Annotated in this window: 105 protein-coding genes (1 of these 105 cut by a window edge); 101 read left to right on the top strand and 4 right to left on the bottom strand. The window is 32.3% G+C overall.

Going from position 1 to position 81,690, the window contains the following annotated elements; genetic code table 11:
• Positions 1-732: 732 nt before the first annotated feature.
• Together J2Z80_RS01925 and J2Z80_RS01920 are read right to left on the bottom strand one after the other, a co-directional pair.
• Positions 733-1,155, bottom strand: coding sequence for an ImmA/IrrE family metallo-endopeptidase (locus tag J2Z80_RS01925; RefSeq protein ID WP_209452865.1), 423 nt, complete (start codon positions 1,153-1,155; stop codon positions 733-735).
• A gap of 5 nt (positions 1,156-1,160) precedes the next feature.
• Positions 1,161-1,607: a helix-turn-helix domain-containing protein gene (locus J2Z80_RS01920; RefSeq protein WP_349292567.1), complete on the bottom strand. Its 447-nt coding sequence runs from the start codon at positions 1,605-1,607 to the stop codon at positions 1,161-1,163.
• A gap of 173 nt (positions 1,608-1,780) precedes the next feature.
• On the opposite strand from J2Z80_RS01920, the gene J2Z80_RS01915 reads away from it, so the two are divergent.
• From J2Z80_RS01915 to J2Z80_RS01665, 52 genes are all read left to right on the top strand, one after another.
• Positions 1,781-2,014: a helix-turn-helix transcriptional regulator gene (locus J2Z80_RS01915; RefSeq protein ID WP_209452864.1), complete on the top strand. Its 234-nt coding sequence runs from the start codon at positions 1,781-1,783 to the stop codon at positions 2,012-2,014.
• Positions 2,015-2,068: 54 nt separating this feature from the next.
• Positions 2,069-2,254: a hypothetical protein gene (locus J2Z80_RS01910; RefSeq protein WP_209452863.1), complete on the top strand. Its 186-nt coding sequence runs from the start codon at positions 2,069-2,071 to the stop codon at positions 2,252-2,254.
• A 74-nt stretch (positions 2,255-2,328) separates the two neighbouring features.
• A complete protein-coding gene (locus J2Z80_RS01905; protein WP_209452862.1) occupies positions 2,329-2,847 on the top strand; it encodes a helix-turn-helix domain-containing protein in 519 nt (172 codons plus the stop codon).
• An 11-nt stretch (positions 2,848-2,858) separates the two neighbouring features.
• A complete protein-coding gene (locus tag J2Z80_RS01900; protein WP_209452861.1) occupies positions 2,859-3,203 on the top strand; it encodes a transcription termination/antitermination NusG family protein in 345 nt (114 codons plus the stop codon).
• Between the two features lie 4 nt (positions 3,204-3,207).
• A complete protein-coding gene (locus J2Z80_RS01895; RefSeq protein WP_209452860.1) occupies positions 3,208-3,801 on the top strand; it encodes a metal-dependent hydrolase in 594 nt (197 codons plus the stop codon).
• Between the two features lie 76 nt (positions 3,802-3,877).
• Positions 3,878-4,159, top strand: coding sequence for a hypothetical protein (locus tag J2Z80_RS01890; RefSeq protein WP_209452859.1), 282 nt, complete (start codon positions 3,878-3,880; stop codon positions 4,157-4,159).
• Positions 4,160-4,164: 5 nt separating this feature from the next.
• Positions 4,165-4,344, top strand: coding sequence for a hypothetical protein (locus J2Z80_RS01885; RefSeq protein WP_209452858.1), 180 nt, complete (start codon positions 4,165-4,167; stop codon positions 4,342-4,344).
• Between the two features lie 12 nt (positions 4,345-4,356).
• A complete protein-coding gene (locus tag J2Z80_RS01880) occupies positions 4,357-4,800 on the top strand; it encodes a hypothetical protein (protein WP_209452857.1) in 444 nt (147 codons plus the stop codon).
• Between the two features lie 4 nt (positions 4,801-4,804).
• Complete coding sequence (locus tag J2Z80_RS01875; RefSeq protein ID WP_209452856.1) at positions 4,805-5,422, top strand: ribonuclease HI family protein; 618 nt, start codon at positions 4,805-4,807, stop codon at positions 5,420-5,422.
• Between the two features lie 248 nt (positions 5,423-5,670).
• Complete coding sequence (locus J2Z80_RS01870) at positions 5,671-8,838, top strand: hypothetical protein (protein ID WP_209452855.1); 3,168 nt, start codon at positions 5,671-5,673, stop codon at positions 8,836-8,838.
• A gap of 1 nt (position 8,839) precedes the next feature.
• Positions 8,840-9,388 (top strand): replicative helicase loader/inhibitor, encoded by a 549-nt coding sequence (locus J2Z80_RS01865; protein ID WP_209452854.1) that lies wholly within the window; start codon positions 8,840-8,842, stop codon positions 9,386-9,388.
• The gene (locus J2Z80_RS01860; protein WP_209452853.1) at positions 9,378-9,581 is read left to right on the top strand and encodes a hypothetical protein; all 204 of its coding nucleotides are present in this window, start codon (positions 9,378-9,380) and stop codon (positions 9,579-9,581) included. Before J2Z80_RS01865 ends, J2Z80_RS01860 begins: the two co-directional genes overlap by 11 nt.
• A 14-nt stretch (positions 9,582-9,595) precedes the next feature.
• A complete protein-coding gene (locus J2Z80_RS01855) occupies positions 9,596-10,207 on the top strand; it encodes a hypothetical protein (protein WP_209452852.1) in 612 nt (203 codons plus the stop codon).
• Positions 10,208-10,359: 152 nt separating this feature from the next.
• Complete coding sequence (locus tag J2Z80_RS01850) at positions 10,360-10,788, top strand: hypothetical protein (protein WP_209452851.1); 429 nt, start codon at positions 10,360-10,362, stop codon at positions 10,786-10,788.
• 97 nt (positions 10,789-10,885) lie between these two features.
• Positions 10,886-11,011, top strand: a complete 126-nt coding sequence (locus J2Z80_RS15085) for a hypothetical protein (protein ID WP_280953152.1) — start codon at positions 10,886-10,888, stop codon at positions 11,009-11,011.
• 72 nt (positions 11,012-11,083) lie between these two features.
• On the top strand, positions 11,084-11,233 hold the full coding sequence (locus J2Z80_RS01845; protein WP_209452850.1) for a hypothetical protein: 150 nt from the start codon (positions 11,084-11,086) through the stop codon (positions 11,231-11,233).
• A gap of 112 nt (positions 11,234-11,345) precedes the next feature.
• Positions 11,346-11,870 carry a transcription termination/antitermination protein NusG gene (gene nusG, locus J2Z80_RS01840; RefSeq protein ID WP_209452849.1) on the top strand — a complete coding sequence of 175 codons (525 nt, stop codon included), beginning with the start codon at positions 11,346-11,348 and terminating at the stop codon, positions 11,868-11,870.
• A 63-nt stretch (positions 11,871-11,933) separates the two neighbouring features.
• Positions 11,934-12,734 carry an HNH endonuclease signature motif containing protein gene (locus J2Z80_RS01835; protein WP_209452848.1) on the top strand — a complete coding sequence of 267 codons (801 nt, stop codon included), beginning with the start codon at positions 11,934-11,936 and terminating at the stop codon, positions 12,732-12,734.
• The gene (locus J2Z80_RS01830; protein WP_209452847.1) at positions 12,735-12,941 is read left to right on the top strand and encodes a hypothetical protein; all 207 of its coding nucleotides are present in this window, start codon (positions 12,735-12,737) and stop codon (positions 12,939-12,941) included.
• A gap of 12 nt (positions 12,942-12,953) precedes the next feature.
• A complete protein-coding gene (locus tag J2Z80_RS01825) occupies positions 12,954-13,262 on the top strand; it encodes a hypothetical protein (protein WP_209452846.1) in 309 nt (102 codons plus the stop codon).
• 13 nt (positions 13,263-13,275) lie between these two features.
• The gene (locus tag J2Z80_RS01820; RefSeq protein WP_209452845.1) at positions 13,276-13,914 is read left to right on the top strand and encodes a hypothetical protein; all 639 of its coding nucleotides are present in this window, start codon (positions 13,276-13,278) and stop codon (positions 13,912-13,914) included.
• 29 nt (positions 13,915-13,943) lie between these two features.
• A complete protein-coding gene (recD2, locus tag J2Z80_RS01815; RefSeq protein WP_209452844.1) occupies positions 13,944-16,064 on the top strand; it encodes an SF1B family DNA helicase RecD2 in 2,121 nt (706 codons plus the stop codon).
• 1 nt (position 16,065) lies between these two features.
• The gene (locus tag J2Z80_RS01810; RefSeq protein ID WP_209452843.1) at positions 16,066-16,590 is read left to right on the top strand and encodes a hypothetical protein; all 525 of its coding nucleotides are present in this window, start codon (positions 16,066-16,068) and stop codon (positions 16,588-16,590) included.
• A gap of 22 nt (positions 16,591-16,612) precedes the next feature.
• A complete protein-coding gene (locus tag J2Z80_RS01805) occupies positions 16,613-17,017 on the top strand; it encodes a hypothetical protein (protein ID WP_209452842.1) in 405 nt (134 codons plus the stop codon).
• Positions 17,018-17,083: 66 nt separating this feature from the next.
• Positions 17,084-17,248 carry a hypothetical protein gene (locus J2Z80_RS01800; RefSeq protein ID WP_209452841.1) on the top strand — a complete coding sequence of 55 codons (165 nt, stop codon included), beginning with the start codon at positions 17,084-17,086 and terminating at the stop codon, positions 17,246-17,248.
• 1 nt (position 17,249) lies between these two features.
• On the top strand, positions 17,250-17,411 hold the full coding sequence (locus J2Z80_RS01795) for a hypothetical protein (RefSeq protein WP_209452840.1): 162 nt from the start codon (positions 17,250-17,252) through the stop codon (positions 17,409-17,411).
• A gap of 40 nt (positions 17,412-17,451) precedes the next feature.
• A complete protein-coding gene (locus tag J2Z80_RS01790; protein WP_209452839.1) occupies positions 17,452-17,610 on the top strand; it encodes a hypothetical protein in 159 nt (52 codons plus the stop codon).
• A 62-nt stretch (positions 17,611-17,672) separates the two neighbouring features.
• Positions 17,673-17,873, top strand: coding sequence for a hypothetical protein (locus J2Z80_RS01785; RefSeq protein WP_209452838.1), 201 nt, complete (start codon positions 17,673-17,675; stop codon positions 17,871-17,873).
• 40 nt (positions 17,874-17,913) lie between these two features.
• Positions 17,914-19,380, top strand: a complete 1,467-nt coding sequence (locus J2Z80_RS01780; protein WP_209452837.1) for a single-stranded-DNA-specific exonuclease RecJ — start codon at positions 17,914-17,916, stop codon at positions 19,378-19,380.
• A gap of 214 nt (positions 19,381-19,594) precedes the next feature.
• Entirely contained in the window at positions 19,595-20,002 is a 408-nt protein-coding gene (locus J2Z80_RS01775) for a hypothetical protein (RefSeq protein ID WP_209452836.1), read from the top strand.
• Between the two features lies 1 nt (position 20,003).
• Entirely contained in the window at positions 20,004-20,456 is a 453-nt protein-coding gene (locus tag J2Z80_RS01770) for a hypothetical protein (protein ID WP_209452835.1), read from the top strand.
• The gene (locus J2Z80_RS01765) at positions 20,449-20,913 is read left to right on the top strand and encodes a Holliday junction resolvase RecU (RefSeq protein WP_209452834.1); all 465 of its coding nucleotides are present in this window, start codon (positions 20,449-20,451) and stop codon (positions 20,911-20,913) included. Before J2Z80_RS01770 ends, J2Z80_RS01765 begins: the two co-directional genes overlap by 8 nt.
• A gap of 14 nt (positions 20,914-20,927) precedes the next feature.
• Positions 20,928-21,320 (top strand): hypothetical protein, encoded by a 393-nt coding sequence (locus J2Z80_RS01760; RefSeq protein ID WP_209452833.1) that lies wholly within the window; start codon positions 20,928-20,930, stop codon positions 21,318-21,320.
• 143 nt (positions 21,321-21,463) lie between these two features.
• Positions 21,464-21,754 (top strand): hypothetical protein, encoded by a 291-nt coding sequence (locus J2Z80_RS01755; RefSeq protein ID WP_209452832.1) that lies wholly within the window; start codon positions 21,464-21,466, stop codon positions 21,752-21,754.
• Between the two features lie 4 nt (positions 21,755-21,758).
• Positions 21,759-22,331 carry a hypothetical protein gene (locus J2Z80_RS01750; protein WP_209452831.1) on the top strand — a complete coding sequence of 191 codons (573 nt, stop codon included), beginning with the start codon at positions 21,759-21,761 and terminating at the stop codon, positions 22,329-22,331.
• A 63-nt stretch (positions 22,332-22,394) separates the two neighbouring features.
• Entirely contained in the window at positions 22,395-23,186 is a 792-nt protein-coding gene (locus J2Z80_RS01745; RefSeq protein ID WP_209452830.1) for a sigma-70 family RNA polymerase sigma factor, read from the top strand.
• A gap of 288 nt (positions 23,187-23,474) precedes the next feature.
• Positions 23,475-23,711 carry a hypothetical protein gene (locus J2Z80_RS01740; protein ID WP_209452829.1) on the top strand — a complete coding sequence of 79 codons (237 nt, stop codon included), beginning with the start codon at positions 23,475-23,477 and terminating at the stop codon, positions 23,709-23,711.
• Positions 23,712-23,820: 109 nt separating this feature from the next.
• Positions 23,821-24,111, top strand: a complete 291-nt coding sequence (locus tag J2Z80_RS01735) for a hypothetical protein (protein ID WP_209452828.1) — start codon at positions 23,821-23,823, stop codon at positions 24,109-24,111.
• Between the two features lie 15 nt (positions 24,112-24,126).
• Entirely contained in the window at positions 24,127-24,516 is a 390-nt protein-coding gene (locus J2Z80_RS01730) for a hypothetical protein (RefSeq protein WP_209452827.1), read from the top strand.
• Between the two features lie 41 nt (positions 24,517-24,557).
• Positions 24,558-24,845 carry a PrgI family protein gene (locus J2Z80_RS01725; protein ID WP_209452826.1) on the top strand — a complete coding sequence of 96 codons (288 nt, stop codon included), beginning with the start codon at positions 24,558-24,560 and terminating at the stop codon, positions 24,843-24,845.
• Positions 24,846-24,849: 4 nt separating this feature from the next.
• Positions 24,850-25,614 carry a hypothetical protein gene (locus J2Z80_RS01720; protein WP_209452825.1) on the top strand — a complete coding sequence of 255 codons (765 nt, stop codon included), beginning with the start codon at positions 24,850-24,852 and terminating at the stop codon, positions 25,612-25,614.
• A complete protein-coding gene (locus J2Z80_RS01715; protein ID WP_209452824.1) occupies positions 25,586-27,415 on the top strand; it encodes a VirB4 family type IV secretion system protein in 1,830 nt (609 codons plus the stop codon). The genes J2Z80_RS01720 and J2Z80_RS01715 overlap by 29 nt, the downstream gene beginning before the upstream one ends.
• A gap of 77 nt (positions 27,416-27,492) precedes the next feature.
• A complete protein-coding gene (locus J2Z80_RS01710) occupies positions 27,493-28,080 on the top strand; it encodes a hypothetical protein (protein ID WP_209452823.1) in 588 nt (195 codons plus the stop codon).
• A gap of 31 nt (positions 28,081-28,111) precedes the next feature.
• Positions 28,112-30,097: a hypothetical protein gene (locus tag J2Z80_RS01705; RefSeq protein ID WP_209452822.1), complete on the top strand. Its 1,986-nt coding sequence runs from the start codon at positions 28,112-28,114 to the stop codon at positions 30,095-30,097.
• A gap of 40 nt (positions 30,098-30,137) precedes the next feature.
• Complete coding sequence (locus J2Z80_RS01700) at positions 30,138-31,844, top strand: peptidoglycan DD-metalloendopeptidase family protein (protein ID WP_209452821.1); 1,707 nt, start codon at positions 30,138-30,140, stop codon at positions 31,842-31,844.
• Between the two features lie 58 nt (positions 31,845-31,902).
• Positions 31,903-32,268, top strand: a complete 366-nt coding sequence (locus tag J2Z80_RS01695; protein WP_209452820.1) for an RDD family protein — start codon at positions 31,903-31,905, stop codon at positions 32,266-32,268.
• A gap of 132 nt (positions 32,269-32,400) precedes the next feature.
• Complete coding sequence (locus J2Z80_RS01690) at positions 32,401-32,565, top strand: hypothetical protein (RefSeq protein ID WP_209452819.1); 165 nt, start codon at positions 32,401-32,403, stop codon at positions 32,563-32,565.
• Positions 32,566-32,903: 338 nt separating this feature from the next.
• A complete protein-coding gene (locus J2Z80_RS01685) occupies positions 32,904-33,575 on the top strand; it encodes a hypothetical protein (RefSeq protein ID WP_209452818.1) in 672 nt (223 codons plus the stop codon).
• A gap of 20 nt (positions 33,576-33,595) precedes the next feature.
• Positions 33,596-33,754, top strand: a complete 159-nt coding sequence (locus tag J2Z80_RS01680) for a hypothetical protein (RefSeq protein ID WP_209452817.1) — start codon at positions 33,596-33,598, stop codon at positions 33,752-33,754.
• A gap of 300 nt (positions 33,755-34,054) precedes the next feature.
• Positions 34,055-35,341, top strand: a complete 1,287-nt coding sequence (locus J2Z80_RS01675; protein ID WP_209452816.1) for a ParB/RepB/Spo0J family partition protein — start codon at positions 34,055-34,057, stop codon at positions 35,339-35,341.
• Positions 35,316-36,068 carry a hypothetical protein gene (locus J2Z80_RS01670; RefSeq protein WP_209452815.1) on the top strand — a complete coding sequence of 251 codons (753 nt, stop codon included), beginning with the start codon at positions 35,316-35,318 and terminating at the stop codon, positions 36,066-36,068. The genes J2Z80_RS01675 and J2Z80_RS01670 overlap by 26 nt, the downstream gene beginning before the upstream one ends.
• 16 nt (positions 36,069-36,084) lie before the next feature.
• The gene (locus J2Z80_RS01665) at positions 36,085-36,615 is read left to right on the top strand and encodes a stalk domain-containing protein (protein WP_209452814.1); all 531 of its coding nucleotides are present in this window, start codon (positions 36,085-36,087) and stop codon (positions 36,613-36,615) included.
• Here J2Z80_RS01665 and J2Z80_RS01660 read toward each other — a convergent pair.
• Positions 36,599-37,288: a hypothetical protein gene (locus J2Z80_RS01660; RefSeq protein ID WP_209452813.1), complete on the bottom strand. Its 690-nt coding sequence runs from the start codon at positions 37,286-37,288 to the stop codon at positions 36,599-36,601. The genes J2Z80_RS01665 and J2Z80_RS01660 overlap by 17 nt on opposite strands.
• A 104-nt stretch (positions 37,289-37,392) precedes the next feature.
• Here J2Z80_RS01660 and J2Z80_RS01655 point away from each other — a divergent pair, with 104 nt between their 5' ends.
• From J2Z80_RS01655 to J2Z80_RS01420, 49 genes are all read left to right on the top strand, one after another.
• Positions 37,393-37,599, top strand: coding sequence for a type II toxin-antitoxin system HicB family antitoxin (locus tag J2Z80_RS01655; RefSeq protein ID WP_209452812.1), 207 nt, complete (start codon positions 37,393-37,395; stop codon positions 37,597-37,599).
• A 94-nt stretch (positions 37,600-37,693) separates the two neighbouring features.
• Positions 37,694-38,272, top strand: a complete 579-nt coding sequence (locus J2Z80_RS01650) for a CpaB family protein (RefSeq protein WP_209452811.1) — start codon at positions 37,694-37,696, stop codon at positions 38,270-38,272.
• 42 nt (positions 38,273-38,314) lie between these two features.
• The gene (locus J2Z80_RS01645; RefSeq protein WP_209452810.1) at positions 38,315-40,447 is read left to right on the top strand and encodes a preprotein translocase subunit SecA; all 2,133 of its coding nucleotides are present in this window, start codon (positions 38,315-38,317) and stop codon (positions 40,445-40,447) included.
• A gap of 6 nt (positions 40,448-40,453) precedes the next feature.
• Positions 40,454-41,296: a stalk domain-containing protein gene (locus J2Z80_RS01640; protein WP_209452809.1), complete on the top strand. Its 843-nt coding sequence runs from the start codon at positions 40,454-40,456 to the stop codon at positions 41,294-41,296.
• Positions 41,297-41,369: 73 nt separating this feature from the next.
• A complete protein-coding gene (locus tag J2Z80_RS01635; protein ID WP_209452808.1) occupies positions 41,370-43,085 on the top strand; it encodes a radical SAM/SPASM domain-containing protein in 1,716 nt (571 codons plus the stop codon).
• On the top strand, positions 43,036-45,483 hold the full coding sequence (locus tag J2Z80_RS01630) for a hypothetical protein (RefSeq protein ID WP_209452807.1): 2,448 nt from the start codon (positions 43,036-43,038) through the stop codon (positions 45,481-45,483). The genes J2Z80_RS01635 and J2Z80_RS01630 overlap by 50 nt, the downstream gene beginning before the upstream one ends.
• Positions 45,484-45,528: 45 nt before the next feature.
• The gene (locus J2Z80_RS01625) at positions 45,529-46,176 is read left to right on the top strand and encodes an AAA family ATPase (protein ID WP_209452806.1); all 648 of its coding nucleotides are present in this window, start codon (positions 45,529-45,531) and stop codon (positions 46,174-46,176) included.
• Positions 46,173-47,357, top strand: a complete 1,185-nt coding sequence (locus tag J2Z80_RS01620) for a TadA family conjugal transfer-associated ATPase (protein ID WP_349292566.1) — start codon at positions 46,173-46,175, stop codon at positions 47,355-47,357. Before J2Z80_RS01625 ends, J2Z80_RS01620 begins: the two co-directional genes overlap by 4 nt.
• Complete coding sequence (locus J2Z80_RS01615) at positions 47,329-48,267, top strand: type II secretion system F family protein (RefSeq protein WP_245301084.1); 939 nt, start codon at positions 47,329-47,331, stop codon at positions 48,265-48,267. Before J2Z80_RS01620 ends, J2Z80_RS01615 begins: the two co-directional genes overlap by 29 nt.
• 17 nt (positions 48,268-48,284) lie before the next feature.
• A complete protein-coding gene (locus tag J2Z80_RS01610; protein WP_209452804.1) occupies positions 48,285-49,067 on the top strand; it encodes a type II secretion system F family protein in 783 nt (260 codons plus the stop codon).
• A 13-nt stretch (positions 49,068-49,080) separates the two neighbouring features.
• Complete coding sequence (locus tag J2Z80_RS01605; protein ID WP_209452803.1) at positions 49,081-49,536, top strand: hypothetical protein; 456 nt, start codon at positions 49,081-49,083, stop codon at positions 49,534-49,536.
• A gap of 159 nt (positions 49,537-49,695) precedes the next feature.
• On the top strand, positions 49,696-50,604 hold the full coding sequence (locus tag J2Z80_RS01600) for a stalk domain-containing protein (protein ID WP_209452802.1): 909 nt from the start codon (positions 49,696-49,698) through the stop codon (positions 50,602-50,604).
• Positions 50,605-50,673: 69 nt separating this feature from the next.
• Entirely contained in the window at positions 50,674-54,753 is a 4,080-nt protein-coding gene (locus tag J2Z80_RS15265) for a DUF11 domain-containing protein (protein ID WP_209452801.1), read from the top strand.
• 47 nt (positions 54,754-54,800) lie between these two features.
• On the top strand, positions 54,801-55,232 hold the full coding sequence (locus tag J2Z80_RS01590) for a hypothetical protein (RefSeq protein WP_209452800.1): 432 nt from the start codon (positions 54,801-54,803) through the stop codon (positions 55,230-55,232).
• 79 nt (positions 55,233-55,311) lie between these two features.
• Positions 55,312-55,494 carry a flagellin gene (locus tag J2Z80_RS01585; RefSeq protein ID WP_096231490.1) on the top strand — a complete coding sequence of 61 codons (183 nt, stop codon included), beginning with the start codon at positions 55,312-55,314 and terminating at the stop codon, positions 55,492-55,494.
• Between the two features lie 31 nt (positions 55,495-55,525).
• Positions 55,526-55,708, top strand: a complete 183-nt coding sequence (locus J2Z80_RS01580) for a hypothetical protein (RefSeq protein ID WP_209452799.1) — start codon at positions 55,526-55,528, stop codon at positions 55,706-55,708.
• A 63-nt stretch (positions 55,709-55,771) separates the two neighbouring features.
• Complete coding sequence (locus J2Z80_RS01575) at positions 55,772-55,966, top strand: hypothetical protein (protein WP_209452798.1); 195 nt, start codon at positions 55,772-55,774, stop codon at positions 55,964-55,966.
• A gap of 42 nt (positions 55,967-56,008) precedes the next feature.
• Complete coding sequence (locus J2Z80_RS01570) at positions 56,009-56,425, top strand: TadE/TadG family type IV pilus assembly protein (RefSeq protein ID WP_209452797.1); 417 nt, start codon at positions 56,009-56,011, stop codon at positions 56,423-56,425.
• A gap of 34 nt (positions 56,426-56,459) precedes the next feature.
• Positions 56,460-56,948, top strand: coding sequence for a hypothetical protein (locus tag J2Z80_RS01565; RefSeq protein ID WP_209452796.1), 489 nt, complete (start codon positions 56,460-56,462; stop codon positions 56,946-56,948).
• Positions 56,949-56,959: 11 nt separating this feature from the next.
• Entirely contained in the window at positions 56,960-57,760 is an 801-nt protein-coding gene (locus J2Z80_RS01560) for a peptidylprolyl isomerase (protein WP_209452795.1), read from the top strand.
• Positions 57,761-57,771: 11 nt separating this feature from the next.
• On the top strand, positions 57,772-58,338 hold the full coding sequence (locus tag J2Z80_RS01555) for a hypothetical protein (protein ID WP_209452794.1): 567 nt from the start codon (positions 57,772-57,774) through the stop codon (positions 58,336-58,338).
• Between the two features lie 13 nt (positions 58,339-58,351).
• Positions 58,352-59,437: a TadA family conjugal transfer-associated ATPase gene (locus tag J2Z80_RS01550; RefSeq protein WP_349292565.1), complete on the top strand. Its 1,086-nt coding sequence runs from the start codon at positions 58,352-58,354 to the stop codon at positions 59,435-59,437.
• A gap of 2 nt (positions 59,438-59,439) precedes the next feature.
• Positions 59,440-60,252 carry a type II secretion system F family protein gene (locus J2Z80_RS01545; protein WP_209452793.1) on the top strand — a complete coding sequence of 271 codons (813 nt, stop codon included), beginning with the start codon at positions 59,440-59,442 and terminating at the stop codon, positions 60,250-60,252.
• Positions 60,253-60,263: 11 nt separating this feature from the next.
• The gene (locus J2Z80_RS01540; protein WP_209452792.1) at positions 60,264-61,058 is read left to right on the top strand and encodes a hypothetical protein; all 795 of its coding nucleotides are present in this window, start codon (positions 60,264-60,266) and stop codon (positions 61,056-61,058) included.
• Positions 61,059-61,116: 58 nt separating this feature from the next.
• Complete coding sequence (locus J2Z80_RS01535) at positions 61,117-61,278, top strand: hypothetical protein (RefSeq protein WP_209452791.1); 162 nt, start codon at positions 61,117-61,119, stop codon at positions 61,276-61,278.
• Positions 61,279-61,329: 51 nt separating this feature from the next.
• A complete protein-coding gene (locus J2Z80_RS01530) occupies positions 61,330-64,953 on the top strand; it encodes an Ig domain-containing protein (protein WP_209452790.1) in 3,624 nt (1,207 codons plus the stop codon).
• A gap of 41 nt (positions 64,954-64,994) precedes the next feature.
• Positions 64,995-67,481, top strand: a complete 2,487-nt coding sequence (locus J2Z80_RS01525; RefSeq protein WP_209452789.1) for a DUF6273 domain-containing protein — start codon at positions 64,995-64,997, stop codon at positions 67,479-67,481.
• Positions 67,482-67,550: 69 nt separating this feature from the next.
• Entirely contained in the window at positions 67,551-67,733 is a 183-nt protein-coding gene (locus J2Z80_RS01520; protein ID WP_209452788.1) for a hypothetical protein, read from the top strand.
• A 49-nt stretch (positions 67,734-67,782) separates the two neighbouring features.
• Positions 67,783-68,196 carry a hypothetical protein gene (locus tag J2Z80_RS01515; RefSeq protein WP_349292564.1) on the top strand — a complete coding sequence of 138 codons (414 nt, stop codon included), beginning with the start codon at positions 67,783-67,785 and terminating at the stop codon, positions 68,194-68,196.
• The gene (locus J2Z80_RS01510) at positions 68,132-68,647 is read left to right on the top strand and encodes a hypothetical protein (protein ID WP_209452787.1); all 516 of its coding nucleotides are present in this window, start codon (positions 68,132-68,134) and stop codon (positions 68,645-68,647) included. Before J2Z80_RS01515 ends, J2Z80_RS01510 begins: the two co-directional genes overlap by 65 nt.
• A gap of 13 nt (positions 68,648-68,660) precedes the next feature.
• Positions 68,661-69,254 (top strand): RcpC/CpaB family pilus assembly protein, encoded by a 594-nt coding sequence (locus J2Z80_RS15260; RefSeq protein WP_209452786.1) that lies wholly within the window; start codon positions 68,661-68,663, stop codon positions 69,252-69,254.
• Positions 69,255-69,269: 15 nt separating this feature from the next.
• Positions 69,270-70,778, top strand: a complete 1,509-nt coding sequence (locus tag J2Z80_RS01500; protein WP_209452785.1) for an AAA family ATPase — start codon at positions 69,270-69,272, stop codon at positions 70,776-70,778.
• Between the two features lie 29 nt (positions 70,779-70,807).
• Positions 70,808-71,638: an AAA family ATPase gene (locus tag J2Z80_RS01495; protein WP_209452784.1), complete on the top strand. Its 831-nt coding sequence runs from the start codon at positions 70,808-70,810 to the stop codon at positions 71,636-71,638.
• A gap of 4 nt (positions 71,639-71,642) precedes the next feature.
• Positions 71,643-72,080, top strand: a complete 438-nt coding sequence (locus J2Z80_RS01490; protein ID WP_209452783.1) for a prepilin peptidase — start codon at positions 71,643-71,645, stop codon at positions 72,078-72,080.
• A complete protein-coding gene (locus tag J2Z80_RS01485; RefSeq protein WP_209452782.1) occupies positions 72,077-72,259 on the top strand; it encodes a hypothetical protein in 183 nt (60 codons plus the stop codon). Before J2Z80_RS01490 ends, J2Z80_RS01485 begins: the two co-directional genes overlap by 4 nt.
• 70 nt (positions 72,260-72,329) lie before the next feature.
• A complete protein-coding gene (locus J2Z80_RS01480; RefSeq protein ID WP_209452781.1) occupies positions 72,330-73,235 on the top strand; it encodes a C39 family peptidase in 906 nt (301 codons plus the stop codon).
• Between the two features lie 296 nt (positions 73,236-73,531).
• Entirely contained in the window at positions 73,532-73,690 is a 159-nt protein-coding gene (locus tag J2Z80_RS01475) for a hypothetical protein (protein WP_209452780.1), read from the top strand.
• Positions 73,674-74,135 (top strand): putative toxin-antitoxin system toxin component, PIN family, encoded by a 462-nt coding sequence (locus J2Z80_RS01470; RefSeq protein ID WP_209452779.1) that lies wholly within the window; start codon positions 73,674-73,676, stop codon positions 74,133-74,135. Before J2Z80_RS01475 ends, J2Z80_RS01470 begins: the two co-directional genes overlap by 17 nt.
• A 116-nt stretch (positions 74,136-74,251) precedes the next feature.
• Positions 74,252-74,500 carry a SpoVG family protein gene (locus J2Z80_RS01465; protein ID WP_209452778.1) on the top strand — a complete coding sequence of 83 codons (249 nt, stop codon included), beginning with the start codon at positions 74,252-74,254 and terminating at the stop codon, positions 74,498-74,500.
• Between the two features lie 45 nt (positions 74,501-74,545).
• Positions 74,546-75,058: an HD-GYP domain-containing protein gene (locus J2Z80_RS01460; protein ID WP_209452777.1), complete on the top strand. Its 513-nt coding sequence runs from the start codon at positions 74,546-74,548 to the stop codon at positions 75,056-75,058.
• 46 nt (positions 75,059-75,104) lie between these two features.
• Positions 75,105-75,836 carry a helix-turn-helix domain-containing protein gene (locus J2Z80_RS01455; RefSeq protein ID WP_209452776.1) on the top strand — a complete coding sequence of 244 codons (732 nt, stop codon included), beginning with the start codon at positions 75,105-75,107 and terminating at the stop codon, positions 75,834-75,836.
• Positions 75,837-75,933: 97 nt separating this feature from the next.
• Positions 75,934-76,353 carry a single-stranded DNA-binding protein gene (locus J2Z80_RS01450; protein ID WP_209452775.1) on the top strand — a complete coding sequence of 140 codons (420 nt, stop codon included), beginning with the start codon at positions 75,934-75,936 and terminating at the stop codon, positions 76,351-76,353.
• Between the two features lie 59 nt (positions 76,354-76,412).
• Positions 76,413-77,429 carry a ParM/StbA family protein gene (locus tag J2Z80_RS01445; RefSeq protein ID WP_209452774.1) on the top strand — a complete coding sequence of 339 codons (1,017 nt, stop codon included), beginning with the start codon at positions 76,413-76,415 and terminating at the stop codon, positions 77,427-77,429.
• Between the two features lie 220 nt (positions 77,430-77,649).
• Positions 77,650-77,946, top strand: coding sequence for a hypothetical protein (locus J2Z80_RS01440; RefSeq protein ID WP_209452773.1), 297 nt, complete (start codon positions 77,650-77,652; stop codon positions 77,944-77,946).
• A 76-nt stretch (positions 77,947-78,022) separates the two neighbouring features.
• Complete coding sequence (locus J2Z80_RS01435) at positions 78,023-78,235, top strand: hypothetical protein (RefSeq protein ID WP_209452772.1); 213 nt, start codon at positions 78,023-78,025, stop codon at positions 78,233-78,235.
• A complete protein-coding gene (locus J2Z80_RS01430) occupies positions 78,213-78,734 on the top strand; it encodes a hypothetical protein (protein ID WP_209452771.1) in 522 nt (173 codons plus the stop codon). Before J2Z80_RS01435 ends, J2Z80_RS01430 begins: the two co-directional genes overlap by 23 nt.
• A 279-nt stretch (positions 78,735-79,013) precedes the next feature.
• A complete protein-coding gene (locus J2Z80_RS15080; protein ID WP_280953151.1) occupies positions 79,014-79,145 on the top strand; it encodes a hypothetical protein in 132 nt (43 codons plus the stop codon).
• A 642-nt stretch (positions 79,146-79,787) separates the two neighbouring features.
• Positions 79,788-80,684: a hypothetical protein gene (locus J2Z80_RS01425; RefSeq protein WP_209452770.1), complete on the top strand. Its 897-nt coding sequence runs from the start codon at positions 79,788-79,790 to the stop codon at positions 80,682-80,684.
• Complete coding sequence (locus tag J2Z80_RS01420; protein ID WP_209452769.1) at positions 80,681-81,193, top strand: hypothetical protein; 513 nt, start codon at positions 80,681-80,683, stop codon at positions 81,191-81,193. Before J2Z80_RS01425 ends, J2Z80_RS01420 begins: the two co-directional genes overlap by 4 nt.
• A 36-nt stretch (positions 81,194-81,229) precedes the next feature.
• Here the strand turns inward: J2Z80_RS01420 and J2Z80_RS01415 are convergent, their stop codons facing one another.
• Positions 81,230-81,690 carry the 3' portion of an AbrB/MazE/SpoVT family DNA-binding domain-containing protein gene (locus tag J2Z80_RS01415; RefSeq protein WP_209452768.1) on the bottom strand. Its footprint extends 136 nt past the window's final position, so only the last 461 of its 597 coding nucleotides appear in the window; its start codon lies off the right edge, out of view; its stop codon occupies positions 81,230-81,232.

Here is an 81,690-nt window from a genome sequence, read left to right as displayed (position 1 = left end):
TACATTAAATCTTAATGAACCGCCGTATACCGAACGGTACGTACGGTGGTGTGAGAGGACGCTGAATAAAATAATTATTCAGCTCCTACTCGATTATACGATTTACGATGCAATGATTAAACTTCCATGTAGTAGGAAAAATATTTTAGCTATTAGATAATTCCACTTTAGTCTAAATTCAAAATAACTGAACTTGAAATGCATATTAATAGTTAAATATGAGATCTGACTTGAGTATAACAACTAAAAATAAAATAATCGTCTTTCCTGACAGAGTTTAAGCTCACTTTAAACTCTCAGTAGACGATAAAACTTGCATATATAAGATGGTAGCCTTAAACCGCTACCTTTTGCGCGCAAACTTTATGAAAAAGCAGGTTATATAAATCAAAAAAGTTATATCAAAAAACATATATGAGAAAAAATCGTACATAATAAAATTTCACTTATAATTCATAACAGCAATAACATATTTTTTTAAGCCTTAAAAATGCCTAAAAATAGGCTTTTTTTTATTTTTAAGCCTGAAAATTGTTATTTCACGTCTAATTTTAAGCAGTTTTATCTATTACGTTAATAAATTTTGTTAATAAGTGTGTTAGAAATTTAGAACTTGAATTGCTTATTCAGAAGGGCATTTAGAATTTTTTTATTTAAAGAAAGCATTATGAAACATCCAATAAACAAAATACATAAAATTAAAATATAAACATTTTTTATTAACTGTTTTTATTATGTCATTTTATACGTTGCTATTTCTTCAGCGACATTAAAAGCATTTATGATTTGGTTGTATGTCATAAAATCATCATTTATTGTCTGAATCAATAAATATGTACCAAATAAATTAGCTTCTAGCTCTAATCTATTTTCAAAATATGTATAGGTCTTTAGAAAAGGGCAGTTTTCTCTAGGATGTAGTACAGCATGTCCGAGCTCGTGAGAACAAACTATAATTTTGTTCCTATAATCAAGATCGCTGTTGATATAAATTTGTTTATTACGATGTGTGTATTTATAAAATCCGTATATGTTCCCTAGCGGGAGTGCAATAATATCTACATTCAAACACTCAGATAATTCAAGAGGATTATTAGTTTTGTACTTTTTAGTCAGTTTCTTTGTGATTAATATTATTTGCTCACGTGAGTACAAAAAGATCACCTCTTGCGATATTTTTTAGGCGTATATTTTTCTTTGTTTTTTATCTTCGCCATACGCAAACCAAATTCAAGTGCTTGCTTTAGCAACTCACGATCTTCATCAGTAATTGGCTCATTGTAAAACATCAATCCGTCTGCATGTTCTAAATCATTCATCATTTTTTCAAGGTCTTTCGCAATATCTCGTTCATCTTTTGCGGTAAGTTTATTGTTTAGCATTTTTTCTGAATTACGTACATCAGTTCTCCCTAACAGATAGTCTACACTAACATTAAAGTAATTTGCTAACTTATCAAGAGTTTCTTTGTCTGGAGAACGCACACCTGATTCATATTTTGCAATTGTAGAATAAGAAACATTTAAAAATTTTGCTATTTCATATCTGTCTTTTTTTAATTCTTTTCTTAATTCTTTTAATCTATCTTTAAATTCCAAAATGTCCACCTCCTGATATATTTTTAATATTTTATCACAATAAGTCCAAAAATATTTTATCACAATAAGTCCAAAAAGCAAATATTTTTGCCCGAAATGGGCAAAAAACTATTGACATTGGACGAATAGTCGCATATAATATAATTAAATGATGAGACAAAACGTCCAATGGAGGTGCTTGCATGAAAAATACGAAAAGAATAAATCTAATAAAAATAAGGAAAAACAATGGATTAAAAGTAAAAGATATTGCAAATTTATTAGGAATATCAATGTCACATTATTATAAAATTGAAGAAGGGATTAGAAATCCTAACCTTGAGACAAGTATAAAATTATCTAAAATATTAGGAAGTACAATTGAAGAACTTTTTTCTAATGATAAATTGGACGATTCGTCGCAAAAAGCTGTTTAAATAATTTAGGTAGAAATAAGAATATGAAAATATTCTTTAAAAGGAGGTAAATCGATGCAAGTTGCAATAATAAAAACAACAATAAGCAGAAATAAACTTAAACAAGAGATATACAAGCCAGATGAACAAAAAATAATCGGATATGAAGAAATAGATGAAAACAAATATTATGATCCTATTGCTCAATTCGTTTTTGACAAAATGAAGAATAAAAAAACATCAGAAGAAGTTAAGGAATAGATATATATAGGTCGTACTATGTCCAAAAAATGACTTAACAAAAAGTCAACCAAAATTAAATAGGAGGAATAATAATGTGTGATAAAAATAAAGTTTATCACTCATATTTCATAGATGGCAAAAAAGTTGTTGAAATTGCAAAAGAAGAAAATGTAAGTAAACAAGCAATATCAAAAATTTTAAAACAATTTCCTGAATACGCTAAAGAAAAAGAAAAACGTAAAATGCAAAATCATAAAAAACACAATGAACAGGTCGGAAAAATTGCAAATGAAAAGCGTAAACAAAAAAATGAAGAAGATAACATGTTAATGGAAGCTTTAAAACGACAGCAAGAAATACACGCAACAGTAATTTTATCAAAAAAACGTAAGCTTGGTACTGATACGTTAATTGCAATGTCAATCACGCATTATGACTACAATCCAAATAATCAGAAATTAGTTTTTAACGAAGAATGTGGCAGAAAACCTGCCGATCTTCCATGCACAATAAAAGTACATAAATCTACGTTAAATCAATTTGTTCAATATTCACAAAGTATAGAATCTGAAAAATGGATCAGTAATGTAGAAAAAAAAGCTTTAAAATAGCTTTATTTTTTTTGTTAAAAGAAAGGAAGATTAAATTGGAAAAATGGTATGCAGTTCAAACATTCACAAATCAGGAAGAAAAAGTACGTGAAAAAATAATTGAACTTGGTATAATTAATGTTGCTGTCCCTACTATCGAAGAAGTAACAATTAAAAACGGCAAAGAAAAAATAAAAACAATAAAGAAATATCCTAATTATGTTTTTTTTAAAGCTGAAATGACAGCTCAAATTTGGCACAAAATAAAAGATATTCAAGAAGTCATGTGGTTTACTAATGTTGATGCTATACCTGCACCACTGACAGATGAAGAAGTTTTAAAATTACAATTAGAAGAAAACTCACAAAGGACGTGATAAAATGTTAGGACGTACACATTTGGCAATAGGACTTGCAACGACAGCAGCGGTAATAACAAATCCACACGTACTGCCTGAAGCACTTATAACAGCAGGTATAAGTTCACTAATACCTGACATAGACGAAGAACATTCATTAATAAGACGTAAAATAGACATTATTCCAGGTCTGCCATTAGGCTTTCCATTATTATTAATAGCAGATTATTTTTTATGGCATTATAAATACTTATCATTGCTTGCAGCGATCCTGTTTGCAGTTTATACAGGCTTTGCATATTTTACAAAACATAGAGGCTTCACTCATTCATCAATAGGTTTTATAACGTTCATAATAATACTTGCTTTGTCTGATAAAATGCTTCTTATACCTGCTATAATCGGCTATGGCATGCACCTTATAGCAGACTTAATGACAAATGCAGGCATTGAACTTTTATATCCTTTAAAAAGACGTTTTGGACTTCATTTGTTCAGTACAGGTTCCATAATAGATCAAAGTATAGGACTTATAGAACTTTTTATATTCTTTATCATACTTTACCAAAACTTTACAGGTATGCGCATACCTTTTAGGACGTTCACTCGTTTGTGAGCGTCTTTTTTTTGCAACCAAAGACCCCTATTTTTTTGAGCCTTTTAAGGCTCTTTTTTTTTGAGGTGGTGCTAATATGAACTTGTTAAAAAAAATAAAAGAAAATAAAAAAAATGAAAACAGTGATTTAATTTCAGTTTACCAGATTAATCTTGCAAACATCTTACTTTCACTTTCATTGAAAGATTTAACAAATATTGATTTTTCAATAATACTTTTATTTGTGAACGTATATTATGCGACATATCTCATAAGCAAAAAATATAAAACAATACCCGGAAAATTAATTTGGTATATACTACCAACAATCATACTAATTTTTACTTATTCAATTTCAATATTCCAATTTAAGAGGTGATAATAATGGCAACTTACAAGATTAAATTGGAATTAACAGACGAACAATACTATATGCTTTGCAGGTACATATCACGAATCAAAAATGCAACAAAACATGCAACAGAAAATATTAACTACATTGACAGATATGCAAAAATTCTTGACGACTGGAACACGATAGCAGAACAATTAGGAATTGATTAAGGAGGAATCAAAATGGAAGATAAGTACAAATGTCCTTATTGTGGAGGTACAGGCAAAGAGCTTGTATCAGGTCCTGAATGGAATGACTACTACGAAACTTGCGAACATTGTCATGGCAGTGGCAAAAAAATGATCGAAATCAGTCTAGAAGATTATGAAAATGTACATAAAGAAAAAAAGCAAAAAGAAAGAGAACAAGTCTATTTACAGGCAATAGAAAAGTGGGGCAAGGAGTTGCAAATAACGCTAGCAATAGAAGAAATGTCAGAACTACAAAAAGAACTATGCAAGCATTTAAGAGGTGACAGAAATAGAAATGCAATTTTAGAAGAAATAGCAGACGTAGAAATCATGATAGAACAAGTCAAAATCATGTTAAACATTGATGAACTAACTATTAATGAATTAAAGGAGTACAAAATAAACAGGCTTAAAAAACGTATAGAAGGAAGGTAAAAATATGTGGTATGGATACTTTGACGGTTGTTCCAAAGGCAATCCTGGTGACAGCGGTATTGGTGGCATACTTATAGACGAAAACGGTGAGATAGTAGAAAAAATAAGCAAATATATTGGTGTACATACAAATAATGAAGCAGAATACATGGCGTTATTAGAACTCTTAAATTCTGCTTATAAGCACAATGTTAAAGAAATTCTAATACATGGTGATAGCCAGCTTGTCATAGAGCAAATAACAGGCAACTGGAAACTAAAACAAGAAAGCTTAAGACCTTATTATCAGCAATGCAGAGACATGCTATTCTATGTACATGCAAATTTCAAATGGATTCCACGCGAACAAAACAAGCAAGCCGACAAGCTTTCAAATGAAGCCTTAAAACAGACTTCTGATTTCTGCAATTATCATCGTGGTGTTTTTGACATAAGCAATTTAGAACGCATAACAAGTGACATATACATTGCACATGGTACTGAAGATTATGCTGTAGACTTGCTTCACAATGTGTGTACCTGTCCAGCATTTAAGTACTATGAAGGTGACTGCAAGCATCTTGTCGCTGCAAAAAAGCTTAAAGAAACTGAAAAAGACATTAAGGAACTTTTTCCTGCATGATAGGACGCATCAAAAGCGTCCTATTTTTTTGTGGAACGAAGCAGGCCTTAACCCCCAGCCTCAACTTCGTTCCTACGGGCATTCACGAATTCCTCCTTTAAACATTTGTTCGTTTTTTGGCAGCTTTAAGGCTGCCTTTTTTTCTGTACACTCCTTTAAAATTACAATAACCAGCAAAAATGGCAGCCAAACTAAAGGCTGCCATTTTTGCTAGCAAATTCGGTTATTGTAAAAAAGGAGTGAGTTAAATGAACAAAACTGTAGAAGAAATAGGAAAAATTAATTTTGAAGGAAATATTATTCCTGCAAATTGGTATAAACATATTACTTTTTCATCAGGTAAACCTAACTTAAATGCAATAGTAATATTGGCTGAAATTGTTTATTGGTATAGACCAACAATTATAAGAGATCCAGCAACAGGAGAAATAAAAGGATATAAAACAAAATTTAGCGCAGACAAATTACAAAGATCATATCAAAGTTTTGCAGATCAGTTTGGAATTTCAAAACGCCAAGCACAAGATGCAATAAAACTGCTTCGTGATTTAGGATTAATTACACTTGAATTCAGAACTATTACAATGCCTACATCTGGTCTAAAATTAACAAATGTTATGTTTATTGAACCAGTTCCTGAAAGAATTAAAGAAATAACTTATAACAACATTAAAGAAATTGATAATTCAGATGATAATTCAGTACATTATAATACCTCCTACGATGAAACGGAAGAGGTAGAACATAAAGTTAATGGTGTTACAACACAACGTAATACCTCCTACGATAGAACGGAGGAGGTATCTCCAACAAACGCAGGAGGTCAAACGCCTGAATGTGGGACCATTACAGAGAATACATCACAGACTACAAACAAAGACTACCTCTTACCTGATAGTGTATCTCTCTCAAGTAGATCTAGTGATAATAAGCTAGTTACTAGATCTAAATTATCACTGCAAGAAGTATCTGTATTGTGTAGTAGTACTAAGATAGACAATCATAGTACGTATAATCCCCCTAAAGATACTGTAAGTATAATATATAATAAGCCTGATATAAGCCTTGATAAGACACTTTCTTTAAAACCTGTAATAGAGCTTGATATAAGCTTTAAAGCACCTGTAGTAGAACCTGATATAAGCTTTAAAGAGCTTGATATAGAACCTGCTGTAGAGTCTGTAAATAAGCCTGTAGCAGGTACAGTAGCTATGCTTGAAGATAAAACTGGTAAAATCTTGAATAAAAGTCTGAATAAACCCGTTGATGACCTTGATATAGAGCCTGAAGTGAGCTTTAATGTGCCTGATAGTGAACTTGATATAAGCACCATAGAGTCCGAAGAAGACGCTTATGCAATCCTTGTGAGAGACGGCTTTATCAATCCTTCTGACCCTGATGACCCTTTCAGAGACCTCTGGGAAAACATAAAAAGCACACCACCATACGTTGAATACACTGACGAAGAACTTGAAGAAATCCTGAAAAAGCTCAATGCAGGTACTTCTTGCAGTGAGAAAAAAAGCAATTTTGAGAGGAGTGGAAAAATCTTGAATAACGAGCAAAATAAGCCTAAAAAAGACCTGTTTAAGCCTTTCAGCTTTGATGACTTCTTTGGTTCCAGCGATAAAGTTGCGCCTGATATAAGCCGAGTTTTAGCCAGCAAAAAGCAAAATAACACCTCTGAAAGCACAGATGGCAAAAATTTGAATAGCAGCCTGAATAAACCTGAAAGACCTGAAAAAGACCTTGACAATGCTATTGACATGCCTGAAGATATTTTGGCGAATATTGGCAACATGGACTTTGACGACATTTTTGCAAGTGACGAGACCAACAAAGAGACTGATACAAGCTTTGACAAAGAGCCAGACACAAGCCATAACGTACCTGAAAAAGAGCCTGAAAGAAACGTTATCATACCTGATAATGCCTTAAAAGAGCCTGAATATGAGCCTGCTGGCATAAATACAACACAAACTTCGCAGAATGGCACTGACTTGCAGGAATGTCCTTCTGTGGAGGACACAAACATCTTCACTCACGCAGCGAAAAAATGCGACACTGACAGGCATGGACTGCATGTATTCAACAAAGCCGATGTCACCGAGATACAAGGCAATCAAAACGCTGACAGCAACGCCGACTTAAAGCTGCACCATTTTGTCACAACAAGGACAGAACAAGGCTTTGAAGTTGTTTCTAAAGGCGAAGAAGTCAATTACGGCTATGGCAACTGGAACGACTGCAACGATGACGATTGGAAAATGCTTGAAAAATATGGTTTTACGGTCATTGACGAAGGAAGTGTCGCAGAGGCACAGGCAGATGCACAAAGTGTACTTGAGAAAGACTGCGACAAAACTTGTGATGACGATTGGAAAGCCTTTGAAGAATATGGCTTTACGGTTGTTGACGAGATTGACAACACAAAGCAGCCTGACACTGAAAAAGTACCTGAAAAGCAGTCTAAAAACGATTTTGACGGTACTGAACAGGACTTTATCAGAATGCTTGAAGAAGCATTTAACGCAAAGGTCATTGATGACATTGAAAGTGACATTAACGGTGCTTCAGACACGACTGAAAAACACGTTGATTGCACTAAACAGGACTTTGTTAAAATGCTCGAAGAAGCATTTGACGCAAAGGTTGTTGATGACGCTGAAAGTGATATTGCTAATGTCGAAGACGAAGCACACGTTGATAACAGTCAACAAGCGTTTATAAAAATGCTTGAGAAGGCTGGATTTTCAGTTGTTGACGATGCTGAAAGCGATGTTGTCAGTGCTATAAGTGGACCTGAAAAGCTGGTTGCTGATGGTGCAGAAAATCTGCCTAATGCGGAAAACAATAGGCATGATGTTAGACTTGCTGATGAGCCTGACACATTAAGCTTTTTAAGCGAATCTGGAAAAGCTGACAAGCATGACGAGATACCTGTTGTTACAGAATTTGGCAGAGACCTCAATAAGCCTGAAAAAGTGCGTAAAACTGAAACTGACAGCAAGTTTGATAAGGCATGCAAAGCTAAAGTTATCAGTCTTACTGAAAGACGTTATGCAAAGTCGCTTGATGCTGAAACTGGCATGTCTATCAATAAGCCTGAAAGTTTGCTTTACGATGCTTTTAAACAGCGTCAAAGTCAAATAGCCTTTGCCAATAGATACACAAACACATTGCAAAAATGTTTTTCCTGCAAGGATACAGACAGCTTGATAACCGCAGCGAAAAAAGAGAAAGTGATAGGAATATCAGGTTTGGAAGGATTGGAATTGGCGGTTAATGCAGGTATGCGGAAACGACAGAATATATCCAGTGATTCTCCTCCTGACAAAGAGATATTCAGAAATCTGCTTGCAGTGAGTAGACAAGAGCACCAAAATTTGACTTTTACTTGTGAAGGAGGAATTTAAAATGACAGTGCAGGAAACAACCAAAATAATCAATGCGCTTAAGGTTGCCTATCCACAAATACAGGAAAATAAGCAAGGCATGATTAGCCTGTTTGCTTTCATGTTCAAAGATGTGCCTTATGAAGCTGTTAACTGCGCACTTCAAAAATTCATACTTGAAAGTCCGTATCCTCCTACAGTACATGACCTTTACAAAGAGGTTATGTCTTTGACGAAATCTGGTTTTCCTGATGAAGATGAGGCGTGGTATGAGGTTGCACGTGCAATAAAGCTGTATGGCTACTACAGACCTGAAGAAGCCTTTGGCAGTATGTCAGAAGTTGTACGTGATGTTGTCAAGGCTATTGGTTGGTCGGAAATATGCTTGTCAGAAAACATAGAGCTTGTGCGTGAACAGTTTATCAGGCTTTACGCTATAGCAAGGCAGCGTAAAGAGCAGGAAATGCTTATGCCAAGCACTTTAAAAAGGCGTATTGAAAGACTTACTAAAGGCAAAGTTGTGAATATTTCTGATGCTGTTAATACAGGAGGTGCAGTAAATGACAAGTAGTGTGCATGATGATGTTAATTTGTTATCTGTGCATGACTTTGAGAGGCTTTCTAAAAAGCAGACTGACAGCATTAAGAGGTGCTATTATAATGCCTTAAAGCACTTGTCGGAGGCTATGAGAAAAAAAGACAAGGTTAATACAGCAATTTGGACGCATATTGCGAATGAGTTAAAAAGGCTTATTAATGATTGAAGGAGGAATTTGTTATGAAAATAAAAAAGCTTGTGTTAATGGTGCTGTTAGCAGGCTTGGTTTTGACTGTGTCTGGATGTGGAAAAGAATATCATTATGTCAGCAAAACCTATGTTGTTTCATATCCGATTAAGTCATTAGGACTTCATAACGAGGTATCAGGGGCTTTTTCTGGTGCATTTTTTGTAGGTTTTGGCAGTCTTGATACAAACACGTATTATTACGTATATGCTAATGCTGGAAATGGAAGGTACATTCTTAAAAAATATGATGCGGAATCAACATACTTGAAAGAAACAAGCGGACAGCCGAGATTTGAGAGAGTTATTAAGTATTTTGTTGCTGATAATAATTCTGACAATTTCACTGTAGATGGAATTAAGTTTAAGAAAGACAATAATTTTTTCTTTAACTTTCTCTTTTCGCCTTTTTCTGTGAACAGTGTAGGAGATGAAGATTATACTTCTAATGATACTTTAAATGGTAACTATGATATTGTTGCGCAGCATGTTAAGGTAGGCAAAAATCAGACATTGTATGTAAGTACAGATGCTACGTCAACCTTGTATGTACCTAAAGGCACGATAAAGGTTAAATTTAATGCTGACGTAAATAACGTTAAATGAAAAAGGTATGCGCATACCTTAGGTTGTGTATAAGTCAAGTGTAGAGCAGGAAGGAGAAAAATATGAAAAGAATAACAATTTTTGCCATGGCTTTTATCAAAGATTGACCTTTTTGGTTGATTGCCAAATCATATTATACGAGGTGGAAGAAAATGGATGCATTCAGTCTCGCAATATTACTTGGCTGGTTAGTTTTCAGCATTGCTCTGATAATAAGTGTAGCAACAATCGATGCTCCTTGCGTTGATATGGCTTCGCCTTTTGTCTTTTGTATGTTTCTGCTTGTGATAATCTTGGCTATCATATTCTGGCATACTGACAAAGTCCAAACAGAAACCACTCATCAAGCAATACAGTCTGCCGGATATGCAAAAATCCTGAACGTTCAGAGCAATAACGATGATACGCTGACGTTAACCGTCAACGCAAACGGACAACTCGTTAATATCAATACAAACAGAACAAAAATAGATGGAAATGTGAATTCACTTGTTGGATCATACATAAAATATGATCCTATTACGGAAACGTATATTATAACGGAACCGAAAAAAGCTGCTACTATTCCGTTAGCACCATAGCGAAATATCGCAAAGATTTAAAATGTAAAAATTGCGGTGCTGTAATGAAAATGAAATTTAATTCTAAAATACCAGAAAATCCAACCTTTTTTGTTGTATGAATTATAAGAGCCAGAAGTGTAAGAATAGTGTTGATTATTTAACAGGTCTTTATGCTATTAATGAATTAAGTGATATATCAACATTCAATACTAATGATATTGATGATGATAACAATTTTTAGATTTCGTTGTCGATCTATTAGACTATCCATATCAGGCTGAATATTAAGTTTTGAAAAAGAGGTGAAAAAATCATGGAAATAGTCATAGATGGCGTAGTGGATACGAGAGAGAATCCTATTAGTGCCGATGATTTTCTTGATAAGTTCATCGAATGGATAGAAGAAAACCATTGGTATTTTGGCGGTACTGTCAGAGAGTATAACGAGAACGAAGAAGATTAGAAAAATGTAAGGCAAATTAACGGGAAAAGACTGTAGAAAAACAGTCTCTTTTTTTTGCTTAAAAATCGAGAAAAACATTTAATTTTTAATAAGAAGAAAGGACTGAAAAAACATGATAACAGAGACGAAAGAGAAGCCAAAATGGTATGCAGTACAGACGCTTACTAATCACGAAAATAAAGTGAAACAAAAGATAGATATGATAATTCAAAACGGTACTTATAAGAATTTAATATTGCGTGCTGAAGTTCCTACACGGAAGGAAACAGTCAGGCAGAACGGCAAAATAAAAGAAGTTGAGAAAAAACTTTTACCTAGTTACGTACTTGTAAAAATGGTAATGAATCGTGATACATGGTACGTGATTAGGAATATAAAAGGTGTTGTAGGCTATGTAGGACCAGACAGGCAGCCTGTTCCTCTTACAGACGAAGAATTAAAGCGTATTTTTATTTATGACATTAATGATTATGGATTCAACGTAAATGACAATGTGCTTGTGAAAGATGGACCTTTTACAGGCTGTATAGGAACTGTCAAAGAACTTAATAAAAACGGCGTGAGCGTTTATTTGCCAATGTTTTACAGAGAAACAAAAGTAGACTTCAATTACGACCAGTTAGAAAAAATTAGTTAGAAGTATATCTAAATATTGACAAAACATATAAATAGATATACTATATAGTTAAGGGTGATTATTATGGGAGATGTAATTTCGCTACAAAAATCAGAACGTATAGTTGATAATTCTGTTATTCAAGAAGTCAGAAAAGATTATTGTGAATATTGCGGAAAGCCTGGTAAAACACACGTGCATCATGTTAAGACACGTGGCGCAGGAGGAGACGACATAAAGGAAAATCTTATAAATCTTTGTCCTGAATGCCATGCAAAAGTTCATGCAGGTAATATCGATAAATACGAGCTTGTAGTTATAGTTTCAATACGTGAAAAGAAAACGCCTGAAGAAATTTGCAGGATAATAAGGCTTCCTATACCTGATAAATTTCCTGAACATAAAAATACAAATGAACCTTCTTTGGAAGAACTTATTCAGGCATATATAAGCTTAAATGAGCAGGAAATAGACTGTCGCTGGGAAAAAGGACGTATTGCAGACGTACTTTTGCAAAACAATGTAAAGGCAACTTGGATTTCGAGCCAGACAGGTGACAGTCCAGCGCAGATAAGAGAGCTTGCTAAAGTATACAGAGCTTTTCCAGACGAAAGTTTAAGAATACCGACTTTGTCATGGTTTCATCACAGGATTGCTGCCAATACAAACGATCCGCAGAAATGGATCGAGTATGCAGCAAGCCATGAGTTAAGCACACGAGAACTTAATAAGGCTATAAAAGAAGCTGAAAAACAGCCTTTGACGGAAGAAGAAAAGCTTAAAGAAAAGGCGCAGAAGGTTATCAAAGCGTTTGAGGACGTGCAGAAAAAGAACGCAGAGCTTGGAAGGTGGATTTTTGAGGAAATTCAAAAGAGGTGTAAATAAGTGGAAAGAGAAATTTTTAAAAAGATATTAGAGTTGGTTAACGAAGGACATACAGTGTCTTTTGAGGAAGATTTAGGTGGGAACACAATAACAATATATTTAGACGACATACATACGCATTGCGGTGTGCCTGATGGAGACTTTGATACTTTAATTAGAAGTTTGTATGACCTTTTGATTAATAAACGTGGACTTTCATGGGCGTAGAGGTGCTTTAATATGAACAATAAAGATAAGTCAATCTATACTTTGACGGTTCCTTGCAGTGGCGAAAAACACCGGATAAATCTGACAAAAGAAGGAAAATTAAAACTTTTAAATCATACTGATGATGAGATAGAGATTGAATTAGCATTTGGAATGCTTGGTGGTGAACTTCCAGAGTGCTTGAAGATCAAGAAAGCATGGGAAAATGATTCATATAAAAGTGATTTTCACTCTAATGATCCTATTTTAGATTATGCTTTTTCATATTTAAAATTAGCTTTTCACTTATTTCAACAACATTTGTTAAATATTGATTTTTAGAGGTGTTTTAATAATGAACAATAAAGATAAATCAATTTATACTTTAACCATTCCTTGTAGGGGCGAAAAACATCAAATAAGCTTGACGAATAAAGGAAAAACGAAACTTATAAATCATGCTGATGATGAGATAGAAGCTGAATTGGCGTTAGAAAAGCTTGGTGGAGAATTGCCAGAATGTATTAAAATACAAAAAGCTTGGGGAAATGAGTCCTATTATTTGGAACAGCGTGATAATGATTCTGTTTTAGATGAGGCTATTACATATCTTGATTTTGCTTATAATTTTAGAGATTCGTTTAAAAAAAAGATATTAGGCTTGTTTGGAATTATTGTAGCAAGCCTTATGATTTCTGTGATTATATCTTTGATACAACGAACATTTGATTTGTTTTGGATATATACATTTGCATCTGTAAATATAGTTTTTGCACTTTATTATGCTTTTCTTTTTTTGGATAGTTCATCTGAACTTGTAGTGTTTCTTGTGACTTTCATTGTTATAGCAGAATTCCTTTCTTATTTTTACTCATTGTATGATTTCAAGATACTTAGTGGTGTTATGCTTACAATTTTTATGCTTTTATATTTTGTACCTATTATTGGTAAGAAAATCTTGCTTGGATTGGTAAAAGAGATTGAAAAAGATTGAAAAGCCATAATTTTTAAGAAGGTGATATTATGGAGATTGCTAATGCGATTATTGACAGAATAATTTATGAAGCGGACAACTTCACAGTAGCGTCTGTAAAAACTAATAATAATAGATTTGTCGCAACGCTCAATCAACGCTGTAGAAAAGGACAGAAAATGAACCTGCACGGCGATTGGATAGTACATAAAAAATATGGAAGGCAGTTCAAAGTAATACAGACAGAAATACCTGAAAATATTACAAGCTCAGACATAGAGATTTTTTTACAGAACATAAAAGGAATAGGACCAAAACGTGCAAAGAAAATAGCTGATACATTCGGCAGAGATGCAATCGAAATAATCGAAAAAGAACCTGCAAGACTTAAAGAAATAGGCATACCAGAAAGCACGATAGAAAGAATACGTAAAGAAATAGTTGAAAATAAAGAGTTTAATAAAATTAAATTGTCACTTCTGCCATTAGGCTTGTCATTGAACACTATTAAAAAAGCTTATGACAAATACAAAGAAAATACGCTAAACATGATAAAACAGAATCCATATAGAGTAGCCGAAGACATTAGTGGAATAGGTTTCATAAAGGCTGATGAAATTGCGAAAAAAGTCGGAATAGAACACGACAATGTTTACAGAATCCAGTCAGGCTTAAAATACTGCTTGTATCAGGCAAGTATGCAAGGACATTTATATCTGCCTATAACAACGCTTTGCAATACAGCATCAAAAATGCTTGGAATAAGCTACATGAAGGTTTTTGAACAGGCACAATATCTAAACCATATTAAGGACGTATATGATGACAACGGAAATGTGTATTTAGCATTTAATTATGATGAAGAAACTTTTATAGCGGATAAAATTTTGAGAATGCTAAATGCAAATGTAAAGGAAGTTAAAAATGTTGACAAGTTAATTCAGGAAGTTGAACTTAAAAATGATATTAAATATGCAGACAAACAGATAGAGGCTATAAAGAAATCTTTAAACAGCAATATATCAGTTATAACAGGCGGTCCTGGAACGGGTAAGACTACGATAGTAAATGCACTTCTATATATCTTAAAAGCAAATAAATATGATGTTGCTCTTGCTTCTCCGACAGGCAAAGCAGCCAAAAGACTTGAAGAAACCACTCGAAAAGAAGCAAAAACAATTCACAGGTTACTTGAATGTAAATTTGATGAAAAAATGAAACATGTCAGATTTGATCGTAATGAGCAAAATCCTCTTGATGCTGACACAGTGATAATTGATGAAACTTCTATGATAGATAATGATCTTATGTTTCACCTTTTGAAAGCCTTAAAAGACAATACAAAATTAATTCTTGTCGGAGACGTAGATCAGCTTCCGTCAGTAGGTGCAGGAAATATTTTAAAAGATATAATAGAGTCTGGAAAAGTGCCTGTAACAAAGCTTGATGTTATATTCAGGCAGAAAGGAATGTCTTCGATAATAACTAATTCAAAACTTATTAATGAAGGTAAAAAGCCTGAATTTAACAATAAAGATTTCATATTTTACGACTTGATAAGTCCTCAACAAATAGTGCAGGAATTTGTAAAGGAACTTAAGAGCGGTAAATCGCTTGATGACGTACAGATTTTAACGCCTATGAAAAAGACTGATATAGGTACGTTAGAATTAAACAAATTAGTGCAGGAAGCAATAAATCCAGCACGTTTAGGCAAAGAAGAAATAAAGTACGGAGAAAAATTGTTCAGAGTAGGCGACAAAGTTATGCAGACATCGAACAATTATGAAAAAGAAATCTTTAATGGAGATACAGGATATGTAAAACGTGCTTATACAAATGATGACGGTGTCAGGTGCATTGAAGTTGACTTTGATGGACGTAATATAAAACTTATTGAGGGAGAATTGAAAGACATAATGTTAGCTTATGCAATTACCGTTCATAAGAGTCAAGGCAGTGAATATGACACTGTTATAATGCCAATAACGACCAGTCACTACATTATGCTTAAACGTAATTTGATTTATACAGGCGTTACAAGAGCGAAAAAGACAGTTAAGATATTTGGAAACAAAAAAGCAGTAAACATTGCTGTACGTACAATTGACAGCTCAAAGCGTTATACGGGCTTAAAAGAAAGGCTGAATGGAAATAAGGAGGAATTCTGACATGCTGATAATTGCTTCATTTATAGCTTTTATTTTGTCTCTCATAGTCTACTTTTTGCTTCGCAATAAAAAATATAAGGATATTGCAGGTATTATATCTGGAATAATGCTTTTAGTATGGTGTGGTTCAATGTTAATTAGTACAATTTTGAGCTTTGTATTGCCTTACAAATATGAAACAAAAATTGTAAGTGTTAAGCCAATATTTTCAGTAGAAAGTGGAAATAAGGTTAATGGTACTTTTGTGCTAGGTACAGGCAGCATTGATCAAACCATCGTCTATTACTATTATGTGCAAGAAAAAGAAGGAATTAAATTAGAAAGTGCTGACAGTGATAATGTATATATAGTGGAATCTAATAAAAAACCTGTAATTGAAACTGTTGTTGAAAAGCCAGTATATACTTATCACTGGATAGGAAAAATTATTGGATTATCTTCTGCGCACGTGCCTGTGACTTATTATAAACTTATAGTTCCTAGAAATACGGTTAAAAAAGTGTTTGATTTGCAATTGAGAAATTAAGATAAGTAAAGGAGGAAGTCAAATGATGCCTATTCTTAATAAAACTGAAAAGTTTGTATTATATTTTTTAATGTTTTTGTTTTTAGGATTTTGGATTGCAATAATTTGTTGGTTAGGTGTTGATATTATTCATGATTATAATTCTGATAATGCAAAAACTTTAAATTCTTTGCAATGGCAAACAAATAAAGATATTAATTTTATACGTATTGAGAAAGTACCAGAACAAGATAATCAAATGTATGTTACAATAGCTTTTCAAGAACAAGGTCAACTTCAGACAATTTCAACGTATGCTAAAATCAATATAATAAAAGGTAATCAGGCTTATATAAAGTATAAATATTTGCCTAAAGATAGCAAATATCTGAAAAAAGGGTACTATGATGTACAAATTTTTGTGCCTAAAAACTATCAATTCCAATAAGGAAGTGTTTTTGTAATGCAAAAAAACAATAAGTGGAATTTCACGTTTTAAGAAGGAAGTGAAAAGATGGAAATGTTATCGCTAGTTTCTTTGATTGCGTTGTTCATACTGTTAATTATTTTTTCATTCGTTAAAGAAAACATGATTTTAGATTTTGCAGTGCTTGCAGCTTCTTCTTTGGCATGTGTTTTGACAGTTGCATATTTTGTTTTGAGCAAAGGAGGACGATAAAATGCAGGATGATAATATAGTTATATATTTTTTAAGTGCATTCTTTTTTGTTGTATTTTCAATCATATGTTTAGAATCTTTTCCTATGCTTGTAGCAATTATTATGATATTGATAGGATTGATTTTCCTTCTAAATGATATTAGAAATAACAAAAAAAGGTAAATATCTTTTGTTGGTTTAGACAAACTGAGGAGATGATAAAATGCAAGTAGAAATAGAAAGTGAAAAAGGACGCAAAGCCAAAGGTGAACTTATAAAGGAGTATGAGCATTTCTATTTGATCCAACTGCCTAAATATCGTACAACAGTTTCTAAATCAGACGTTTTGTGCGGTTTCGTGAAAATTAATTTTTTGCATTAATTCTGACATAATTGTTTTTGTGAAATTGATAAGATCTAAATATCAATAGAAAGGATATTGTTATGCGTAATGTAATTAAGTATCTGAAAGATAGAAAAATAGATACATTGACATATTTTTTTCTTGCTTTTTGTTGGTTTTTCCTTTTGGTAGAAATTGTTTTAGGTCAATATAGACCAACTAAAATAGCTATAGAATTAATGTATTTTTTGCTGGCTTTGGATTCTTTTACGCATGCATTGAAAAATACAGAGAGCAAATAGTTTCTCATTAGGAGATGATAAATATGAGGAGATGATAAATATGCTTTGGCAGTACAATTCCAATACAAAACCAGAGCTTAACAGAACATATCCAGTACAGCCTAATATCATGCCTATAAATGATTTGGTACAGGCAATATCAGGCTTTAATAAGGTTGCAATTTTTGGTGATTATGATGTAGATGGTATATGCTCTAGTTTGATACTTAAAAAGGCTTTGGACAGGCTTGGCATAAAAAATATAATACGCCTTCCAGAACGTACAGAAGGCTATGGACTAAAGCCTGAACATGTAAAAGAACTTAAACAAAAAGGCTTTGATACCATTATAACAGTAGACAATGGTATAACAGCCTTTGAAGCAGCAGAGGAAGCAGAAAAGCTCGGTGTTAAATTGATAATAACAGACCACCATGAACCTAAAAGTGTACTGCCAAAAGCATATAAAGTTTTTGATCCAAAACTATATGATAATACATACAAAGATTATGCAGGTGCAGGCGTAGCATTTTTGATCGCAAGAGAGTTGTTGAAAACAAAAAATGAGCCTGTTATGATTGATATGATTGAGTTGGCAGGACTTGCTACTGTTGCGGATATAGTGCCTTTGGATTCAAACAACTGGTATATAGCTCGTAAAGGACTTGAGTATATAAGAAAAAGTCCTGTTAAAGGCATTAAAGAAATTTTGAAGATAGCAGACAGAAAGTCCGAAGAAGTCAATGGATTTGATTTGGGCTGGGTAATAGCACCTCGAATAAATGCCTGTGGTCGCTTGCAAAGTCCTGTATTAGGTTTAAATTTGCTTCTGAATGGTACTGGTGCTGAAACTGTCGAAAAACTTAATCAGAAACGATTAGAATTAGTAAAAAGGTATGTGGAGAATATTAAGGATAATGATAATAAATTTCTAATATACATATTTAGAAATTGTCCTAAAGGCATAATAGGACTTATCGCTGGACGTATTTCAGAAATGTTTCAAAAGCCTGTATTGATAGGTATATTGCAATATGAACAGGTAACAGCGTCTGTTAGGACATACGGTGAATTTGATTTATTGCAGGCATTTGAGTATGCTTCAAAAAATCTTGATATAATGTATGGCGGACACAAGGCTGCCTGCGGTGTTTCCTTTAATATAAGAGATGCTAAAAGGCTTCAGGAGGCTTTAAATAAGTATTTTGAAGAAAATCCAATAAAACAGGAAATTAATCTGCTTGATGGTGTACTTTTAAAAAAGCCTGTTTTAGAAGAATTAAAAAGCTTTGATGATTTTGAGCCTTTTGGATACAAAAATCCTGAACCTGCATTTCTGATCAATGGAACTGTTACGGACATTAAAGAAACTGTAAAATGGCGTATGATAAACATTAATGGTGAGTTTAATATATTTGTTAATGGAACTTATAATACAGGCGACAATGTAAAACTTATTGTGAGACCTTATATTAATGGCAATTATATTAGTTTTAAGGTACTTGATGAAAAGCCTGAAATAGTGTAATAGTGAGATTGATAATGAGACTGCAAAAAGCAGTCTTTTTTTGTATAAAAACTTAAAAAGGACGTGTTAAAGCATGGTTAATATATATCAAGCGGAACTACTGCATTAGCAGCAAATGAACTAGGTTTGGACTGTTATGGTCTTGAAAGAGATTTGGAAAGTTGGAATATATGTATGGAGAGACTTAAAAACATAATGGAAGGAGGAACGCTTGTTGGTTGATTATTTGATTTTGATTTTTGCTTTATTGTTTTTAAACGAAAAGACATTTGGCATGTATTCGGAATATATTAGACCTGCGATTTTGGGTATTGTATTAGCTTGTTTTGCTGTTAATAAGCCTGTTGTGGTGCAGTTGCAGTTACTTGCGTTAGGTTTTTTTGTATCTTATTTTGTTTTAGGCTTTGTGTTTGAATTTACTTTTGATTTAAAAGCGAAGAAATTTGTCAACAAGGACATAGAGATACCTTTTGAGATACATAAGTTTGAACGGACGGCTATCGTAATTGATGATATGCCTTTTTTTGTAGAAGCTTTAAGCGACCTGAAAGAAGGCGATATAGCAAAAGTAGTGAGATATAAAGATTATGTATTATATGTTGATAAGACAGGAGGAAAGTAGGATGGATAAGATTAAAAAATTCCTTTTGCGTTGTTGGTATTATCCGACTTTTCAGGATTTCTATAATGATAAATATAAGATAGAGGATATTCTTTCTACAATGGCAATAATTAGATTTGTTCTATCAGTAATATTAGGCAGCATTATAGGTACAATTATAATATTTAATGGCAAAAGTAATTTTATTGTGGGGTTTATAGTTGCTTCAATTATTACCTTCTTAAATTTCTTTTTATGGGTGCCTAATACTCAAAAACAGTTCGATGTTTTAAAACAAGAAGAAATTAAGAATCAAGAAAATACAGTAATTGATGATTTGGCAGAGATTAAAGAAATTGCAATAACACTTTTGCCTGATACGAGTAATGAGATTCAGGATCAGCTTTTGCAAATATGCTTGCTTGTAAATAGAATAGAAAAGCAGTTGTATCAAAAGCAGAAGGAGAGTGCGTGAATACATGCAAAAAGGCGGTGCGTTAGAAGAATTAATAGAAAATATGAGTATGCAATTAAGGATACTTGGACAAGGAGTTTTGTTAAAACAAAATGTACTGTGGGTGACATATGGCAATAGGACGTTTCCTAAAAAAGGTGCGCCTGTTGACTTTCTTGGTGTTGTAAAAGGCATACCTGTTGCAATAGAGTGCAAAGAAACAGTATCGGACAGGATACAGTTTTCTGAAACACATTTCTCAAGTAAAGAAAAAGCTTTTCTGTCAGACTTTGAGAAAGCTGGCGGAAAGGCTTTTATAGTTTTTGCTTTTTGGAAGTCTAATGGACTGTATATTGTTAAACATGCTGACTTTGAGGAATATAATAAGCAATCAATAACTGATAAGGCATGTAAAATGCTTGGTAAAAAGCTCAATATGAACGTCAATGAGTTTGTTGAGTTTGTGAAAAGTGCGTGAAAGGAGAATTGCGTATGGAAAAGATAGTGTTGAAATTAAAGAATGCAAAAATAATGTTAAAGGGAAATGTTGCAAGTCAAGGTATTTTGGTACTGACCGATAATGTAGAAAACATGAAGAAAGAAATATACGAGCAAAATAACGATGCTGAAATAGCTTCGTTTGATGATGATGATTTGTTTATCAAATTGTATTCGGAACAAAAGAAACCTTTATTCATTGTTTCGACTGTTGATGAATACAAAAAATGGCAAGCTTTAAAGTTTCCTGTAATTATCTCTGATATTAAAAATGTTGATGATGTTTTAGAAATGGATTGGTGTGTTACTTATGAGTTTGATGGACTTAAAGTTAAATTTAATACGGTCTTTGATAGAAACGATAATAAGGCTCTTATTTTGATTTAAGTAGGAGATTGTGGAAATGAAAATTATAAAGATTATCAAAATTTTTTTAAAGGCTTCAAATAAAGATAAGAAAGAAATAGTCAAATATTTCTATAAAAAAGAAAAAACAAAAGCTTATTGATTATTTTTTTGGTTTTGCGGTTGTGAACAAGTATTATATTGATGATCTCAAAGGAAATATAGAGTTATACAAAATTTCAATAATGGCAGGTAGATTTGGAAAAGGTGTTTTGTTTTCTCAACTATCTGCTAGACGTATAAATGATATTGTTAATGCTCTTAAAGAGAAAAAAACAAAATTTGAGTTAACAATTGACTATGGATGTGGGGCTTATCAAACTTATATATTTAACAGATATCAGCAAAAGTGTCTTTTAAGAGAATTAGAAGAAATAATAAAAACAGAAAAATCTATTATGAAAATCAGGAGATGAAAGCGTGAACATTTTTGAATTAATAAATGAAGATAAACAGGAAAAATTAGTGCAACAAGAATTTGCAATCATGCTCAATAATAAAAAAATAAAATTAGCATTTGATGTGATGCAATATGGTGTGTTGGTACTGACGAAAGAAAATAAAATTGATAAATTGATGGAAGAAGTGAAAGTGCAGATTCAGAATATTCCAGTAGTTACGTGCAAAGGAAATTATTTTTGCTTTGGCAGCGAAAAAATAAGAATAAAAAATCCTCGTGTATTAGATGACGTATTGGAAACAAAACTGGCAGAGCCGTTTGTGTTGTTATGGCACAAAGAAAAACAATTTTTTGACTTAAGAATGTATTCAAGAGTTCATTCATATGCTCTTTTTACATTTGATGTGCCTAGAAAAAATTCATTTTATGATACATATGAAATAATGTTAATTGATAAAGAAGTTTTTAATGTCGATGTATATAAGCAATGCTTTGATTTTGATATTTTGGTTAAAGGTTCAAGTATTAAGGATCTTGTTGGTATCAGTGTCAGAGGCAGAGGCTTAAGTGCAGACTCGTTTGTCGTATTTTGACAGGCTTAAAACCTGTCTTTTTTTTTGTGTATATGAAATTCATTTTAGGGAGGAATAAAAAGTATGAGTAAAGTGCTGACACGTAAAGAAGAAGCTGAACTCTTTAAAAGACTGCGTAACGGTGATAAGAGTGCAAAGGATATATTAGTCGAACATAATATGAGACTTGTACAGAAGATGGCAAGCAAACTATCAAAGCCTGGATTTGAGTTTGATGATCTCGTTCAGGAAGGCTTGATAGGCTTGCTTACAGCCATAGATAAGTATGACTATACAAGAGGATATAAGTTTTCTACATATTCAGTGTGGTACATAAGGCAGAGAATACAGCGTTATATGAAAAACACATCTAAAAGCGTTAGACTTCCTATTCACATCCAAGAAAAAATAAATAAAGTATTGTCAACTATGTATGATCTTGAACAGAAAAATGGTGAAAAACCTACTGTGAAGGAAATTGCTGTTGAAATGAAGCTTGATGAAAATACTGTTGGAAAGTATTTAAAACTTGCCGAAAGTGTTGCTAGTTTAAATCAATATGTTGATGATGAAAAGTGTGATGCAGAATTAATCGATTATCTGGTAGACGAAGAAGTTGATATAGAAAATGAAACGATAAATGAACAGCTTAAACAGGAAATTGATAAGGTACTTGATATACTGCCTGAAAGGGAACGCTTGATATTAGAACTGCGATTTGGAATAGGTACTGAAGAACCTATGACTTTAGAGCAGATAGGGAATATGCTTGGATTGACAAGAGAGCGGATAAGGCAGATAGAGATAAAGGCTTTAAAAAAATTAAGGCGTGATAAGATGTGTCAGAAGTTAAAAGAGTATTGGCAGGAAATATAATGTGCGTGTTATAAGGACATGTATAGAAAATATGCGGGTTTATATCCACTGCATGAAGACGTGATGTTAAAAGGATAGAAAATTGGAAAATACTTCAAGGTATGCGCATATCTTTTTCTGTGGATAAAAAGGAGTGATGGATTTTGTTGTTAGGATTTGTGATGGGACTGTTTGTTGGAAGTTTTTTAGGTGTATTGTTTATGTCATTGTTTTTTATTACGAAAAATCTTTAAGCAGGCTTGAACGCTTGTCTTTTTATGCCTAAAATTTTTAAAGGAGGTTTTACAAATGTTATCACAAAAATGTGAAGGATGCTTTAAGGCAGAAAAAGGACAATGTACGGTTTTTATGTCTCCTGTGTTCCAGTGGAGAGATGGACGGAAATGTTTTGGATTTGTTGATGATCCAGCAGTGATGTTTAGGATGTATGAGGATATGTACAAGTATAATTTGGATAGAAATAATGATGTTTCATTGATAAAAAGAAATATAGAGCGGTATCAGAAACTTGTAGGGCAGGCTTAAATGCCTGCTTTTTTTATGCTTGTAAGGAGGTGAGTTTTTAGGCATTAAATCAGGACTGCTAATGCGAAAGATCAACCTTCCTGAAAAATTCTAAAAAGAAGGTGGTGGCATGACAACAGCAACGGTTACGCCTCAAGAATTCGGCAGTAAAGTAGCACAAGTTATTACACTTTTATCTCAAACATTTGGAAATATAATACTTCCATTTGCGTCATTGGCTATGATAGTTTCTATAGTTCTTTTTATCGCTGGAAGTTTATTTCATTCATCTACAGTGAGAAGAATGGGCATAGCTGGCATAATGTCAGTTGTGTTAGGCGTAATATTGTATTTTTCGATTCCTTTAATTTTTGCTTTGTTGCGTTCTATAAGTCAGCCTTTAAATGTTTCTATGCTGTAAAGGAGGTGAAATGCCTTGAATAGATTTGTTAAAGGATTTATAAATGGCTTTAAATCAATTTATTATATTGCGCCTGCAATGTTTTTTATGCCATCTTTAGTTTTAGCAGGTACCACTGCTACTGATACTACTCAAGTGGCAAACAGCATAATACAAACTGTCGGACAATTTGCAATGCCAATAGGTATGGCACTTGTATTTGTAGGCTTGCTTATATCCACAATAAAAATAATTGCGAGTCATGGAAAAGCGCAGAAAAGGTCTGAAGCACTTGAAGGAATAGGATGGCTTATAGGTGCAACTATAGGACTTGGCCTAATTATAACGATTTTTGGTGCAATTGTTACTTTGTCTGGTTATACAAAAGTAAAAAGTCAAATTCAAAGTTATTCGCCATTATCTTAATGGAGGCACACAGCCTCCTTTTTTTGTTGGAGGTGATGTAATTGAGAAATTTTTCTATACCATTTGAATTTGAGCATGAGGAAAAATTGTTTTGGGGCATGTCAGCAAGACAACTTGTATATTTAGGTATATTTGTTGCAACTTTCTTTTTTTGTATTACTGTGCCTTTGTTTTCGTGGATAGTAAGAGCATTGACAGTTCTTTTGGTGCTTATAGGATGTTCTTTGTGCGCTTTTTTAAAGGTAGATGGCGTATATTTTGATAAATTTGTAATGATATATTTTACGCATAGATCCCGTAATAAGAAATTTCTGAACGAAAGGAGTTAATATAGTGTTTGTAGCAATTACAATACTTTTTGGTGTGCTGTCTGTTCTTGTTGTAATTGGCGGTGTGCTTTATATGAGATTTTCTGACAGCCGTTCATCTTTACGAAGAATAAAACAACCAAAACAAAAAACTCAGGAATTTGAAACGGATAAATCTAAAAAAGCTAATTTAAAGGATATATGGGAAGTTACGGATATACGTGACGGTATTATATACATGAAAGGAAACAGATATGCTGCTATCTTGAAGATAGGATCGGTGGACATAAGATTGTTGTCAGATGATGAACAGACAATAATAGAAAATATACTTATAAGGACTGCACTTCCGCTTACATTGCCTATACAGTTTGTAGTTGCGACAGAAAGAGTAGAAGCGGATAATACAATAAATGATATTGTAACTGCAATGAATAATAATGATTATCCTTTAAAAGTAAAAGCATTTGCAAGAGAAACAATAAACTATTTGAACGAACTGATGCAGAATAAAAACATAAATGTGCGAAGCAATTATCTGGTAATAACATATGAAGGAGAACTTGAAAAAGCATACAGTGAACTTAACAGGTTATGCCAGATAATGATTAATGAAATGAAGAGCATAAAAATTAAATCAGAAAGACTTTCATCGAGTGCAATTTTGGATTTGCTGAATTCATGCATAAACAATAAAACAGTTAAGCCATCAGAGATAGTTGATAATGGCGGATTTGAGCTGTACGTAGGAGGTGTCTCAAATGTGGAAGAAGAAACAAGAGAAAATTGAAAGCGATGAAATAGAATTGAGCGATAATGTTGCTGATCTGCACGATCTTTTTATTCCAGACGGATTATTGGAAACTAAAGATTATTTATATTTAGGACCTGAAAATTATGTCAGAACCTTTGTGGTATCTGTATATCCACGTGAAATATATTTAGGCTGGCTTGATGACTTGTTTTCAATAGAAGGCATTTCGCTTACAACGTATATTGAGCCTGTGCCTGATGACAAAGTTGCTAAAAATCTTAAGAAAAAACTTGATTCTGTGCTTACAGAAATATATTCAAGAGAAAAAAACGGAGATATTACAAACATGCCTGAACTTACAACAATGCGTGATGACCTTTTGTCAGAGCTTACTGCTGTTCAAACTAACCGTGACAAAATGTTTTATATAACAATATTTTTAAGGCTTCGTGCAAAAAATGAAGAAGATCTTGAAAACAAGACTTATTTGCTGGAAAGCTTATTGGCACGTAAAGCAACGTATTTAAGAAGCTTGACTTTCAGGCAGATAGAAGGTTTTAAGAGCGTGCTTCCTACAGGAAATATATATGTGACTGACTTTAAAAGGAATGTTACAACAGGCGGAGTTGCAGCTATGTTTCCTATTTCAAATCCTGACATGACACATCATGATGGTATACCTCTCGGGAAAAACCTTTTTACACGTTCACCTGTTTTTATGAATAACTTTGCAGTTCCTGACAGGCTCAACAATCAGCATATTGCAATATTCGGCATACCTGGTTCTGGCAAGTCAGTGGCACTTAAGCACATGTTGGCACAGTATGTGATACAAGGCAAAAAAGTGGTTGTTGTTGATCCTGAAGGTGAATACAAGAAACTTATAAGCGATATGCTTGAAGGCGAATATATAACAATAAAATCAGGAACACCGACAGGAATTAATCTGTTTGATCTGGAACTTGATTTGGACGAGTATGGAAGAGAAACAGTAGACCTTATGACAAAAGTTGCAGAAATAAGAGGAATATTAGGTGCAATATCAAGAAACTTTAATGGCAGACCGTTAAATGCACTTGAAATTGTTGCTATAGAACAGGCAGTATTAGAACTTTACAATGAACGTGATATAAGAGACGGTGAGCCTGAAAGCCTGTATCAGGAAGGCGGAATACAGGACGGAGACAAGTTTATATTAGGCAAGATCAAAAAGAAAATGCCGACATTGTCAGAGTTTCAGGCAAAATTAAGCAAGAAGAAAAACGCACAGGAACTTTCAGAAATACTTATACCTTTTTTAAAAGGCGGTTCAATGGGCTTGTTTGACTGTGAAACATCTATTGATTTGAAATCTCACATAATAGGATTTAATTTTTTTGATATAAAGGATGAGTTTACAAAATTCTATGCAACGTATGTATTGCTTTCATGGGTATGGCAGAATTTTGTACAGAGACAAAGGCATATTGACAAAATAGTCGCTAATGATGAAACATGGATGTTTGTCAAGTATCCTGAAGCTGCGCTTTTCTTAAATGATCTTGCAAGGCGTGGCAGGAAACATCATGCATCGTTGATTGTTGCAAGCCAATTTATAGATGAATTTTTGTCAAACGAAGAAGGACGTGCAGTTATAAAGTCCTGCGCAACTGTTATGCTTATGCGTCAGCATCCATCAGCAGTAGATCAGGTTACTGAATTTTTCAGCCTGTCAGAAGGAACAAAAAATTTGCTTGAAACATTCAATCCAGGTGAATGCATACTTTCCTTAAACGGAAACGTAACTGCTGTTGCTGTGGAACCTACATCTTATGAATGGCCATACATTACAACTTAGTACATCTGTATATTGACAAAACATATATGTAGATGTACAATTAATATAAAGTACAGCCTATATGGAGGTTGATATGTATGGGCGTTATAGCTTTGATATTTTTTGTTGAAACTTTCTGGAAACAGATATTGATTGCAATAATATCTGCTGTTGCTATAGAATTTATTTTTCCGTTCTTTTTTAAAGCTTTATTCAAGAGTTTAGGCTTTGTATTTCTTCCAGTAATAGTTGTGTTAGGTAAAGGTACCGATTTGCTTATACAGTGGGGTATAATATCACCTTCCGTAAATAATGAATTTACTGTAAGATTTATTGTTGTATTAGCATCAATACTCACGCTTATTTCAACTTTCTTTTTATCCATTGTAAAAGAAGATGAATGGAATTATGAACTTTCTACAGGTATGTCGATTAACAATGCAATAGGTGTTAATGAAAAAAGGCTTTTGCTGCAAGGAAGAATACCGCCTGAACGTCCTGGAGTTACTAAAGAATACATAGAGCAGCTTGCGAACTCTATGGGTTTAACTATAAAAAATAACAAAGTAGAACCTGTGTCAATGTACGCTCTATCAATACAAGAAAAATTGTTGCCTAGTGGTGAAACTAAACTTAGGAAAACTGGAATAGGTTTTGATTATCCTGATAAGACATTTGTTAAATAACAAGTGTCTTTTTTTTTATGGAGGTGATTCTTTGAAAAAAGTAATATCAATACTGCTTGTATCAATAATTTTAATTGTTTATTTAATTCCTTTTACGGCATTTGCATCATCTGAATTTGACAGCATGATAAGCCAGCTTGAAAACGGAGAAAAAGTCAATGTTTCAATAGCGTCTAAAGATGGAAACTATGACAGCATTACAAGTGATGAATATAATAGGATATTAAATGCAGTAAAAAAATATTCAATAACAATAAATACGTCTGAATATGATTCCAGCAGTAATTTGCCGACAATATTAAATTTAGACAATTTCATGGTCGAAATAAGCAAAGATCAGGCACAGTCACTTATTAGTGCAACTGAAACAGACAGCACGACACCTAATCCTAATGATCCTACGCCTGAAACAAACACAGCACAGACATTACTCGACAAAATAAATTCTGAAAACGGAAGTGTATTTGAAAAGATTATAGCTGGCGTCATAGCAGACTTTGCAACATCAGTTATGACAGTACTTCAAAAATGGACAGGCATAAAATCACTTAACAGTTTGCTTTATAATGGTTTTGAAAAACCTGATGATTTGCTGCCTTTAGGAAGTGATCAATGGAATGTTATAAATCAGTGGTTTCCAATTATGACTACATTGTCATATGGACTTGCAATTATACCTTTGTTTACGGCAATATTTAAGACTATGTATGTTTCGATAAATCCTAAAGCAAAAGCAGAAGCAAAAGAAAGTATAATGAGGCTCTTTACTTTTGGTATATTTACAGGATTGTCACTGTTATTTATACATGTGCTTTTGTATATTAACAATTCAATTGTATATTTCTTTGCTCAAAATGTTTTACCTACAAAGAGTCCTGACAGCGTTTTAGGAATGAATGGAGTATTGCAGGATGTAAAAACAGGCAGTGCATTAGCAACAGCAATGATAATTGCATTGTTTGTCTATATAAATGTAAGGATAAGTATTATGTTTATAATACGTAAATTTATACTTATTACATTTATTATCTTTACACCTATAATGTCTGTACTGTGGGCGATAAATAAAAATATTAATGCTGCCAGTGTGTGGTTTGGCGAGATTGTAACAAATATTTTTATGCAATCTTTTTATGCTTTTGTTTTTCTTGTATTTTTGTCAATAGTTTCTACAGGAAAGTGGTTTGAATGCCTTATATGGGCTTTAACATTGATGCCTTTGGCGGAAGCTTTAAGAAATTCGCTTCAAGGACTTATGACGAGACTTTCAGGTGTTGATGAATATGGTGTAGCTGGTGCAGGTATGACTTTTCTTGGTTTAGGTGCTTTGCCTTCGGCAGCAAATACTATTATGAGCCAATTTAAGCCTTCAGCAGCACATCAAGGTGTTGCCAGTGCTATGGCAGCGATGAATAGTAATAGTACAGGCAGTAACAGTGGTGCAGGTATTGTATCAGGAATGGAAGCAGGTACAGCAGGTGCAGCTAATAGTGCAACTGGTACAGTCAATATGAGCAGTACCAGCAGTAATGCAGATACAAACGGAAGTATAAATGTTACAGGTACTTCAGGTCCGTCAGGAGGTGTAATAGGTGAAAATAAGCAAATAGATCCAGTTGCAGCAGGTTATATGTTAAAATCTTTAAATGCTGGAAGTAAAACAGGACATTATGCACAACGTGCAGGATCATTTGCAAGGATTGCAGGTTTGCCAGGCGGAACTGAAGGTATGCGTCAAGTCCAAAATTTAGTAAATAGAGGAAGTCAGTTCGTTGCATTTGGTACTGGAACTGTTTCAACTTTGTACAATGCACATAAATATGCTAAAGAAAATAATCTTGAAGGCGGTACAAAGGAAGCTTTAAAAAATATGACAGGTGCAAAATCCACCAGAGAAGCGATATTTAAAACGGCAAGTGTCAATTTTTCAAATGCTTTTTCATCACCTGCGAGAGTACAGCAAAAACTAAATGATTATGGTGTTAATACATCTTTAGACGGAATGAGATGGAAATAAGGACTTAATAGTCCTTATTTTTTTTAGGTGGTGAAAGTCAGTGATTAAAGAAAGAGCAAAAAGCTATATTAAAAATAAGGCAAAGAAACATTTATTAAAATTGCTGATGCCTTATTTGGTGCCTGCTATAATTTTGGGTGCTGTCTTTATAATAATATTTATGTTGACTGGAATAGCCTTCACACAGTTTACAGCGCAGAGGACTGTAGCAGGACTTAATAACAGCGGAGTTGATAAACAATATTACGACATGACAAAAACTATTGTTGATAAAGCAAATGTAGAAGATTTATATTACGCTGAAGATCCTGAAAATCCTAACTGGATTAAAACTGATAAGTTTATGGACGCTTATGGCAGGGATAAACAGCTTGCATTAACTGTAGGTCAGGTACTTTCAGTCGGAATGTATCTAAATGGTGCTGAAGGCAAACAATTAGACAGTAAATTGCTTACATCAATAGCAGAAGCACTCCATCCAACTTTCAGGTACATAGACTATGGAACAACAATAGAATATCAAGTGCCTGTATATGACGATAAGAACAAAACATGGAACATTGAAACTCAAACTGTACACAATCCACTTTATTTGCTGTCTGAAGCAAATACATTACAAGGTGATTTTATATATACCTACGAAAAAACAATTAATACGACTTATCAGTATAATGAACAGGTGAATCAAAAATTAAAGATAACAGAAACAACATGGAAACTTACAGGTATAAAGCTGAATGGAAAACCTTATGAAAGACTGGACGACTATATTAAAAGCAACTTTCATATTTTTAAAGATGAAAGCAATATAAAGTTAGCGAGACAGTCAATTATAGAGTCGGCTCAAGGCTATGACAATGAAATAGAAAGAGAACAATGGCTCGCAGGAACAGGCGTAGACTATTCAAACCTTGTATCTTCGGCTACAATTCCTCCTGAACTATATAACTTGATAAAACAGTATGCGGATAAATATGGAATACCTGTATGGTTTGTTGCTGCGGTAATAGAGAAGGAGAGCAGTTTCAAATTTACAGCAGTTAACTCTTCCAGCGGTGCATTAGGTTTAATGCAAGTTATGCCTGATAACTGGAAATATTATGCACCTATGCTTGGTTATGATGTAAATGCAGATATGTTTAATCCTGCTGCACAGCTCGATGTAGGAACTTATTTATTAAAACAGTATTTAGGCAATATTGACTGGAATGGTGACTGGCAGGACGAAACATTAAAAGGTCTTGCAGGTTACGGAGGTTTTGCTGGCAGTGATGCATTAGACAGAGCAAGATCAGAATATGCTTCAATAATCTGGTCTTATGCAGAAGGATTCAAAGAGAGCATGTCAAATGGAGGAATGCTTCCAGTTCAAGGACAGATAAGTTCTCCGTTTGGATACAGGATTAATCCTCATACAGGACAGCCTGGTGATTTTCATCCTGGAATAGACATAGCAGTGCTTATAGGTACTCCAGTACAGGCAACTGCAAACGGGAAAATAGTAGTCGCAGGCTGGGTGAGCGGATATGGAAATACTGTTGTTATACGTGATGCTGTACATGATTATTTATACGGTCATTTAAGTCAAGTTAATGTGAAAGTTGGTGATGTGGTAAAACAAGGTGATATAATTGGTCTTTCTGGAAATACAGGAAAATCAACTGGACCGCATGTACATTATGGTGTAAGTATAGGCGACTGGACACAAGGAAATTGGATTGATCCTTTGTCATTGGTTTCTAATTGACAGGCACGTGAAAAAATGCCTGTTTTTTTTGTATATAAAACTGAAAGGAGAGATGTACATGGAGTATGCAGGTTTTTGGCGTAGGTTTGTGGCTTATATCATTGACGGCTTAATACTAGGTATAATAGAAGCAATATTCATATCAGCAAAAATGCCTTATGCTGTACTATTTGTAGGCTGGTTATATTATGCTCTGATGGAGTCGAGCAGTACACAGGCAACATTAGGCAAAATGGCATTAGGCTTGTATGTCACAGACTTAAATGGCGACAAGATAGGTTTTGGCAGAGCAACAGGCAGATATTTTGGTAAAATTATATCTGGTCTAATATTGTTTGTAGGTTTCATGATGGCAGGCTGGACTGCAAGAAAACAGGCATTGCATGACATAATGGCTGAAACATTAGTACTTAAAAGAACGTAGCAGGTACTTAATTGTGCCTGCTTTTTTTTTGTGTCCGTCAAGAGCAACAGGCAGGAACGTTGACGTACTGCCTGTACGGACACAAAAACATTAAAAGACGGACACAAAAATATTAAAAGGTTTTGATAAAGCATGATTAAGACTTATAAAAAAGGCGATACAATTTTCATTCAAGGTATAAGAACATGGAAAGAACTTGTCAGTCTTGTTAAACGTGCTGAAAAAGCTGGATATAAGTATGTTGGCTATCATAATATAGAGCCTATTGGAGACGTGGCGGTGTTTGAAAAAAAATAAAAATATGTATTTTAGTAAAAATTGAAAACAGGAGGTAATAAAATGGCTGATAAAAACTTTTTGAGACTTTTAAACAGAATTCACACATTGGAACCTTCTGACAAAAAATAAAAACTCCTCATTAAGGCTTTAGTGTTATTCTTGCGATAAAGAAATAGAGTATAAAATCAAATATAAAGAAGTTTCTTTGCAAATTGGTGGTAAAACAATCAGCTATATTGCTAAAATTCCTCAATGCAGTGAATGCGGAAACGAAATGGATATACCTGAAATAGATGATGAGAACATAAGTATAGCTCATAAAAAAATAATGAGTAAATAGTGAAGGAGTGTAAACAATGGTATTAATATATACAGGTTACGATGATCTTGATAACAAATTAAAGCAAATGTTTGATGATACAAAAATAAATTCACGTATAGTTTTTTATGAAGAATATCCACTGCAAGAAGAAAAAGCTGATGTGGTTATTATATCAGCTCGGACAAAAATTAAATTACCTTTAAAGGACTATTTGTTTGCTTTAAGGCAACGTGATAAGCGTGTAATTCTGCTTTTGGATAATGATAAAAATGAAAATTTAGGATATGCACTTGCATTAGGAATATATGATATTGTTTTTGACATAATAACGCCTGAAAAAATTATAAACCGTGTAAAAAATCCTGCAAAATTTTCTGATGTACAAGGACTTTATTTAGGTTTGAAAGGAAAAGTGAGCTTTTCTGGAGAAGAAATAATAAAGCCTGATGAGGAACCTGTTACAAAGGCAGAAAGTAAAAGTGAAATAAAGCCTGAAATAGAACCTGAAATAAAGTCTATTATAGAACCTAAAAAGGAACCTGAACTTGTTAAGAATGTAATTGAAATTGATGTAAATAAGCAGAACATGGCAATAGATCAGATTGAAGGTATGATGAAGCTTTTAGGATATAAATTGAAAGAGAAAAAGGACGTTAACGGTGCTTTACTGGAACTTGAACAGGTTTTGATCGAGGAAGCAATTTGATTAGAAAGAGGTGCGGTTATGTGAAAAATGGCCAAGATAGTAAGTTAATAAAAGAAACGCCTATAATTAAAGGCAAATATGCAGAGGAAATATTGCAGGAATTTTTTAAGATACCGTTTGAAGCTGCTATAAGAAGAAATAAAAGTGCGTTGGAATTGGTAAATAAGTTAAAAGGATAAGAAAGAAGGCAATAAATCTTAATACGAACACATGTATTCTTGACAAATGAATTAGTTAATCCTATTATATATCCAACACGTACAGATCAAGATTATTTTTTAAAGGGGCAAGTAGTGATTACCTGCCACTTTATTTTTTGATCCATGAGTTCACATGAAAAATAAGAACTTTAAGCAGGCTTGATGCCTGCCTTTTTTTTTGCTTTCCACTCACTTCACCTCCTTTGACTAGCAGGCTTAAATGCCTGCTTTTTTAATGTCTTTTAAATGTGCAAAAATTTCAGAAAGGAAGGATAAACAATGCAGATGATTAAAGTTGAACTTTTAAAAATACACCCACGCAATAAGGAATTTTTTGACGACATGGAAGGCGACAAGTGGAAGGATTTTGTAAAAAGTATTAAGACTAGCGGTATTATACAGCCTTTAATTGTAACTGATAACTATACTGTCATTTCAGGTCATCAAAGACTTAAAGCTGCAATAGAATTAGGTTTAGCTGAAGTGCCTTGTGAAGTACATGAGTATGTTGATAGAGATGGTATTTCGGCAGAGGATTGGAAACTTAAAGATTTACTTGAATCGAACCTTATGCAGCGTGGAGTAGGCAATATTAATCCTATGAAGTCGGCGAGATGTATAGGTGAACTTAAAAGGATTTATGACATCAAGAGAGGTAGACCAAATAATAACAATAATGGTACGAAAAAACAGGACACCGTGTCCGCTTTACCTAAAACAGAAAAAGAACTTGCTGACAATTTACGAATATCGGAAAGACATTTAAGGCGGTTAGATCAACTTAACAATTTGATACCGCCGTTCCAAAAGCTGATTGAGTTCGGCAGTGGTAAAAATACATTATCATTGCAGTTAGCAGAATTTCTCGCATCACGCAGCAAAGAAGAGCAGGAAGAACTCTACAAAACGTTTGGTAACGCAATAGGCAAATATAAGAAAAATGAAATAGAGCAGTACCAAAAAGATATGGAAGATATGCGCAAGAAAATGTCTGATATGGAAAACCTGACAAAATCATTGACACAGCAAAAGCAGGAATTAGAAAAGCAAAAATCAGAGCTTGAAGAAAAACTTAAAAACATAAAACCTGAAGTAATAGAAAAAGAACCTGATGATTACCAAGAATTAAAAGATACATTAAAAACAATAAAAGAACAATCAAAACACGTTGAAGAACGCTTAAGAGAACTTGAAAATGAACGTCAAAACCTTGAAAGGGAAAAACAAGAATATATTAAGACACTTGAAGATCTTAAAGCAAAAAACAAGAAACTTGAGAAGGAAAATCAAGAGTACCTCAATAAATTAACTGATTATGATCATGTATATGCAGAACAAAGAATTAATTACAATCTGACAAAGCAAATATCAGACTTTATTGGAAGTATTAAAGAATATACTGAAAAAATAGATGTGCTTTTAAATAGCAAAGGAGACCTGCAAGATAAAAACGTTGAAATACTTGTACAAAGACTTACTGATACGCTTAATGAAGCTTTACAAAAGATTGATAAATGGAATACTAAAGGAGTGATGGATGTTGAGTACCGAATTATTAACAGTTAATCCTGATTCTTTCATATTTAGACAAACTGAAGAAAAAGTCAGAAAAGAACTTAATGCAGCATTTGAGATATTCATAGCAAGGCAATATTCATGTATTCACTATTCAGATCTGATGGACGATATGCCTGACGAGCTTGCGTCAAAGGACAGACTGATAAAATGGCTTAACGATGCCAAATACAAAGGAAAAATATCAAGAAAAGGCGTAATAACTTTGTATAGAGAGAAAAATCCTCAATACTTCAAAAACGGTATATGGCAGGCAAGTTCATTTTGCAATTTTGTGCTTTTCATGAAAGAAACTTTGCTGGATAAACAGTATACAAAAAAGCAGGAAATTGCAGATACATTTAAGAAATCTTTTCAAAACGATGAATGGTATAATTCCGCTGTTGCAGTGGCAGGTGCAAAGCTGTTGGAAGATTTATATGATAGACACGCATTGCTGACTGATACGGCAAAAGCATATATAAGAGAAACGAAACTGGCAAGGCAGATGCTTTCTAGTGTAGGCAAGATAATAGGCAGAGATGGCAAGAACCATGATATAAGCGATCTTAAAGAAGATATGACAAATATTGTTGAGCATGTTTTTAAAGAAGCTCTTAAAAATGCATTCCAATTGTATGTTGATAAACCTGAACAGAAGTGCTATTTGAAGTACGAAAAGACTATCAGGCAAAATTTGATGGATATACAAAATTCAGAATTGTTGCTATTGACGTAGAAAGGAGAATGTAAAAATGCCTAACACGGATGAAATGAATGAAGCTGTAGCAGAATTCATATATTTGATATTGCTGTCTATTGCTATTTTTTTGTTGTTGTTTTCTCCGTTATATATTGTGCACGATATAAGTACACAAAAACCTAGTTATTTATTTCTAAATTCAACAATGGCAAAATTAGGCATTAGACCATTAGAAAACATCGGTGAATTAAATTTAAAAGATTATAAATTGGTTACTTTACGCACTTGTCCTGGTATATATAATGACAAATTATATATACCAGTTGATTTTGCTGCTAAAGCAAGTGGAATTTCTGATAATAATATTATTTCGGAAGGAAATCTTTTGATAGTCAATGATGATAGGCATAAAACAATAATTATTAATGGAGATAGAAAAAACGTTAATATTAATGGAGAAAAAACAATAGATATACCAGATATGTTAATTCACAACAAGACGATAATGTTGCCAGAGAAGTATATACGTGATTTGTTTGGACTAAAAATAAAACAATCTGGAAATACTATTGTTCTTTATTAATCTTTTTTAATATTTTTGTTGAATAAAAAATTTGATATTCGTACATTTCAATTTTATAAATTTTGTTGTATCGGATTATTTCTACCAAGAAATACATTAATAATGAATTTCCTAAAAATAATACTATTAAAAAAAATAAAGTAGTAATATCATAAATAATTTTTGAAGAAATACCAACAATAAATCCTAGTAATGAACTTATGAAGTTTAGCAAAATAGAATTGTTTAATTCATTTTCTAATGATTTTTTTATAATTTTGCTTTCAGATATAATATTAGATAATATTTCGTTTAAATTATATTTATCAACTGTAGTAATGTGTATATCAATATTTCTCCTAATATTATTTTTATCTTTTTCTTTAATATAAACATCAAATTTACGAAATTGTATAAACAGTAAAACAAAGGCTATATTGAATATGGCAGGAATAAATTCAAATATAGGTTTAAATATTAAATAAATATATGTAAAATATATAATTATAAATATTACAAAAAAGAATATCTGAATACCTATATATATGTATAAATTAAAAGTTGAAAAATAAGTATAATCGGTATATTTTATTTTTTTTGTTTTAAAATATTCTACCAATAAACAATAAATTTTTTTAAGGATTGATATTATTTTATTTTTATTTTTGCTATGCATAAAAACACTTCCTCTCATATCTTTATCGTAATAAAAAATTAAAACTTTAATATCGATTTAAAAACTTTTATAGAAATAAAGAATGTCAAAATTGCTATTGACGTAGAAAAGAGGTGATGACAGTGTGTAAAAAGGACAATAAAGTTGAGATTATAAAATTGAAAGATGATGAAGGCTATTTGGCGTATGTATCTAAACCGCCTAACTGTATGAGTTATGGCAAGACACCTGAAGAAGCACTTAAAAACCTTAACGATACTATTAAGTACTGGATTAAGACTGCAAAAGAGCTTGAAAAAGTTAATATAAGTGGTATGCGCATACCTTGATGTGTGGATAAGTATGTGTGTAAGTGTGTGAATAAGTTGATAAAAGTTGTGAATATGCAGGCCTGATGCCTGCTTTTTTAATGGAGGTGATAAATTGAAAAGTAAAATATTTAAGTTGGCAATATTGCCTGCTTTAATAGTACTGGTAATAACATTTGTAATAATCAGTACGCAGACATCGACAAGCACAGTAGTAATTGCCAAAGCAAATATAAGTTCAGGAACAATAATAACAAATGACAACGTAAATGAACTGTTAACTACAAAAACTGTGCCTACGTCAAACGTTCCAGAAGGCGTTATTAAAAGTACAAAAGATGCGTTAAATAAAAAAATTAATGTAACCCGTTTGAAAGGTGATTATATTTTTAAAAGTACTTTTCAGGAAGCTAAAACAGAACTTAAAACTGGAGATGTTTTAATACCTGTAGAAATTCCAGCTTCTTTAAAAGACTTTATTGCAGGCAATTCAGTATTAACAGTACAGACATTATCAAATTCGCCTGATGTACAGGCACAGACAATTGAAGACTTGAAGGTAGAAACAGTAATTAATGTAAATGACTCATCAGGTAAACACATATATGCAATACTAAAAACGACTAAAGATAAAGCTGTTGCTTTGGCACCATTTTTAAGCAATAAAAGTTATCAAGTTATCGTAGAGAAATAGCAAGGTAAAAATGCCTTGCTATTTTTTTGGAGGAAAATTACTATGCTTTATGAATTTATAAATAAAATAAGACTAAAAAATATTTATAGACAAATTAAAAAAGTAGAGAAATATAACGTCGAAAATATGTCTAATGAAGATTTAAAACAAGCATATAAAGAATCTCAAAATATTATTTGCAAACTTGCTGTTGTACAAGAAGCAGTATATAGGATATTAAAAATAAGACCTTATAAAGAACAGTTAATGTGTGCTTATGCTTTATATAAGGGACATATAGCAGAAATGCCTACAGGAGAAGGAAAAACTTTAGTAGCTGTAATGACAGCACTTTTGTTAAAAGATACCGTGCATATAGTGACAGTTAATGACTATCTTGCTAAAAGAGATTATACATTAATGAAACCTGTATATGATTTCTTTGATGTTACAGTTGATTATAATTGCAAAAACAAAAACAAGCAGAATTTGTATTCTAATCAAGTGATATACACATCAAGCAGTGAACTCATATTTGACTATTTAAGGAATGAATTAAAACCTGTATTTCAGTTTCCATTAAATAATGTGATAATAGATGAAATAGATTTTGTTTTATTAGATAATGCACTTTCAAAATTTTCAATAGCAACAGGGAAATATGAAAATATAAATGTAGAGAATTTTAAAATAGCAAAAGAAATAATGCCTATGTTAAAATACAAAAAAGTTAGTAAAAGAAGCTTCATTAATTATTCAGAGGAAAAAGGAGTGCACTGTGTATATTCAAATTATTATGGTACTGCATATTTTACAGATGAAGGTATGAATTTAATTGAAAAAATATTTGGCAAAAATGTATTTTATAAAAACATTAATTTATACAAGGCACTTCTTGCTACTATTGAGGCAAATCTGCTATTTGAGAATGGCAGAGATTATATAGTAAAAGATAATAAAATAATCTTAATAAACCGTGCTAATGGAAGAAAAATGATAGATAGCAAGCTTGATAGCTATTTACATACAGCAATAGAGATAAAAGAAAATGTTCCAGTAACATTAAAAAATTCTCTTAACTATAGTATGTCATATCAGGTATTCTTTAAAAAGTATAAAAATATGGTTGGTATGAGTGGCACTATATATTCAGCATATAAAGAACTTGAAGAAATATATAAGGTGCCGACAATTATAGTGCCAAGTCATAATAAAAATAAAAGATTAGATTATGCAGATTTGATATTTAATACAAAGGAAGAAAAATATGAATATCTGTCTTACTATTTAAAATATAAATGGGACAAAGAACAGCCTGTATTAATAGTTACAGGAAGTGATTTAGAGGCTAATAAAGTATATGAAATTCTTGAAAATAACAATATTAAATCTAATCTTTTAAATTCGTATACAGATGATTTTGAAAATGAAATAATAAATAATGCTGGAATACGAGGTACAATTACAATTTCAACAAATATGGTTGGAAGAGGAACTGATATAAAAATTGATAATAATATAAAAAATGCACGTGGTTTAAAATTAATATGTTTAAACAGGTTTTTGGATAAAAGAATAGATGATCAAGTCAGAGGACGTACAGCAAGGCAGGGAAATATCGGCGAATGTGTTTTCTATGTGTCTTTAGAAGATGAAATATTTGATTATATGAATAGTCACGAATATAGAAAATTTATCAAACTGATAAAAACTACAAAACGAAATATAACCGAGATGCTTGATAAAATTCAGGAGGACATAAATGTAAGAAATTATAAGATACGTAAAATCAATTTTATTTTAGATTTTGTATTGGAACAGCAAAAGCTATCAATAGAAGCATGGAGAAACCATCTCAAAGAAAAAGATATAAGTTTCATATTAGAACATGCAAAAGACAAAACTATTAAAAAGATGGTTTATAAAAATTATTTGACATTCGGCAAAGAACTTTCGACTAAACTTTATTTAAATCTTGTCGATTATATTATAGATGAGCAGTATTTATTTCTCCGAAGTGATATGGAAGATATAAAACATTATTTGCAGTATTATAATCTTCCTGAAAAAGATGTTGTAACCGAGTATGAAAGAATATGCAACAAGCAAGTTGACATATTCAAAAGTATAACTTTGAAACTTATTGAAAATCATTTTGCAACAGCTAAAATTGATAAAATTATGTGGAAAGGATGATTTTTTATGAAAAGGAAAATAATAATAATTTCACTTCTTATTTTATCAATTGCAATTTTTTCATTTGCGTATGCAGAAAGCAATAATCAGCAAACTCTTAATTCTAATGTGACAGCAACTGCTACATCAAATTTGCTTCCTAATAAGGTTGCAGGTTATCCTGACATAAAAATCTATAAATCAGACGTTAAAATATACATTGAAAATAAACTGGTTGATTTTGAGAAAATTTATGGTGCACCTGTTATAAGTATCAATGGAAGAATAATGCTTCCTGCAAGAGCATTTACTTATTATAATGACGGCATAATGAGTAATTCAGATGGCACGCCACATAATTCAACGTATGTTCAATACTATCCAGATGTACAATTTAAAACCGATATGCCTAAAATGGTAAGGACAGATGACATAAAAAGTGCAACATTGATTATGTTACAATATAATATACCAAATTCAAACTACGAATATCATGCTAATATGATGCAAAACTTTCAATGTGCGGTTTCTTATTATCAAAAACATGGTGATCCTGCGGAAATTTCACATAAAACATACAAAATGGATATTCCTCCTTTAGTAACTGATATAGATGGTGGAACAACATATTTGCCATTAAGAGTGCAAGCATATTTATTTAATTTTGGTGTAAAATATGATGCACAGAATAATGCTGTTTATATAAGCAAAAATATACCACAAGAATTTGGAGATGGTATAGAATTGTTAAAAAATGACCCTCAATATCAAGATCAATACATTGGCGAAAATGTTGATTTATATCCTGATTATGGTACGTATTATCAAAACGGACAAATTTATAATATTCCTGTGTGGGACGGAAAATAATAAGATGTCAATAATTCCTCTGCATAAAGAATCACTTTAAAAGTGGTTCTTTTTTTTTGCGGAGGTGTTTATGATGAATTATAAAGAAAAAATAAAAAAATACTTTGAAGATAATGAAATAAAGGCTAATACAGATGATGAGTTGAAAAAAATAGTTATTTTAACAGATGAACATGACAAATGGTCATATTTTGCAAGGCGTGTAAATGAAAAAGATAATTGTATAAATGTTAAGTGTACAAATGATAACCAAATTGAAATAGTATTTGATAAAAAGGATGAGAGTGCATATCAACAGTTTTATAATGCACTTTTAAAAAAATATTATCTTGTTTCGCCAAAATTAAAATATTTTTCACTCTTAATAAAACCTACTCACAGATGTAACCTTGATTGTAAATATTGTTATGATAAACCTTATAGAGAGAAAATAAAAACTGATATGTCATTTACAACGTTAGACAGGATATTAAAACTTTTATCGGAATACACTGAACGGGTACAGCTTATATGGCATGGCGGAGAGCCTACTATGGTTGGTATACAGTGGTATATAAAAGCTTATGAAGAAGTAATATCAAAATATCCGATGCTTCATATTGATTCTTATATAATGTCTAATGGTGTCAATTATAATGAAAAATGGTTTAATATTTTTAAGCAATATAAAATTTCTCCTGGTATGTCTTATAATGCAATGTATCAAGAAAAATTAAGAGTATCAAATCAAGACCACGAAAATTTACAAATAAATAAAAAAATTAATCAAAAATTAGAAGATATATTAAAACTTTCTGTAAAAGTCGGCCCTAAAATAGGTACAATAGATGTAATAACAAAAACTAATTACAAAGATCAAATCCAAATATATGAGTACTATAAAAAGATTGGTATTAGTACTAGCATGAATATGGTCTTTCATACAGCACAAACAGAAAAAAATGATTTAGAATTATCACCTGAAGAATATGAAAAAGAATTTATAAAGTATTTTAAATACTGGCTGTATGATAAAAATGGTACTTATGAACGTTCTGCTGCTGAAATGCTCTCCATTGTTATTGGCGATATGAATGGTGCAACTTGTAGAAATCATGATTGCCGTTATCATTGGATAGGTGTAAATCCATTAGGAGAAATTTATCCTTGTGACAGATACTATCCTGAAAAGTATAAAATGAATACAGTGTTTGATATAAACAGTATTGATGAAGCATTTAATACTGAAGGCTATAAAACATTTGTAAAAGAAGTGCAGCAACGTTTTGATACGACTTGCAAAAAATGTGGTTATTGGTTTGCTTGTCATGGTGGTTGTAGTGCTTCTGCTATTGAATCTACTGGAAATGCTGCTGGAGTAGAAAAAAACTATTGTGAGTTTTTTAGGCGTGCATATAACGATGTTTATGATGTTTTAAGAAATGTAGATGTAATACATGATAAAAACTTAAATCCTTATGTGAGAAGTGTTATGATAAATAAAGGTTTTTATAGCATTAAAGATATTTATGATGTCTTAAAGTTTCTTGGTAAAAATATTGTGCTGACTTATGATAAAAACAATCTTTTAAATTGTTCTGAATATAAAGTTTTTAGAGGTATTAATTTTATGAGTGATGTTGGTACAAAATACAGTTTTCATGTGGATGTTATTAATTCTTTGGAATTTAAAGACATAAAAATCAATGAACAAAAGCGAAAGGAGGACTTGGTAAAATATTTGATGGAGGTGGCAAAAGATGCCTATAATGACCGAGTTTCAGAATTTTGCAGTAATGGCAGTGTTTGATACTACTGCTTTCCAAAATTTTATTAAATGGGTGCAAGCTATTCAAAGAAATCAACCACAAACTGAGATAGTAAATACACATACAGATACAAATCCGCATACAGATAGTAAGCCACATACAGATACTCGTGGCATGTATAACCAATATTCACAACACAGTGATACAGGACATTATCATTATGACAGCAGACCTCATACTGACGGTACAGGAAGTCATACCGACAGCACTCCGCATACAGATTATCATTCAGATTCAAATAGCTATGTTCAAGGAAATTATCATTATGATTTGCCTGGTGGCAATCATGTTGATACATGGAATAATGCATATACTCACACTAATAACGGTGTTCGGAGTGGGCATTATCAAACACATGATGACCGTACTGTCCACAGTGATGGATATTCGCATGGAGATAAGTACAATCAATGGAATACTCATACAGACACTTACGGAACTCATACTGACAGATATTCGCACAATGATTATTACGGCAGCCATAGTGACAGTCCTTCTACTCATGGTGACTCTTATCCTCATACCGATTATACTCCGCATACAGATACAACGACACATACAGATACAACAAGCCATACGGATACTGGATTTAACCATGATAATTTTGTTCCATCATCGCCAGCATTTTTCAATGTAGACTCAGTGTTAAAGGGAACTGTAACGATTGGACTTTATAGTTATGACAAAAATATAGACGGTTACGGAACACAAGATACACAAAGCAAAACAGTATATTATGATTTATATATAAGAAAAGTGATGAATTTGGATGGTTCTAGCAGTGTATCGGCATGGAAAACATTAATTAATAATCAAATTCAAGAATCTGATGGAGGTTTAACATATAACTTAAATACAATAGATCCTTTAGGTACAGGAAATACAACAGTCGGTGCATGTGATGGATATTACGAGATTAAGGCTGTTGCAAGAAATTTGCCTATAAGTGGTGTTACTTTTCAAAGTCAAGAGCAAGTTGTAACTGTTTTGATAAGGCAGGATGCTGCACCTACACTAACAGTGCAAAATGGAAATGAATTTATTAATTTTATTTTTGGATATAATGGTGCTTTATCACCTGACAGCGTGTATAAAAAATACGGCAGCTTGTATCCTGATGCAAATTCTTCACAACAGAATGGAATATTTGTGAGATTTACCATGAATGATGCGGATACTGATAACTGGCAAAAAGGTCAGGCGTATTTAATAGACAACAACGGAAATCCAATAGCAGGAACTACAGTAGACATTATTTGGGACAATGGAAGCACAATAATTGCTTCAGATGGACAGAATAAAACAGGTTATGCCTTTATACCAGCAAGTGCATTTACTTCACAAGGTATAAGCTATCAAAATGCAAAGGTTGTATTAAAAGTGCAGGATTTTCTTGATTCCAATTGTACACGGTCAGCAGGTGCAACAATAGTCCAATCAACTGTATCAAGTACAGATCAGACACAATTGCTTGTTAATATTGATGTTGTCAAGCCTAGTGCAACACTCCTTCAAACAAAGAAAAATTCTGATAATAGTTTAACAGCTTATTACTATATCATAGATGATTTTCCAAATAATGTTCAAACAGCCGAATATGCAGTAACAAATTCACCATCAATACCACAGACATGGCAGACTGCTGCACCTTATCAAACAATAACTAATACAATTAATCAAGATGGTACTTGGTTTATACATTATCATGCAATTGACAAACTTGGCAACGAAACTTATGGATATTTTGGACCTTATACAGTTGACGTAACAGCACCTACAATAAATGCTTCATATACTATTAATAATAATATAACAATAAACGTAACAGCAGATGATAAGACTACTGGAGTTGATAAAATTGTCATAGAAGGCGTAGGCACTTCTCAAAATGTAAATGATGTAAATCCATATACAGCAACATTTACAGTACCAGCAGTTGAAAAAACTTATACAATTGACGCTTATGATAAGGCGGGCAATAAGGCAACTACTACACTTACTGTAGTTCCAATGTCATTAACTCCATCAATGCAAACTGTTTATGCAGCAGGACAGGCAATGGTAGTGCAAGTAAATGTTACTGGAAATCCTGATAGTGTAACAGCTCAAATGTGGTATAACTCAAATGATTATGTTAACACAGGAACAACCACCTTAATAAATGAGGGTAATGGACTATGGTGCACAAGACATGATTCTTCACAAGGATATGACAAAGTTGTTATAATTCCGAAGAATACACCTGATGGCACGTATAATATAACTGTAACGGCTACTAAAACTGTAAACAGTCAATTATCAACAAAATCAATAACAATACCAATAACAGTAAAAGGAACAATATATGACTACTACCATAGTGAAATTAATGGACAATAGACAGGTTTTGACCTGTCTAATTTCTTTTGGAGGTGTAATAAAGAAATGATAATATCAATATTTTCACCAAAAGGCGGAGTAGGAAAAACAACGTTAACTTTGGCATTTGCAAATGTAATTTCAAAAGAGAAAAAAACATGCGTGGTAGAATATGATTTTTCTCCTGGAGATTTTCCTGCCTTATTAAGTGTTTCTGAAACTAAAAATATTATAAATGCGTTAGATGATTTAGATGGTTCAATACAAAGACCAGAAGGAAGAAATTATGACGTCATAGTAGGTGCATATCCTGATGATTATGAAAAAATTAGTTCAAATGATATTATGCAGCTTGTGAGTGAATTAGAAAAAAGATATGATGTAGTCTTGTTTGATATTCAGCCTGGTTTTATAGAAAGCTGTATAGACGTCATGGGGAAATCTGAAAAAGTTATATTAATTGTAGAAGATGAATTAAGAGTCGCTGCAAGAGTGAACAGTTTTTTGGATTGGCTTAAAATCAATGAATTAAGTAATTTAAGCAACTATTTTTACATTAAAAACAAAAGCGTGTCTAATCAGTTACAATACATTGACAAGATACGTTATAAACTTCCAATTTTGTATTCAGTGCCTTTCATAAAAAAATTAAAAGGTATAGATGATAAACACTTAATAAAGTACATGACGAAAGCAAAGGAGGCAATTTTGTGAGCTTAACAGAAAGAATTTCAGAAATAAAAAAAGGTGTAAATTTTTATAAAGACAAAATGTTGCTTGAATATGTACGTAACAAGGTTTTACAGTATGATGTTGCAGGCAATGTGACAGAAACTAGAAAACTGTGTGATAAGTTCGTTGAAGAATATTGTGATGAACACTACACGGATGTGCCTGATAAAAACTTGTATGATTACGTGTATAATCTATTATTCGGATTAGGACCTGTTGAAAAGCACTTAAAAAATCCTGATGTAACTGATATATGGGTAATGGGAACAAACATTATCTATATGGAAAACGGTGAGAAAAAAGACGATACAGAAACTTTTATGAGTAATGAAGATGTGATCCGTGTAATAGAAAAAATTGCAGGACAGACAAAACCTCCACAGACTATTAATGCGCAGTTTCCTTCGGCAGACGTTGAGCTGTATGACGGTTCACGTGCACTTTTGATAGTTCCTCCTGAATCGTTGGTTCCAGTGATAACAATAAGAAAGCATACAAGCAATGCAAAAAGCTTGGAAGAATTAAAAAGCGGATATGTAAATTTGACAGATAACATGATAGAGTATTTTAAAAGCATTGTATTAGAAAGAAAAAACATACTTGCGGTAGGACAGACAGGTTCTGGCAAAACAACATTTTTGAATGGCCTTACATTTTATATTCAGCCTAAACACGTTGTGGCACTGCTTGAAGATACAAGAGAAATGAGTATACCTTTAAGGTATGTGTACAGCTTCAAAATAAGGAAAGGAACAGAAGATACAAAGCCGATTACATGGACGGATATACTTAATGACTGTTTAAGAGCGAATCCTAACAGAATTATAATAGCAGAAATACGTACCCCTGAGGCTGCTTATGAATTTTTAGATACTTTAAATTCAGGGCACAAAGGCTCAATGACAACAATACACGCTTCAAGTACAGTATTAGCACTTCAAAAGCTTGAGATGAAGATAAAAGAGTATAAAGACATGGACGACCGTTCTTTAAGGACATTAATATCAAATACAATTGACGTAATAGTGTATCTTGATGTTTTAGAAAATGAGGAAGGCGACAATGTTGGCAGAGTTATAAAAGAAATAGTTGAGGTAAAAGGATTGAATCCTAATAATACGTATAATTTAGAGTATGTTTATAAATACGAAGAAAGCAGGTGATATTTTGATAATAAGTGTTTTTGCTGCTGTATTGGTCTTTTTATTAGGACTTACTTTTCTTGCAATAAACGATTATAAAAAGTACCGCATACAGATACGTTTAAACAGGCAATTAATAAAGCCTGAAGAAGTACATTACAGTATGTTTCAAGGACTCGGAAGGTTTTATGATAAGCTTACTGAAAGCCTTGTCAGTGCTGGCATAAAAATAAAAACTGATGATTTTATACTTTATTTTTTGTATGTTTCACTGACACTTTTTGTTATTACTATGATTAAGTTTGGTTTGATGTATTCAATACTTTCTATAGTTGTGTTAGTGGTACTGATTAAATTTTTCTTAAATAACAGAAAATCAAGCATAAGATTTAAGACTGAACAGGAATTTGGTATTTTTGCAACTGATTTGGCTGTTGTGTTAAGAGTCAATCCTAATTTTGTGTCTGCTATTTCTGATGTAACAAAGTATACTAAACCTATATTAAGAGAACATTTAGACAAGGTGATAACAAATGTTAATTCAGGTATGACTATAGAAGATGCACTGTTAAAGTTTAAAGACGATGTTATATATTCAAGCATAATAACTTCGTGGATTGACAACATCTTATATGCTATGGAGACAGGTGCAAATTTAATTGATGTATGTGCAAGTTCGGCTGAAAAAGTAAATAAAAAACTGCAAAGAGGTCTTAAGGTAAAATCTCTTACATCAAATACAAAAGGCTTAATAATTGCTATTTTAGGCATTATCTTAATATTTATACCAATTTTGATTTCAAGTTCTCCTGACTTTCAATCGGCGTATTCAACAGCAATGGGGCATATAATTCTATCCATTGTTTTAGGCAGTTTTGTGATTACAACTTATTTAATTTTGAAATCAATAGACAAGATGATAAAAATGTGATTTGGAGGTGAAAATTAATGATTGATAAACTTACACAATTTTTAAAGCCTTTTGTAAACAAGAGAGTTTCTGAAGATTTTCTGACTTCAATGGATCGGAACATAAAGACAATAGCAGGTGTAGACATAACTTTGCCTGATACAAAAGGTTATCTTCAAGTCTTTGTTTTTCGTGTTAAAGACGTGTACGAAATGCTTTCTGTTCTTGCAGTGATGATATTTTTATCTGTTGTTTTTATTATGTTAGGTGTATTGAGGGGTATGGCAGCAAATGGTATTGTTATGGCAATTGCACTTATAGCATTGACGCTTTCAAGATATACAGGCAAACTTAAAAAGTTTAAAGATCAGTTTCAAAGAGAGCTTCCTGATGTAATAGATGCTATGCTTCAAGGCTTGAAGGTTGGAACGCCTGTTGAAAGTGTCTTGGATTATGTATCAAAATCTAAAAAGAGCATAGTTACTCCTTTTTTAAAAGAGATAGTTATGAGGATAAATGCTGGAGAATCTCTTCGTGATGCTTTAGACAATGTTTCACCAAAGACATTATCGCCTGATTTTCATCGTATAGCAAGGATTTTGTCAATGAGATCTCAAACAACAACAGATATAGTGAGTTCATTGGAAAGACTACAGGAAAACATGGAACTTGAGCTTGAAACAAAAATAATATCTATGGCAGAAAATGCGCCTATAAAATATACACTTCATATATTTGTAGGTTATGTAATTCCGTTTATACTTGTAATTGTGTATCCTCTGATATTGATGATATTCAAGTTCATGGGTCAGGTCAGTTGAGGAGGAACAAGGCATGTTAAAAAATGAGAAAGGTTCTGGTATGTTGTTTACAGTTTTTTATCTTGTAATAATATTTGGACTTTTGATTATAGGCGTTGATTTATTTTATCAGGTAGGAACAGAAAGAGCAAATATTAATACTGCGTGTGTACATTCATTAGAAAAGATCCAGTATTCTATATTAGAATCTCAAGACGGACAGAGCGGAAATGAGTATGATAATAAGCATATAGTTTCTAATTCATTGTACTTTGACAAGCAAAATGCTATAAACATTGTAACTCAAGTATTTAACGAATATGGTTATACTATTAATAACGTTGACGTTTCTTTAAATGACTATACTCTCACAATAACAGGTAACGTGGCATTAAAGACTAAAAATGTTTTAAACAAACTTACAAGAAATCAAACTTTATATGTACCTATAAATTACCATAGCAGGTTGTTTAAGAACTATCAAGAATAAGAGCAGGCTTGATGCCTGCTTTTTTTAATGCTCATTAAATTTTAGTACATCTAGATATTGACAAAACACATATATAGGTGTACACTATATCTTGTAAGGGAAAATGTTGTAAGACATAAAAGTTGTGGTAAAATATTATCAAGGGAGTGTGATGCACATATGAAGAAAACATTAAAAGTAGCATTAAGTGCATTGTTAATAAGTACAATGTTAATACCAGCAGCAAGCTTTGCAGATAACACATCAAATAGCGTAACATCAACATCTACGACAGCAAGTATAACAGCAAGTACTCCGGCAAGTACGCCAGCAGCAAGTTCACATCATATTGCAGGACTTCCTAATGAGCCTGTTTATGAATATAACCCAAATGTGTATATAGAAGGTAAAAAGGTTGACTTTAGAAATACACAGGAAATACAGGAGGTAAATGGAACATATCAGGTTGTAACAGTTAACAGACCTATATTGATTGTGCGTGGTCGTACAATGTTACCTTTGAGAGCCTTTATATATTACATTACTGATTATGTTAATACAGTTAAAAGTAATGTTGGTGGTGCTATTGGACCGTCAGATGTAGTGTATTGGGATCCTGGTTACAAATCAAACAGACCTGATGGGTTTGTAATTGATTCTGTAAGGTATGATAATACGTTAAGTTATCATTATAATGTGCCTGCTGATCCGTGGAAATTAGGCTTTTTTATAAGAATGCCGTATATAGTTAAAGCTACTTTAAAACCATATCACTACATCTTGTACAAAACAGATGTGCCACCTTTAATAATGGACGATGGTGTGACATACTTGCCGTTGAGAGCAGAAGCGAATGCTTTTGGCTACGGTGTTAAATTTGATCAGGCAACGAATTCAATATATATAAGCAAAAACTTGCCAATAGAATATGGCAGCGAATTCCAGAAGATCACTGATATTGTACCGCCTAATGGCATGATAAGTGGTAATGTAGGCGTTGTAAGTTTTGATGGAAATACCGGATCGTTAGAAACAGAAACATCAAAATATGGTGATTATACAACTGAATATGTAGAACCGTGGAAATAAGGCAGGAAATATCCTGTCTTATTTTTTTTGAGGACATAAGTCCTCTTTTTTTTATGGAGGTGATTCATTGTGATAAAAGACCTTCTAATATTTAAAGAAAGAAAGGAGGTGAAAAGCAAAACGAAAAAGTCAATACCACTAATGCTGTCAGGCATACTGATATTCAGCAGTATAGCGTATACTCCTGTAAAAGCAAAAGCGGATACTCCTGCAATATCAGATAATGGTACAACATACGTGACAGTCCATATTCACAGAGAGCTTACATCAGACGAATATCAGCAAATAATAGGCTCAGGCGGTGATCCATCACACTTTACAGACAATACTTTCTCAATAGATGATCTGATAAAAGCAGGTGCAGTGATACCTGCTGGAGAGAGCATAGTATCCGCAGAAGTGATAAAATCAACAAACGGACAGGCAAGAGTACTGTCAACATCAGACAGCGGATTGACAATAGAAACTGGGGGCGGAAATGTAGAACCTGATATGAATGATCTACAGTTTTCATGGGCACACATAAAGCACTACTATAACTATATGGCAGATTCATCTACTTTAATAGGTCAAGATGACTATAAAATGAAACCACGTACATTAGGATACAGTAAACTATTCATGCAAATATCAAATCCGCCTGGAATAAACAGTATATTAAAAAAGGCTAATGAAGATGTAACAATAGACGGAACAAATGATAATAAAGGCTGGCAGGTGGCAACGTTTGATGCAACCAGTATAGATCAGGCAGAATCAAGTACAACATATAAAAAAGACGGAATGCCTGTAATATTCCTAAATCCACATAAAGATTATACATCTCCTCAAGGATATGTAGAAAATTTTGTAAATGATGCACCGCCTATAAAAGGTGGAAATTATACAAATTATAAATCGTGGATAAAAAATAATGGCGATTTTTACTTTGGTGATGGCAAGCAAATATCAAATATGGAAGTTTATCCGCAATTTGACTTTTACCTTATGACAGAAGGCGAAACAGCAGTGTCACGATACGACACAAACTATGCTGCACTGTATTTTCCGCTTCATAAAGAAAGTAACGGGGAATATCTCTATTTAGGCAATCCGAATTCAGATAACGTACCAGAGGACTTAAAAGGACATGATTACAATCAATGGATACCAACAACATTAGCAGGACAGATAAGTCCTTTTGGAACGCCTTATGATTTAAAGTACGATTCAAGACCAGATAAGCAAATGTATTATCAGGTTCAGCCTAACAGACAGTGGGGTTCTAATGGCTGGTACTTTTTAAGATATGTATATGACGAAACAATAGGACAGTATATAGACTTAAATAGTATAAAACGTCCTAATGGGAGTTCTCCACAAATTATATATGGACCTGATGGAAAGCCTAATGCTCAAATAATAGGTGCATCATATATTCTTTTGCCACCGCAATACAAAGGACATAAAATAAAAGTCTTTGTATACAATACAGACGTAGGCTTTGATTTTGGCATTGATGTGCGTGTAATGAAGCCTAACAAGTACATTTTTGACACTGATGTAACGCTTAAAATAACGTACTCAAATGGCAGTGGACTAGTGATAACCAAGACAGTAGACAGACCTTTTATAAATATTGGAGAGAGTGACTACTATGAGGTAACAGTTAAAAACACATCTGATAAACCTGTAGACAATGTTGTTGTGACAGACCAAATGCCACAAGGGCTTAAATATGTAAGTATTGAACCTTCAATTGGCTATTACAGCGGATATATGTGGTATATAGGCACATTAGAGCCTAATCAGACTGCTATATTAAGAGCGGATGTAATTGCAGTAAGCAACGGTGAATACGTAAATAGTGCAGTAGTGAATGATAAGGCAGCTTCTGCAACTATATTTGTCGGTGATTATCAGGCAACAGGAAACTTGACAGTGTCAGAAATCCATACATTTGACCAAAACAACCATGATACAGCAATTATAAGCACGCCTCAATATATCCATATAGTAGTTGATACAAAATCACTTTATCAGTTTCATGGGACAGCAACTGCAAGACTATATATAAATCATAATTTAGTAAGCACTCAAATAGTAAACTATGATCCGTTTGATGAAAAGTCAGTCGATTTTGGTTCTTATTATTTAACAGGTACAGAACTGATAACAGCAACAATCGACTATAACAATCCAGTATATCAAGGCGATAATGATGGTTCTAAAGCAGGCGAAATGTTCCATGACACAGACAATGACAGACTTTTAAAAGAAACGCAGTATAAAGATAATGTCCTTAACAAGCAGCTTGAAGGCGGACAGCAAGAAGTTTCTGGAGGTACATTAGATGTAAAATTTGATTTTACAGGAACTACAAAAAATCCTTATAACAACAAGGACGAGGCTATGGTAGGTGACAACATAGGTACTGTAAATTATACAGAGGACTCAAATTGGGTTTATGACAGGTACATTGTTGAAAGCCTTAATCACTACGTTGCAGATAGCAGTCCGTGGGGTACACATCAGGAAAATCCAACAAGCCATAAGGTGCTTGTTGATCCAGAAATTGCGTCTTATACAGATAATTTTAATTGGTACTTGCCTACGAGCCCGTATCCAGGCGGACCATTGAATCAGCCTACTATAAGTTTCACTGCACTTCCAATAACACAAGGTTCAAGCGGATCAAGCACAAATTACTGGACTGATTATTACCAGTGGAACGTAATAACAGGTTCATATATAAATTCATGGTGGGAAGATCATGGATATTATGTAACACGTCATCGTACTGTATATGATAGTGATGGTACAAGTCACGAAGAAACGTATCATGTATGGCATCCTGTTCCTGTAAAAGTATCATCTGATCCTATAACATATCAGGATTTAGGCGATCCTGAATACACGTCAACTGGAGTGCAAAATTATCCTGTGTCATGGGGTCAAATAAATTTACTGCCAGTATCAGGTAAAAGGTATGATGATGACCATTATAAAATAGAAAGTTATTCATACGATATGTGGGTAACATTGACGGACTGGGATTATTATAAAAATCAAATGTACTGGTCATATATACCACAACATTTCGGCATGGATAAAAAACCGTTGAGAGTATATTATAACAATGCACCTGTAGCGTATTTTTCAATTATAGGTGATGTAAATGGCGTTAACAAAAATAATAAAATTTCTCTGCAAGACTTGTCATATGATCCTGATTTTGATCCTATCGTAGCTTGGAAATGGGATATAGACGGAAATATATTTTCTGACAAGACAGCAGCAGAGAATTATTTGAATACTGTTGTGGTAAATCAACCAGGATATCATCTAATAAAGCTATCGGTTGAGGACAATCCAACAGGCAGGTATTCAAGACTGAAGACAAGATGGTCTGACGTATACATGAAAACACTTCAGATATATCCTGAAAACAACTCTCCAGTGTCATATAAAGCACAAATAACATTTGACAGAGATGTGGTATATACGTTATGGCATCCGTCAGTACCTTCAATAGCAATAGACAGTGAGCAGCATTCATTCTTAAAGGTGCATGTGAAAGTAACTGATATAGGCTATTGGACGTATGAATACGGAGTAAATGGAGAGAAAATATTGAGATTTGTACCGCTTGACTTGACTAAAGTAGACGAACCTGAAACACTTGTGGTGCGTTATAAAGACGCAGGCAGGCAAACAATAATGCCTAAATACATTAAAAACCTAAAACAAGACAAAAACAGTTTTGAATATGATGCGTATTTTGAATATCCTAAAGCGGGACAGATTGACTTAAACGACATTTATTATGCTAATCAAGGCATAAGTCCGTATACAAAAGACACAAAGATGGTATTTCCATTTGAAGTAGAAAAGTACGGAAAAGTAGACACGCTTGTAAAAGACAATGTTGCAATAAATGCGTGGGATCCAACGTTTGCTAATCCTTCTGGACCTGATGTAACGTATTTTGAGCGTATACATGGACTTGGAATATCGCGTGTGGATCATTACTTATTAAAGGACGATAAATTATACCTTACAATGCAGCCTGATCCTTTAATGAAACCTGTGCCTTTTATTGGACGAAAAGATATGCAAATAGACAATAAACTTGAATATGATGTAGACCATCAGGTTTATCCTTACTAAATGGCAGGGTACTTAACGTATTCCTGCTATTTTTTTGAGGTGGTTATATGATTTTAAATGAAAAAGATAAGGAACTTCCTTCATCAAATTTAAACGTAGCCTTTATAGGACTTGCGCTTTATGCAGGTATCATTATTTCTGAAGTTTTTCTCCGCCATATAAGTTTTCATAATATGATTTTGCTTATGTTTTATCCTATAAAATTAAGCATGCCTGTAGCTGGAAATGATATGTTGGCAGTTGAGTTTTCATGGTTTGCGACTTTATCTATTTGTGTCGGCATTTATGATAAATTTTTAAATAAAATTTCTTATTATTTTGCGTCAATATTTGTATGGTATCAGCCATTAATATGGTTAATACGATACGTTATAAATACGCCGAATAGCTGGTTTTTCTGGATTGTTCCTTTCTTTGGACTTTTGTTCTTTTGGTTTCAGGGAATGGCACCAGATGAGTTTGATATGATGTATAAATAATTTTTTAGGCACTCTTTTTTGAGTGCCTTTTTTTTGTGCACGTAAAAGTGCCAATAAAAAATTTTTAGGAGGTAGTTTTATGAGTTTAACAGGTTTACTCAAAAAATCAAAGAAAGGTTCTGCTGAAATAGTTGCTTTTGCAATACTTTTAATCTTCATTGTGGTAGCAGCAGGACCGCAGATTAAACAGCTTGGTCAGACAGTTGTATCAGGTGTAACAAATACCAACACGCAGGTACAGCAGACTCTTGGCACAAATTAACAATAACACATAAAGTTTAGGAGGTGTTGCTATGAGTTTAACAAGTTTACTCAAAAGATCAAAAAAAGGCTCTGCTGAAATAGTTGCCTTTGCAATACTCTTAATCTTTATAGTAGTTGCAGCAGGACCACAAATTAAGGCTTTAGGGACAACAGTTGTTAATGGTGTTTCAAGTACCAACACACAGGTACAGCAAACTTTAGGTACTCATTAATTTTCATATGCACTCTTTTGTGAGTGCATTTTTTTTGAAAAATTTTTTTAAGGAGGTTTTAAAATGTTAACAAACATAAAAAACAAAGCTGTAAAATTTATGTCGGACAAAAAAGGTGCTGAAGTAGTCACAACAATTGCGATAATAGCACTTGCAGTAGCGATAATTCTTTTTATATTACCTTCAACAAGAGACGGGGCGATGAACTTTGTTTCAAAAGTATTCTCAAAATTAACAGACACAGCAGTAGGAAATTAAGGCACGTAAAAAGTGCCTTAATTTTTTTAGGAGGTGTGATTGTTGTTTAAAAAGTTTTTAAAAGACAAACGTGGTTCGGAACTTATAAACTTTGTAGTGTGGGTGCCATTATTGCTAATATTAACTGTTGTTATTTCGCAGATAGTTATAATAGGTTACGATCAGGTCATCGTACAGGAAACATCTCTTGTCGCTGCAAAGAGCGCAGCACAGAATCCTGATACAATAGAAGCTTCAGCACAGCAGGCAGCAGATGATTTTGCAGGCAAATTTCTTCCAAACTGGAGTGATAAATCAACGATAGATGTCAGTTATCCTAATACTGATCCAGGCAGTGAGGTTACAGTAACAATACATTATATATTTCCTAAATACGCATTTTACACAAATATTTTAAAGCGACCAAGCACTGATTATGTTAAAGGACAAAGTATGCAGATTATAGAGGAAAGACCGTGAGATAATGATATATTATTTAGGTGGTATTTTTTATATGCTGGTAAAAGTAATATATGTTTTTGACTTTCTGTTTGATATTTTAACAGCCTTTATTGAAATGTTTTTTAAAAGGCTTACTCCTGTATTTGTTTTGACTTTTGGAGAAATCAAACAGGGCATGAGTTTGAAACATTTATATAAAACTTACAGACGTTATGATTATTTTAAGAATAAAGATGTGATACGCAAAAATATTATAAATGATTATATAGGCTCTTTTAAGAATATAGCTGAAAAGAATAAAGGTAAAACTTATAAATTTATCACTAATATGTTCGTATATAAAAATGTACTTTTAAAGCTTGAACAAGAAAATATTTTAAAATTTAAAAGATTAGATGATACTTTAATGGTTATTCCTCAACCGTCAGAAAAACTTGTATTAATGAGTTCAATGACTGTATTAAAAAATTTGTTTAATCCTGATTTTTATAAACAGGTATTTAAGCGTGAATATGTATATGTTTATGAGTTGACTTTTTAGGAGGTGTAAATTTGAAAAAGATAATAATTGCTTTGCTTGCTATTATTGCTTTTGCAGGTGGCTATCTGATATATTACAATTCACTGCCTATTGCAAATGTGAATGGAGAAAAAATAACTGTTTATGAGTTTAAAAAAGCATTAGGTGCGACAGATAAAAAGATTCAAGGCGTTAAAAACCAAAAGATCAATGGAAAGACGTTTGAGGAAATATATAAAGAACAATTATTAAACAATATGATAAACGAAAAGTTGATGCTTAATAAGGCACTTAAAGAAGGAATTAAAGGCAAAAATGATGCTGATATAATAAATAAACTGATTGCAAAAGAAACAAGTTATGTAGGCGTATCTGATGATGAAATTAAAAAGTATTATGAACAGCACAAAAATGATTATATATATGCAGACATATACAGAATAGATTTAAAAGACGAAAAAGATGCTGATAATGTTTTGAACATGTTAAACGAAGGCAGTAACTTTTCTGATTTGGCTAAAAAATATTCAATAGATACTGCAACAAAGGATAATGGCGGTTTTGTTGGAAATCTTTCATTAAGTCAATATTCTGCAACAATAAATTATACTTTAACGACCAATGGTGTAACAAAAGTAAAACTTATGTCAGGTATATATGAGATAGTAAAGGTTGATAATGTAGGAACAAAGTCACTTGACAATGTCAAAGATTCCATAAGAGAAACACTTCTTGAGGTGAAACGGCAAAATGCACTTAAAGATTTTACTGACAGCTTAAGAAAGAACGCAAAAATTTCAGTTAATAATTTGCTATTAAATAATGTAAAGTGAGGTGTTGGAATTTGAAAAAAATAGTATACTGGAGTGCAGCAGAGCTGACTTCAAAAACAGAGCTTGCAATAAAAAGAGCTGAAAAGGAAAAAGGCAGAACGATCTTAATTGACTTTAAAGAGTTTATACCTGACATATATAGATATTACGGACTTGAATATAAGCCTAAAACAGAACTTATTGCAATGTATGAAGGCGGACAAAGTGACATATCTCAATTTCTTAATAAAAAAAATTCAATGTATGTTTTTACAGGTTTTGATAAGTATGAGTACATGAAATTTACTCCTGAACATATGGCTTATATAATAAGCGTTCTTGATTTTGATACGGCTGTGTTTGATGTAAATGCAGGTATATATTTTACTGATACTTATGTTGCCTTGAAATATGCTGACGAAATAAACGTGGTGATGGAACCTAATAATTTGTCTTATTACATTAATGCTGAAATGATAAAGTTTGTATGTGACAATTGGAAAATAGACAAAGCTAAAATGACAGGACTTATAGCAGGAAAACATGCAGACGTTGATAGCGCAAAAGAAATAACAGGTATAAAAGTTAAAAAAGTGTAAAGAGGGTGTTAATGTGTTAATAAATCCTTACGAAGTAGATTTAGATAAAACTCAAGATATTGACATAAAGGAAATAGCTGATAAATTCACTTATGAAAAATCAAAAGTGATAAATGATTATTCCAGCAATAAAATCAGTGAAGATGCATTGGATAAAGAAATTATTGCATTTTTAGCAGAAAAGAAAATATCAAGCGAAAAACTGAAAGATGTTAAGGATATGCTTTTTGGATATGGCATATTGCAGCCTTATATTGATGATCCAGATATTACTGATACATTAGTTAATGATCCTGAAACAATTTTCATAAAAAAGTACGGAAATAAAATGAAGGTAAATAAAAGCTTTAAGAGTGAACAGGAACTATTGAAATACTGCCAAAAAATAGTTGCAATGAACGGCGGTACAATAAATCAAAATCAAGCACAGGCGGTCGTAACAGACAGATTGAAAAATTTGAGGATTGTAGTCAGTTTGCCTCCTATTGCTGCGAAATCACCTACTATCTGTATTAGAAAGCCTTCTGCGTCGCAAAGCTTGTTAAATCTGGAGAAGTCAGGAATGTTTGACGGAAATACAAGAGAACGCTTAAAACAAATGGTAAAAGACTACAAGACAATAATTATAGCTGGCAAAGGCGGTTCAGGAAAAACTACTTTGATGGGTGCATTAATTAATGAAATTCCTTTAAATGACAGAGCGTTGTTGATACAGGAAACAATGGAGATCGTACCAAAGCATCCAGATATAATAACGCAGTTAGTCAGAATATCAGATAATCCTGAAGTCAAAAACTATACATTGTTTGATTTGACACGTGCAGCATTGTTGCAGAGCCTTGACAGGATTTTTATAGGCGAAATGAAAGATAAAGAAGCTTTTGACTTTTTTAATGCCGTTTATACAGGTCATAAAGGTTCAATGGCGACTATACATGCTAATTCAGCAGATGAAGTGATAAACAGACTTCTTTATCTGATGAGCAGAGCTGATTCAGATATGAAAGAAGATACATTAAGAGAAATGCTTGAAAATTCGCTTGACGTAATAATATTCCTTGAAAAATATAAAATTAAGGAGATAAAGGAGTTGAGATAATAATGATAATTGCTCTGATTCCTTTTGCAGCGATTGTTTTTTATGTGTTTTTAGATAATCTTGAAATAAAAGAAAACCGTATAACACATAAATTAGATTCTGTAATTAATGTTTTCGGTTTAAATAAGTATAAATTAAACGGTAAAACAGTTTTTGCAATTTTGATAGTTTTATTGATTGCTATTGTTTTAAAAATGCTTTTTACTCACTTTTATATGGGCATATTAGTTTTAGGCGTTGCAATATATGCTTTAAATTATGTACTTAATGTAGTTATAGAAAATAAAACAAAGAAAATAGATAAAATTTATTTAAATTTTTTAAATGTGTATACGAATTTTTTTAATACGTACAATAATTGTCCTGATGCTTTAAGAGAAACAGGAAAATATATCGGTGAACCTTTAAAAAGCATTATTAAGCGTAATATGCTTCTGTATGATACTTCGTCAAAAACATTTTTAGAGACATTAGATGCTATTAATAACAGTGTTTTAAATGCTGAATTTAGGAAGTTTGTGAGCTTTACGAAGATATATGAGAAATATGGCGGAAATTATAATGAAATATTAACTCATTTAAGAGAACAGGCTTTAAAAAATATGCAGATAAGAACTGAAAGAGAGTCAAATGCCACTACTGCAACTTTTGTAATAGGCGGAACAATAGCCTTAAGTTTACTTTCGCTTATAGGTTTAAATCAGATGGATATAGAAGTACTGACACATACAATACAAGGCTGGGCAGTTATTGGATTTAACATATTTGCTTATATTGCTGGTATATATGTAATTAAAAATATTGCGCAAAGCTGAGGTGATATGTTTTGTTTATAGTTTTAGTACTGCCTTTAACGATCCTTATATATGTGTTTTTAAGTTCATACAATGTTTTTGCAAATAAAAAGAAGTACGGTGATAAAGAAGATTTAAAGTTTAAGTACATGAAAGAAGATACCCGCTTAAAAATCAATAAAAGGCTTGAAAGACTTGATTATCCTTTTGGTATGAACGCTGATAAATATGTACTTTATAAATTTATTTTAACAATATTTGGTTTATGGTATGTGTATATGAATAAAGTTCAAGGAATTCAAGCGATCATATTTATAATTGGTATGTTCTTTTTAATTGATATTTATTTATACTTAAAAGAGCATGATATAAAAAATATTGTAAAAAAAGAGCTGCCTACAATAGTAGACATATTTGAAATTGGTTCTACAACAAACATGGACTATGGTGATGTTCTTTTGATATGTGCAAATTCAGTAAAATCGGACTGGCTAAAGAGAAGGCTTAATAAAATAAGTGCTGAATATTTTGTCAGCAAAGATAAAGACAAAATGATAAAATCACTGAAAAACCTTGCAGATATATATGAAATAGATGTATTTGTAAGTGCACTTGAACAGAAAGATGTTACTGGCAGGTCAAAGGAAATGCTTCAGGCTTTATCACAATTAATGTTTAGTTCAGTAATAGCACATGCTCAAAAAGAAAATAAAGCGTCAGATTATAAGGTCATGGTTGCTGTATTTTTAATTACTGTTGGTATTTTTGCAATATACATGACTTCATATATGCCTGAACTTATGAGTGGACTTAAAACAATATTTTAAGCACGTTTAAAGCGTGCTTTTTTTATTGTAAAAATTTAAAAAATGGAGGAGATATTTTATGAGTCAAAAAACTAAATGGTATGTATTAATGGGTCTTGTTGCTTTTATAGGTGCATATGCTTATGTTGCACCACATGTGTCAGTTACAATATCAAGAATTGTTGTTGCTTTATGGGCATTAGGAGTGCTTGCTGTTGCTTTGATTAAACGTAAAGAATAAATATTAAGGACAGGTGTTGAGCCTGTCCTTTTTTGTTTAGGAGGTGAGAATGTGAAAATTATAAATACATTAAAGGAAAATAAAAAATATTTTATTGTATCTTTATTTGTCTTGTTATTTATTGCAATTTTGATTTTTGCTTATGCAAGTAGTAGCCTTACATTAACTGCAACGCCTAATTCACAAGGAAATTATATTCATTTGCAGTGGAATGTACCTGATAGTACACAACCATATACCTATATGTTGTATATGAAAAAACCTGGTGATACTAGTTTTCAAACTATACCTGCGAAAAGTCAAGTTAAAGTTTTAAATGTATATCCACCTTCTGCTTATACAGTATCGTTTTCTGGAAATTGGACAAGGGTAAGCGGATATGGCTATAACAGTCAATATGGATACGAAAGTACTAATCATACAAATAATTCTACATCTTCAACATCTTTAACAGTAAATATGCCATCATCTGGAACAATATCTTTTTGGTATATGGTTAGCAGTGAAACTAATTATGATTTTATTCACTTCTATATTGACGGACAGGAAAAACTTAAAAATAGTGGCAATTTAGGCTGGCAACAAGTATCATTTTCTGTATCAGCAGGACAACACACGTTTACATGGTCATATACGAAAGACTATTCAGTAAGTCTCTATAATGATACTGCTTATATTGACAATGTTAGTATAACAGGTATAGGTACTTTTACGTTTGAAAGTTCAGAGTCACTGCAAATAGGTGCACAGCAAATACCTAATATCACATTTACGAACTGGCAAGGGCAAACATACACGTTGCCTAAATCAGCGTCTTTAAAAATGTGGATGGAACAGCCAAATAGTGATGATCCTAAAGGCTATGGTAAAGGCTTAATAAGTGTTGATGCAGTATCTATAACGGATTTTAACAGTAATCCCTCTGCATATCTTAAAAATTCTGATGGATCTTGGAAGTATGATGTTGTATATTTTGGTGCTTGGGACAGTAATAATGGTTTTGATATAGGAACAAATGCTTTGTCTTTAATTGAAAGTTTTGTAAATAATGGTCGGGGATTATTGTTAGGACATGACACTGCTCAATATGGTGCTGGACTCACATATAATCCAACTCCTTATGTTAAAAATTTCAACAAATTAGAAAGTTACTTAAACATAACAGATATACCATCTGAATATACAGGAATGGCTTATCCAAACTTACCTGTTCAATATCAACTTTGGGGAAGTACAAAAATAACAATAGGTAAAAAGGGACTTCTAACAAACTATCCATGGCAAATTGGAGATATAGGTACTGAACTTACCATTCCTTATTCTCATACAGGATGGGTAATTGCAAATGGTGATAACTGGTTGTATTATTCAGATGATCCTTGGGTTCAAACACAATCTTCTCAAACTGCTAATGCTTATATAGCTAATCCAAATTATAGAATGAATTATTATTTAACAACATGGAACAATACAGCAATGATAGAAACAGGTCATAGCAACGGATCAGCAACGCCTGATGAACAAAAAATACTTGCAAATACTTTATTTTACCTTGCGCAGGTAACCGACCAAACAAGTTGGGACGACCATATGGGGCAAGATTTAACATCACCAGATAAACCTAAAATAACGAATATCCAAAAGAATGGTAATAATATTAATATTACTCTTTCTGATAATGATGAAGGCACAACATATAGTTATTATGTAGAAGCAACTGGAATGAACAATGGTATAAAAATAGATTCTAATACGGTAACAACCACAATAACATCAGGTATAAAAGGTTATTCAGTCGTAATAGATAATAATCCTAATACTGTTCCTGATAATACTATTGATACAACAAGTTCCAACTTTTCAACCACATATTCAGGAAGTAATTTTTATGTACGCGTAAAAGCTATTGATAATGCAGGTAATGTATCTGATGTATATACGTATTGTTATTCAAAACCATTTATTACAGCAATTCCAGTGCCTTCTCAAAACGCTATACAGCTCAATTGGGGTATAAATGATACTTCGCAGACGTATTCGTACATGGTATATAAGAAAGATATTAATGATTCTGATTTTCAAACTATACCTGTTAAAGATCATTTAAAGGTTTTAAATATATATCCACCTGTAGATCAAACAATAACATTTACGAACTGGCAAGGACAAATTTATACTTTGCCTAAATCAGCGTCTTTAAAAATGTGGATGGAACAGCCAAATAGTAATGATCCTAAAGGTTATGGTAAAGGTTTGATAAGTGTTGATGCAGTATCTATAATAAACTTTAATAATGATCCTAATAAATACCTCAAAAATTTTGATGGCTCTTGGAAATATGATGTTATATTTTTGGGCGCATGGGATTGCAATGGTGGTAGAAATTTAAATAATGATTCTGTAAATGCAATATTAAATTTTATAAATGCTGGCAGAGGAGTTCTTGCCGGACATGATACTATTGGTTATAATTGGGGAACAAATAATGGATTAGGACAAATTAGAGATAAGTTTAATATTAAAGTAGGATACTGGGGTAATTCGGATACACCAACTGATAATGGTTTTCACTATTATGGTGGATATTTAAACACTAAAATTATAATAAATAAAAAAGGACTTCTAACAAACTATCCGTGGCAAATTGGAGACGTTGGAACTGAATTGTCTGTACCATTATCTCATAGTACATCTAACTTTGCTTTTGGTGATATTTGGATGGTATATCCAGAAACCAAATGGAGTGGTTCTAATTTTCCTGATTATTTAAATAAAAATGCTAATTTTTATTTAACAACATGGAATAATACAGCTATGATACAAACAGGACATAGTGATGGTAATGCAACACCTGATGAACAAAAAGTGTTAGCAAATACATTATTCTATCTTGGGCAAGTAACAACAAATACAAGCTGGTTAGACCATTCAGCTCAAGACTTGACACCTCCTGATACAGTTAGTGGCATAACAGCATCACAAAAAGACAATCAGATTAATATAAGTTGGAATGTTCCAAAAGACAATGGAAACACGTATGAATACTATGTGCAGGCAACAGGCAATTCTGATAATTTAAAAAGAATATCTGACACAGTAAGTGCAACAATTACAACAGGATTAAAAGGATATTCATATATAATAGACCAAAATCCTAATACAGAACCTGATAATACTGTAGATACAACATCAAATAATATAACAGTATCTATCAATAAAGAAGGGAAATATTATCTTCATATAAAAGCAATAGACAATGCAGACAATGCGTCTCAAACAGTACACTATCAATTTTATGTAGAATCACCAGTAACAATATCACCTAATATGCAAACAACGTATGCGGCAGGACAAGCAGTAAAGATTAATGTAACCACAACAGGTCCAGTGTATAGAATAACAGCACAAATGTGGTATTCGTCAAATGAATATTCTTCAACTGGAATAACTGATCTTGTAAGTGGTAATGGAAGTTGGCATACAAGACAAAACAGCTCTGAAGGATATGACACAGTTGTAATAATTCCTAAAAATACTCCAAATGGAACGTATAATATAATCATTACGGCATACGCAAGGTATCCTGACAGTACAGAAGATACGAAATCAATAACAATACCAATAACAGTTAAGGGGACTATATATGACTACTATCATAGCGAAATTAACAATTAGACAGGTTTAACACCTGTCTTTTTTGTAATGAGGTGAAAATTATGATACAGAAAGGCAAAATATTTATATCTTTTTTGCTGATTTTTGTTTTCTTATCCACGATTTCAAAAGCTAATACAATGACTCAAAATAATATATTATTACTATCTCCAAACGGTGATAAAATAACTTATGGCAGTTCATATTGGCAAACAAGCAATATAAGAGAATGGTTAAATAGTGCAGAAACAGTTGTTAATTATACTAATCAAAAACCTTCATCTGATAAATTAGGTAACTATGCTTATGATACTGAACCTGGTTTCTTAAGTGAATTTACACAAGATGAAATTAATGCTATTGCTGTCACTGCACATAGAGTGCCTATATCAGTTGATGATCAATCAGTTTCTAATGGTGGAAATGCTCAAATGCCTCTTAACTTGATGTCAGGACAATCAATAAGTTTTTGTGTGCCAAATATACTTACAAGTTGGCAGTCATATATATACCAAGTAGTAAATGATAAAGTATACTTTTTATCTCCTTATGAGTTGTATTTATTTGTACAAAAGAGAGGATTTTCATTGAACAGGTCAGTAACTAATGCAGTTAAAAATAAATATAACTATCTAAATGGAAATATTCCATGGTGGTTAAGCGGTGGTGCTGCTTCTTTAAGTATTGAATACTCATATATATTAAGTTCATCTATCGCAGTGACCACGACACGTCCAAGTTCTGCGTACGGTGTAGTTCCAGTTATCAATCTAAAGCCTGATTATAAATTAAGTAATGGTGAACTTGCAAGCAATTTAAAAATTGGAGAAACTGTTACTTTTGGAAGACATTTAGGCGAAAGTATAAATTGGATTGTTATAAATAAATTAAATGGTTATCCTATGTTACTTGCAGAAAATGCAATAGATATAAAACCTTTTGATGCGCCAGGTGATTATTCTTATGCGTATTCTAATCATATAAATTTTCCGAGTGCTGATATTAGTTATATAAATCCTGTTTATGTCAGTACTAATGGGAGTTCTGATACAACGCCTCCAGTTATAACGATATTAAATGAAGATCAATTAAACACTAGGCAAAATGGCAGTTTTACGATAAATTTATCGATTACTGATGATTCAGGTGTTTCTTTTGTACAATTGCCTGATGGAAGTAAAACAACTTTTACAAATATATCTTATACCATAACTGCTAATGGAACGTATTTATTTATTGCTTCAGATATTAATGGAAATTATAAATATTTAACTGTTCCTGTCAGCAATATAAATGTACCGCCTTTTGTAAATATAAGTTCTTCAGCTAATGGTTGGACAAATAAAGATGTAACTGTGAATATAAGTGCTTCAAATGATGTAGGTTTAGATGCTTCTTCAATAATACAAAGTGGTAGAGATTGGAATGGTTCTATATGGGCTAATTATACGACTTATAAGGGAAAACAAGTGCATATAATGGCAGATGTTGAACTTGTAAATGCTACACAGGACGTTGGAAATTATAAAGCAGGTATAGGTTTTTCGTATTATTATACATGGAAAAATGGTGATGAGTATCAAGAAGCCAAAACATGGCAATATGCTTATCAAGTACCATTAAGCACGTTACAATCTCAAGGAAAACAACATATAGACGTGATTTATACTATTCCATCAAATTATTTTCAGGATTTACAACCATGGACACAAATTGATATACCATTTAATTTACAAGGTGTTTATACCATTAAATGGACTAACGTACATTATGAGCTTTTAGATAATTCTGATTTTGCAATTAAAGAAATAATACTTCCTAATGATCAAATTGTATATCAAAATTCATATACGGATACTTTAACAAAAGAAGGTCAATACACATATACAGTTATTGATAATCATGGCGCAACAACACAAAAGACTATAACAGTGTTAATTGATAAAGTTCCTCCAACATTAAATATTTCAGGAATACCTTCTACATTAACAAATTTGATAACATTGACAATATCAGCTTCAGATGATCGAAGTGGAGTGGCGTATATAACACTTCCAAACGGTAGTACAACAACGAGCACCTCTACAACATTCAATATAAGAGCTAATGGTTCATATACATTTAAAGTAACTGACAATGCAGGCAACATAACAACACAGACAGTAACCATAAACACAATTAACAATGTATCATATAATAATATGAATACTGTTTATAAAGCAGGTCAAGCTATAATTATTGACATTAATTGTGATAGTAATGTAGACAACGTAACTGCACGAATGTGGTATGCTAACAATGAATTTATTGATTCAAATACTACAAACTTAATTAAAGGTTTAAATGGTGAATGGCACACAGCACATAACAGTTCTGAAGGATATGATAAAGTAGTAATAATACCTAAAGATACGCTTGATGGTACGTACAATATAACAATAACAGTTTATAAAACTATTAACGGAACAACTTATACGCAATCAATAATAATACCAATAACAGTAAAAGGAACGATATATGATTACTACCATAGCGAAATTAACAATTAAGCAGGCTTAATGCTTGCCTTTTTTTATGTGCACATAATAGTGCATAAAAAATTATAGGAGGTAATTTTTATGAGTCTAACAAACATACTTAAAAAGTCAAAAAAAGGTTCTGCTGAAATAGTCGCTTTTGCAGTGCTCTTAATCTTCATTGTGGTAGCAGCAGGACCTCAGATTAAAGCTTTAGGTGCGACAGTTGTTAATGGCGTAACAAATACTAACACTCAAGTACAGCAAACTTTAAATACTCATTAATTATTGCACTCCTTTTGGAGTGCTTTTTTCTTTGGAGGTGATAAAGATTGTGAAAAACAAAAAAGGAAGTGCTGAAATAATTGCTTTTCTTTTGATTTTACCATTTTTGCTTTTGCCATTATTTAATTCACTGCAAAACTATATAGCTTTAAACAGGAGTGATGCTTTAAAACAAGTTACAAGACTTGCAATATTAAGGGCAGAAACGGACGGCGGTTTAACGCCAGATGATGTCACCGAAATTATGAATACGCTTCAAATGAAAGGCTTTGATACAAGTAAGGTACACATAGATTATACGCCAGCACCAGTGAATTATGGAGGTGAGGTATCAGTGAGGATACAATACAGCACACAAATAACAAGCTTTACTATTGGGTTAGGAGGTCTTATGAAAAATGTTCAAAATATTACAATGGCATACGGACCAATCACATCCATCAGCAAGCATTATCAAAGATAAAAAAGGTTCTGCTGTGTTGATATTTGCACTTTTAATAACAATAATTCTCTTGCTTGCAAATATAGCTTATGTAAATTACAGAGTGTTATTAGCAAAAAGAGATATGGTCGATGATGCAATTACAACATCGGCGTTAGCAACATTAGCATACGCAGATCCAATACAGATGGCATACGGAAATATAGTATTTAACGGCGATCCTAACACATTCTATAACTTTTTAAACAAACAGCCAATGAGCCAATATATAACCATTAATAAGGTTGACTTTTCATATAATAATGCTTCACCTTCTAATCCAATGACAGCACCTAATGGTGTAGTTGTAACAAAACCGTCTATTTATATTGACGCAACCGCTAATGTAACAAATGTTTTAGGCAAACCTGTATCTTTCAGGATACAAAAAATAGTTGATGTTGATTATCAATTAAATACAAATATTAATTAAAGGAGTTGGTAATGTGAAAAAAACATACATGATGTTTATTTCAGCAGTTTTGGCAATCTTGATAGTAGGAGGTGAATATTTATATTTAACAGGTCAACAGAAAATTGTTAATGTCGTCATAGCAACACAAGACATAATGCCTAATGAACCTCTGCAAGGTAAAACTGCTATTGTGAAAGCCTATTCAACAGCAAGAAATGTGCTTAACAGCCCTAAAGGCTATGCAGCAGTTGAAATAAAAAAAGGTTCTTTAATAACTGATGAAATGATAAAAAATCAATCGTATAACAGTGATTTAAAAAAGGTTGCCGTAAAGGTTGATTTAGCAAGTGCAGTAACAGGTTATGTCAAACAAGGTTCCTATGTTGATATAGGCTTTGAGCCTAAACAAGACAACGGACAGCCTTCGTCATTACAGCCAGGAATTATATTAAAGCATGTACAGGTTCTTACACTTCTTGATAATAACGGACAAGAGATAGGACACAGTACAAATGCCTATGCTAATTCTACTCCTGCAAGTGCAGTTCTCTTAATGTCAGATGATGATGCTGTCAAACTTAAAAATTATGAAAGTCAAGGGTCAATATACTTTATAGCATATTAAAAAGGAGTGATAAATTTGTTAATATCAATATTTTCACCAAAAGGTGGAGTAGGAAAAACAACCTTAACATTGTCACTGGCAGAATGTATATCAAAGGAGAAAAAAACATGTGCAATAGAGTTTGATTTTTCTCCTGGAGATTTTCCTGCTACATTGGATGTCGATAAAAACAAAAATATATTAAAAGCAATCAATTTCGGCATAAATGAAACAATCCAAAGACCTTATAAGCAAAACTTTGATGTGATTGCAGGCGGTTATCCAGATACACATGAAAAAATAGATTCGGACAAACTTAATAAGCTTATAGATGAACTTATTAATGAATATGAAGTTGTTATATTCGATATACAGCCAGGTTTGATAAAAAACAGTGTAGATATTTTAAAACGTTCAGACAAAATTTTAATAATCATGGAAGATAACATACCTGTATCAGTTAGAACTGCACGAATACTTAATTGGGGTATGCAAAACAATGCAATAGACATAAATAAGGTTAATATAGTCGTAAATATGGCAAAAGGAAATTTAAAAAATATTCCTAATGATGTTGTAAAATATGTCGTGCCATATCTTGGCAATAAGATTACATTCCAGTCTAATACATTGTTAAAACAAATGTCAGGACTTGTGGATGTAATTTTAGAACGTAACAAAAAAGGCTTATTTAAGAAATCGCAGAAATCTGTTGACGTAAAAGATATTGAAAGATTTGTGCAGGAAAAAATACAAGAAATTCTTGAAGATGATACTTCAGAAGAATTAAATATCACCATTAACAATAATGAAAATGTTGCTATTGTTCAGAGTGAAGAGAAGGAGGCATGTAAATTGGTATACATCAAAACAAATATTGAATCGCTTAATAATGTGCTAAAAAATGAAATATCAAATAATGAAAATATAGAAGGTATAACTGATGACTTTAATAAATGCAGTGTTGCAATAGTATCAGCAAGTTCAAAAGAAGAAATTGACAAACTTGTTGACAGTAACAAAAATCTTGTGCTTTTCTTGTCGCCAAATAGAAATGATTTGAGAGAATATGCACTTGAAAAAGGTATCAAATATGTGTATGTTGGTGAGTGCTCTATTTCTGATATTGTTTATGTTGCAGAGAATATGATTGGAAAACCACATGAAGAAAACTTGCTTAATAGTGTCTTAAATAATGAAAATAAAACAAAATCAGAAATACAACCAGAAACAAGACAAGAGATGAAACCAGAAGTAAAGCAAGAAATAAGAACAGATACACGATTAGAAATAAATCCAGAAATAAAGCAGCCAGATGCTATGACATTGGAAGAAATAACTGTATTAGTTGGCAACTATGTAGAAAAAAGGATTAATGAAGAAAAAAGCAAAATGACTGCTGAAATAAATAATTTGCGTCAGGAAAATGAACAATTAAAAGAAAGTTTGGAACTAAAGAATAAAGAAATTGAGGCATTAAAGAGTGATTTGGACAGAAAGAAAAAAGCAGTGGAACAGTTTAAAGAACTATTATCAAGTTTTTAGAAAGGGGGATAAGGCATACCGTAAAAGGTATGCCTTTAAAAAATATGAAGCTTTTAGTGTCAACTAATGTTGAAAATATAAAAAAACTTAAAGAAAAGAATATTGATGTTGCTGTGTCAAAAACATCTGCACAATTAAAACTTGAAGCCAAAAAATATGATACCGTAATTAAAGATAATATAGACGTGAATTTTGATAATATTATAGAAATCAAAGATTATATAAAGAATTTTAATGCTGATATTAAACCATTTAAACAAGAAGTAATTTCTGTGTATTCACAAAAAGGCGGTTTAGGGAAAACAACTCTGGTAAAAAAGTTCTCAGAAAGTTTTCAAAAGACGTTAAAAGTCTTGATTATAGACTTAAATTTTTCTGATGGCGGTTCTGATTTGAGCTATATGCTTAACCTTCCTGTTATTCCACATGTAGGAATGTATTTGAAAGATAAAAGCAAAAAAGGATTTATGGAAAATCTCGTTCAATACAAAGATAATATATTCGTTATGCAAACTCCGCCTAAAATCAATTTGATAGATGACATGACAGATAAAGATATTATAGACATTATAACTTATGCAAGAAGTGAATTTGACATAATACTGTTGGATCTGCCTAACAGTAGAAATTCTTTTGTTATGACGGCTTTAGAACAATCTACAAAAATTGTGGTTCTTTCATTAGGTTATCCTTCCGAACTGAAACGTATTAAAGAAAATTTGAATGGATTAAATTATATTGTTATATTTAAAAAACCTGTGCATGGATATAGGGAAATTGCAGATACGTTAAACATGCCTTATATAAAGGTTAATGATCTTGACGTATCTTCCATTTTACCAAAAATATTGAAAGGGTGATTTTGTGAGTGTATTTTTGAGCATGCCAGTGGTACTTTTGACAGCTTATGCAGCTTATACTGATATAAAAAGAAAGCAAATAGATGATTGGGTTTCGATAGTTATTGTTGTTTATGGTTTTACTATTAATTCGATTTTGGATCGTCCAAAATTAATTGAAAGCTTGTTTTATGCTTTTGCAATATTTATATCATTGTACCTTATATATTTAATTACTAATGGTAGTATTGGTGGTGGTGACGTAAAACTTCTTACGGCATTGACTTTTTATTTTGCAGATAAAATTATTATATTGTTATTTTTAGCAAGTGTAATTGGTCTTGTATATGGACTTATTAAAGGAATTAAAGAAAAGACATATCTAAAAACTGAAACAATTTTTGCGCCTTCAATTTTCGCTGCAACAGTGCTTACTATACCATTGATGAAGGTGATAATGTGAGCAATAAGACAGTTAATTTAGGACATGCAGACAAGCCTGTATGTCCTAAATGTGGCAAGCGTGACTATGACATTATAGACTACAATGTTTCTGATAAACAGGAACTTGGCATGTACTGGTTTAAGGTCAGGTGCAAAAACTGCAAACAAAAATTCAAGTATTACAAAGACTTTGAGTAAGGTATGCGCATACCTTAAATTGTGGATAAGACAGGTTTAATGTCTGTCTTTTTTTTGTAGAGGTGATAGGATGAGTAAAAATATAAGAAAAATTGTAGTTTTTGTTTTGTTTTTTCTAATGATCTTTTCAGAAGCTTTTGCATATCAATTGACATTTGTAGATCAGTCATTTGAAAATTGTACTACAATTGCAAGCAATTATATTGATGCCTTACAAACAATTAAACAAGGGAATTCATATATTATAAAAAATTTGGAAAACGGAACTCAATTAACAGTAATTAATAGTGATAAACAGGAATATTTAGGAACTTTTTTGTTTTTAATAAAAGGTATAAAAAAATATATTTTGCCATTTGATTATAATTATATCTATAAAGAATATAAAGAAGCAGGTTTTCCAAGTATTCCAGATATAACTGTGCTTAATACTCGTACTTATGATTGGTATGTAAATCAGGGCTTTACAGGAAAATACAGCGATTCTAATTGTGGTCCTGCAACAACCTTAATGGCATTAAAATGGGTATATCCAAATACAAAAATAACGGTAGAACAAGAAAGAGAAGAAATACATCCAGATGGATCGTGGTGGTGGACGTATGATATATACAATTATTTAAAGAAAAATAAGGTAGATGTAGCTTATAAACATATAGAAGATGTTGAAGATTTACAAAATATTGTAGATGATGGAAATATTGCAATATTAGATATAAATCCAATCAAAATATCAAAAGGATCAGATAGAATCGGAGACATTTATCCGACTGATACAGGACATTTCATAATATTAATGGGATATGCAAAAGCCGGTAATAATACTTACTTTGAAATATTCGATCCTGCCAGCTATTGGCAGAAATCTGACAATATTCCTATAAGGCAAGGTAGATATTATATATCAAATGAATTATTAAATGCAATAAATGCCAGATGGTCATATGCAATAGTGGTAAAAGGGAACGAATCATAATAATCCGATTCCTTTTTTATATTCTGTAACTAACAGTAACAGTAATTAGACAGGTTTAAAGCCTGTCTTTTTTTATGTGTTCGGTTATAAAAATAGTTAATGTTGGATAAAATTAGATAAAATCAGATAAAATTAAATAAGATTAAATAAAATGAATTAAGAAATAGAAAATAAGAACTATATGATTATAATTAATAAATATGGAAGTTGCATGTATGCAACATGGAGGTTTATACTTTATGAAGAGGCGAGTAATTTATTTTCAAACTTGGAAGGATAAAAAAGGGGGAAGAAAGATGAAAATTACTAAGAAGAAAAATAATGATTATACTGATCTATTAAAAGATCTGGAAAATGCTTTTAAATTAGGAAATACGATGGCACAGAAGAAGTCTTTTACTAAAGAAGATTCGAGAAAACTTTTATATAAAGTAAGACATGGTAGTAGTTATTGATACAAATGTATTTATTGATGCTTTTTTTCATAATGATGTGATGTGCCAGAGTATTTTAAAATTAATAATTTGTAATAAAATTCAATTAGCCGTTTCTATTCCAATAGTTGATGAAATTTCAAATATTTTTACTGAACATTTTATAAAATTAGAAGCAGATTTGGAATCTAAAAAGTATATTGAAATAAGTAAAAATAGAATTTTAGCTTTAGCAAATACATATAATCCGATAAAAAAATTTTCAATATGCTTGGATGAAGATGACAATAAATTTTTTGATTGTGCTTTTGAAGCCTGTGCTGATTATATTATTACAAGTGATCATCATTTGTTTTCTGTAAAAAAGCCATTTGTTAATAAATCTGGTGCTAGTTTGGATGTTGTAAAACCTGAGAGGTTTTATTATATATATAATTTTAGCCAAAAATTTAGGATAATATATTAAAATTATAGAAAGCAGAACTTCAATGTTATGCTTTTTTATTTTTATTAAGACAGGTTTAATGCCTGTCTTTTTTTATGTACAACAAAAATATAAAATTCATAGAAAGGATGATATGTATGCAAATCACAAAAACAGAATTCAGAAAATACGACAAAGGAGGCAACATAAAAGGCTTTTGCAGAGTCGTGTTTGACGACTGTTTTGCTATCGAAACACGCTTGATACAAGGCAAAAATGGAGTTTTTGTGGCATTTCCAGATCACAGAAACAAAGAAGGCAAATATTCACAGCAGGCATATCCGACAACAAAGGAAATAAGAAGTGCAATAATAGACGCAGTTTTAAAAGCATATAAAGAAGCATAATAACAGGCGGACAATGTTCCGCCTTGTTTTTTTTGAGGTGATGAAATGACAATAAATCAAGAACTTAAGAAACATCATATACGTACAGCAAGGCTTTGTGAAGAAATTGCAAAGGAACTTAATATGCCATATAACGATCTGATTAACCTTCTTCTTGCTGCACAGTTGCATGATATAGGCAAACTTAAAGTGCCTGAAAAAATACTTTTAAAGCCTGGTAAGTTAACTGGAAAAGAAATGGAGATTATGAAAAAACATACTATATGGGGCTTTGAGAAAGTTAAAGAAATGAAAATGGACGATATGGTTGCTGATGCCGTTTTGCACCACCATGAACGATATGACGGAAAAGGCTATCCTGAAGGTTTAAGAGGAAATGATATACCATATTTTGCACGTATAATAGCTATTGCAGATGCCTATGACGTCATGATTAACGAACGTGTCTATAAAAAAGCATTAAGCGCAGAAGAAGCCGTTAATGAGCTTTGCAATAACAAAGGAACACAGTTCGATCCTATGTTGGTAAGTCTATTTATAGACAAAATAAATAAATAGATGTACAATAATGTAGAGAAGTAAAAAATAACAAGGAGAGAGTTAAATGGCAGAACGTAGATGTCCTGTATGTGGCAGTGAATTGGTAACTGTATATAAAACTTTTGAAATAGATGGCAAAGAAAAGGTTAAAAATGTTCCTGTAATAATGTGTCCAAAATGCAATATTTCACTTGTAAACACAGACCTTTTGATAAACATAACGGAAAGGTCTGAATTAGAAAATAAAAACGAAATTTTAGAAGAACTGAAAGAAGCTAAAACTGATGAAGAAATAAGAAATGTTTTAAAACAATATAAATTTCAAAATCATATAAGGGAGATTTTGAACGAAAAAAAATTGTCTTATCACTGGCTCGCTTATGTATTAGATATATCAAGCAGTTATATTCGTGATATTGTAAAAAATAACAGAGCGATAAAAATTAAAACAGCCTTAAAGATTGCTTATGCACTTGAAGTTGATATAAACAAACTGTATACACTCGAAAAAGAAAATAAGGATACAAGCAAGTCAGCAATTTATATTTGTAAGTTGACTGAACGTGATGAAAAATTGAAAGAAGAATTGAAAAAATTTGACGTAAAATGTTATATAAATGATGTTTTAAAAGAAAAAGGCATACAGGAAATTCAACTTGCAAGGAGAATAGGCGTGTCAAAGCAGAGTATGCATAAAATGATTAGTGTTACAAAAGAAAATATGACAATAGAAACTGCTTTGAAAATGTCCTATGCGCTTAATGTTGATATAAACAGAATATTCACTTTGGAATAGCAGGTTTTGGTGCCTGCTATTTTTTTGTTGGTACATCTAAATATTGATTTTGAGCATAAATAGATGTACAATTATAATTAGAAAGGAAGTTGATATTATGTTAAACAAAGTAATATTGATAGGACGTTTAACAAAAGATCCTGTGGAACATAACACACAGACAGGACATAAGGCGGTACGTTTCACGCTGGCTGTTGACAGAAATTTCAAAGACACTAACGGAAACAGGCAGGCTGACTTTATAAGTGCAGTTGCTTGGAACCAGCTTGCGGATCTTATAGGCAAGTATTGCAAGAAAGGCAAAGAAATAGCAATAGTTGGACGGTTGCAGACAGGCAGTTATACAGGACAGGACGGACAGAAAAGGTACACGACTGACGTGGTGGTGGAAGAAGTGCAGCTTTTAGCTGATCCGAAAGTCGATAGCAATAGTAAAAATAGCAGCAATAATACAGCAGATGATGACTTTAATTTTGATGGCTTTGAAGAAATCAATACTGATGGTTTGCCATTCTAATCACTGGAGAAGGTATATCCTTCTCCTTTATAAATCAACTTGATAGGAGGTTTTTTTATATGAATATAGGTCTTGATTTAGGTTATGGTTACGTGAAAGGCGTTAACGACAAAGGCAAGAAAATACTATTTCCGTCAATAGTCAGTATAGGCTTTGATAGGATTCTTTCAGGCATATTCAATACTAATGAAAATATTGTTGATAACATGTATGTGAAAATAGCCGATGATGGTGGCGAAAAAAGCTATTACATTGGCGAACTGGCAAAAAGAGAAGGATTTTCAGATTCGTTTATGCTGGATACAGAGAAGTATAATCAATCGGAAGCAAAGGCATTGCTTGCTACAGCGACTGCACTCTTAATGACCGATGAAGATAAGATAATAAACATAGTAACAGGTCTCCCGCTGAAACAATATCAGACATACAGAAAGCAGTTTGAGAAAGAAATTAAGCAGTACAAGGCGATAGTATCATTTCCAGAATACAACCTAACAAGAATCGTTAAGTTCGATAAGGTTATAATATTTCCTCAAGCAGCAGGTGCAGTATATCATGCACTTATGAATAACCTTGATAAGTATATGATTAAAGACTCATATATAGTCCTGATTGATGTAGGATTCAAGACGACTGACTATGTGGTGTTTTTAATAAATAACCGTCTACGTTTTTCGCCAGATCTTTCAGGTACACTTGATATAGGCATATCAAAAATATTTGTAGCATTAGATAAGCTTTATACACAAAAAACAGGCTCTAATACAGATACAGAAGGACTTTTGTCAATTTTAGAAAATAACAATATATACTTCAGAGGACAATATATAGACTTTACAAAAGAACTTAATATACTCAAAAACGAGCTTGCAAGGCTTATCAAAAAAAGTATACTAAACAGCCTTAAAGATAAATACGAAAAAGTCAGCACAATGTTTGTCGCAGGTGGTGGTGGCAAGGACTTATATCCATACTTAAAAGATGCACATGCCAATGTTGAACTTGTGAAAGATGCGCAATTTGCTAACGCTTATGGTTTTTTAAAGATATGCCAGATGCAACAAGATATTGCATGATAACACTTAATAATCTTGTTATCTTGCGTATTTAGCAAGCAGGAAAAATAATTTTGTTAACATATATTGATAACAGCTATAAAAGCCTGTATAACAAAGATATAGAGGACTATTAAACAAAAAATGATAACAATTTTAAATCAAAATATAAAACATTGTTATCATTTTTGATTAAACATCCTATAGAAACTTTGAAAAATCAAGAAAAGGCGGTGTTATCATGCAGTATGGTTTTAGAACAAGAGCAAGTGATAAGGAAATTGACAGTGTCCTTTTATCACTGCAAGGAAAAGAACGGTCAGAGTTCATTAGAGAAGCTTTAAGTTTTTATATTAAATTTAAAGATACATTAGATAGCATAAACAGCAATATTGCAGACATTAAAGAAACATTGAATGATCTTAAAAAGAGTGGTATAAGTGTAAAAGAGAATTTAAAAGAACCTGAACAAGAACCTGTAAAAAAAGATAATGAAGATATTTTTAAAGAAATGATGAATGATTTTCTAAATTTGTAAGGCGTTATGCCTTATTTTTTTTAAGTATTGCAAAATGTGTTTATTGTGTTTGAGTTGCACATTTATGAGGAAAGGGGTGTGTGATATGGAACAGAAAAGAAGGCTTAATGTCCGTGTTGATGTAGATTCGCCGATCTGGCATGAAAGAAACATGAGCGAGACCACACGGAAGGCTTTAGACTTCTATTATACTTTTTGGCATACTACAAACAGCGTTTTAGACAAGATAGAATACATCCTTAAGGAAATAGAAAGGAAGGATAAAGATGAGTCAGGAAATAAAGGTTGATTTAAATTCCTTATTAGATACTTACAATAGTATTGAAAGAGCAAGAATGGATTTGTATTGGGCTATCAATAAATGTTTACGAAGCGGCGAAAAGCCTGATATTGTTTTACCTTGCGATGATGTTAAAGCCGAAATGACAGATGATATTATTAAGGTTGTTGTGCCTGATTTCCCTGCTGAATTAGGACCTGCTAAAAACATAGAAAAAAATAGATGGATAGATAATATTATGTATGCTTTACAAAAACTTGATAAAAATATACATTTTGAGCATGTTTTTGTTTTTATTAAGTTTTTTACACCAGTTAAAAATTGTGATATAGATAATTGGAACATTAAGCCTATTATTGATGCCATTAAAAAATCTTTAATAATTTATGATGATGATTATGAACATTTATCATTTGGATTTAATGCAAGGTTTAGTAATGAACCTAAAACAGAAATTTACATTTTTGACTATAATGAACTGGTAAAAAGTCTGCCTAAAATCCTGTAAAAATACTGAAAATAACCTGTGATTTTTTAGAACGAAAAATAGGCATTTGCAAGGTTTAAAAAAGTATGATAAAAGTACCTAAAAATCATAGGTACTAAAAATCATAGGTTAAAAATCACTCTTAAAGTATTGAAAAATTTTTAAAATCGTCTCGATTAAAAAGTGCAAAAAATGATCGAAGTAAGGAAAAAGATATGCTAAAAAATCGAGACCTAAAAAACACGCTTAAAAATACAGTGATAAAAAAGAAATAATCGCTGGAAAAAATGATGACGTTTTGTGCAAAAAATTTGCTTTAAAGATAACAGAGGAAAAGGCAAAATAACGTTAGAAGATATGCTTTCAATGCACGTAAGACACAAGGTTAGAAAAAGGCAGAGGAAAAGGTTGATGCAGGCAGAAGAAAAGTAGCCAATGTAGACAAAAAATAAGCATGAAAGAAAGGCAGAGGAAAAGCAAAAATAACGCAAAAGAAAGGTTCATCAGTGCACGCAAGATATAAGCTGAAAAGTAGGTAGAGAAAAAGCAGCAAAAAGGTTCGGTTAAAGCCGAATTCAGGCATGTCGCAATATGCACAAAATCAGGCATGATAAAAGGCAGGGGTAAAACTGAAATAAGGTAAGAGATAAAGCTTCCAATGCACGCAAGATATAAAGGTTAAAGCAGGAAGTGATAAAGCTGTTAATGAGCTGAAAAGAAGAACAAAGTAGGATCGTGATAACGCCGTGAAAAACGCAGTGAAAAAGCACATAAAAAGGCAGTGATAAAAGCCTAAAAAGATTTTTGATAAAGTTCTGTAAATGCCATAATAAGGCTTTAATAAAGTTTAAAAATAAGCCTGAAAATAAGCCTAATTAAGCCTAAATCAAAATCCTAAATAACGTCTAAATCAAAATATAATATAAGACTTTGTTAAAAATAAAACAAATCAAAATGTACTTTAAAAAGGCTTAAAATAAAGCGGTTTTATTATAACGTAAAATGTACAATTAGAATAAAACTAATAAAAGTATAGGTGAATGTTAAAAATTTAACAAGAAAGGAGAAATGATAATGGCTAAAAATATAGAACTGACAGAACGTGACATAAAACTTTTGGAGGAACTTGCAGAATTGAGCATGATAAAGGTAAGTAATGTAAGCCAAATATACGGAAATGACAGGTATTATGAAATAAGACTGTTAGATCTGAAAAAGGCACATTACGTAAGACGCTTGAAAGGCTACGTGATGCTAGGAGTAAACGGAATAAGGTACGCAAAAGAGCATGGATTGGAAGTAAAACATGCGCCTTCAGCGTATGGACAAAAGGAACGGATAAAAAAAATAAGCGATCTGTATTATGACTTTAAAGAAAGTGAATGGGTGTTTATAGACAGCCGTAAAATAAAAGAGCAGAAAAAATCGTTAGATAGAGGAAGTAACTTTTTAGGACTTTTGGTAGGACGTACAGAATACGCCATATATAACATAGGTAAAAGACCTGATGAAAAGAAAATAACGCTCATAAAAAAGGAACAGGAAAAGCTGCATAGAATAGGCATATACAGAACAATAGTGTTTTATGAAGATCCACAGGCTCGTGAAATGTACGGAACAGAAGGCATAGGACTGAAAGAGCAGTTGTTGCTGCCTTACCCGTACGGAATAGAGCTTGTAAAGAAACATGGAGAGCATGATTTAATAGAAGAAGCAGCCATTAAGGTTTATGGAGGGAGCTTGAAAGAGCCTGACTGGAAGGAAGCAGATTACGAAGTTGATAACAAACAGATAATGGTACTTGTAATGAATGATGTGGAAAAGATCGCAAAAATTAAGAATTACTTTGAGTTAGCACAATACAGGTACACAAGAACGGAGGAAATTGAAATAGTGTGTTTGGAAGAGCAGGAAGAAATGTTCAGAGAAATGTTTCCTGAATGCAGCATAAGGACGGTGGAGGAAATATGAACAAAAAAGGCATGATAAATATTGCACCATCTATAGTCCTGTATATAGGACTTATTGGTGTATTAATACTTTCTCACTATTTGACATTTAGGTTTCCGTTAACAGTACAAATAATAAACAAGCCGTGGAGTCTGCCTGAAGAAATTGTTATAGGCATAATGATAGCACCTATAATGCTGCTGATATTGCTTTTTCCAGTAGCCTATATAGAAGAAAAACATGCTGAATCAATGGCAAAAAAATGTACAAAAAACATGGAACTGTCAATACTGAAAATCACAGAACCAAGCACGTGGAGCAAGGTTTATCATTGTCATATCAAGTCTGACAAAATAGATACTGGCTGTAAAATAGTATGCTATAAAGATTCAGAGACAATAAAATCAATTATATTTCCGAAAGAATGGAGAGAAAGGAATAAAGAAATATATAAATATAAGTACTATATAAAAGCAACAATCAAAAATAAATTGCAACCTTCTGCGAATAACAGTGGGCAAGGTCAATAAAATAGGAAACTCCATCCTCTATAGGATGGAATAGGTTCAGATAGTTCTTTCATATCTGAACCATTTAGTTACTTCTTCTTTAGCTTTTTTAGTAGATAAAGTATCAAGAATTAAATTTAACATTGCATCGGAAGGCAAATAAAATAAAGTTTTATTTTTTTCTGTGCTTTTGGGAGTGAATTGTTCAATGATCAGTTTTTGGATTTCATCCTGAATACGCAATAGTTCATCTGCTGGATATTTGGAACTTCTTAATTTAATCACGGGGAATTCTTTATAGCTAAAAATTCCATTATTATCAATTTCCTGTTGTATGAAATCAATTTCCACACCATATTTTATTGAATGTATACTAAGTACACCCACTAATTTATAAATGTCGCTAATTATATCTTTTTCTAATTTGCCAGTTCCTTTACAGACAAAACATTCTATTTCTCCAATTTTAGAAGTTCCAAAACATGCAAAACATGTCTCGTATTCTTTTTCTGCTTCAA

Source organism: Thermoanaerobacterium butyriciformans (assembly GCF_017874545.1).
In the GTDB taxonomy this organism is placed as follows: Bacteria; Bacillota; Thermoanaerobacteria; order Thermoanaerobacterales; family Thermoanaerobacteraceae; genus Thermoanaerobacterium; species Thermoanaerobacterium butyriciformans.
This window is presented reverse-complemented; position numbering and strand designations above follow the sequence as displayed.

Excerpts from the sequence above, each read along its gene's own strand:
- J2Z80_RS01445 (WP_209452774.1), top strand. The coding sequence starts at position 76,413 with ATGAATATAGGTCTTGATTTAGGTTATGGTTACGTGAAAGGCGTTAAC.
- J2Z80_RS01875 (WP_209452856.1), top strand. The coding sequence starts at position 4,805 with ATGTGGTATGGATACTTTGACGGTTGTTCCAAAGGCAATCCTGGTGAC.
- J2Z80_RS01565 (WP_209452796.1), top strand. The coding sequence starts at position 56,460 with ATGCTGGTAAAAGTAATATATGTTTTTGACTTTCTGTTTGATATTTTA.
- J2Z80_RS01880 (WP_209452857.1), top strand. The coding sequence starts at position 4,357 with ATGGAAGATAAGTACAAATGTCCTTATTGTGGAGGTACAGGCAAAGAG.
- J2Z80_RS01780 (WP_209452837.1), top strand. The coding sequence starts at position 17,914 with ATGCTTTGGCAGTACAATTCCAATACAAAACCAGAGCTTAACAGAACA.
- J2Z80_RS01785 (WP_209452838.1), top strand. The coding sequence starts at position 17,673 with ATGCGTAATGTAATTAAGTATCTGAAAGATAGAAAAATAGATACATTG.
- J2Z80_RS01800 (WP_209452841.1), top strand. The coding sequence starts at position 17,084 with ATGGAAATGTTATCGCTAGTTTCTTTGATTGCGTTGTTCATACTGTTA.
- J2Z80_RS01675 (WP_209452816.1), top strand. The coding sequence starts at position 34,055 with ATGCAGATGATTAAAGTTGAACTTTTAAAAATACACCCACGCAATAAG.
- J2Z80_RS01580 (WP_209452799.1), top strand. The coding sequence starts at position 55,526 with ATGAGTTTAACAAGTTTACTCAAAAGATCAAAAAAAGGCTCTGCTGAA.
- J2Z80_RS01635 (WP_209452808.1), top strand. The coding sequence starts at position 41,370 with ATGAATTATAAAGAAAAAATAAAAAAATACTTTGAAGATAATGAAATA.
- J2Z80_RS01510 (WP_209452787.1), top strand. The coding sequence starts at position 68,132 with ATGTTCAAAATATTACAATGGCATACGGACCAATCACATCCATCAGCA.
- J2Z80_RS01585 (WP_096231490.1), top strand. The coding sequence starts at position 55,312 with ATGAGTTTAACAGGTTTACTCAAAAAATCAAAGAAAGGTTCTGCTGAA.
- J2Z80_RS01690 (WP_209452819.1), top strand. The coding sequence starts at position 32,401 with ATGATTAAGACTTATAAAAAAGGCGATACAATTTTCATTCAAGGTATA.
- J2Z80_RS01470 (WP_209452779.1), top strand. The coding sequence starts at position 73,674 with ATGGTAGTAGTTATTGATACAAATGTATTTATTGATGCTTTTTTTCAT.
- J2Z80_RS01905 (WP_209452862.1), top strand. The coding sequence starts at position 2,329 with ATGTGTGATAAAAATAAAGTTTATCACTCATATTTCATAGATGGCAAA.
- J2Z80_RS01430 (WP_209452771.1), top strand. The coding sequence starts at position 78,213 with ATGAGTCAGGAAATAAAGGTTGATTTAAATTCCTTATTAGATACTTAC.
- J2Z80_RS01660 (WP_209452813.1), bottom strand. The coding sequence starts at position 37,288 with ATGAGAGGAAGTGTTTTTATGCATAGCAAAAATAAAAATAAAATAATA.
- J2Z80_RS01710 (WP_209452823.1), top strand. The coding sequence starts at position 27,493 with ATGGGCGTTATAGCTTTGATATTTTTTGTTGAAACTTTCTGGAAACAG.
- J2Z80_RS01495 (WP_209452784.1), top strand. The coding sequence starts at position 70,808 with ATGCCTTTAAAAAATATGAAGCTTTTAGTGTCAACTAATGTTGAAAAT.
- recD2 (WP_209452844.1), top strand. The coding sequence starts at position 13,944 with ATGGAGATTGCTAATGCGATTATTGACAGAATAATTTATGAAGCGGAC.
- J2Z80_RS01460 (WP_209452777.1), top strand. The coding sequence starts at position 74,546 with ATGACAATAAATCAAGAACTTAAGAAACATCATATACGTACAGCAAGG.
- J2Z80_RS01525 (WP_209452789.1), top strand. The coding sequence starts at position 64,995 with ATGATACAGAAAGGCAAAATATTTATATCTTTTTTGCTGATTTTTGTT.
- J2Z80_RS01665 (WP_209452814.1), top strand. The coding sequence starts at position 36,085 with ATGCCTAACACGGATGAAATGAATGAAGCTGTAGCAGAATTCATATAT.
- J2Z80_RS01425 (WP_209452770.1), top strand. The coding sequence starts at position 79,788 with ATGGCTAAAAATATAGAACTGACAGAACGTGACATAAAACTTTTGGAG.
- J2Z80_RS01825 (WP_209452846.1), top strand. The coding sequence starts at position 12,954 with ATGAACAATAAAGATAAGTCAATCTATACTTTGACGGTTCCTTGCAGT.
- J2Z80_RS01475 (WP_209452780.1), top strand. The coding sequence starts at position 73,532 with ATGAAAATTACTAAGAAGAAAAATAATGATTATACTGATCTATTAAAA.
- J2Z80_RS01685 (WP_209452818.1), top strand. The coding sequence starts at position 32,904 with ATGGTATTAATATATACAGGTTACGATGATCTTGATAACAAATTAAAG.
- J2Z80_RS01890 (WP_209452859.1), top strand. The coding sequence starts at position 3,878 with ATGAACTTGTTAAAAAAAATAAAAGAAAATAAAAAAAATGAAAACAGT.
- J2Z80_RS01845 (WP_209452850.1), top strand. The coding sequence starts at position 11,084 with ATGGAAATAGTCATAGATGGCGTAGTGGATACGAGAGAGAATCCTATT.
- J2Z80_RS01535 (WP_209452791.1), top strand. The coding sequence starts at position 61,117 with ATGAGTCAAAAAACTAAATGGTATGTATTAATGGGTCTTGTTGCTTTT.
- J2Z80_RS01590 (WP_209452800.1), top strand. The coding sequence starts at position 54,801 with ATGATTTTAAATGAAAAAGATAAGGAACTTCCTTCATCAAATTTAAAC.
- nusG (WP_209452849.1), top strand. The coding sequence starts at position 11,346 with ATGATAACAGAGACGAAAGAGAAGCCAAAATGGTATGCAGTACAGACG.
- J2Z80_RS01455 (WP_209452776.1), top strand. The coding sequence starts at position 75,105 with ATGGCAGAACGTAGATGTCCTGTATGTGGCAGTGAATTGGTAACTGTA.
- J2Z80_RS01610 (WP_209452804.1), top strand. The coding sequence starts at position 48,285 with ATGATTGATAAACTTACACAATTTTTAAAGCCTTTTGTAAACAAGAGA.
- J2Z80_RS01440 (WP_209452773.1), top strand. The coding sequence starts at position 77,650 with ATGCAGTATGGTTTTAGAACAAGAGCAAGTGATAAGGAAATTGACAGT.
- J2Z80_RS01915 (WP_209452864.1), top strand. The coding sequence starts at position 1,781 with ATGAAAAATACGAAAAGAATAAATCTAATAAAAATAAGGAAAAACAAT.
- J2Z80_RS01740 (WP_209452829.1), top strand. The coding sequence starts at position 23,475 with ATGTTATCACAAAAATGTGAAGGATGCTTTAAGGCAGAAAAAGGACAA.
- J2Z80_RS01810 (WP_209452843.1), top strand. The coding sequence starts at position 16,066 with ATGCTGATAATTGCTTCATTTATAGCTTTTATTTTGTCTCTCATAGTC.
- J2Z80_RS01615 (WP_245301084.1), top strand. The coding sequence starts at position 47,329 with ATGTTTATAAATACGAAGAAAGCAGGTGATATTTTGATAATAAGTGTT.
- J2Z80_RS01745 (WP_209452830.1), top strand. The coding sequence starts at position 22,395 with ATGAGTAAAGTGCTGACACGTAAAGAAGAAGCTGAACTCTTTAAAAGA.
- J2Z80_RS01420 (WP_209452769.1), top strand. The coding sequence starts at position 80,681 with ATGAACAAAAAAGGCATGATAAATATTGCACCATCTATAGTCCTGTAT.
- J2Z80_RS01895 (WP_209452860.1), top strand. The coding sequence starts at position 3,208 with ATGTTAGGACGTACACATTTGGCAATAGGACTTGCAACGACAGCAGCG.
- J2Z80_RS01575 (WP_209452798.1), top strand. The coding sequence starts at position 55,772 with ATGTTAACAAACATAAAAAACAAAGCTGTAAAATTTATGTCGGACAAA.
- J2Z80_RS01860 (WP_209452853.1), top strand. The coding sequence starts at position 9,378 with ATGACAAGTAGTGTGCATGATGATGTTAATTTGTTATCTGTGCATGAC.
- J2Z80_RS01600 (WP_209452802.1), top strand. The coding sequence starts at position 49,696 with ATGAAGAAAACATTAAAAGTAGCATTAAGTGCATTGTTAATAAGTACA.
- J2Z80_RS01715 (WP_209452824.1), top strand. The coding sequence starts at position 25,586 with ATGTGGAAGAAGAAACAAGAGAAAATTGAAAGCGATGAAATAGAATTG.
- J2Z80_RS01605 (WP_209452803.1), top strand. The coding sequence starts at position 49,081 with ATGTTAAAAAATGAGAAAGGTTCTGGTATGTTGTTTACAGTTTTTTAT.
- J2Z80_RS01695 (WP_209452820.1), top strand. The coding sequence starts at position 31,903 with ATGGAGTATGCAGGTTTTTGGCGTAGGTTTGTGGCTTATATCATTGAC.
- J2Z80_RS01545 (WP_209452793.1), top strand. The coding sequence starts at position 59,440 with ATGATAATTGCTCTGATTCCTTTTGCAGCGATTGTTTTTTATGTGTTT.
- J2Z80_RS01865 (WP_209452854.1), top strand. The coding sequence starts at position 8,840 with ATGACAGTGCAGGAAACAACCAAAATAATCAATGCGCTTAAGGTTGCC.
- J2Z80_RS01870 (WP_209452855.1), top strand. The coding sequence starts at position 5,671 with ATGAACAAAACTGTAGAAGAAATAGGAAAAATTAATTTTGAAGGAAAT.
- J2Z80_RS01855 (WP_209452852.1), top strand. The coding sequence starts at position 9,596 with ATGAAAATAAAAAAGCTTGTGTTAATGGTGCTGTTAGCAGGCTTGGTT.
- J2Z80_RS01630 (WP_209452807.1), top strand. The coding sequence starts at position 43,036 with ATGCCTATAATGACCGAGTTTCAGAATTTTGCAGTAATGGCAGTGTTT.
- J2Z80_RS01910 (WP_209452863.1), top strand. The coding sequence starts at position 2,069 with ATGCAAGTTGCAATAATAAAAACAACAATAAGCAGAAATAAACTTAAA.
- J2Z80_RS01885 (WP_209452858.1), top strand. The coding sequence starts at position 4,165 with ATGGCAACTTACAAGATTAAATTGGAATTAACAGACGAACAATACTAT.
- J2Z80_RS01465 (WP_209452778.1), top strand. The coding sequence starts at position 74,252 with ATGCAAATCACAAAAACAGAATTCAGAAAATACGACAAAGGAGGCAAC.
- J2Z80_RS01640 (WP_209452809.1), top strand. The coding sequence starts at position 40,454 with ATGAAAAGGAAAATAATAATAATTTCACTTCTTATTTTATCAATTGCA.
- J2Z80_RS01805 (WP_209452842.1), top strand. The coding sequence starts at position 16,613 with ATGATGCCTATTCTTAATAAAACTGAAAAGTTTGTATTATATTTTTTA.
- J2Z80_RS01450 (WP_209452775.1), top strand. The coding sequence starts at position 75,934 with ATGTTAAACAAAGTAATATTGATAGGACGTTTAACAAAAGATCCTGTG.
- J2Z80_RS15085 (WP_280953152.1), top strand. The coding sequence starts at position 10,886 with ATGAATTATAAGAGCCAGAAGTGTAAGAATAGTGTTGATTATTTAACA.
- J2Z80_RS01645 (WP_209452810.1), top strand. The coding sequence starts at position 38,315 with ATGCTTTATGAATTTATAAATAAAATAAGACTAAAAAATATTTATAGA.
- J2Z80_RS01820 (WP_209452845.1), top strand. The coding sequence starts at position 13,276 with ATGAACAATAAAGATAAATCAATTTATACTTTAACCATTCCTTGTAGG.
- J2Z80_RS01480 (WP_209452781.1), top strand. The coding sequence starts at position 72,330 with ATGAGTAAAAATATAAGAAAAATTGTAGTTTTTGTTTTGTTTTTTCTA.
- J2Z80_RS01770 (WP_209452835.1), top strand. The coding sequence starts at position 20,004 with ATGGATAAGATTAAAAAATTCCTTTTGCGTTGTTGGTATTATCCGACT.
- J2Z80_RS01625 (WP_209452806.1), top strand. The coding sequence starts at position 45,529 with ATGATAATATCAATATTTTCACCAAAAGGCGGAGTAGGAAAAACAACG.
- J2Z80_RS01795 (WP_209452840.1), top strand. The coding sequence starts at position 17,250 with ATGCAGGATGATAATATAGTTATATATTTTTTAAGTGCATTCTTTTTT.
- J2Z80_RS01835 (WP_209452848.1), top strand. The coding sequence starts at position 11,934 with ATGGGAGATGTAATTTCGCTACAAAAATCAGAACGTATAGTTGATAAT.
- J2Z80_RS01520 (WP_209452788.1), top strand. The coding sequence starts at position 67,551 with ATGAGTCTAACAAACATACTTAAAAAGTCAAAAAAAGGTTCTGCTGAA.
- J2Z80_RS01790 (WP_209452839.1), top strand. The coding sequence starts at position 17,452 with ATGCAAGTAGAAATAGAAAGTGAAAAAGGACGCAAAGCCAAAGGTGAA.
- J2Z80_RS01760 (WP_209452833.1), top strand. The coding sequence starts at position 20,928 with ATGGAAAAGATAGTGTTGAAATTAAAGAATGCAAAAATAATGTTAAAG.
- J2Z80_RS01735 (WP_209452828.1), top strand. The coding sequence starts at position 23,821 with ATGACAACAGCAACGGTTACGCCTCAAGAATTCGGCAGTAAAGTAGCA.
- J2Z80_RS01850 (WP_209452851.1), top strand. The coding sequence starts at position 10,360 with ATGGATGCATTCAGTCTCGCAATATTACTTGGCTGGTTAGTTTTCAGC.